Source organism: Mixta theicola, from assembly GCF_002895925.1.
GTDB lineage: Bacteria > Pseudomonadota > Gammaproteobacteria > Enterobacterales > Enterobacteriaceae > Mixta > Mixta theicola.
On the sequence record NZ_NWUO01000002.1, the window covers coordinates 1 to 111217 of the forward strand.

Sequence of the window (111217 nt, forward strand, 5' to 3'; positions counted from 1 at the left end):
GTGGAAACTGCCGGGATAATAGTCCAATGGAACGCTTCTTCCGGAGCTTAAAGAATGAATGGGTGCCGATGGTGGGTTACGTAAGCTTCAGCGACGCAGCACATGCAATAACGGACTATATCGTTGGATATTACAGTGCGCGCAGGCCGCACAAATATAACGGTGGGTTGCCACCAAACGAATCGGAAGATCGATACTGGAAAAACTCTAACTCGGTGGCCAGTTTTAGTTGACCACTACAGTCAACGATCAGTTTTTGGCAGACAGAGTTACAGTTAGGCATGATCAGTGATGAAGATAAAGCCAGTCTGATAGCATGGATGAGCTACATCAAAGCCGTGCAGGCAGTGGACATGTCAAAAGCGCCGGATATCATTTGGCCACAAATTCCTAGCCTGACAGCATAGTTGAAAGTCCCGAAGTGACATAGGTAGTAGTTGCTTCTATCATGTTCAGCAAAACGCTATGGTGTGGTGGAGGCAACATTGGAGTATAGGAAGGAACTGGACGGACTACGAGCTTTGGCTGTTTTATCCGTAATAATTTATCATGCAAAACTGAAATTCATGGGGCTTGAATTATTCTCCGGAGGTTTCTTTGGTGTAGATATATTCTTCGTTCTGTCTGGTTATTTAATTACCAGCATAGTGAAGCATGGATTTGAACAGCGAGAATTTTCTTTTGTAAATTTTTATTGGCGAAGAGTGAAAAGAATTGTACCAGCTCTTCTGGTCGTTCTTGCTGTTACGGCTTTCGGGGCATACAAAATTTTGTTGCCAGACGACCTCGTGTCTTTTGGAAAGTCATTAACGGCAGCATTATATTTCTCATCAAATTTTTATTTTTTCAACGAAGATAGTTATACAGCTGCTGCAAGTGTTTTTAAACCTCTTCTCCATACTTGGAGCTTAGGGGTTGAGTGGCAATACTACATTATCTTCCCGGTTGTCATGTGTATTATCTATAAGTTTTTTAGAAAATACGCATTCACTATTCTCGCTGCAATGGGATTTTTTTCTCTTCAGCTTGCCGACTTTACAGTTGTTAATCATCCTGATTTTGCTTTCTATCTTTTACCTACTAGAGCTTGGGAGCTTATAGCTGGTGGCTTGTGCGCATATGTAGGCAGAGATTTCATCTATAAAAGAGAAGGTAATGCAAAACTTATCCTGTCGATACTTCCTTTATTAGGGATATTTCTTATTACATACAGCCTGCTTTGTATTAATGATAAATCCCATCTTCCTTCATACTTATCTTTAATGCCTGTTCTTGGTACATGTCTTTTGATTATTTTCTCCCAAAAGGATGAGGTTGTTTCAAGTGCTTTATCTTTGAAGCCAATTGTTTTTGTGGGGGCTGTTTCATACTCTCTATATTTATGGCATCAGCCAGTATTTGTATTTTATCGATTCACACATCAAGAGGTATTAACTGTTTCGGAATTTTTACTGCTTACAGTAATATCTTTTGGCTTGGCTGTCTTTACCTATTATTTCGTTGAAAACCCTCTCAGAAAACTTAGAAGTAAAAAGTATGCTTTGTCTATAGCTGCTTGTGTCCTCGTTATCTTTATAGGTGGTTGTAGTATCGTCAATCATGAGGGTTTTCCGCAACGCCTCGGAGGACTTGCTAGCCTTTACGATAAAGGTCCAACTTTACCAGATATGAGTGATTGTGGGCTGGGTATTGGTAAGCGTTGTCTCATTCAGGATAAAAACTCTACCAATAATATTGTACTAATCGGTGATTCGCATGCTCAGGCTATGGCGCTAAGCTTGTCTGATTTCGCCAGGAAAAACGACTATAACTTACTTAACTTTGCTGTTTCAGGTTGCCCTGGCATCGCCTTGATTAAGCGAAAGCTTAATGATGGCGTTGATGAGATATGTAATTCACTTGCCAAGAAGGCTGATGATTTTATTAAGAAAAATAAAAATTCTTTAGTTGTTTATATGACACGAATGCCTCTATATATGCTTAACGATAAAAATGGTCCGTGGGTTTTCTCAACAACAGGAAAAGGAATTACCCACGATATCCAGAGCGTCATTACGGGATGGGGAAATAACGGAAATAAAGTTATTGTTATTTACCCTGTTCCACAGCCACCTTTCAATGTTCCGAACGAGACAAATAAACGTCTTGCTGTTGCTAAAAGCATAAGTGAGAAGCTTGCCATTTTCAATGACAAGAGTTTCCTTGAGTTTGATAAGAATAAATATTCTAAAGTTTGGGATGTTAACTTCAAAAAGGCACGTGAGTTATTTGATGGAGTCAATGGTGATAATATCATCAGGATTTATCCAGAAGAACAGCTTTGCAATGGGAACGTTTGCCGTACTCATAGCGATAAACATCTATTTTATAAAGATGATAACCATCTAACTTATTATGGGATGAACTTGGTAGTAGGGGAGATTAATCAAAAACTAAATTTATCTCATTAGCTAAAAAATGAGAGTTATTAAAGTGCATCATCAAAATAAAATGGTGATGCACAATTTCCCTAAGGTTGCTGAACAGGTCATGAACCTGATGGGACACTGGCATCAGTATTCCTCGCGCCAGCGGGGATAAATCGGGTTTGTGACCCTTGCCAAAACTTTGCGTGTCCGGGTGGTGGGAAGTGTGAAGTGCTGTTCATGCACGATGATGCGGGGCTGTTTCAGTCGTACCGAAATTTGTCCGAACCCGATCCGAATAAAGTGGTAACTGTTTGATCTGCAAAGTGTACAATGGTAAGTGTTGCAACCAGTAAAAGGGGTGCTTTTGTTATCTATCTTTATGATAGATAAAAGAAATATCCCTATATGTCGTAAACAGGAATCGTATTCGGTCTTTTTTTGTTTAATATTTAAAAACAGTGAGTTACATTAAAATCAATCAGTTATAACCCCTCCTGTTATACCGTGTTCGCTCCTGTAGGACTCTCTGCCGCCATTTTGCCGCCATTCATTCGCGCCATCCTTGCCAGTGGATTATTGCTGATCGCCTCTTCCAGATGATCAGGCGCAAAGTGTGCATAGCGCATGGTAACGCGTATGTCTGAGTGTCCGAGAATGCGCTGTAAAACCACGATATTGCCACCGGCCATCATAAAGTGACTTGCAAAGCTATGCCTGAGCACATGACTCATTTGGCCCTCGGGTAATTCGATAGCTGCTAATCGTATTACCCGATAGAACTGGCGATAGCATTCGGAAAAGAACGTACCTTCTTTATCTTTAAGATCGTTATAAAGTTCATCCCCAATCGGTACTGTACGGTTCTTTTTACCTTTGGTATTTATAAAGGTAATTTTATTGGGAGATATCTGGCTTGCCTTTAGTCCCGCCGCCTCACTCCAACGAGCGCCAGTTGATAGACATATTCTGACTATGAGTGTTAACTCAGGATTGCCATGTAAATCACAGGCTGCAAGAAGACGGGATATTTGCGCTTCTGTGAGCCATGACATTTCTTTCTCAGGCTCGTCGAACTCACGAATATTTTTTAGGGGATTTGGGTAATTAATTTCTCCCAGACGTTCAAGCTCGTTAAAGACTGCACGTAAAAAACAATGCTCACGGTTTACCGTGCCAACCTTAACCTTTAGGGATTTCTCACTGGTTTTATAACCGTTCTCTATTAGCCCGCTTAGTCGCCTTTCACGGTAATGCGCCCAATCTTTTGCCGTTATCTTAATGGCAATAGGATCACCCAGCCCACGGCAAATGATGTGCAACTTACCCAGGCGCCCCTTTTTATCACCTAAAGAACAGCCATGAAGCTTGTACCAGAGGGTAATTAATTCACTGAGCTTACGGCGGTCCTCTTTCTCTCCTAACCACGGCTTTGCTTTAGCCTCATCCATCTGGAAACTTTCAAATGCTGCAGCCTCTGCACGGGTTCTAAACATCTTCCTGATGCGCTTTCCTTCTCGCCCATTAGGGTAGCACTCGCAAAGCCACTTACCGTCTTTTTGCTTACGGATTGCCATGATTACGCCTGAATAACAAAAACACTAAAAGTACTGTATGTAAAAACAGTATTCAATGTTTGTTTCTCAGAATTCATACATGAAAAACCCGCCGAAGCGGGGTAGTTTAAAGCCAGGGTAATTGTGATTGGCCGCGCTCAGGGTGGGGCGGTGCTTTAGTAACCTGCCCTGGATGCATGATAATACCTGCAATGCTTTCATGTGATTTAAAAGTGCAGCCGCAATTAATATTTTGACACTGATGATACCGTTCTTTTGTCTCTTTTGAGATGTAACGGCTAGATCTGGCATGAGAAGCGTTCTGGCACAACGGGCAATGCATCATGAATTCACCAACCTGAATGTATTAAGCGCAACGGGGCTAAGCGCATTTTGCATAATCAAGTTTGTGTTTGCAATTTATAGTTTAAGAATCTTCCTCTTCATATTCTACGTTCGACAAAAGCACCTCAAATTCAAGACTCGTTGTGTAGCCATTACTACCTAAGTCATGTATCACCTTGCTTATTATCCACGGTTGAGCATCGATCACCGATTTGAACCCATTCACTGCAACAGGCGTTTCCGGGTAAAGATCAGCCCGGCCCATAGCCAGAATTATCGAAAATTCTGCAACGCCACGCTGCAACTTTTCCCACTTAGCCTGGGCTGCACGCATTGCCGCCGCTTTAGTGCTGTAAACGGTGGTAATAGCAAAGACATTATCCTCAGAGCCTGCCAGATAATCTCCCTCATTTGCCTCAGGCACTTTTGTTGAGGAGGCTTTGGCTTTAACCGCTTTTGGATGTTGAAGCGCACGCAGATGCTGCTCTTTCTGCTTTCTCTGCAGCTTCACCTTTTTCGGCTTTAGTTCTTTTGTGTGCAGCCAGCTTGCAGTTACGCCGGTATAAGCCCCGCGATCGGCAATACTGAAACTGTGCCGGTCGCCGTCCTGACGGGTTATTGTCATCTGAGGGATGGGTTTGCCGCTAACGGTTAAGCCGTTTCCCGGCTTGATAAAAAGAAGTTTACCCGCCTTAATGGCGGCTACTGCACCGTTCAGCGTTGCCAGCCGGGTCAGGAATTTCGCATCATTTTCCTGAGTCTGATCGATATGGCTGATTTTGATTTTCGCCAGCCCGTCAGCAACCATGGCTTTGAGGTGATTGCGTTCTGCAATCTGGCTGACAATTTCGCCCAGGGTAATATCGTGATAAGAGTTTTCACGACGGGAGTTAAGCGTGCCGCGAAAATCTACGCTCCGCGCCCTGATGGTCAATGTGTCTGGCGCGCCGTGATGTTCCACCTCGTCAACTGTGAAGCTGCCTTTACTGATAAGCGCCGAACCCACCCAGCCGAGCGCCAGGGTTATAACGGCGCCCCGTGCAGGCAACTGCATTTGCCCGTCGGCATCATCCAGTTCAATATCAAGCTGATCGGCTTCAAATCCCCGGTTATCCGTCAGCGAGAGTGAAATCAGGCGTGGCCGGATATTTGCCGTTATATCTTTGCTGCCAATAGTCAGCAGGAAATCAGGGGTCAGTTGAGCGCCTGCCCCCACAGGTAAACCGGTTATCATCCGAGAATCCCTCCCAGCCCTGACAGCGCGCTGCTGGCTGCAGAATTAATCTGGCTCTGCAGATTTCCAACACCGCTAATCAGCCCGTCAGCCTGCTTTTTTAGATCCCCGAACATAGAGGTAAGCGACTCATCAACCCGTTTGAGATTGACGGTAAAGCTGATGTTTCTGGCTGAGCCATCCGAAAAGAAATCACGGTGAGTCTCTGAAAAGTCCTCGACCACATACATGCCGTAGATCGTTCCATTCCCGCCAATCAGGGGCCATGCCCGCCCCTCGTCTGCCATTACCTTTAAAACCAGAAGAGAAACAGTGCCGCCGGTAATTTCAGGGCGCAACTCTCCCGACAATGTTATTTTTTCATCACCAACGCCAATAAACTGCGAAGACGAGCGCATCCCAACACGGCTGTTAGAGGGCCAGCGGTAATTAATGCTGCGCTGCATTTCCTGATATGGCAGGGTCTGACGCATGAATACCATCATGCCAAATACCATCATCATGATTAATCCTCCCATCCCATGCGACTACGTTGTTGAGCCTGAGTCTTTCGCTGCTGGCGCTCCTGATGTTGCGCCATGAGAGCCAGGGCGTCGTCTTTGGACATACCCGGATGCATGTGAATATCGTACTGATAGCTGTTTTGACTCTGATCGCTATAACCGCTACTGGCAGCAGGTGCCGTGACTGGCCGGTAGGCTGCACCGCCCAGGGCGATATTACGCTGCAGCCCGTCAGCCGCCATTCCCGCGCCGCCGGTTGCCACCGTATCAGGTGACTGCACCTTGTCTTTGAGTCCATCTGATTTAGTATCAATAATGCCAAGCTTTTCCAGCACCCAATCGATCCCACTTCTCAGCTGATCGAGTGCCTGTCCGGGAATTTTCAGACCTTCTGCCAGCATGTTGCCGAACTTTTTACCCATATCCCCGGCAGTGGCAAGTTCTGCCTGCGTTGACTTCACCGGCTCCAGCAATTTTCCAAACCAGTCCCAAAGCTCTTTAACTTTATCCGTTACCCAACTGAATACCGGCTTCAGACTGCTGAATGAATCACTGATTGGCCCGGCAGCGGCAGTGAATCCTTCAGCCACACCCGCAATGAAAGCCTTTATTGGTTCCCAGTATTTACGGATAAGCAGCGCCCCGGCTACCACTGCAGCGGCTACGGCCACAATCGGCCAGGTGACAGCGCCAAGCGCAGCAGTTATAGCGCCTCCAGCCACGCTAAAAGCCGTCCCCATAAGTCCGGCGCCGGCGATAATAATATTTAGTCCCGCCATAACCGGCCAGGCAACCAGACCGATCAACCCCAGCCCTGCAACCAGTGTCGATAGCACGCCTGTGACCATGACTATTTTCTGCGTCAGCTCCGGGTTTTGCTTCACCCATTTCCCGGCAGTTACCAGCCAGTCATTGGCGGTCGTTGTCAGCTTTCTGAGAGAGGAATTCTGCTGATCGAAAACTTCGATCCGTACATCCTCCCAGGCGGATGACAGGTTTTTAAGATCACCATCCAGATTATCAACCTGAATACTGGCGACGCTGGCCGCTGAACCTTTGGAGTTCATCAGCATTTCACGCTTCGCCTGCAGCTTGCCGTTGCCAGCAGCATCAATCAATTTAACAACGCCTTTTGCTGCCTCTTCACCAAAGATTGTTTTGATGTATTCAGCCTGCTGAGCCGTGCCCAACTGGTTCTTTTTGAATGACGCGTCAATCTTTTTGAGAATGCCGATCACCGGCAGCATGTTGCCTTTTTTGTCCCGGGTCTGGATGCCCAGCTCTTTCAGTGCATCAGGAGCCTGCCCGGTGGGAGCCTGCAACCTGCTAAAAATAGCGCTGCCCCCGGTGCCAGCCATCGATCCCTTGATGCCATTATCTGCCATGATGCCAAGCATAGCGGTGGTGTCTTCTATGCTTGCACCTGCAGCCTGAGCCATTGGGGCGACATACTTCATGGCTTCGCCCAGCTCCAGCAGGTCAGTGTTGGATTTGGTAAATCCTTTGGTCATTACATCCGAAACCCGCTGGATCTCGTCTATTGGTATTTTAAAAGCGGTCTGCATGTTAGTGACAATGTCTGCCGCCTCTGCGATATCAACTTTTGAAGCGAGTGACAGATTCACCGTTGATTCTGTTGAGGCAAGAATATCGTCAGCGTTGTAACCTGAGCGGGCCAGCGTGCTCTGCGTTCGCGCTACGTCGGTAGGAGAGAATGCGGTAGAGCCGCCAATATCACGCGCCTGCTTTCTGATAGCTGCCAGTTTCGGATCATCCTTGCCCGTATCAAGCAGCGCCTGAGTTTCTGACATCTGCGCATCAAACTCCACACCGGGCGCGATTAGCTGCCCCTCGGCATATAACGCCGCACTGCCGCCCGCAAAAGCAGCGGCACCGGTGTTGCGTACTTTACCGGCAATCTCTTGTCCTGCACGGTAGCGCTCATTAACGCGGTTCAGTTTCTCCTGTTGCTGACCAAGTCGCTGCAGCTCCGTCTTCTGGCGGCTGAGTGACACGGTGGCCTGCGCTGAGTTTGTTTTGAGGCGCTGCTGTTCACTGCTCAGATTTTTGGTGGAAATGCCAGCCGCAATGAGCGCTTCGCGCTGCTGCTGTACGGACAGTCTCAGGCTGTTTTCTTTCGTCTGCAATTCTGCTGCAGCGCGTTTTGCGGCTTCCAGTGCGCGGGTCTGCGCAGCCGTTGGTCGCTCGGTGTTGCGAAAGGCGACGGCCAGCGCGGAGGCTTCCTCTTTGGCTTCCTTCAGCGAATTCCTGGTAACGGCCAGTTGTGTGCTGGCCTTTCTGAAACCGTCAATTTTCGCAGCCTGCTGATCGAGCGCCTTGATGTTCGACTGCGTTTCACGAATAGAGCCGGAAAGGGATTTTGTTGCGGTCTGGATTGCCTTAAAAGGCCGGGTCGCCTGGTCCACGGCCTTGAGCAGCACCTGCAGCTTCAGGTTATTACTCATCGGGGTTAACTCCGCTACGGATCATCGCCTTGTGCCGCCAGTCGAGAAGCTCGGCCAGCGGCAGGTCGTACAGTTCAGAGGGGGGCCAGTGGAATATCGTGGCGATATCGGCCATCAGGTCATTAACCGTTAATCCGGCTGGCCATCTGACCCGGCCGACTTCGCTGTTAAAAAACCGATCACCTTGCCAGCCAGGGCAATCAGGTCTGCCGGATCAAGGGCAATACAATCTTCACGCGTCAGACGCGGCTCAGTAATGCGGGGCAGCACGGTGATCAGCGCGTCCACATCCGAGCCTGCGAGGTCAGCCAGGCGCGTGCCGCGCAGGGCGCCGGAGTTGGGCTTGATAAGCGCAATGCTTGAAATAACCAGATCGCCACGGGTAATCGGGGTTTCCAGGGTAACGACGTTTTCTTTGTTTTCCATTTCAGTTCTCAGGTTTGTTGTTCAGAAAAAGGGACCAGCGTCGCAGCGCCGGTGCCGGAATTAAACGAGGCCGATGTTTTTGCGGTGCTGCTCCAGCCGGTCGGTGCCGTTTACCTTCTCAATCATGTTCACGGTATCGATCTCGATCAGCTCTTTACCGTTCCAGGTGAGTTTGTAATACGTGCATTTGGTGGTGATTTTGGTTTCGGTGTCCTCGCCCTGTTTGGCTTCACCAAAATCAAACTGCTGATGCTTGCCGCGCATCTCCACCTCAACGGCCACCGTCTCGGCGGTGTCATCCCGCTGGTATGAACCGGCGAAGCGCAGCGGCACGTCACCGGCTCCCCACTGCGTCAGCACCAGGTCATCAATGCCACCAATCGTCCATTCCAGATCGAGGGCATCATCTTCCAGACCGTTATCAATATGCGCGGCGCCATTCATGCCGCCGCCCCGGAACGGGTCCAGTTTGCGGGCGAGCTTCGGCAGAGTGAGCGAGGTCACAACGCCCTGATAGCTGTTTGCATCGTTGAAGAGATTCAGGTACTTCAGTTTCTTTGGCAGTGCCATGAGTCAGGCTCCTTAGCTGTTAACGGCGGCAGCGAAGTTCACCAGATAGCTGTCGGTGATGCGCTGGCGCAGGGTGAGGTCTTCCAGCGGCGGCACTGGCGTGTAGTCATAGTCAATAAAGAGCTTGCCCGCTTTCAGGGTGTCCTTATCGTTGGCGGTATCGTCATACCAGCAGCTGCCGCCGATCAGGTAGCCTGCAGTCACCATTTCGCGCAGCTTGGCGTTGATGCCCGCGATAATGTCTTTCACAAGCGTTGGCGTCATCGGCTTGTCGCTTGCCCACATGTGCGCCTCTGCCATCGTGTCAGCGATAACCTGCGCGGTGCGGGTGTAGTTTTCAAAGGCAAACAGCGGGTCATCACTGCAGGTGCGGTTACCCCAGAAACGGAAACCGTCTTTGCGGATAAGCGTGGTGACTTCGGCCTGATTCAGCAGGTCAGCATCAGTACCCACCTGCTGCAGATCCCAGAACACTGATGCCGAGATGCCGGTCACGCCATTAACGCCGACGTTGGACAGGGTTTTGTGCCAGCCGGTGTCATTGTCGATTTTGGCGCGCAGGCCAAGTGCGCGGGCGGTTGCCCAGGCGGTTTCCGATGCGTTGGCTGTGGTATTCCAGGCAACGAAATCAGGCCAGATAACCATCAGCTCGCGCTGGCTGAAGTTCTCACGATAGAGCATGGCTTCAGAGATGGTTTTGCAGCCGTAAGCGGTGACGTAACCAAAGGCGCGAAGCTGCTGACAGATGGAGGCCAGCGCCGTCGCCACTTCCAGATTATCCAGCCCCGGCACGCCGAGAATGCGCGGCTTAACGGCCAGTTCAGTCTGCGCGCTGAGCAGCGCTTTCATGCCAGTGTACTGCCCGTTCTCATCGGTGGTGCCGATGATGTTGGAGGTGGTTTCCGCTTCGGTTTCACCTTCAGCCACGCGCACCACAACCGTAACCGGCTTGGCCTGATCGGCAATTGCCTGCAGGGCGGCAGCGAGCGTACCTTTTACGCCAGCCTTGCCAATAGCAGAAAGCACGTTAGTGATGAGTACCGGCTTGTTCAGAGGGAAAGCAGTCGCATCGGCATCTTCGGCGGTGCAGACCATACCGACGATTGCCGTTGATACGGTAGAGATGGTGCGCGTGCCGTCGTTGATTTCGACGACGCGGACACCGTGATGATAATCAGCCATCAGTGAGACACTCCGTTATAAGGGTGCGCTCAGATTGTCACCCTGAACGGGCTGATGCATGCCATCAAAGTTTGCTGGTCCCTGACAGGACAGAATCACGCAACTGATGCTGTTTTGCCGCAGGGATATAGCGATAAAGCGTTTTAACTGATACCTCAAGCACCAGGGAAATCTGATGCAGCGTGGCTCCATGCGCCAGCATTCTTTCAGCGCGCCCGATAACATCCGGTGTCATTATTCGCCGTCTTCCTCCCGTGCGGCCTTTTTCACGCGCTGCTGCCAGTCCGGCACGGGTACGCTCCACGATCAGCTCGCGTTCCATCTCAGCAAGCGCCCCCATAACATGGAAGAAGAAACGCCCCATCGCGGTGCTGGTATCAATGCTGTCTGTCAGGCTGCGAAAATTAACCCCGCGCTCGCGCAGCTCCTCTGTCAGCATAACCAGGTGGCGCATGCTCCGGCCAAGCCTGTCCAGCTTCCAGACCACAAGCGTATCCCCGGCCTGCAGGCGGCGCAGCGCCTTTTTCAGTCCCGGGCGTTCGCTGGTTTTACCGCTGATTTTGTCTTCAAAAATCAGCTCACATTCTGCACTTATTAGTGCGTTACGCTGTAAATCCGTATTCTGGTCATTTGTTGATACCCGTACATAACCGATAAGCATATTTTTCCCCGCTAAAAAAGGCGAAGTTTGCCAGCCCGGCGCTTTTCAGGGCCAGGCTTTTCCTTCTCAAAAACCTCGGTTTGGGCGAAGCAGCGAAACGGGACGTGGGAACTGAGGCTAACCAGTTACCGGACATGAACAGCTTTGGCCGCAGCCTCGCCAATAACGGCTACCAGAAGCTGCCCGGAGGGTTGATTATTCAGTGGGGCTATACCGCTACGGGTCCAACCGGCAATACGGTAACACTACCCGTTGCTTTCAATAGCTGGATTGCCGGATGCGCAGGCAATGAAGCAGGCGATGACACCTCAATAAAGGTAGTGGCAATCATCCCTAAATCGCTGTCAACACTGAAAATTTCAGGTCGTATCGTGGGGGGTAATACGCTTGCCAATACCGTCGTTCGCTGGATTGCTATCGGATACTAATACTATGAAAACTTTCTATTCGCAGTCTGTACCGGGCTTTTACGTGGAAGGCATTTCTAACCTGCCTGAAGACGCTAAGGAGATCAGTGAAACCCTCTGGCAGCAACTGCTTGAGGGGCAGTCAGCCGGAAAAATTATCGACTTTACCAGCAAACCGCCAGCGCTTAGTGAGTATGTCAGAACACCTGAAGATTATATGACTGAGGCAACGGCGCAAAAAACCGCCTTACGGCTGGAAGCTGATAATAAAATTGCTCCTCTTGATGATGCCATTGCGCTGGGCATCGCCACAGATGAAGAAAGGGCCAGTTACGATAAGTGGCGTAAGTATCGGGTACTGCTGAATCGCGTGGATATTTCTGCGGCACCCGATATTACCTGGCCTATCTCCCCTGTTCAGTAATATGTGTTAAAACTGGCTCGCCGTTCTCATTAGCTGCGAGCCTCATTCCCTCCGGGATCTCGTGCGCAGTGAAAAACCAGTTATCATCAGGGAGTTTAGTTGCGCCAGTCATATCATGAACGCCCGGTAATACCTCTGTTAGTGAGACTGAATTAAAATATCGCACAATAATCTCCTTAATTCGGTGGGCTGTAGAGGTGCCATGAAAAGCCATTACTTGATGGGTCGCCGTTTGCCATCTGGCAGCGAGCCTTGAATCCGGTAGTGGTCACTGTATCGTCCAGGATCATCGAAACATGTAGCCGTTGAGCTGATGAACCTGCATCACTGGAAAGCCTTTCGACAACCGTTATATAACGAACAAGTTTTGGTATGGATATCGGGAAAACAACCGTTGCCAGCCCGCTGGTAATCGACGGGTTGTGGCCATACATTTCGATAGCGCCATCCGACCAGATACTCCAGACACCATTGACATTACTTCCCCGACTGGTCACATATTTCGCTTCGCCCAAACCGAGGTTTTTGAGAACGTCCGCGACGTTCCCGGCCTCTTTAATTTCAGCCAGAGCATTGGCGATCTGGAGATACTGTTTATGGGGATTAGCTGCAGCAACGTGGTCTGCCATCAGCTTATCGGCATAGGCTTTAACCTCAATCACAGCGTTATCCACATACTGCCGCGTTGCCAGTACCACTGACGGGTCAATCTTCAGCGTCACGGCCTCCGTACTGTTGACGATAAGGATCATGCGCACGGTCTGCGTGCGCCCGCTGCCCTCCTGCAACTGAGGCTTGTAGGTTTCCGCACAGTTGGCAACGGCAATCATCACGCCGTCAGCATCAAACAGGCCAATCTCGCGTATCCAGAAACCGCCGTCAGTTTCCGGGATAATCTGTTCAGCAATAATCTGGCTGCTGTTGGAGGCGTCAATACTCAGCTGATTCAGCGAGGCGCGGCGCTGCTCATTAATCAGCTTCGTCTGGCTGGCATTGGGTGTGGGTAACACGCCGCCGCCGTCACCAACCGCCATCTGCGTGATCTGCAGTTTAGTGCCGAGGGCGGCGGCATTTGCCAGCTTCGCTGCGCCGGGATTGGTCAGCAGCGCATAATATTTTACGGTCATGCGTTCACTCTCAGGTTATCAATAATGTGAACCGCCGCGCCGGAATAACCCGGCCCGCTGACGGTGATGGTTTCAGAAAGATAGGGGTAAACGGTCAGCTCATCGCCGGTGTAACAGGCCGCCGCGACGGGAAGCGCCCCGGTGGCGTCAAGGTTGATAGACAGGCCGATCAGATGGCGGCTGCAGGGCTTCGCGTCTGCAATCATCCTTTCCAGCTCGTTATACATTTCCCCGGTGATGCCGGTATCCAGTACCCCCACATCAAGCCGGAACGTGCCTGGCTCCTCGTTTGTCTGCCACCACTCCACAATGCGGATGAGATAGCCCAGCGGTTCAACCACGCGGCGCAGCGATCCGATGGTGCCTTTGTGGCGGTGAACGTATTCCGAGGCGGCAACCACGCTGCGCTTGGTGGATTCGGACCAGCTCTGATCCCAGCGGTCCACGGACCACGCCCAGGCCAGATAGGGCAGCAGCGGCAGGGGGCAGGTCTGCGCGTTCCACAGCCTGCGCAGCGGTACGGGGATTTCCTCAATCAGGGCGCAGGCTTCAGCCGCCGCCACCTCCAGCGCCGACGAGCCAACCGGCAGCAGGCGATCACTCATCTGAACCCCCGACGTTAATCACGTAACCGGTGCAGTACGCGGCCTGGGTTTTGTCGAGCACCACGTCATCTGCAGGCGCAGCCAGCTCAACGCGCTGCACGCCCTCAACATGCAACGCGGCATACAGCGCAGACTTGCGGATATCCCGCCCGAGCCGCACCTGCGCCGTGACAAAAGCGGCAAGCTTCGCTTCGGCAGCGGCGCGAATGGGTTCGCTCTCCGGCCCCGGATAGAGATAAAGAGTGGCATCAATGTTGTATTCAACGATTTCAGCCGACTGCACCCGCACCCGGTCAGCAACCGGGCGCACGTCTTCATCGTTCAGCGCCTTATCAACAATGGCGAGCAGGTCATCATCCGCTGTGCCGGTGTTCTCGCGTGAAAGAATGGTGATCGTTACGTTGGCCGGTGACGGGCTGATAGTCGAGGCATCAGCCACGCGTCCGTCGGCGCTTTTCGCGTGATACTCGTAAGCACCGGTCGGCCCGGCCACGCTCATCCCTTCAAAGGCTTCCGGGATACGCATGCGAAAATCATCGTCGCTTTCCAGAACCGCCGCTGTTGGCGGGATTGTGGTGTCATCTGCCGGAGTCAGTATCAGTCGCTCAACGTCATTGTTGGCCCCGAGCTGATCAAGGTCAGCCCCCGTTGAGTAAGCCACCATGACCGCCCGGGCGGCTTCGTTTACCCGCTGGCGCAGGATGACCTCGCGATAAGCGTTCTCTTCCAGCAGCTTCACGATCGGTTCAGATTCAAGCGTGAGCGTGCGGGCAATGGCCTCCTGTTTGTCAGCAGGATAAAGAGAAATCAGCGTGCTCTTGCGCTCAGCCAGCAGGGTTTCATAGTCCAGCTTCTCAACGATATCCGGCGCGGGTAACTGGCTCAGGTCGATTGAAGGCATAATTCAGCTCACTGGAATGGAGAGGTTAAAGTTGCCTGACGTGCCGGTGCGGTTGCCGGTAATATCAACCGTCATCTTGCCGTCAAAGGTGGATTCATAACTGATTGCGGTCAGTTCAATACGCGGCTCCCACTGCAACAGCGCCATATAGCAGGCAGACATTATCTGCAGGCGCAGCGCAGGATTATTGGGCTGGTCAGTCAGTGCGGATAAAAGCGAGCCATAGGTGCGCCGCATCACCCTTGAGCCAACCGGCGTGGTGAGAATGTCACGTACCGACTGGCTGATGTGCGCCAGGTCATCAACGCTTTCGCCGGTATCGCGCTGCATGCCGGTATAGGTTGCGCGGCTCATTTGGTACCCACCGTTCTGTCACCACCACGCTGCACGCTGCCATGCGTGTGATCGCTGACGATAACGCCGTTAGAGCTGAAGTTACCGCCAGTGTGTTCAACGCTGCCGGTCATCCTGCCGCCTTTAGTAACCTCAAGCGTTGCGGTTTTTAAGAGGTTGGTGCATTCAACTTCAGGCGAGTCCAGGGTGATTTTTTCACTGGCGGTAACCAGCACAACTTTTGTCGTCACGCTGACCGATTCAGCCGCCTGTACCGTGGCGGTTTTCATGCCCGTTGCGGTGAGAGCGCCGGTTTCCGGCTCGTACTCAATCACCGCGCCGTCAGGGAAACTGATGTGAATGGCGTCCGCTGAGGCTGAGGGCGCCGGGTTGTCATCGGAAAAAATGCCGGGCAGCACAAACGCGGAATCCAGCTCGCCGCCAAGCGAGAGGATCAGCACCTGCTCACCCTCTGACGGGGCATGCCAGCGCTTTACCCGTCCAGCGCTTGAGGTCAGCCAGTTGAGCCAGTCGGTTTCATTTGCCCCGGTCTGCACGCGACAAAGCCCGCCATCTAAATCAACGGCGGTCACGGTTCCGATTCGGATCAGGTTGCGCAGCAGGCGCAGGATTTCTGCAATATTTTCACTGTTCATCACATTATGATGACTTGAAATTGGCTACGCATTACAGTGAAATGATGTTGCTGGCACACTACACAACCTTTCCTCTGAAATGCTTTTAAGAGTACTTTCGTCAACAATTGAAGGCTTAATAAAATGAAAATTGAAATGAAACCCTGCGAGTTGCCTATTGATAAAGACGCAGTGCAAAGTGTGCTCATTATCCCAGATACATTTTGGCACTCATTAGAAGATTCAGCTTATACTTCAACTGCGCTAAGTTTTCACAAAGAACTAAAAAATACCTTGCCAGTTGAATTTTTGACCCCGCCCAAAGCTTTAATCGAGCAAAGAAGTAGTGAATGGTTTGGTCCAATTCTCTATTTAGCTGCAAACATAGTCCAAAACAATCCTGACATATTTGACTTAATAATTGATGCCGTTAAGATTTGTGCAACTAGAATAACAAAAAAAGATGAAACTGCATTAGTGCGCTTGAGGATTATTTGCGAGGAATACAACGACACAAAGAAAACAGAGTTAAGTTATGAGGGGGGAGTGGAAGGTTTAAAAGAAATCAAGTCAGTCCTAAAAGGAGTAATCAATGGGAAGTAAAAAAGTTAACTTAGATGATATTGAGTTGGAAGTTGCGGAACTGTCTAAGGACGCCTTTACTGATTTGCAGATCACTACATCGAAAATAATTGTGAGGAGATGGATTGACGCTTTAACTTTTTCAATTGGAGGCATCAAACAATATAAGCAACAAGCCATCGAAAGAGGGTATGGTCATGGAGCTGACAAAATTCTTTATTTCCAATGCGTCCTTTCCTCATTGCTTTCTTTATATAAAGTTGTTTTGTATTTAAAAGAAGAAGATAACCATAAAGCATGGGCTTCATTGATTGATGCAGAAGATTACCTTAAAGTATGCACAAGCTTTATGAAGAAATATCCGCCGATAAATGAGGATGAAAGTCACGGGTTGGATGGGCTTTACATGACAACAGAAAATTTTGCAAACCTTCTATTCCCTAAGCATGCTTTGTTTAACAGTCCTGGGATGATTGAAAGCATTGGAGTTTGTTCAGTCTGCTCATTGTCATTCATTTTGTGTGAGCATGTTGAAGAGTGCATTTATGATGGTATATATTGCCAAAGGGTTGATAGGGAGATTTTAGAGGTTAACCATATGGCATTGGTGGAGTTTCCACGCGACAGAAGATGCATCATAAATACACGCCACGATAAAGATGGATATATGATCGATGTATTCAGCCGCGAAAGGGTAGAGGGGCAAGACGCCCCAGCCCCTGATAAATACCAGTCGGTTGTGCTTAATATAAAAGGTATAGATGTGAATTGATCACTACAAATTAATTGCCCAGGTGGGCAATCACTTCGCGCTCAATCATTTCAATATCGGCCTCACTGAAACCCAGAAGCGGGCGGGCCTCATACTGCACCTCTTTGCCGCCCCGGCTTGCCCGATCCCGCAGCCCGTAATGATGCACGCGGGCCATGCGCTGCACGTTCCCGGTAAACTGCACGGCGGCATCATCGCTGTTGCCTTTCGCCTTGAGGTATTTTGCGGTACGGAGTTTCGCGAACATCTCACGCTTTACCCGGCCCTTTTTGCCGCGCAGGGGCTGCCGCTTGCGGGGTTTGAACGGGGTGCCGTCCGGTGCCTGCTGGCGTTTGATGTTCTGCTGCTGACTGGCACGCAGGCGTTTCGCAATGGCAGCGGCCATCTGTTTACGCGACTGCGGGGAGAGGTTGTTAATGAGTGCCGACAGGCGGTCATCAAAAGCTTGCAGCCCGTCCATCACAGCCACTCACTGATCAGCTGACCGGCAAGATAGAGCTGTTTGGGTGCCTCATCGTTATCAGGCAGCGGCGGCTCAGGCACGCGGTCAACGTGCAGGGCGCCATCCACCTGACGCACAATCACGCGCTCGGTAAGCTGCAGTTTAATGCTGATATCGATCAGGGTGTCGCTGATGATATCCACCTCATGCGTGAAGCCCGTTCTGCGCCTTTCCTCGGTTGCCATAATGTCGGGCTGATTCTCACGCAGCCAGGCCAGTACCGGCACAATCAGCAAATCGACGTTACCCGGATAATCGGTGATAACGAGATTGAGCTGATACTGATCCTCAAAGGACAGCGAAGCGGCAAGCGTTGAGACAATGCGCCCGCTGTCCACGAACATATTCAGGCTGTCAGGATTTGTCTGCAGATGCGGCACGCAGTCGGTCAGTACCTTTCGCAGCTGGGCTGGCTTTAACATCGTGTTCCTCCTGGCAGTCTTTGATGATTTCAATCTGCAGCCCGCACGATGCAAGCGCAGCCTCTAACCGGCGGTTGTCAGCCGCCAGATCGCCCTGCGTCTGCAGGCTGTTTGCCGGGAACGGGCAGCTTGTCACGCGCGGACAGCCAGTCCAGATAATCTCGGGCGCTACTGAAGGCGGGACGACTGTGCAGCCGGATAACATCATCAGGCAGGACAGCAGCAGACCAGCCGCGAAGGTCTTCGCTTGCATCGGTTTCTCTCTGTATTTGCAGTTCACGGTTAAGGGCAGAGGTACTGGCCCGGCCCTGCATCAGCCGCAGTTTAGCCTCGCGTATCTGCCCCTCTTTTGCCTCGTCATTCATCCGGGCAATGGCTTTATCCCGGCTTTCAATTCCGGCAGACAACGTGCCGATGATGCGCTGGGCGCCGGTCAGCTCCGTTTTCGTGGTTTTCAGTTGCCAGCAGGCTGACCCCAGCCCCGCAAGCAGCAGGGCAGACAGGACGATGAGGAAACGGATCATTGCAGCCCCTTCAGGCAGTAAGCCGTCTCGTTTGCCCGGCGGTTCTGCAGGCCACGATTAATTTTGCCGTCCACGTAAACCCAGCGCCGCAGCTCGTTGCACGCCGCCCGCCAGTGAAGGGCGTTGATGTGCCTGGCAAAGGTTGACTGACAGACGGCGCGCACGCCGACGTTGAAACCGAACGATACGGTTGTGTCATAAACCCGCTGAGGCATTGTCACCGGCATACACTGCGCAATGCCGCGCTCCACGCGGATCACGTCATCAATCAGATTGACCGCCGCCTGCCGTTCGCTGACCTGGCTTGCAGCCGTCACGCCCAGGGTGTGACCGATCCCGTTGGTCCACACGCCCGCGCTGCACTGGTAAGGCGACGTGCGGCACCCTTCAGCGTTGGCAATCAGCGCCAGACCGTCACTGGAGGTTTTCAGCGTCTGAAATTTTGGCAGCATCGTTGCGACGGCCAGCACCGCAACCACGGCGCAGCGCTTAGCGAAGGAGTTCATTGGTTACCCCCTCGTCAGGCTGGCGCTGCTCAAGCAGCCGGAAGGTTTTGCGCCGGTAATGCCAGTTGATAAAAAAGCTCGCCACGTTCAGCCCCAGCGTGGTCAGGGCAACCACCGTGCCGACCATAAAGGCAATATCCTGAATGGTGTGGCGGCTCAGCCACATCATCAGCAGCCCGACGATGTAACTCAGAATTGAGCTGTTCTTTTCCATTCTCAGTCCCACAGATTGAGCGTTTCGCTCGTTGAAGATGCAGGCAGTTCAGGCAGCTCAACGGCATAACCGTGGGGCAGTACCGGTCCCATCTCAGCGAGGCCGGTGTTTGCTGCATAAACCAGTTCAACTACCTGCTGCGTGCGCCCGTACCAGCGAAAACAGATTTCGTCCACGGTATCGCCCTGCAGCGCATAGATTTTCATCAGAGCAGCCCGATAATGCAGGCGCGTTTATCCGCGACTTTGCTGATGCTGAAGCGGGCATCGCGCCAGTATTCGTCCGCGCTGGCTTTGATTTCGTCTGCCTTTTTGGTGCCGCTGGCGTCATAGCCGCGATAGCGTTCAACGATAGTCGCCGCCGTCAGGTGACTCACCGCGTCAAAGTAGTTGGTGAGCTTCACGCTTTCGCCGTCCAGGCTGTCTGCAGGCACATCAGCCAGCAGCTCAAATCCGGCGTCCATCTGCTCAGCCCGGTACTCGTAAAGCTCGGCGTTGACCTCAGAGATAGCCGTTTTCACCGCCTGCCTGAGCCGTGCCGCTGTGACCGTTCCCTCATAGCGCAGGGTTTCGCGAAGCCGCTGCAGGTCCACGTCAGGCCAGAAAAAGGTGTTAACAATCGGCGGCTCGGCAGCATCTGCCGGTCGCGGTTGCGGAATGACTACCGTGCTCATAGTGGGCCTCTGAATAGGTGGGCGGTGGACGGCGGCATTGATACCGTTAAACGGATCGCAGCAGCCGTGCCGCCCGGCGCGGGGCGCGTTCGTTAACGACGGGCAATGGCCTGTTTTTTCAGTTCCGTTGCCAGCCGTTCAATGTCCTTTTTAACGCCGCTGCCCTGATGAAGCTGCAGCGCACGTTTCAGGTGTTCCATTGCATCCAGAGTCCTGCCCATATCGCGAAGCACATAGCCCGTGATTTTGTGCAGCTTGGCGCGCACTTCATCGGGCATGTCTTCGGATTTCGTCAGTTCAAGCGTTGCCAGCAGCGGGTCAATATCGACTTCCGCTTTTGCCGTCCAGGCGCGTGTTGCCGCCTCGGCCACGTCCTCAGCCAGAAGATAAGCCGTACTGTTGCGCTTGTAGGTATCAGGTGGCACCAGTCCGTGCTTCAGGGCATAGCGGGCAATCTCCAGCGCGCCGGGAATATCCCCGGCATCCAGACGCCAGATCATGACGGTCATCAGGATGGCATCCTGTACACCTTTGCCCGCGCTCAGTACGCCTGCCACCCACGGCAGATAACCGGGCAGCATCTCGCGTTTCATCTGAGCCTTGCTCTCTATCGAGCGCACCTTTTTCAGGCGGCGCTTGTCTTCATTGAGCTTCATTAACATCAGCTCATAGCCGTTGGCGTGGCGCATTGGCCCGTCAGCCTGTTGGGACGCGGCGACGGCCTGCTGGCGCATAACGTGACGCTGGGCAGGACTCAACATGCATTACTCTCCGGCTGGGGCTTCAGTAGCGGTGAAATCACCGAGTTCGATGTTTTCCACCAGGCAACCCGCCGCGTAATCCTCGATCACGAAGTCCTCGTTGATGGACTCGTAATTTTCGATGCGGTCACGCTTCGCCACTTCCACAATCAGGCGGCGGTGCGTGCCTTCCTGCCAGTAAATGGAGAGGTTATCCAGACGGGTGATCATCAACGCATTAGCCGGGAAATACGGCACGCGGATGGCGGGCAGGTTGCCGATGCGCTTCTGGCTCACAATCACGTCAGCCGCCATCTGCTCGGTTGCCGCCTGCGTCTGGTTAACCAGCGGGAAATACTTGTCAGCCAGCAGCTGACGCCCGCAGATAACAACCAGCTCCGGGTCTTCCTGATACCACGGCTCGATCATGCTGTTGGTTGCGTCCATCACCAGTGCGTCAAGGTTGGCATAGTCACCGGCTTTGCCGACGCGGACTTTAGCGGAGATAACCTCACCGTCTTCGCCGGTGATTTTGCTCATCACGCGCTTTGGTGCGTTGGCGCGGTACTTCTGCAGCCAGCCCACGGCGACGTCCTGCAGCAGCGGGTTGGCTGCGCGGTTGGAGGTTTTAGCCCGGGCAATCCCGTTGAAACCGGCCATGATGCGATCCAGCGCCTGACGCTTGATAATCGCGTCACGCAGGCGGGCTTGAAAATCTTCATAGCGCGCCCACAGATCAAGCTGGTTGTAACGAATGTGGAAGTCGTAGTTGGTCTGGGTACATTCGTAACCGTCGGCGGTCAGGTCTGAAAAGTCAGCTGTTTCACGCTCGTCACCGCCTGCGGTGTCCGTGGTGCTGGCAATCGAACCGGTCACGCCGATGCCGATTTTTTCCCCTTTCATATCCACAACGGGGGTGATGTTGATGCGGGTCAGGAAATCAGAAGACTTCTGCACGCGGGTCATCAGCGTCTGACTGACGGACGGCTCTACGGAAAATTTCTTGTCCATATCGCCGGTGTCCACGCCGTTCAGCTCGGCCAGGCGGGTCAGAAAGGCGTTAAATTTAAAGCGGGTGTTCTGGCGCATTGTTATTCCTGTAATCAGAGATTAGGTAAGCCGTTCTTTGCTGCCATATGGCAGCGGTTAGCAGTCGGTTTCCACGGACGTTTTGCCGTCGCCACCGCTGGCACGCGGACGGCGGTTAAAGTTGCCGTCGGTCTTCTCAAGCTGCTGGGTCAGCGCACTGACTTCACTGCGGCCGGTTGTGGTTTCCTGCTCCAGCGCGTCGAGACGGTCAGAAAGTTTCTTTTCAAGCGCAGAGAACTGAGATTCAACTTTTTCACCGGCACCCTGTACCTGCTCGGCAATCAGGGTGACGGCGGCGTGCACGTCGGCAGACTGTGCGTCACTCCCTTTTTTATTCGCAGAGAACATCGCGCTGATGCGGGCCATAAGGGACGGCGCGGGATCGGCTTCCTCATAGAACTCAATCGGGGTTTCTTCAGCGGCAGTAAAGAGATTGCCTTTAGCCTGTTTGCGGGAGGTCAGCGGGTTCACTGCAGCGCTTGCACTGAAGCTCAGGATTTCCGTGCCGAGGCTTGCCGGATCGTCGGTCACGGCCAGGCCAACCAGATAGGCTTCGCCGGTGTCAGCAAATTCGGGATTCACTTCAACGGAGGTGTAGATTTTCTGGCGTGCTTTCGACATAGCGATCAGCTCGTCGGTGGGATCGATGTGGCCATAAAGCGCCAGCTTACCTTTCAGCGGACCATCCGCAATTTCTTCCGCTTCAACAGCCGTCACATCGCCAAACCGACGAAAGGCGCTGTCGGCAGAGTAACCACGGATGTGCTCCATATTGATGCGGGCGCCGTACATTTCCGGGTTGTAGTTTTTCGCCATCTGCGAAATCCAGTCGCGGGAAATCACGCGTCCGTCGGTGGTTGCGCCTTCAGTTGCGATGCGAAAACGCTTTGCTTTAGTTGCCATTAATCAGGCTCCGGTGAGTGGTTGGTTCAGGTCACGGCCAGTTTCACCACGAACACAACGCCACTCAACGAAAGCCGGTTTGCTCACTTCTGGCACAACAGAGAGAGCGCGCAAGGCAGGGCGGGCCTCGGTAGCCTGATGCCATGAAAACGACACCGACCACCATCATCAGCGATCCCCGCCGACAGGCCGCACTGCTTTACTGGCAGGGATTCTCCGTGCGTCAGATAGCGGAAACGCTGGGCCAGAAAACGCCAACCGTGCAGAGCTGGAAGCTGCGCGACGCATGGGAAGACGTTGCGCCCATCAGTCGCGTTGAGAACAGCATGGAAGCCCGGTTGATTCAGCTCATCATGAAAGAGGTGAAAGGAAATGGTGATTACAAAGAAATAGACGCGCTGGGGCGGCAGATTGAACGGCTTGCCCGCGTTGAGCGCTATCGCCAGACCGGCAGCGAGGCCGATCTCAATCCTAACGTGCGCAACCGCAACCGGGGTGAGCGCCAGCCGGTGATTAAAAACGAGTTCAGCGAAGAGGCCACGGATAAACTGACGTCGCTGTTTATGGATAACTGTTTTAAGTATCAGCTGCACTGGCACAAGGCTGGGCTGGCTCACCGTATCCGCAACATCCTCAAATCCCGCCAGATTGGCGCAACGTTCTATTTTGCCCGCGAAGCGCTAATAGATGCCCTGGTGACCGGCCGCAACCAGATTTTCCTCTCAGCCAGCAAGGCGCAGGCCCACGTTTTTAAAAACTACATCATCGACTTTGCCCGGCAGGTTGACGTTGACCTGAAGGGCGATCCGATTGTGCTGCCAAACGGCGCACGCCTGATTTTCCTCGGGACCAACGTGCGCACCGCTCAGAGCTACACCGGCAACCTGTATCTGGACGAATATTTCTGGATCCCGAAATTCCAGGAACTGCGCAAAGTCGCCAGCGGCATGTCGCTGCACAAGAAATGGCGCACCACGTACTTTTCCACGCCGTCGAGCCTGTCGCACAGCGCCTATCCGTTCTGGTCTGGCGAGCTGTTTAACAAAGGCCGGCGCAATAAGTCAGACCGGATTGAGCTGGATCTCAGTCACTCGCACCTTGCAGGCGGCGCGCTGTGCGCTGACGGTCAGTGGCGACAGATTGTCACCGTTGAGGATGCGTTGACTGGCGGCTGCAATCTTTTTGACTTGGACCAGCTCTCGCTTGAATACAGCCCGTCTGAATATCAGAACCTGCTGATGTGCGAATTTGTGGATGATGAGGCCAGCGTGTTCCCGTTCGCGGAGCTGCAGGCCTGCATGATCGACAGCCTGGAAGAGTGGACCGATTTTAACCCCTACGCGCTGCGTCCGTTTGATTACCGTCCGGTCTGGATTGGCTATGACCCGTCCCACACCGGCGACAGCGCCGGGTGCGCCGTACTGGCCCCGCCATTGGTTGCGGGCGGCAAGTTTCGCGTGCTTGAGCGCCACCAGTGGCGGGGCATGGACTTTGCCGCGCAGGCCAAATCCATTAAAGAGCTGACGGAGAAATATACCGTTGAATATATCGGTATCGACGCCACCGGCATCGGCCAGGGTGTGTTTCAGCTTGTCCGGCAGTTTTTCCCGGCTGCGCGGGAAATCCGGTATTCGCCCGAGGTGAAAACCGTGATGGTGCTGAAAGCCAAAGACACCATCAGCAGCGGGCGCCTGGAGTACGACGCGGGCAACACCGATATCACGCAGTCCTTTATGGCTATCCGCAAAACGATGACCGCCAGCGGGAACCGCTCTACCTATGAGGCCAGCCGCAGTGAAGAGGCCAGCCACGCTGACGTTGCCTGGGCAATCATGCACGCGCTTTTAAACGAACCGCTCACCGCTGCCGACGGCGGCCAGAGTCCAAATTTTGTGGAGTTTTACTGATGATGAATACCAGACACGGCGCGCCGGAAATAACCGGGCTGAATCCTTTTTTCCCTGAGCTGAATGAGACCGAACTAAGAGAGTTCAGGGCCAGGCTGAAAGGGGCGCTTTCACCGGAAAGCTTTCGAAAACTTTTTGTGTGTACGTTCGATAGTGAAGTTTCTGATTCAGGTGACAAAGATGAGTAAGCGCAGGGGCCGCAGGGCATTTGAAAATCAGTCGCACCCGCTACAGCCCGCCCCCCAGCATGCCGAGGCGTTCAGCTTTGGCGAACCGATCCCGGTGCTGGATAAGCGCGATATTCTGGATTATGCCGAGTGCATCAACAACGGGCGCTGGTACGAGCCGCCGGTCAGTTTTCACGGGCTGGCAAAAAGCCTGCGCGCCGCCGTTCATCACAGCTCGCCCATATATGTGAAGCGCAATATTTTATTGTCCACTTACATACCGCACCCGATGCTCAGCCAGCAGGAGTTCAGCCGCATCGTGCTGGACTATCTGACGTTTGGAAATGCTTTCCCGGAGCTGCGTAAAAATGCGCTGGGGAACGGGTTCCGGATAGAGTGCTCACCGGCGAAATATACCCGGCGCGGGGTTGAGGATGACGTTTACTGGTTTATTAATGACTGGCAGGACGCGCACCGGTTTGAACCCGGCAGCATCTTCCAGCTGCTTGAGCCTGACGTTAATCAGGAAATCTATGGCCTGCCTGAATATCTGAGCGCGCTTAACTCAGCCTGGCTGAATGAAGCGGCAACGCTTTACCGTCGCAAGTACTACCAAAACGGCGCGCATGCGGGGTATATCCTGTACATGACAGATGCCGCGCAGAGCAGCAGCGACATTGAACAGATGCGCAAGGCAATGCGCGATACAAAAGGGGTAGGCAATTTCCGTAACCTGTTTATGTATGCGCCCAACGGTAAACCAGATGGGATCAAGATTTTGCCGCTGAGCGAAGTCGCTACCAAGGATGATTTTTTCAATATCAAAAAGGCCAGCCGCGACGACCTGCTGGCCGCTCACCGTGTGCCGCCCCAGATGATGGGTATCATCCCTGACAACGCTGGCGGGTTTGGTGATGTTGTTAAAGCGTCGCAGGTGTTTGTGCGTAATGAGCTAACGCCACTGCAGGAGAGGATGAAGGAGATCAATAACTGGCTCGGTGAGGACGTTATCTACTTTAAGCCTTACAGCCTTGAAAAAGATGAAGACTAAATTAATGAGATAGGTCCTAGATACGCCCTATGATAGGGCGTGATTAGATCTGTGAGGTCGCAATAGACGTATAGAGTTCACTGTTTATTAGAGGGAATCTATTAACCAATTTCTAATAAAATGGAAAGGGACTGGATATCGGTAGCAGCGACAGGCTATCAAAAGTAAAGGAGATTTATCTTTAGTTACTGCTGACATTTTTATAAATGAATCGGATTCCTCACATTCTTGAATTGCGTGTGTTAGTGTTCTAACACCATTTGTTGGGAAGGTGGTTGACGCTGATCCATGCATTGCCAAGTTCGAATACATATTTTTTTCGCTAAATTGGTTGGGATACCAATACTGCAATGTACAATGTGATAATTTATTTATTATGAACTCTTCTAGCTCTTGACCTAATGCATTCAACTTATATGCTGAGCAGAACAAAGCCAGTAAGGGATATAAAACACTAGCTTCAGTAGCTTTATGCTTATAACCAATGTCATTTTTATCAAGTTTGCTATGTTCGAGTAATTTCTCATAAGAGTCATGAACAACTGGATACATGTTGTTGAACTCAAATGAAAAAATACTTCTATTTATAATTTCTGATAACCAACCGCTTACAAATTTATCAAAATCTGAGTTGTTTGAAAGCAATGCTATTGCCAGCCCGATATCGATTGCTTGTGAATCTTTATATGGTGATAGCAGTGTTGGGTTATTCACAACTAACAAATTGATAGAATTTGTTATAGCTTTGAGTCGTAAGCGTAAAGCATTCTGCTCTTCGGTTTCACCATCAATTGGTGGGTTGATAGTATAATTCCTAGTTAATGAGTCTAATATCCAATGGCCTTTGACTGATAAGCGGCCTAACACATCGAAGAGTTTGATATTTATATCAATAGGGCAGGGGGACTGAACCGCATGTGATAGAGCATATTTAAGGCCAGTATAAGGAATTACACAATGGTCGACATAGTAATCAGTAATTTGTTGATATGTTTCGTTAATGCTGTTGAATGATTTTGAAGGTTTATTTTTTCCTGTGTAGTAACCTTTAACCTTATCCCAAGACAAGAGCAATGCCCGCTCTGATGAAATATAGGCTGATTCTATATTCCCTGCGTCGCGGCACCATGAAAACAAAATCCACAAACAAACATTTATTCGCGTTATAGACGATGCAATAGAATCTGAGTCATCAGCCATTAATAAAATCTCACTAATTAATAATGAAAAATGCCTACTTGAACTCTCGGGTTCCTCAAGAAGTGCTAAGGATTTTCTGAGTAAAGCCTGGCTAGAGCTTGGGAGTAATTCTTCTTTTAACAAATATTGCTGAATAAGTTCTGAGAGTTTATCGCCATTCCACTCTTCAAATGAGATGTGTTCTTGAGAATTTCGGGCTTCATAGCCAGATACTTCTTGTCTGATCCCTGAATTCACATCTCCACCAAAACATAAGCAAATAACTATTTTCTTATCTCTGTGTTCAGGAGGCAGACGACTAGGAATAAACGCGTCCTGAATTTCATCTAATGAAGGTCTAAGGGCTTGATCAGTATTGCCACTCCATGTTTCGCGAGTAAGATTTCCAGACTTAACAGAAAATAAATAAACTTTGCTTTCTTCACCATTTAGTTTTCCTACCGCGGCTATATCTACGCCATATTCTTTTATTCCCCGGCGCGGTGATATGAATACATTCATTCCCATGTAACTTAATAAAACTGGCAGTACTGCATCTAATTCTGCTCGCTCTTTTAATGAAGCAAGGTATTGCTTAAGGATTAATTTCATTATTCATTGCCTCGCATCGGCAGCTTATTAAAAAATATTCTAGAGATACGGGATCTAAAGTATTCAATCTTGGCATTTCAGTTGAATTGGAAAAGGTGTGCATTTGCGCTTCCTGTCGCACTTTTTTTCCATCTAATTGGTGTTGATAATAAATTGAGCTATTGCCATATAATATTCTTTGGGTAGCGGCTATCTTACTTATAAAAGATTTTTTTGATGCTTCTTCATGGGCATTTTGCATGCTTTTGCTAAATTCTTTCCAATAAGCAGTTAAATTCTCGCTAGGAGATTTTAATTCATTTAACCCAGATATTTTCTCGAGGTCCATATGATGCTTTTCAAGTTTTTCAAGTAATCTCTGGCAGAGGTTTTTTTGAAATTTTGTTTCGATACATGACTGGAAAAATGGTTTAAGTTCTCCAGGATAACTTATTAGCAAAGGATCATATAAAATATTTTCAAGCTCTAAAATTGTTGTTGTAGAAGCAGTTTTTGAAACTGATAAAATGAAATTTGCCGTAGCAGTAGGCTGTGTAAATAGCCAACCGACAGCCTTTCGGCTAACAAAGATTTTCTTCTCTTCATTATCTAACAAAAATTCTTCTGCTTTTAAATTAACTCCTTCATCCGCAGCACTTTCAATTAAATTTAGAACATTACGGCAAAGCATTGCGTTTCCATCTAAAAACCATTTAGTGATTATATGATTAGAAAATTTTTGATGTTTAGTTAATAAAATCCTTGAGAAGTAGTCCAGCGTTTTAAAGTTAACTCCTACAGAAATAATTGATTCTAATAACTCCTCAGTTAGGGGGTGCAACCCTCTGTTAATCAATCTGACCAATAAGTGGTCAATATTATTTATAATGCCCACATGCTCAGGGGAAACTTTAGCTAATTGCTTAACCAAAACATTCAACACGCTCTCTGGTAGATCTAAATTCTGGAAAGAGATTAATTTTGATATTTCATAAAGTACTTCGGGAGAATTTTTCTCATCCAATTTTATTATGAGATCTTCTATTTCTATCCAGCGTGAAGGGGCTTTTTCCCCAAAGAGAAGTATTGCCCTCAGTATTGAAGCGCAGCATCCGCTGTCATGCTCACTTAAGATGCTCTCCCTAAGTATTTCCCAAATCTGAACATCCTGACTTTCATCGAAACCCAATTTCCCTAAAATAAAATAGGCTTGAGTTCTAACTGCTTCGTTGCTATTGGCAATGAGAGTTTTAGTAATCTTTATAGCATCAGCTACATTATCTGTGTCATACGCGAGGATCGAGTTAGAAAGAAAAGGGGCATACAAATTCAGCTCGCTTTGTGTCAGGATATACTCAACACCAGCTTTCGGTCGGTGTGCTTCCATGCTACAGAAACGTTCAAAAGCCCCATGGACTTCAAAAAAGGATAAATCTCCATCGGCCTGTTGTTTAAGGTGAGCTAGACAATTCAGTACATCTTCAGTTTTTGCATTTAAAGAAGGTAATACTTCTACAAAAACTCGCAAAATCGTAAAAAAATTGCTTCTGCAAGTTTTTTTGTCGATATTGCTCATAATCTTGACGAAATCTATTTTTCTTAAGTTGTGCAGTTCAGAAATTGCCTTTATCAAGGCTTTCTCTTCAGAGTGTATTTCTTTGACATACAAATTGTTGATTTGACTAAGCAGGTTCTCAGCCGTTCCACCTGCTGCTAACAATGTAAGTTTTGTTTCTTCAAACAACATTTCCCTTTACCTCACAATATTGTCATTCGGTCACTGAACACATTTGTAATGTTATTCGAAATAGGTCAAAATATAATTTTCTGTCCCCTTAGTATATCTGACTGCGATACAAGAAATATCTTCTTGGTGTAGGGATATCATTGCATCGATGCAGTGTACCCACATCATAAAGGTGACGGTAAAAATATTATTGAGATTTTGTGCACTATGACCTGATGAGGTCAGTAACAGTGAACATGAAAAAGGCTAGATCGAGTGCTTTTTTATAGTACAGGCACACAAATGAGTTTAATGAAATCTTAATTTTCTGCAACCTCCATATAACACTCTCAGCGCCATGCTGCGCCGTTCTCAACACTTATCCCCATCAACATCATCCTAAGGCCCGGCGCGGACTCCATAACGCTAGCACATAGTGCATACATGTAAACGGGCTCAGCGCGCAATGCTATCCCCGCCTCGCCTGCCCGCTTTAGTAACCTCATTTCATGCAACTGCACGATCCTCATAAAGCGGCGCTGTATCTGGCGCGGAGGAGGGTACAAAGTAGAGGATCCTGCATGCGGATCCATGCAGTCTATGCATGCATGGCTACAGGCCACCGATTTTGGTGGCCTGGTGAGGGTCAGTGAGTGAAGTAAAAGAGGTGTAAACCTTTACGATCTTCAACAATGACATGGCCGATTTTATGGTTACGGTTCAGACTGAGTTCAACTTGCATTGCAATTTCCATCCAGGCTAATTAGCCGAGTAAAAAAGGCCATCACTATCTTCATTGCGCGGTTCTGAATTAGTCAAGTCAGCAATGATGGTTAGTGCCAGCTCAAAATCGGTTGGTTTGCAGTTCGCTATCAACGAAATCTCGGCGATAAAACGTACACACGCCATTTTTTTATGCATGGCGTTCAGGTCGTCCAGCTGCATATTTCCCCCTATAAAAATACTGTGTTTATGTACAGTATCATGTTGGTTTAGTGGATTGAAAGGATTTTGTTAAGATAAAACCTAACTTTTACTCCTATGATTACCTTGATAAATATTGTTCTATCACAAGACCTTAGCTGGCTTCTTTTGATACGGATGACCTTCGCCAGCCGAGTGAAGCAATGATTTCATTTTGCGGCAATCATGCGCAGATGATTAAGCCTGGTTAACAGATCTGAGGCTACAATCGGTCTGGGTGCACGGTACAGCTCACCACTACTGGCGCTGCGACACCAGTCACCTGCGATTTTAGTATCTACGCCATTAATAAGACGCGTAGCCAACCCACGGCTGATGGTTTCGCCCGTCAATTCTCGGATTTGGTCGATCACTCTGGCACATGCCGCTTCCACTTTGCCGGAACGTCTGAAGGTGATTGCTGCTTTCTCCGGCCGTTCACTGGTCAATTTCCTTAATAAACGACGCCGTTCCTTCCGGGGCATACTGTCAAAATCCATATTTGGCATAATGTCCGGCTGCATCAGATCCTCAGATCCCGATCTCCCCGTACAGTTATTGACAGAACTCCGAGAGGGCGCATTCGCACCCTTAAGGTCAACACCCAAATCAACGGCCCGCTTCGCGACAATTTTCCACTGTACGAGGCGGGTGAGGATTGGGGTGTCTTCACCAACAGAGGTGGCATATACGCCTTTGATGCGCACGGTTTCCTCACCGTATTCGTTGCACTCTTCCGATGACTGATACCAGGTGCGCACCGCCAGCTCATCACGACGAACAAATGGCCCGCCCTGAGCGTTAACATATTCAGCCCAGTCGCCAGTGTCGGCGGCATCATGCGCTGCAGCAAACTCGACACTGAGGCCGTGAGCGGTTTCGCTGTCATTCATTCGGCGCAGTTCGCGATAAACCGTCACCGGCGCACCGCCAACAAACTGAAACTGGCGAATGTGCCAGCGTGCCGCCCAGGCTGAAACGGCTGGAGCAGTCTCTTTCAGCTCCTTGCCGCTTTCATCGTCCAGCTCACCATCCAGCGCGTAACCGTCGATATTTTTTGAGATGTACTTAGCCACATAGCCAGTAGCGCTGCCTTTCTCCGGGTCGATAGCCTCAGCATGGAAGCGTGCCTTGCGGGCTTTATCGGTAGCCAGCTCGCCACTATCTTCCTGATATGAGTAATCACGCAGAATTTGACGCACGCGGTCCACATCTTCAGGCTGCATGAACATCAGCATGTGCCAGTGCGGGGTCGCGTCGTGATGTGGCTCCGCCACGCGAATGCCAAAAATGCGGATATCTTCGCGGTGCAGTTTTGCGCGGACTTTCTGCCAGACATTGCAGAGATAACTCTGAGTGTCTGCCGGGCTGGCACCATTCCATTTACGGTTGCGGTGGCCTGTTTTGATTGTGGCGTGATAACGCGACGGGGCAGTGATGGTGTAAAACTCACCCACAAAGCCCATTTCATTACAGATATTTTCAAAGCCACGAATACGGGTCATTAACTCGCAGCGACGGATCGCGGGATTAGCCACGCTGCCATCGTATTTTTCAATCAGACTGATGCGATTTCCTTCCTCATCTTCCAGCTCCATCCCTTTAAGGAATTCACGGGTGCGGCGCTTCTGCTCACGCCATTCGATCACGGTCATGCTGCTGGCGTAAGGGGTATGTTTTTTGCTGACGTTAGCCAGGGCAATCTGAAGGTGTTCACGCCAAGCGGCGGCAATGCGACGCAGGCGGCCTTTCCACCACTTTTCAGTCTGCATCCGCATAATGGCCGGGGTAACTTCTTCCGGATCAAACAGGCGTGAGGTGACTTTTTCCCAAAGCGGCGGGGACTGCTTCAGCTCCCGCGTGATGGTGGCCGCCATCATGTAGATGCGGTGAGTGTACTTATATTCTGATTCATCGCCGCCCTGACCGTGTGCCTGCGCCAGTTCAGCGAGAAGAAAACTGGCAACATCGCCAGCCAGCAAATCAACATCCGCACGGGCCATTTCTGGTAGGCGGTTAAAACGCCTCATTAACTCCCATAACATACCGGCAGCGGTAGCAGCCCGGCTGTTATCTCCGGCATTCTCCGTCAGTGTTGTAAACGTGCCCTGGTTCATTTCACCCAGGCGATACTGCGCGTTTACCAGCTCAAGGCGTGGCAATGTCCGCTCTACGAAGGTTTTCGTTAAGTAGGCATTGGCCCGCTGAACTCCGTGTTCTTTTTCCAGCTCATTCAGGCGGCGATTAACATCAATACGGACAAGCGCAGGCTGGGCTTCCAGTAATTCCCGCGCATGCGCAACAGCCGCGATCAGCTGATCACGGCGGTGGATTTCATCGTAAGTAAGATATGGACTGGCAATGGCCTGCCGTGGGGCGTTCCATGCCCACTGATACTGCTCTGTCATGCCAGAATCCCACCCGGATAAACTTCCGGATTGGCATATCTTACCGCAGTACCGACAGGGCGACTGACCGCAATAATCTCTTCGGCGCTCTTGCTCTTACCCGCTGCAACGCCAATGCTGCGCGGGGCAGTAATCTGATGAAGGTCAAACTGGCGATACAGGCTTTTAACCAGACTGGTGTTGCTGTTGGATGCGATGACCGGGTGACGGTTTGCAACGTCACTCAGGACAGAGGCCAGCTCATACTGTTTGTCTTTGCCAAAGCCGCCGCCGTGATACTCCGCAAAAGTGCCATCGTATGGAGGATCGCAATAAACCACATCGCCGTTTTTCAGCATGTTCAGCGTTTCAGTGAAATCAGCGCAGATAAACGTTGCCCGTTTTGCTTTCTCAGCAAAGGCCTGGACTTCTGCCAGTGGGAAGTAAGGCTCAGCATAATTGCCAAACGGAACGTTAAAGTTTCCCTTCTGGTTATAGCGACACATGCCGCGATAGCCATTGCGGTTCAGGTAAAGAAAATAAGCGGCCCGCTCCAGCAATGGCAGGCCGGGATGATGGTTGAACATTTCCCGCACTGTGTAATAGCTTTCCTCTGAGCGATTGTCAGAAAAAGCACGCCATGCCAGCATGATGAATTGCTGCGGAAAATCTTTAATCTGGCGATATAGATTAATTAAATCGGGATTAACGTCTGCCACCAGATAAGCGGGAAAATCCGTATTCATCATTACAGCGCAGGAGCCCGCGAAAGGTTCTACAAGGCGATCCCCTTCCGGCAGGTGCTTGGAAATTGCATGCATGATGCGGGATTTGCTGCCCGGCCACTTCAGAACGGTATTCATAATGACGCCCCTTTAAAATGAGTGGCGTGCAATTCCTCGACTTCCTTACAGGTCACACAAAGAGTTACGCCGGTAAGAGCCTTGCGACGCTCTTCAGGGATCGGGGCTTCACACTCTTCACAAAAGAAAGCGCTGATCTGCACCGGGCGGTTAATCACATTTGCCAGACTGCGTGCCAGATTCTCTGCCTCGCGCTGCTGTGCTAAATCCATTGAATCAGCCATTAGTGCAGCTCCTGTGATTCGTGCTCAAAACGCAGAGCCTCCTGGCGGAGGAGTTCAGCGACATCTTTGTGATTCATCTCCTTTCGGGTAATAACAATTGCCAGCGCCTCAAGCCGAATTGAAACGGCCAACGCTTTATCTTTTCTTTCTTCAGAACGGGCTTCTGTCAGTAACTGATTCAGGTGCAAGTCATTGGCTGACTGCATTACTTCTGATTTATTCATTGTGCTTCTCCTGATTTCGGGCAAAAGAATGCCCGGCGTGTTTACGCCATTGATTTTGAGATTCGTTATTTATTCAGATAAAAAACTGTCTGCGACTGAAAACTGACGGGGGAGAATACGACCCCAGCGACACATTTTATTCATCGCCCTGATAATCATTTCGCGCTGAGACTCTGTGAAACTTTCAAACGGCCTGCCTATTTCATCCTGTCTGAATGTTGCCGGGCGCTCGCGATTAGCCAGGGTCATTACACAGAATTTAAATTCTTCATTCTGGCGGTTGAAATAACGCAGCGCCGGGTTGTCATTGTTCTTACGCATTTTGCGCCACGCCTGTTGAAACTCGCTAAAAGTCATCTTCTCAACGGTATCAACACGTGCATGCACGAGGTGAATCTGTGTGAATGGCTTTGCCGGTTGCATTGTCTTTGCTGCTATTGCCGCACGCCCCATATTAACCCCCAACCTTAAGAATGAATTTGAGCATTGGCTTTTGTTTCTTTGTCAGCCCACGCAGCAGAGCTTTCTGGTCATTACTTGGATGCCAGCGCTTTCCGTCTTTCCCCATAATCCAACCGTGACCGTAAGCAGGTGACGGACTCTGACGCTTAAGCAATGATGCAAAGGAAATCATATTGTTCACCTCAGCTCAGGCCAATTGACGCGCCTATCCCGCTGATTGCATCAACGGTGCTGGCAAGAGTCGGGTTTGACTGGACACGCGCATGAACAGTTAAGCCGATAAGCGACAGGCAGCGAATGCCTGCGTTAACGTTTTCCATGAAAGCGCTTGTGCGTGAGGCTGTCATTCTTTCGCCGGATACGGCTGCAGCAGCAACTTTCCCCAGCTCAGCAGTTGCCTGCATAACGTAATGCGTCATGCGTTCTGCTTTGGCTTCATTCACTGGTACGGCTGGCAGGCATTTCATCTGCGCCAGCAGGCCATCGATAAGCGTGGCATCTTCAGTAACGTCGGTCAGCATTGCGATTTCTGGTGCAGTAAGCTGATGCACCTGATCGGGGTTCAGCTTGTTGCGTAAAGTCTGCTGATTCATACCAACCTTGTTAGCCAGCTCACGGATGTTGTGGCGAGAGGCAAAAGCCCGGCAGGCATTTTCATAGTGCGATTGTTGGGAAACCTGAAAATCAAACATGGAGTTCGTTCCTTGAGCTTGCATAATCAAGTTAAGGTTTGATGTAACGGCAGTTAAGAGCGTGTTGGCGATTCTTCTCGCGCCACGCAGCCACGTTAATCAGCGGGTTGCCATGCTTCGTCATTGTTGTTTCAACAACCTGACCAGTTTTTTTATTTTTCCTGTTCTGCGTGTAAGTGGTTGAAGGGGTAGGGGCAAGCAGCACTACTCCATTAGCTATCCACTTTTCAAGGACGGCTTTGCTGATACCGTTTACCGCGGCAAAATCATCTTTTGACATAGTGGGTGATGTGCTTACAGCTACTGCACGTTCAACAGCTTCATTGACTGCAGCGCTCAAGGCAGGCATCAACAGAGAGGAAATATTAGTGAGGAATTCTTTTGACTGCAGTAAGTCAAATGCTACCCCATTGTTTGATTTTTCAGTTTGCATAACGCAGTATCTCCTATTGCGATTTTGTTCTACGGTGTTACATGTGGTGTGTGGCTACTGTAGATCGCTTTATTTGAACTGTAAATGCATTTTTGCGAGTGACGGTAAGAATTATGCGACTTGAAAGTGCTGTTGCAGGCGATGTGCTTGAAAGAATCCTTTCGGCATATGGGTTTACAATGCAAAAAGATTTAAGCGATAAGTTAGGTATTGCCAAAAGCAATGTGGCGAGTTGGCTGCAACGGGGACAGGTTCCTGGAAACGTTATTGTTCAATGTGCTCTAGATACTGGAAGCGACGTCAATTGGTTAGTAACTGGCGAGCTTGCAAAAGCAAGCTCAGTAACTCAAGGCTCTGACCTTAAGGGGAAAGAGCTTTATGATGAGGTAATGTCAAACGGTGGTAAGCCAGTCTTACGGCGCCTCATGGACGCATACGGGTTTACATTACAAAAACAGCTCTGTGAATTATTAGATATATCTTCGGGCACAGTTAGTACTTGGGTTCGTCGTGACTATTTCCCGGGCGACGTGGTAGTGGCCTGCGCGTTAGATACAGGTGTGTCTCTAAAATGGTTAGCTACAGGGAAGGGAGAGCCGAAAATTTCAGAGCCTGAAGCTGCCCCCATTAGCAGAATCCCGAAGTTCAGATTTGAATCTGGTCGCCTTAAGGACTCTGGTCATTGGACTGCAGATCCCTCTCTTTTCAACACTCCTACAGATAACGCCGAATATATTGAAGGTGTGAAATATTCTTGGCTTATTGATAGATCACCAAATGAAATTGGTAGTGGTCGATGGTTCGTTATCGTTGACGGAGCATATGACGTTTTCGACATTTCTCGGTTACCGGGCAGCAAATTAAGATTAACCAATAACGCTATTAGTTATGAGTGTGCCATAGGAGATATTGAACCCTATGGTGTAGTTTTATTTACTCTTGAAAAAAACATATAGAAGGGAATCATGAAAAAATTAATCTTATTAGCTTTAACTTTAAGCTTCTGTGGTACTGCATTAGCTAAAGAGAATTCTGAGGCTGTTTTTAAGAGAGATTTTAGTGATGAGTGGCCACTTAGCTTTGATCGCGCCGTTCTGACCTGCGTGCCGGGTAATGGAGTTTTTGTCATCAATCCAATGAGTGAAATCAAATATCCTATAAACGGGATAGCCCAAGGATTAGCAAAATCTGGCAGGGTTAAGGCAGGGGATTTAAACTCAGTATGGCTTGATGATCCCGATTATCCTGGCACCAAAAAGAGTATTGGTGTCTTACTCGATAAGGGCTTGGAACTGTGCGACTGATAGGATGAAAAAGTTGTAGCCATTTCATCGCCAGCTTACAATGTAACTTGTTGATTATAAAGGCCGAAATAAGCGTGGCTAGTTTTTTGGATTCTGTATAATGAAATATTTTTTTAAGTAGAGGAATTAAAATGAAAAACTTCGACTCTAGAACGTACAGCATACATGATTTTCTTGAATGGGAAAGTAACGGTCAACTTGAACTCTCGCCTAGATTTCAGAGGAAATCCGTATGGAATGAGAAAGCAAAATCTTATTTGATGGATACTATAGTTAATGGTAAGCCTATGCCTAAGGTATTTATAAGGCAAAAAACAAATGCTCAAACTAGGAAATCAGTAAGAGAGGTTGTCGACGGACAGCAGAGACTAAGAACAATATTGAGTTTTATTAAAGATGCGTTCCCTATCAGCAAACAACATAATAAAAAATTTGGTGGTAAATACTACTCACAATTATCAGAAGTTGATGAAAATATTCAGGCTCAAATATTGAGTTATGAAATATCAGTCGATTTGTTGGTTAATATGTCAGATGCCGATGTATTGGATGTTTTTGGAAGGTTGAATTCTTATTCAGTATTGTTAAACACACAAGAAAAAATTCACGCTAACCATTTTGGTCCTTTCAAAACATTAGCTGACAGACTTGCACATGAAAATAACGATTTTTGGATAGATAATAAAATACTTACACCACAAAAAATATTGAGGATGTCAGACGTAGAGCTGGTTTCTGATATATTGGTGGCATTAAATGATGGCATAAAGTCTAAAAAGCAAATTGAAAAATATTATGAACTGTACGAAACTGATGAGTTGCCAGTCGATGTTGAAGTATTAGAAGTACAATTTGGTCAGATTGTTTCATTAATTAGGCAGTTATACCCTGAAGGATTAAAAGATAAAGAATTTAGACGTATTCATGTTATCTACTCTTTATTCGTTTCCTTGTACCATATTCAGTTCGGAGTTCCAAACTTAAAAGCTGTGGGGCAGAGAATAGAAGACGGTGATATTGCTAAAATCACCAATAGATTGGATAGAATAGAACTTATTTTTATGGAGGAAAATAAAGCCGAGCTCACTGAAAGAGAAATTCAATTTTTAAATGATTGTAGACGAGCAACAACTGATACAGCGGTACGTATACGAAGGAGTGAGTATTTGAATGATGTGATTCTGGGCGAGGTATGATATGTCCTTAGAACAAAGTTATAAAAAATTTGAGGAAGGGATTCTCTTTGTTAATAGCTTAATCACAAATGCTCATCAAGAGCCAGTTGTTAATGACATAAAAAATTTTATTGTTGAGTCTGCGTTCCTTAAAATGTTTATTTATTGGGAGTCTTATTTAGAGGAGACGTTGCTAAAATATTTAAGCGGCAATACAGGTTTAGTTGAACCATTACCTTTGAGGTATTTGTCGCCGATTGATGAATTACATGCTAATAAAATGATCATTGGAACGCAAAAATATGTAGACTGGGCCAATGTGGAAATAGTCAAAAGAATTTCTAAACTTTTTATAGAAAATGGAGAGCCATTCAATGTCTCTCTTTCATCGATACAAGATAGCCTAAATGATTTAAAGGTTATAAGAAATAATACGGCCCACATAAGCTCTACAACTAATGCTGCATTTCTTAGTATAGTACGAAGGAAAATACCGAATTGGGCTGGTAGCTCAATATCCGTTAGTGACTTTCTTATGATGAACTCTCATGAAGATGCACAAAAAACAATATTACAAACTTATCAAGACAGCTTATTAATAGCAGGTGAAATAATTAAAAATTGTGATAGATAGTTTTTTGGTGTAGAGGCCACAAGTGCCTTGTCTTGCGGCCGCAACACTCAAATTTTTAACTTGAAATATAGTGGGAGCAGACATTTTGCTGTCTATTTATTTTCTAACTATATGATTAAATCAGGATAAAATAGCATTCGGTTTGTCATCTGAAATGCTTTATGGTGTAAAAATCATTACGGATTTTTTTTAATGACTTTATCCTCACTGGAGAGTAAAACAATGGTTTCATTAGATGGTAAATTTTGCTGGTACACGTCTGCTCCAAAGAAACCAATATTTTCAGTTGGTGTTGTTTGAAATGAGAATGAAAGATTTTTACCAGTAATAATGGTTAATCCACTGTTAAAAAATACAGCAGCAAATTTGAGTCTTTTGATAAAAGGGAGTTTGTTAGTAAATATGAATAATTTCATTGAATCAATCCATTGTCGGGCAAGATGGAATATTATAGACGAGATTAAGAATGAACTCGATAAGTTAGGGCAAAAAAATGAAAGAGGTCCTCTATGTTACTCGGTTGGCAACCTTGAGTACATAAACATTGCGTTGCCGATAGCAACTACTCTTATTGGCGGAGTAGTAGGGGTAATCGTATCTTTTGTCAATCGTGGAAAAAAAGTTCGGATTGTTTTCGATGGAAACAAAATAAAAGAAATCGATGCATCCAATTGTAATCCTGATGAGATTGTTGCCACTATCCAAAAGATTAAAGCGATAGATATTTTAGAATAGTACGTGAGAAAAAATTGTGTAGCCATTACATCGCCAATGCGGCCCGTAACTATATGAAATATAAGACCGATAATCGTCTTCGGTCTTTTTTTATATTATTGATTTATAATTTTTTTTTGTTGTTTGTTCGAAAGCATTCGAAATTTGTCCGAAAAGTCGTATCCGTTTTAAACCATCACATATTCCTGACCACGTGAATCCAGATATTTTTTTGTCATAGCGATGTTCTTATGGCCAAATAATCGCAGCATTCGCACCGGTCGGCCTTGCGCCAAATTCCTGCCGATGGCTTATGCGGACAGCCAGAAAGACGGCATACACAAAGCCTGGCAACAACGTGCCGGTTGGCCTTGCTCATCTGGACTGCTCAAATTTAAGTCGGTACTATTAAACGGTACTGAACAATAGGGATGAGCGTATGGATACTACAGAGCAGCTTAACGGGACTTATTTTTTGATGGAATGCTAAATCTTAGCGCCGGAGAACTGGCGTTCTGGATAGTGCTGGATGAGGCCCGCAAGCAATTAGGGTAAGCGACGTTTTTTCTCTGGGCCTTATCATTGGTGGTATCCCGATGGTTCCCACCCGTGGAAAGCTGGACGCAAAAAGGGCAACGCCAAATACCAGCCCTTTATCTGTGGCGATGAGAACTTTTATCAGGCACCGCCTGAATAGCCAGTGGAAATCACCAACATGGAGAACAATGTTAAACGGGCAGTGGGCCAAAACAAATAGCCTGGGCGGTTTGATCGGGCGATGGTTGCCGTGGATAGGAGTAATCATCACTGCATATGATGTGATTATGATTACCAGGAACAGTATATGGCGCTTCAATCTCATCGTTAAACCGGAGCATCGGGTATGAATGATGATAAAGAAATTGAAATTTTGCAGTTTGTCAGGAAAGAACTGGGTGCGCATGAACTCGGTATAGATGACAGTTTGACATCGGGTCGTTCAATGACCGTTTTTGAAGATGTCTTTAGCATGATGGAACGATTTTCGGAGCGTTTTGCCGTGGACTGTTCCGGTATCAACTGGTTTAAGTATTATCCCCGTGTTGGTATTCCCTTTTTACCCAATTTTTTGCTTCCTGAGAGAATGAAAACGGATCACTCCCCTCCGGCCCGGCTCACCGTAAAAATGCTTGTCGAGTCAGCAAAGGCTGGCCGGTGGTTATACAACTGACGGCACAATCAGACAGAACAGAGAGAGGCGGCCATGTGTCGCTTTTTTTCAAAGGTACTCCTGACGGATCTGGCAACCACGAGGCGCCAACACCGCGGTAAAAAACTAGTTTTTCGGTTTTTATTGGCATCATCATGCGCTTCTAAAAAAGCATTTCTGGGATATGCCTGATGAGAAATCATTAAGCACCGGCAAAAAAACAGTATTACCGGAAGATGCGCTTGATTTTTTTGAGGAATACGTAAAGCAGTGCGAAGTTGATATGACTGGCTTTAATTTTCGTCAATATTTCCCTAATGCCGGAATACGGTTTCTTCCAAATGCAATATTACCGGCTTATCTAAAAACTGACCATCATCAGCCGGAGCCGCTGACGGTCAGTATGTTGATAGCCTCTGCTGAAGCCGGGCGCTGGCTCTATATAAGTAAATAACCTTTAACAAGCTCACATTGCCGGCGCAGCGGGCCAGTTAATAGCGGGAGCGGCTGGCGGGCTGCAGCCGAAAGCTGGGCTATAAAAAGTTACTAATCAGTAAGTTAGCTTAAATTTTTGTTGCGGAGGGATACTTATTATTATGTTTGTAAGAAGATTTATTAGAGTAATTAAATGTAACTGCTGTAATAACCTATTTTAATGAATCCTTGCTGCACTTGTTTAATTACTAAGGGAAAATCCATTTTGCGGTTAGCTTGTATCATATGATTTATGTGTTTTATTTCTTCCCGGATAAAAATAATCAGGAAATATATTCGCAACTTTGTCTGGGGCGACTAGTATTATTCATGCAACACGAAAAATGTCCGGTGTAATTAGCATTATGCTGGTTGCCATTAAACTAATGACAATATGTTCAGGAGGATATTATGGCCGAACATCGTGGTGGTTCCGGTAACTTCGCAGAAAACCGTGAAAAAGCATCTGAAGCAGGTAAAAAAGGCGGGCATAACAGCGGCGGTAACTTCGCTAATGACCCAGAACGTGCATCTGAAGCAGGTAAGAAAGGCGGGCAACATAGCGGCGGTAACTTCGCTAATGACCCAGAGCGTGCATCTGAAGCGGGTAAGAAAGGCGGCCAGCATAGCGGCGGTAACTTCGCCAATGACCGCGAAAAAGCTTCAGAAGCAGGTAAAAAAGGTGGCGAGCATAGCCACGGCGGCGGACGCAAATCCGAGTAAAAAAGAATGTTATTGATTCTTTTAACTGCCAGCCCCGACGGTGATACGTTGGGGCTTAATTCTTTAGTAGCAGACACTACAAGACAGAGGCGGATCGGCAGGCTGCATTCGATAAACCTTAAAATGCCATTGTTCAATAAATGACCTGTCACGAAAGCGCGCAAAACTAAGGGGCGTTTTTGTTGCTAATCGGGTGGACTCTATAACTCTTGCGCCAAAAAGCCAGGCGAGATAACCGCAACTCAAAACGGTCATTAATAAAAGGGTTTATCGGCGATGGAAGGCGGATGAAGAATAGTTAGCGGCCAGAACTGCGATGCTGACGGGTTCAGGTATTAAAAAGGGCCGCCTGGGCAGCCCGAAAATTTAACTTATTAATATCAAACGATATTCATTGCTGTTACGTCAATATCAGATCTTAAAATGCCATGTCTGACAGATTGCTCATCAAAAAAATCATTTAAAGCACGAACAGCGTTTTCGCCATGAATTGACAAAGACATTTCAACAGCTTGCCCGCCTTTTTTTATAATGAACTTTACAAACCAACTCTTCTTTACTGAACTCATTCTTTGCCCCCCTGGTGATAAATCGGGTTTGCTCCCGTGCTTATTTAATCGGCTAATTCCGCTAAAACTTTAACCACTTTTAGCTGGCAAGCGGTTATGAGAGACAGGCTTAGAGCATTTTTAATGCCTTACAGGGTGGCAGATAACACCTCAGACAGGCGTTTGATCGTGCCAAAGTCGCGTTTGTTGTTGCTAAGACATCGGTCAAAATTTTACGCACGGGGCTATTACGTCCACGGTTAGACAGCCTCGTCTGGGTCTTTAACGGCCGCTTTTTTGATGACAAAACCCGGTTTATACGCATTTATACACAGGCTACCCCCATTTTCTGTGGATAAGTTTCCTGTCTGTTTTGATGGCATGTTGGCCCGCCAGAGGTTAATCAGCTCGGTGTATGGATTAAAACGTAGCGTGTTTGTATGAGCACCGATGTTGTTCAGCGCGTCCGTATAGCGAAAAGGGGCGTTTTTTACCCGCTCGGGTTAAAATTTAAACAGGAATGAAAGGCCGACATCTCTCGCGCCGAAATTATCTGTGGCCGGGATGGCCGCGAGATGATGGCAGATAACATAGCGTATGCCGTGTGTTCGGTGTTTATGCTGCACACTTTAGTAAAAAGCTGTCTGGATATGTTAAAAATCAATTAACATCTCTCCTGATAAATTTAATATCACTCAGTAATATTAAATAATTATCATATTTTATAAATTGCGATAAACCGTTATTTAACGTAGTTAATAATCATGAAGAAAAATAGCCTTAGAAATGCACTTTTAGAAAAGTACTCATTAAGATTAAGTGGTGAAATAGCGGCCTGAGCTCACCGTTTATCTACCGAGGAGAAAAGTTGTGCTGCGGATCCCAAAAAATTGCATCCATACGCGTTCTACGCCGTTCTGGAATAAGGATGACGCTCCGGCCGGATTGTTTCAGCGCCATCTCGATCATAATACTCAGCCCGGCGTTTATCCGCGCCTGTCGGTAATGCAGGGGGCGGTTAAATACTATGGGTTTGCCGATGCTGAAAGTGCTGAGCCGGATAACGAATTGCTGATTGAAGCTGGCCAGTTTGGTGTATTTCCGCCAGAAAAATGGCATCACATTGAACTGATGACCGATGATACGTATTTCAATATTGAATTCTTTGTGGCGCCTGACGTGCTGCTAAAAGGTGCTGGCTTACGTCAAACGGCTAACTCTCAGAAATAAAGAGGATTATATGCAGAAGGCTACTTATACCGTTACGGTTACTAATAATAGCAACGGCGTTTCGGCTGATTTTGAAACGGAGACGCCCCTGAGCCTGCTGGTGCCGGATGTTGCAGCTGAGGTGGTAAAGGACCTGGTCAATATTGTCAGAGGTTACGACACAGAAGAAGAGTCTGATGTTTGTGGCTGGTGACAGCTGGAATACTAAACGGGTTATTATCCGGAGCGCCGTACAACCCCGTCCTTTCGGGCGGGGAGGATGGCAAAAAGTGTTTTACCAGGCGCAGACTGGCAGGAAACCTGCCAGTCTGAGAGCCGTTATTTACGGCCTAACAGATAACCAAATACCACACCGACAGCCGCTGCAACAGCTAATCCACCGACCGGGTTAGAAGAAATCTGGCTTCTCACGCAATCAGCGGCGTCTTTTACTGCATAACTTGCCTGGCTTGCATATTTGCGCGCGGCGCCCTGGGTTTCATCAGTATAGCTATCCGTTGCGCGACCATAAGCTTCCTGAGCCTTACCTGCGCCTTCACGTACTTTATCTGCAGATTTACCTAACATATTTTTTCTCCTTTGAAAGCGTTGAGTAAATTAAGTCTAGCAGAAATAAAGCTAAGCGCTGGGCAGGGGGAGAACGCCAGAACGCCGCTACCGAGGTATTTACTTATTTACTGTGGCCATTTTAACCTGCTTCAGCAGGCACGATGCGATCGACGACAGCAAGGCCTGGCGCTGGCATACGGGGCTAAGAGACGAAGCGAGCAGAACGCTGAAAGAATAGATTATTGGCGTAACAGGCTTTATGCGGGCACGTTCCAGGAGCGGATAATACTCAGGAAAAATTGATAAATTAAGATTAATCCGGGCGTACGTAACGGTATATACCACATTTAAAATAAACACTCATAATAAAGGCAGCGAAAAACCTGCCTTTATTATTGCTCATCAGCGCAATATGTATCCGGATTACTTTTATATTGCAAAAATTAAACGCCTTTTAGATGAGATAAAAGTAAAAGGCATAGGGCTGCGGTTTTTAGAAAATATCAATTATACGGAAACGAAACTTAACTGCTTTATGAGCCAAATTAATGCGCTTTTGCTGAGGTGGTTGTTATCCCGCCGAAAGGAAATGTTTAAACGGAAGTGCAAGGGGAGGTTGCTCCCCCTGTTTATTATCAGTCTCAGGAGACGGCCGCTTTAATCCATGCCAGCACCAGCGGTGAAATTTGCTGGCGTAGCGCCGCTCGTTCAGACTGAAACAGCGTGGCGATAAAAAAGCGATGATCGGGCAGCTCAATGGCTCGCGCATCGCCCGCCGTATCGTGAGCGCTGATGCGTAATGGAAACGCCTTCAGCTCATCAATAAAAGCGGGATTAACGCCAAAATTACAGTGATAGCCTTCATGCGTCGATAGCGTACCGTAAGCGTCAGCAATGCGGCTTGCTGGTTCCAGCTTCACATCGCCGGTTTTCTCTACCAGCGAGCACGCCAGCGGCGTAATCACTAAACGCCCCGTCTCGTCTGTTTCCGCATGTCCGGCATCGTGCCAGCCCATCACGTTTCGCGCATATTCCAGCAGCGCATATTGAAAGCCGCCGCAGGAACCAAGGAAAGGAACCTGCCGCTCGCGCGCCCAGGTAATGGCGGTAAAGGCGCCCCGATCGTGCTGATAGGGACTGCCGGGCACCAGCCAGATGGCATCATAGCCCGTCAGGGCATCTGCGTTATGTATCGACGATGTCGGCAACCAATCCCAGGTAGCGGTAATATCTAACTGGCTTAGCGCAAGAGGGATAGCCAGCGGAATAGCCTGATGAGCAACGGCGGTCGGGCGATAATCACCCACTAAGGCAAGACGAATAGCAGCGGACATCTTCAGCTTCCTGTGCAGGGAAAAAAGGAGACTAGCCAAACCGTTTTATTTTTGCAAATGGCTGTGAACCGCGCTTTTTTAGCTAAACGCAGGATATTCAGGCACGATCCTTGCTGTTAGCGATGAGGACGGCATCGCCAGCGGCGGGTTTAAATCCTGTGCTTCCAGCGGCCCTGGCCGAAATGGCGTTTGACATAAGCGCCAACGCGATCGGCGCGCTGCCGGATCCGATAAAATCTCTGGAGTGCATAGCGGTTCTCGCTGATTTATGCGATAAAGAGCACAGATTTAAGCGTAGCAAAGAAAGTTATCGCTATGGTCCTGCGACCGATCCCTGCGCGATAGCCCGCCGTCCGGCCAATTAATCCTCTTCACAACCGTCACGGGAATTCGTTTAATGCATAGCAAACCGGCAATTTTACTGGCAGGCGTTCTGGCGCTGGCCCCTGCATTAGCGCAGACGGAAACACAGCACAGCCATTGGGGAACGCGCTGGCAGCGGCTACCAGCCACGCCCGCTCCGGTCGCTGGCATGCAAACAGGCTATGCCGGGGTGAACGGTATTCAGCTTTATTACGCCACGATGGGCAAAGGGGCGCCGGTCATTCTGCTGCACGGCGGGCTGGCCAACAGCGATTACTGGGGGCTGCAGGTTGTGGAACTGGCGAAGCATTATCAGGTGATCGTGGTTGACAGCCGTGGACACGGTCGCAGTACGCATAACGCGCAGCCTTACGGCTATGATTTGATGACCGACGATATTATTGCCCTGATGGATCGTCTGCATCTGCCGACAGCCGCTATTGTTGGCTGGAGCGACGGGGCGATCGTCGGGTTGGATATGGCGATGCGTTATCCGCAGCGGGTAAGCAAAGTCTTTGCCTTTGCCCCCAATACCACCACGCAGGGCGTAAAGCCTGGCGTGGAACAGAATCCGCTGTTTGCCGCCTATCTTTCCCGTGCGGCCGAAGAGTATAAAAAGCTATCGGCAACGCCTGACGACTGGCAAAACATTGTGCGGCAGATTAGCCAGATGTGGCAGTCGCAGCCCGAATGGCGCGATGAGGATTTACGAAATATTGGTGCGCAGGTAATGATTGCTGATGGCGATCATGATGAGGCTATCGACCGCAATCATCTGGAACATATTGCCGCGACGATCCCTGACGCCGGGCTGCTGATTCTGCCCACCGTTAGCCACTTTGCATTTTTACAGGCGCCGCAAGAGTTTACCGATGCGGTGCTGCATTTCCTCGACGATAAATAATTCTGCATGTGCTGATTGGCTAACGCGCGCGGCGAAGGTCGCGGCGCGCTTAACCCACGATGAATTTGTGCACCAGGCGAGCCAGAATTTCCAGTAACAGCAGGCTTCCGCTAAAAAGGCAGATCAGCATCATAATAAACTTCTTCTGGTTATTCATTCTGTTCCGCACCTGTAATTGACTCCGCTGCTACACTTTAGAGGCTATAGCCTTAACCGCACATCAATATCACCCTTACAGCTGTAAGGAAAACCATCATGTTGTATCAATACCTTAACGGCGATAACTGGCGGCATATTTATATTGTTGGTGATTTGCATGGCTGCCGTGCCTTGCTGGATCGACAGCTGCTGGCCGCGCGCTTTGATCCGCAGCAGGATCTGCTGGTTTCGGTCGGGGATTTAATTGACCGTGGGCCAGATAGCCTGGGCTGCCTGCGTCTGCTGGCGGAGCCCTGGTTTCGTAGCGTGCGCGGTAATCATGAGGTAATGGCGTTGAACGCGCTGCTACGGAACGACACGCTGCTATGGAAAATGAACGGCGGCGACTGGTTCTGGCGGCTGAAGGGCAAACCGCGCGATGAGGCACAGCGCGCCCTGATGCAGTGTCAAACGCTGCCTTTAATCCTGCATATCAACCTGGAGGAGCGCACGGTGATTGTCGCCCATGCTGACTATCCGGCATCGCATTACGCTTTTGAACAGCCGGTTGATGAATATGAAGTGGTCTGGGGCCGCGAGCGGATCCATCACTTACAGCACGGGCAGGGGGAAGCGATCGCCGGTGCGGATGCCTTCTATTTTGGTCATACGCCGCTGGACCAGCCGCTTAGCGGCTGGAACCAACACTTTATTGATACCGGCGCCGTCTTCGGCAATCGACTTACGCTGATTAAAATTCAATAAGCGCTCGGTCTGCAGGAAGCGCGTTAACGACGGAACAGTTTACCGTCGCGTACCAGCTCACGTGGATAGCTGTTTTTTAAACGCTGCCCTACCTTTTTCGCCAGGCCGAGCGGCTGCTGCTGCCAGGTAACCAGCACTTCATCGCGTGGAAGCAGTGCCTGCGGCCAGATGTCACGCCCGCGATACCACTCTTCCGCTTCACTTTCGCTTAGCTCAACGCTATTGGCCGCATCGGGACGGGCGAGAGCGATAACCGCTTCATGCTGCCAGCGGTAGCCTTTATTAAAAGTCTCCGCCAGCTTCAGCCCAATGCGTGAAAAGCGAACCCGACCGAACAGCGGCTCTGCTGCGGTGGGAAATAGCCAGATCTCTTTATCGCGCTGCCATAGCGAGAGCGACGCCTGCCAGTGCAAACCCGATTTTGCGGCGGCCTGCATCACCGTTTGCGCATCCTTACGCGACAGCGGACTGAAAGGAAACTTACCTACTTTATAACCCGGCGCGGGAAGCGATTCGACGCTGGCGGTTTTGCGTAGCCGCGCCACAAAGAAACCTTCGCTATCGAAAAGCTGCGGGAAAACGTGCAAAAAGCCTTCCGGCGTGGCGGCTTTATCCGCGCCGGGAAACAGATCGGCCAGTGAATCGATCGCCAGTGCGTCGGGATAACGTTGACAAAGCCACGTCACGACCTGCTGATTTTCCAGCTTGTTCAGAGTACAGGTTGAATAAATCAGCGTGCCGCCGGGCCTGAGCGCATGAAAGGCGCTGTCCAGCAAATCGCGCTGGGTTGCCGCGATGGCGTTGGTGCTTTCCAGCGTCCAGTTGCGCAGCGCGTCGGCATCTTTACGGATCACGCCTTCGCCGGAGCAGGGAGCATCAAGCAGAATGGCATCGAACGTTTCCGGCAGCGCCGGGCCAAAGACGCGTCCGTCAAAATGGGTGATTGCCGTATTGCTGATACCGCAGCGGCTGATATTCGCGTGCAGCACTTTTACCCGGCTGGCCGCATATTCATTGGCGACAATCACGCCCTGATTATTCATCAGCGCCGCCATCTGGGTGGTTTTCGATCCGGGCGCGGCCGCCACGTCCATCACGTGTTCAGGTTGCGGCTGCGCGGCGAACAGCGCGCTAACCGGCAGCATTGAGCTGGCCTCCTGAATATAAAACAGCCCGCTGAGATGCTCAGCGACGCTGCCCAACGGCAGCGCTTCATCTTCTTCGCTGCGCTCTATCCAGAACCCTTCGGCACACCAGGGGATTGGCGTTAGCTGCCAGCCGTAGCCAGCCGTCTGGCTTAAAAAGTCCGCCACGCTGATTTTCAGCGTATTCACGCGCAGGCTGCGGCGCAGCGGCTGCTGGCTGATAGCAAGAAAGGCCTGCAGGCTGGCTTCATCGGGCAGCGTCTGCCGCATCAGATCAAGGAAGGCCTCAGGGAAACTGGCTCGGGATTGTTGGGGCACGACAGAGTTCCGGTAGTTGCGAAAAAATCAGGCGGGAAGTGTACCACAGCTATGATGAAAGCTGATGAAGAGGGGAGCCTGACAGGCAGGCTCCCGAAGCATTTCAGGAAGAGGGGATTGCCGTCCCCCATTTACGCCAATCTTTGGGCTCTTCGTCCTGCAGCAGGAAATGTTTGCCGGAGTCGGCCTGCGGCGCCAGCGGCACCGTCGGCGGCGTGGCAAACTGAATGCCGCCGCGAATAAACTGCTGGAAGGTGCCCGTTTTCACCACCCCGCCAATCAGGCCAAACTCCAGGTTATAGCCGGAGGCCAGCCAGAATATCGAGTTATTGCGCACCAGATGCTGATACTTCTTGCTGATGCGCAGCTGAACCTGCACGCGATCCGCCATGCTGCCGAGCGAGGTACCGGTTACCGTACCGACCTCAACGCCACGGAACAGCACCGGCGTGCCGATGCCCAGCGATCCCGCTTCCGGCGCATCGACCACGATACTTAGTCCGTTCAGATAGCGTGAATCGGTAATGGTGGTTTCCTGCAGCTCGAAACGGCGAATCAGACTGCCTTTACCCGGATCGACGTTAATATAAGGCTGCAGCAGCGTTTCCAGATGATTAACCCCGGTGGCCGATATTTCCGGCGAAACCACCGAGAAACGGCTGCCGGTGCGGGCAAAGCTTTGTACATATTCCGGGTAAAGCACCGCTTTCGCGATCACCTGATTATGATCCTGGCTGAGCGCCAGCGATTCAACCTGGCCGATATCAATCCCCAGATAGCGAATCGGCATGTTGGCTGAGAGCTTGCTGCCGTCATAGGTGTGCAGCAGGATCTGGCTGCCGACGGCGCGCGCAGCGGTCTCGGAGTTGTAAAGCACGCGCGTTTCATTTTTGCTGCTGCTGGCGCCTGCGAGATTATCAAAGCTGATCGCGCCGCGCAGCGCTCGGTTCAGCGGCGAAGCCTGTACCGTCAGGCCGCTGCCGTTCAGCTGTACTTTTGCGCCGCCTTCCGCCCAGAACACGCTATCGGGCGTCAACAGCTTGCGATATTCCGGCTTAATATGCACCGCCACCACAAACTCATTGGCTTTCGGCGTCACATCGACAATTTCACCCACCTGGAACTTGCGATACAGCACGACCGATCCGGGCTGAACATCCGGCAGGCTGTTAGCCGTTAGCGTCAGGGTGGTCGGCGGACGTTCGCCGATAATACCTTCCTCTGCCTTCTCCGCATTGGCGTACAGCGGATACCGATTGAGCGGCGCGCCTTTGTCGCCCGGCTGCAGGCGAATGCCGCCTTCCACCCATTCGCTGGCGCTGGCGCCCAGCACTTTCATCCCGTCCAGGCCAAATTTAACGTCAAGCCGGCTGTTGATAATGAATTTGCTGTCGGCATGCACCAGCTGGCGATGCTCAGCGGCAATTGCCGCCTCGAACTCCACCCCTTTAGCGGTGAGACGTCGCTGAATAACCTGACCAATCTGGATGCCGCGCAGCACCACGGGCTGGCCCGCATCGATGCCGTAGCTTTCCGGCGCGATCAGCCGCACGGTCAGCACGTCGGGCTGCTGTAACAGCGCCTCGTTGCTTTGCCGTACCTGGAAGCGACTTTGCGGATCGCCATCGCCTGGGAACAGCTCCAGCGTGGTGCCGGTTAATAGCGAACTCAGGTCAGGATTATTCAGGCTGACTTTCGGGCTGCGCATTTCGATACGCGTACCGCTGCGCATCAGCCCAACCACGGAAGGATCTAACGTCAGCTCGCCGATCACTTTGCCGCCGGGTTGTAGCGTCATTTTGGACAGGGTGCCGACCTCCAGCCCCTGATAGAGCAGCGGCGTGCTGCCTTCCTGCAGGCCTTTGCCATTGGGCAGATCGAGCGTGACGATAACCCCGCGCTGGCTGTGGGCCAGATCGGGATAAAGCTGATAGTTACTTTCGCTGGTGGCCTGCTGCGAAGCGGGTGGGGAATCAAAAGCGATCGCGCCGTTCACCAGCGCCGCCAGGCTTTCCAGCTCCACTTTCGCCCCGCCAAGATTAACGTCCGCCTTGACGCCGGAAACGTTCCAGAAACGGCTGTCCTTCTTCACCAGATTAGTGAAGCGGCGCTCAATCAGCACATCAACGGTCACGCCGTTATTGTCGGGATTGATGGTGTAGTCATACACGCGACCGACCGGAATTTTTCGGTAATAAACCAGCGATCCGGTGTTCAGCGAGCCAAGATCCGGCGCGTGCAGGTGTACCAGCATCTCTCCGGTATTGACGCGATATTTCGGCTGCGTATCCAGCGCAACGAAGTTCTCCCGGCGCGGCCCGCTCTTGCCCGGCATCATGCCGATATAGTTACCGCCGACCAGCGCATCCAGCCCGGAAACGCCCGCCAGCGAGGCTTTAGGCGTTACCAGCCAGAATTGCGCATCCTCACGCAGCGCATCGCGCATATCGCTTTTGATACTGACGCGCACTTTGATTTTACGCAGATCGTCGCTGAGGCTGATGCCCTGCACGGTGCCGACCTCAACCCCCTGATAGCGTACCGGCGTGCGCCCCGGCACAATGCCGTCGGCCTGAGCGAAGTCGATGGTGACCGTGGTGCCGCGCTCCTGATAGTTGGTCCACAGCAGCCAACCGGCAATCATCAGGGCAATAAAAGGCAGCAGCCAGAACGGCGAGATTTTACGCTTGTTGGTTATCTGCGCTCTAGTCGGTGTAGTCGGCGTTTGTTGCATGAGCATCCCAAATAAGACGGCTATCCAGCCACTGTACGGCGAGGATAGTTAAAATTACCGCGGTGCCAAAATAGAAGGCGGCCGGTCCCATAGTAAAAGCCAGCAGCTGGTCACGATTTACCAGCGACATGGTTAACGAAATCACAAACAGATCCAGCATGGACCAGCGTCCCACCCAGGTGACCATGCGCAGCAGCCGGATACGGGTTTTTAGCCCCTGCTGGCAGCGAAAATGAATACTAAGCAGCAGCACCAGCAGCACCAGCACCTTGGTAAAGGGCACCAGAATACTGGCGATAAACACGATCGCCGCCACCGGGATATTGCCGGAGGCCAGCGACAGGATGCCGGAGAAAATCGTATCTTCCTGGCGTCCGCCGTTCAGATAAATAATCGAGATCGGCAGCAGATTGGCCGGGATCAGGAAAACGATGGCGGATATGAGCGCCGCCCACGATTTTTGCAGGCTGTAGGGCCGACGATGAGCGAGGCGCGTATGGCAGCGCGGACAGCGCCCGCGCATATCCGACATCCCGGTATGATGGCAGTTCAGGCAGATCTGTAATTTTTCCTGCGCCACCTCCGCCTGCGGCTGCGGATAGAAGCGGTGCCACAGCTGCTCTACGTTGAGATGAATGATTGTCAACAGGCTAAGGATCATCAGCGCGATAAACGCCAACAGCCCGTAGCCGACGTCAATATCGGCGTAATCCTTTACCTTAATCGACGCCACCGCCACGCCCACCAGATAAATATCCAGCATTACCCACTCTTTCAGGCGATCCAGCATCAATAGTACCGGACGCAAATTCATGCCCAGCCGGTTGCCGAAAAACAGAAAGGCGATAGCTGCGACCAGCGTAGCCGGCGCGCCAATGGTGCAAAAGGTAACCATCGCGGCGGTCAGCACGTCGCCCTGCATGGTCATCTGCATAATGCCCGTCAGCAGGTTGGCGCGAATCGGCGTACCCAGCAGGCGGATCTGGATAAGCGGCTCGGTAAACGCAAAGGGCATCAGCAGCAGCATGGTTACCGCCATTGCCGTCAAGCGCGTCATCGACCAGTCACGACCGGTCATGATTTTGGCGTTGCAGCGCGGACAATGAGCAGACTGGCAGGATTTAACATCCGGTAAGGAAAAAAGGGTATCGCATTGCGGACAACGCTGATAACGTTCATGAGGCAAAACGTGACTGATAGTATGTATTTTCATATAGTAAAGCGGTGACCCTCATCGTGCAGATAAGCACGGTCCTTAAATGACGTCAAACGGACGCTGAGGGGCTTAGCCCGTTTTGATAATCCGATCCGCAGGATCCTAAGGTTATATTAACTCCCGTGATCCTTCACCTTGTGGCTACGGATATTTAATGCTTATTTTACCGGACGGCTCAATTGTAGCCGTCCGCTTGCTTTTAAGATGGTCGGAAAATGAACAAACAAGAATTTTATCACGATCTTAACCGCGATCTGCGTGCGCTTATCGCCGGTGAAACCAGTTTTCTTGCGGCGCTGAGCAACAGCAGCGCGCTGCTGTTTGAGCGCCTGGAAGGCGTTAACTGGGCGGGCTACTATCTGTTAACCGAAGAGAAGACGCTGGTGCTGGGGCCGTTCCAGGGCAAAATCGCCTGCGTACGTATTCCGGTTGGCCGCGGCGTTTGTGGCACGGCAGTTGCAGAGAAGAGCGTGCAGCGCGTGGATGATGTGCATGCATTCCCCGGCCATATCGCCTGTGATGCCGCCAGCAACGCTGAAATCGTGCTGCCGCTTATCGTCAATGATGAGGTTATCGGGGTACTGGATATCGACAGTACGCGCTTCAATCGCTTTGACAGCGAAGATGAAATCGGTCTGCAAACCTTTACCAACGCGCTTTGCGACGTATTAGCCCAAAGCGATGTTAAAAAATATATTCATCTGAATCGTGGCTAAAACGCTGGATTTCGTGGCAATTGCTGATGGGGTCATTATAATGTCGCCTGTTCATGCCTGCGGCTTGCTGGCAACCCGTTGTAATCAGGAAATTTCATGGAAAATCAACCTAAGTTGAATAGCAGTAAAGAAGTCATCGCCTGGCTTGCGGAGCGTTTCCCGCACTGCTTTAGTGCCGAAGGTGAAGCGCGTCCGCTTAAAATCGGTATCTTTCAAGACCTCGTCGAACGTGTTCAGGGTGAAATGAACCTGAGCAAAACGCAGTTACGTTCCGCTCTGCGTCTTTATACCTCCAGCTGGCGCTATCTGTACGGCGTTAAAGCGGGCGCAACCCGTGTCGATCTGGATGGCAACGCCTGTGGCGAGCTGGAAGAGCAGCATGTTGAACATGCGCGCAAGCAGCTCGAAGAGGCGAAAGCCCGTATTCAGCAGCAGCGTCAGCAGCAGCAGGCGAAAAAGCGTGAAGCCGGTGCCGGTGAAGATGCGCCTGCGCGTCGTCCGCGTAAAGCCGCCAGCCGTAAACCTGCCGAAGGCGAACGTCAGCCTGCGCGCAAAGCCCGCGCTAACGATGCGCGTCCGGCTCAGGAGCGTGCGCCTGCCGTACCGCGTCAGCCGCGTCCGCAACCCGTTACCGACACCTCAGCGCTGCAGCCTGGTCAAAATATTAAAGTTAAAGCTGGCAAAAGCGCGATGGACGCTACCGTTCTTGAGATCTCCAGGGATGGCGTCCGGGTACAGCTGGCTTCCGGCCTGGCAATGATCGTACGCGCAGAACACTTACAGTTCTGAAACGGAGGCCACCCTGGGCATGAACAAGTTTTTTAAGATGAGCGTGATGGCGGGCCTGCTACTGGCAGGTCACGCTATTGCCGCTGACAGCATTACCCGCGCGGATCAAATTCCGCAGCTGCAGGAAGAGCCGCAGCACGCCACCGTTAGCGAACGCGTTACCTCACGTTTTACCCGCTCTCACTACCGTCAGTTCGATCTCGATCGGACGTTCTCAGCGAAAATCTTTGACCGCTACCTGAATATGCTGGACTACAGCCACAATGTGCTGCTGGCGACGGACGTGGCGCAATTCGCTGATAAAAAAAACACGCTGGGCGATGAGCTGCGCAGCGGCAAACTTACGGTGTTTTACGAATTATTCAACCTGACGCAAAAGCGTCGTTTTGAGCGTTATCAGTACGCGCTGTCGGTGCTGAACCGGCCGATGAGCTTTACCGGCAACGATACGATCGATATCGATCGCAGCAAGGCGCCGTGGCCGAAAAACGCCGCTGAACTGAACGCGCTGTGGGACGCTAAGGTTAAGTACGACTGGCTCAGCCTGAAGCTGACCGGTAAGAACGACGCTGAGAGTAAAGATATTCTCACCAAGCGCTACAATTCAGCCATTCGTCGCCTGGCGCAGAGCAACAGCGAAGATGTATTCCAGCTGGCGATGAATGCGTTTGCGCATGAAATCGATCCCCATACTAACTATCTCTCCCCGCGCAATACCGAACAGTTTAATACCGAAATGAGCCTGTCGCTGGAAGGTATCGGCGCGGTGCTGCAAATGGATGAAGACTACACGGTCATCAATTCGATGGTGGCGGGCGGCCCGGCGGCGAAAAGCAAAGCGCTGAGCGTCGGCGATCGTATTGTTGGCGTAGGTCAGCCGGGTAAAACGATTGAAGATGTCATCGGCCTGCGGCTGGACGACGTGGTGGCAAAAATTAAAGGACCGAAGGGCAGCAAAGTGCGCCTGGAAATCCTGCCTGCCGGAAAAGGTACCAAAACCCGAACCGTTACGCTGACGCGCGAGAAAATCCGTCTTGAAGATCGCGCCGTCAAAATGAGCGTGCATAACGTCGGCAAAGATAAGGTTGGCGTGCTGGATATTCCCGGCTTCTACGTTGGCCTTACCGATGATGTGAAGGTGCAGCTGCAGAAACTGCAGAAGCAGCACATCGATAGCGTAGTTATCGATCTGCGGACTAACGGCGGCGGAGCGCTCACCGAAGCGGTGTCGCTTTCCGGTCTGTTTATTCCCAGCGGCCCGGTAGTGCAGGTGCGCGATAATAACGGCAAAGTCCGGGAAGATAGCGATAATGACGGTGTGGTTTACTACAAAGGCCCGCTGGTGGTGCTGGTCGATCGCTTTAGCGCCTCGGCGTCGGAAATCTTTGCAGCAGCCATGCAGGATTACGGACGCGCGCTGATTGTCGGCGAACCGACCTTTGGTAAAGGCACCGTGCAGCAGTATCGTTCGCTGAACCGTATTTACGACCAGATGCTGCGTCCTGAATGGCCTGCGCTGGGTTCGGTCCAGTACACGATTCAAAAATTCTACCGCATTAACGGCGGCAGTACGCAGCGTAAGGGCGTTACGCCCGATTTGCTGATGCCAACCGGTATTGAAGCGGCGGAAACCGGCGAGAAGTTCGAGGATAACGCCTTGCCGTGGGATAGCATCGATGCGGCAAGCTATACCAAATCGGGCGATTTAAGCGATCTGGTGCCTCAGCTGACCAAAGCGCATCAGCAGCGTATCGCTAAAGATGCCGAGTTCCAGTACATCATCAAAGATATTCAGCGTTATAACGCCATGAAGGATAAGCGCAATATCGTGTCGCTCAATCTTGCCCAGCGTGAGAAAGAGAACCATGAAGATGATGCGCTGCGCCTGGAGCGGATTAACGCTCGCTATAAAGCGGAAGGGAAAAAGCCGCTGGTTAACCTTGATGATTTGCCGAAGGATTATAAGGAGCCCGATCCTTATCTGGATGAAACGGTCAATATTGCTAACGATCTGGCGCATCAGCAGCCGGAACAGCCGAGCGAAAAAGCGGCAACGGCAAAATAAATCGTCGATTTAGCCACTCTTTAAAAGGCACCGCGTAAGCGGTGCTTTTTTATTTAGCGTCATTGTTTCGCCGGGCCGTTTACTGCCGTAAGGCAAAGTTAAAAAAGATTGCGACAAAATGTAAAGTTATGTCTTTTTAGGCACTTAAACGTTAAGGATGCTTGAAAAGCTACGCGATACCCCTACGATGTATATCCGCGCATGGGCGCTTAGTTAACTGAGGAAGATTAAAGTTTATGATGCGTATTGCTCTTTTCCTGCTGACCAACCTTGCCGTGATGTTGGTATTCGGGCTGATTCTGAGCCTGACAGGAATTCAGTCAAGCAGTGTGCAGGGCCTGATGATAATGGCAGGTCTGTTTGGCTTTGGCGGTGCGTTTGTTTCGCTGCTGATGTCAAAATGGATGGCACTGCGTTCCGTTGGCGGCGAAGTGATTGAACAGCCGCGTAATGAAACGGAACGCTGGCTAATGGAAACGGTAGGACGTCAGGCGCAGCAGGCGGGAATCGCTATGCCGCAGGTGGCGATTTACCATGCACCCGACATTAACGCGTTCGCCACCGGTGCGCGCCGCGATGCCTCGCTGGTCGCCGTTTCTACCGGCCTGTTGCAGAACATGAGCCGTGACGAGGCGGAAGCGGTGCTGGCGCATGAGATAAGCCATATTGCTAACGGCGACATGGTGACCATGACGCTGATTCAGGGCATCGTGAACACCTTTGTGATTTTATTTCCCGTATTCTCGCGCAAATCGCCGCAGGCTTTTTGTCGGGCGATCGGGAAAATGAAGAGAGCAGCAACGGTAACCCGCTGGTCTATTTTGCCGTGTCGATGGTGCTGGAGCTGCTGTTTGGTATTCTCGCCAGCATCATCACCATGTGGTTCTCGCGTCACCGTGAGTTCCATGCCGATGCCGGCTCTGCGCGCCTGGTCGGCCGTGAAAAAATGATTGCGGCGCTGCAGCGGTTAAAAACCAGCTACGAGCCGCAGGAGCCGGGCAGCATGATGGCGTTTTGTATCAACGGTAAAGGTAAGTCGCTAAGCGAATACTTTATGTCGCACCCGCCGCTGGATAAGCGTATTGAAGCGCTGCGCAGCGGCCAGTACCTGAAATAAAACCTTATGCCAGCCGGGCTGGAACGTTGCAAAAAACCACCTCTCAGGAGGTGGTTTTTTATTGCCCGTCCCTTACTGAACCGTGCCCGTTAACTCTCCTTATGCAACGGCTGGCGCAGGCGCGACAGACTGAACAGCGCGGCAAGGGTGGAAAACAGGCCCGCCAGCAGCAGCGAGGCGTGTGTGCCGTGCGTATCAAACAGATTGAACATCAGCGCCACCAGCGCTGCGCCGCTGGTTTGTCCCAGCAGGCGCGCAGTGCCTAACATACCGCTGGCGCCGCCGCTGCGATGGCGCGGCGCGGCAGAGATCATGGTGTGGTTATTAGGCGACTGAAACAGGCCAAAGCCCGCGCCGCATAAAATCATCCGCCAGATAATATCGCCATCTGCAGGCGCGGCGGGCAGCCATGCCAGCGCAAACAGCCCACAGGCAAAAATAGCCAGCCCGATACCGCCCAGCAACCCGGCATGAAACCGCTCCAGCAGGCGTCCGGCAATCGGCGACATAATCATAGTGGCCAGCGGCCAGGGCGTTAACAGCAGGCCGGTTTCTACTTCGCTTCTGCCCAGTACGCTTTGTAAAAAGAAGGGCAGGGAAACCATCGCCAGCATCTGGGCCAGAAACGAACATATCGAGGTGCAGATAGAGAGCGAGAAAATCGGGATGCGCAGCAAATCCACCGGCAGTAGCGGAAAGGTCATCGTCAGCTGACGCCGGATAAACAGCGTGCCGATAATCAGCAGCGCCAGCAGCTCGGCCAGAATAAGCCGGTAGTCCTGGCCCTGCGCCGCGCCGCTTAGCGCTGACAGCAGCAGGCCGAAGGTTAGCGCATTCATTATCGCACTGATAACATCGAAACGCTGTGTCGGCGACTTTTGCGTGTTATCCGGTAAAAAACGCCAGGCGAGCAGCAGCGCCAGCAGGCCCGTAGGCACGTTAATCAGAAACAGCCACTTCCACGAAGCAACGGCAAGGATCGCTGCGGCAACCGTGGGTCCCGCAGCGCTGGAGACGGCGACAATCAGCGCGTTAATCGCCATGCCGCGTCCCAGGTGTCGCTGCGGATAAATAATACGTATCAGCGCGGTGTTCACGCTCATCAGCGCCGCGCCGCCAAAGCCCTGCATAATACGGGCGACGGTCAGCATGTCGAGCGAGTCGGAAAAGGCGCACAGCAGTGACGTAGCGCTAAACAGCAGCAGCCCGCCCTGATAGATACGTCGGTAACCCAGCAAATCGCCAAGAAAAGAAAACGAAAGCAGGGAAATGATAATCGCCAGCTGATAGGCATTAATAATCCAGATGGATTCTGCCGGGCTGGCCTGGAGTTCATGAGCGATCGTCGGGAGGGCCACGTTGGCAATGGTGCCGTCAAGCACCGCAACGGTTATCCCCAAAGCAATAGCGGCTATCGCACCATAGCGGCGCGGCAGCGGTAAACCATCAGTTAGTGTGGTCACAGTCATCATTAAAATTAAAGAGGGTGAATATCACCATGCTAATGACTTTTTTGTCATGATGCATCTTAATCCCTTCGGAAAGTCTTGCGGATGCGCCACTTGTGACGCGCAGATATTGCCTGCGGCCGGAAGAGCCGCGTATACTGGAAATGGCGTTCCATTTTTAATAAAACAATTTTAAAAAGGCTTTGATTATGGCGAATGTAGAAGGCGATAAGCAGCCGGATTCGGTCTCATCTGTATTAAAAGTGTTTGGCATATTACAGGCGCTGGGCGAAGAGCGCGAAAACGGAATTACCGAACTGTCGCAGCGCGTGATGATGTCAAAAAGTACCGTTTATCGCTTTCTTCAAACCATGAAATCGTTGGGCTATGTTTCTCAGGAAGGGGAATCGGAAAAGTATGCGCTAACGCTTAAGCTGTTCGAGCTGGGCGCCAGGGCGTTGCAAAACGTCGATCTGATTCGTAGCGCAGATATACAGATGCGTGAGCTATCACGGCTGACCAAAGAGACCATTCACCTTGGCGCGCTGGAAGAAGATAGCATCGTCTATATTCATAAAATTGATTCGCTGTATAACCTGCGCATGTATTCGCGTATCGGACGCCGTAATCCCCTGCACAGCACGGCGATTGGCAAAGTATTACTGGCCTGGCGCGATCGTACCGAGGTGCATGATATTCTGCGCGAGGTAGAGTTCTGCCGCAGCACGCCGCATACCCTGGGAAGCGAAGAGGAGCTGCTGAAGGTGCTGGACGTGGTGAAAGCACAGGGCTTTGGCGAAGATAATGAGGAGCAGGAAGAGGGGTTACGCTGTATTGCCGTGCCGGTTTTCGACCGCTTCGGCGTGGTGATTGCCGGTATGAGTATCTCTTTCCCGACGATTCGTTTTTCAGAAGAGCGCAAGCATGAATATGTTGCGATGCTGCATCGCGCAGGGCGGACGCTCTCTTCACAGCTGGGCTACCACGACTATCCCTTCTGATAACAAGCAGAGCGGCACCTTTAAGGTGCCGCTGGCGCAGCAGGCGAACCTACCCGTTATTATCCACCACTTCAGACGTTTTTCTGAGTATGGGGCAATCCGCCACGCCAATAATGCCGCTGTCGCTGTGCAAATATTGCGCTTTGATCATTCCACGCGCCGTCAGATACTGACACTGCAAACCGATACCGGCGACATTTTTATGGCTTCCGGTCAGAACACCATAGCCGGTTAACAGCAGGCCCAGCCAGAACAGCGCCAGTATACTCACAATTCGAAGCAATATTTTCATTCTATCTCCCTGTAAAAATGGCAAGCTTCCCGCTCCGCTGCCGAAAAGGGCAGCATAGCCTGGGCGCAGGGTGAGATCGATCGGAGGATGCTTAAAGCGACGTTATAGCGCAGCGGCTATTTATTACGGCGAATCCTGGTAAAATCGACGGCGTAATGTAAGACAAGCAGAGGTTGTTATGAACGAGTTAAACGGCGGTGCCAGCCTGATGCCGCTTATCAGCGGTATCGCTTTCGCAGTGGTGGGCCTGATTGCCTGGTTTTTTGTTAATCGCGCCAGCGTGCGTGCCAGCGAACAAATTCGTCTGCTGGAGGCGCTGCTGGAAGAACAGAAAAAACAGAATGCCATTCTGCATCAGCTGACGCAGCAGGTTGTCGGTAGTGAGAAAAACATGGCGGATGACGCACAGGATCAGGATTTCACTCGCCTGATCCCGGAGCGATAAACAGTAATAACGGCTAAGGAGCGGAAGGATGAAATGGCAGAATCCCTGGTACGATGCTGCAAAGCCACACCACACGCCGGAAGGATTTCGCAATCCAGAGCCTGACCTGCGTCAGCCTGGCGATTTGCAGCGCTGGCGCAAGGAGCGTAAAGCGCAGGGGCTGCCTTTACCACCAAGGCAGGGCTATGAGGCTTTTACGCAGCAGTGGTGGCAGCAGGCCGATCTGAGCGGCGAACAGGATTGCGTATGGTGGCTGGGCCACGCGGCGATAATGCTACGGCTGGATGGACGCTACGGTTTAATCGATCCGGCGTTATCGCCAAGAATTTCGCCGCTGCGTTTTTATGGGCCGAAGCGTAAAACGCCTGTGCCGTTGGCCATCAACGATTTGCCTTCCCTCGACTGGGTGTTGATCTCGCATAATCATTACGATCATCTCGACAGGCCCACCATTAACGCCATTCTGCGCCGCTTCCCGCAGGTCCAGTTTATTGTTCCGCTGGGGCTGGAGCCCTGGTTCCGTCGGGCAGGCGCCCGGCACGTTGTGCAGCTTGACTGGTGGCAGCAAACGCAGCGGCACGGAATAACTTTTCATGCCGTACCGGCGCGTCACTGGAGTATGCGCACGCTGTACGATCGTAATCGTTCGCTTTGGTGTGGCTGGACCATTACGACGGCAAAGCTTAACTTTTGGTTCTCCGGCGACAGCGGCTATTCGGAAAAATTGCTGGATATTGCCCGGCGTCTGGGGCCATTCAATCTGGCGGCGTTACCGATAGGCGCTTATGCACCAAAATGGTTTATGCAGGGGCAGCACATGGATCCGCAACAGTCAGTCGCGTTACACCAGGCTATTGGCGCTCCGGTAACCATTCCTGTCCACTGGGGCGTGTTCGAACTGGCTGATGAAGCGCTGGATGAACCGCCACGGGAGCTGGCGCGGGCGCTTGAGGCGGTTAACCAGAGCAAAATGCGTTTTCGCCCCTGGATAATAGGAGAAAGGGCCAGTCTGAATAATATAAACCAGGAATAATCTGATAACGGCGGAAGCTGATTTAATAGTGTAACGCTCATGCTGAGATAAGCGCCTTCGCCTTATTCAAAAAATCGGAATAAGTTTTAAATAACAGCGTTGCGTTTATTTGGGGCAGATAAATTTATATATTCCCGTTTTTGGTGCAGGGCATCAGATTCACTACCTACAGGCGGATTATATACCCACATTTTCTGCTATTGTCTGGTTCTGCAACAGTGCAAAAACCATGAAAAAACGTGAATTAAACTTGCCATAATTATGCAATAATCTTCAGCTACCGTGAGAAATGGAAAAGGGCGCTGGCTGAGAAGTCGGTCTCTCCAGGCCCACAGGTCGCTGGATGCAGGCTCTGTAAAGCCCTTAAGTGTCCAACCTGTGGGAATGTCATTTATCGTTTCTTAATGCATAAATGTGCAAAGCTTGTAATGAATCCACAATAAATGTGCGGCAGGTCGATCGCCGTTTAAAAATTACTTGCCATAAATTATCGAATATGTGATAACGCTATTAAGCAAAACGAGGTACAGTTCTGTTTATGTATGGCATCTTCAGTAAAGAAGTAATGAGTAAAGACGTTGACGTTGAATACCGCTTCCTTGCCGAACCTTATATTAGTGCCTCATTCAGTAATGTCTCTGGTTTTCTGTCAGTCGCCTTCGGGCAAATAAACATTCTAAGGAATTACAAAGATGGCAAAAATTAAAGGTCAGGTTAAGTGGTTCAACGAATCCAAAGGTTTTGGCTTTATTACTCCGGCAGATGGCAGTAAAGATGTATTCGTTCACTTTTCTGCTATCCAGGGTAACGGCTTCAAAACGCTGGCTGAAGGCCAGAACGTCGAGTTCGAAATTCAGGATGGTCAGAAAGGTCCGGCTGCGGTTAACGTTGTCGCTATCTGATAGCCTGTTTTCCTTTTCACGCGGCCCTTCGGGTATCGCGTAGAGAGAAGGCAAAGGCCCCGGTTAATGACCGGGGCCTTTCTTTTTGGCGGATGACGCTATTGCCCGCAGCGTGTAAACTGCGCGCCTGATTCAGCCAGAGAAAAAGACCATGGATTATCTTTGTCCCCTCTGTCAGCAGCCGTTAACGCTGGTTCATCACAGCTGGCGCTGTGCGCGACAACATCAGTTCGATCGGGCAAAAGAGGGTTACGTTAACCTACTGCCGGTGCAGCATAAGCGATCCAAAGAGCCCGGCGACAGCGCGGAAATGATGCAGGCGCGTCGGCAGTTTCTTGACGCCGGTTATTATCAGCCGCTGCAGCAGCGAGTGGCTTCTCTGTTAGCGCAGCAGTTACCCGCGTCGGCCAGCGTGCTGGATATTGGCTGCGGCGAAGGTTATTACACCGCAGCGGTTGCCGATGCGTTGGGAAAACAGGCCGACGTTTGCGGGCTGGACGTCGCTAAAGTGGCGATTCGGGCCGCGGCAAAACGCTATCGCCATATCGATTTTTGCGTGGCTTCCAGTCATCGTCTGCCGTTTGCCGATGCTTCGCTGGACGGCGTACTACGCATCTACGCGCCCTGTAAGGCTGATGAACTGGCGCGCGTAATACGCAGCGGCGGCTGTTTGCTGACCGTAACGCCTGGGCCGCGCCATCTGCTGCAGTTTAAGGCGCTGATCTATTCGCAGGTCAAATTGCATGATACGCAACAGGAAAACCTGCCGGGATTTACGCTGGAAGCGGAACAGCAGCTGGCGTACCCGTTAACGCTGACCGGTGCGGATGCGGTGACGCTGCTGCAAATGACGCCTTTTGCCTGGCGCGCCAGCCCGGAAGTGTGGCAAGCGCTGCGCGACAGCGTGCAGTTTAACAGCGAGGCGGATTTTATCGTGCGTCTTTGGCGCCGTGGTTAATCTGCGGTCTCAGGCGAGATGGGCCCACAGGATCTGACCGCCGATGGCAATCAGCACCGCGCCGCCGAGGATCTCAGCGCGTTTGCCCAGTAGCGGCCCGATCAGGCGGCCAATCAGGACGCCGACAGTGGTCATGGTAAAGGTAGAGAGGCCAATCAGCAGCGCGGTCAGGATAATGTTTACCTGCATAAACGCCAGGCTAACGCCAATCGCCATCGCATCCAGGCTGGTGGCAATGGCGGTGGTGGCCAGCAGAGCCAGCCCATGCTGCGTTGCCGGTTCACAGGGCATCGCCGTCACGGGCTGCTGGCGGCAGCCTTCAATCAGCATACGTCCGCCTAAAAAACAGAGCAGGGTAAAGGCGATCCAGTGATCCCAGCGGGCGACAAAATGCGTAGCGAACTGACCAAGCGACCAGCCTACCAGCGGCGTCAGCGTTTCAATCACACCAAAAATCAGTCCGGTGCGCAGCGCTTCGCGTAGCTGTGGACGTTGCAGGGCGGCGCCTTTACCGATAGCGACGGCAAACGCATCCATTGACATGCCAAAGGCAAGAATAAGCAGAGCGGAAAAAGTCATCGAAGTCGTAACCTCGGCTGGGAATACCATAACCTGACGCGCCTTCCCAACCAGACAGGCACATCGGTCAATGGTCTCGCCTACCGTAAAAGGTCGCACGTGCACGTTGTTATAACAACGAGTATGTTGACAGGTGCATTTCTGTATTAATAACAGAAATCGGCTACTCCCCAGGAACGGCGCTCACCTTACCACATTATCTTTTTTCGTCAAAATAAAAATAGTGTCACGACGGATCGTATGGATATTATATGTCGGGGTGCTAACCAGAGGTAAAAATAATCCTGTTAATGTTAAGGGAATGATGACGAAATAATCAGAGCAGGCAATTTATGCGCAATAATATAGCAAATGGAATATGCCTTTTGCTATATTTTATCTCATTGATTTTCAAGCATTACATGATGAATTTTTTCCAAATCGTCCAGCTTTCTCACTCTGATTAACAGGTTTCTCTGTTCCAGTTGAATAACCAGAATCCCATCTTCGGATAAATTCATACTTTTTATACGGTCATAATTAATCCAGACGTTGGCGAAGAAAAGCCCCTGGTTTTTAAGTAATAACTGTGGCGTGCGGATCCAGGAGAGATAAACCGCAACCACAATTAATGCCATCAATAATGTGGTGGTTATTACCGGGCCATGTTGGCTCACGTTATTATAAATAAGAATCATTATCAGGCCGATAAAAATAATATTATCGACTTTACTGCGACGCTGCAGGGGAACTTGCAGCAGGGTCTTACCGTGACGACGCGGCATAATTCCCTGATCGTAAATGGTGTACAGCAGCAGCAGAACAATAAACAGCACCAGGACAACGTCGGTTAACGACATGGCGACTCCTCAGATAACAACAGTGGGCAGGGCTGGATAAAAAAACGGCCAATCGCAGTGAGCGACTGGCCGTCTGACGCGGTGATTACAGGCCCAGCAGGCCGATCCAGTAACCAAAAATACCGATAACAAAGAAGCCGATGATAATCCACAGCGCGTTTACTTTACGGCGCAGCAGCCACATACAGGCAAAGGTGAGCAGCAGCGGCACCAGCCCCGGCATCAGCTGATCGAGAATCGATTGTACCGTGGTAACGGTGGTTTTACCGGTTTGGTCGGTAATACGCGAAACCACCAGCGGGATGTTGACGTGAGTCCACTTATTAACCAGCGCCCCCATGACAAACAGGCCGAGAATCGACGCCCCCTCTGTCAGTTTTTGCAGGAAGCCGCCGCCCATATCGTTAACAATGTCCACCCCTTTTTTGTAGCCATACGCCACGCCGTAATAGCGGAACAGCAGGCGTACCAGATTAAACAGCACAAAGAACAGTACCGGACCGAGCAGGCTGCCGCTCATGGCAATACCGGCGCCCAGCGCGGCGAAGACCGGACGCATGGTTCCCCAGAATATCGGATCGCCGACCCCAGCCAGCGGCCCCATCAGGCCCACTTTAATGCCGTTGATCGCCGCATCGTCAATGGGGGCGCCGTTGGCCCGCTGTTCTTCCATCGCCAGCGTTACGCCCAGTATCGGCGCAGCCGGATAGGGATGGGTATTAAAAAACTCCAGGTGTCGCTTGATGGCCTGACGGCGCTCCTCATTATTTTCCGGGTAAAGCCGACGGATAGCCGGAACCATTGAGAAGCAGAAGCCCAGCGCCTGCATACGTTCAAAGTTCCACGAGCCCTGAAAGAGATTGGAGCGCAGGAAGACGCCGCGCACATCGCCGCGCGTCAGTTTTTTTGCCGTTGCTGCAGTTGTATCTACCATTTTCACACCCCTTAATCTAATTCGTTATCCAGGTCGTTTTGGGCAGGGCCTGAAGCAGGCGCAGCGCCACCAGCGGCACGGTTATATTTTGGACTGAGCTGAATATAGAGCGCGGCCATCACCACGCCAATCACGCCCAGCGCAACCAGGTTGAAATCGGTAAAGGCGGCGGTAACAAAGCCCAGGTAGAAGAACGGCATCAGATAGCCAGCGCGCATCATATTGATGACCATCGCGTAACCCACCACGACAATCATGCCGCCCGCAATATTCAGACCGCTGGTCACCACTTCCGGGATGGAGCTCAGCATGGTCTGGACCGCGTCGGTACCAACGGATACGGCAACAATCACTGCGGGGATGGCGATACGCATCGCCTGTAAAATCAGCGCGGTAACGTGGATCCAGGAAATAGCGGTGAGGTTACCTTTTTCCGCCGCTTTATCCGCCGCGTGCTGGAAAGCAACGGTGATAGTACGCACGATAATGGTTAAGACCTGGCCTGCGGCGGCCAGAGGGATCGCCAGGGCGATACCGGCACCGATGCTTTGACCGCCAGCAATAACCAGGATGGTGGAAATAATCGAGGCCAGCGCGGCGTCCGGTGCGACGGCTGCCCCGATATTCATCCAGCCCAGCGCGATCATTTCCAGCGTACCGCCGATAATAATGCCGGTTTTCATATCGCCCAGCACGGCGCCGATTAACGTACAGGCGACCAGCGGCCGGTGAAACTGGAACTCATCCAGAATGGATTCCACACCGGCAATACAGGCGACAATAAACACCAGCGCAATTTGTAGAGTGGTGACTTCCATTGCACTTCTCCTGTGGCAGAGTAAGACTACGTAAAACCTGAAGTATCAGGCGGTTGGGATGGCGATCAGTGGTTCATTTTGGCGATCAGATCCATCATTTTCAGCCGTGGATCGTTAGAGACTTTTCTCACTTCCAGTTCGATACCGCGAGCGTTTAATTTTTTGAATGCCTCAATATCATTGTTATCCACTGAAACGGCATTATTGACCTGGGTTTTTCCCTGACGGAAAGCCATGCCGCCGATATTGACGGATTTCACCTCTACGCCTTGCTCAACGACCCGCACCACGTCGGTTGGGTTGGTGAACAGCAGCATTACGCGATCGCGGGCATATTTAGGGTTATTCCAGACGCGCACCATTTTAGCGACATCCACCACGTGCGCGCTGACGCCCGGCGGTGCCACCTGAGTGAGCAGGGTTTTGCGCACCTTATCGGCTGCGACTTCATCACTGACGACAATAATGCGCGATACGTTGGTCTCCTTAGTCCAGCGTGTCGCTACCTGGCCATGAATCAGACGGTCATCAATGCGCACCAGCCCGATTTTCATATGATCTTCCGGGCCCAGCACCGGCTGCGGCGCGGCTGAACGGGCAGGGGCCGCCGCCGGGGCAGAAACCGGCTCCGGCGCTTTGGCTTTCAGCGCTTTTACGCCTTCACGACCGGTTTCCACCGCAATGGCCACCAGCTCGTCAAATGCGGGATCGTCATCCCGCGCCATCAGGGTTTCCACCAGCATCGGAATGTTGACGCCAGCGATAACCTCATGCAGTTCTTTATCCACAACGATACGGCTGGCCGCGTTGAATGGACTGCCTCCCCAGGTATCGACCAGAAAGAGCACGCCTTTGCTGGTATCAAGTTCAGCGAGACGCGCATGGTATTTTTCAATCAGGGTTTCAGCATTTTCGCCGGGCACGAAATCGATCCAGCCGACGTTTTGCTGCTCGCCTAATAGCATTTCGGCGGTTTTGAGCAGCTGCTCCGCCGCCCAACCGTGTGTGCCGATTACAATAGCAATAGTCACTTGCTACCTCCGTTTACATTATTGAGCGATTCAGTCCAACACCGATCCGCCAACGCTGTTATCTGGGCTATGCTGGTTTCAACGGTAATGAACATGCAGGCCTTGCCGTCAGTGGAGTGCTTCTTTTTATATAACTGACAGACTAAAGATAACTTCGGGATTTATTTTAGTGTGTGAAAAAATAAATTATGTGACCAGCCTCAGTATTTGCAGGCTTGCCGTTTCGATGCGAAGAATAAGACCGCAGAATTAAACGAAGGTAAATTTTTGTTAACTTTAAGAAATTATTTTGACGGCAATGTGTCAGCTGCTACTATTCCTTTCTCTTTTTTGCTACAGGAGTAACGGGCCTCAGCCCTCCCTATGGACTGTCACCGACGTCGTTTATTCATGCCACCGGGTCATCCGGCTTCTTTCTTAACGTCTTCTGGCGTCACCCTCGGTTCTGCTTTTCTTCTCTGTCGCGCTACGGTCGTTGAACCCGGCGTTCGGTTTTCCTGCTGCTTTTTTCGGAGTCTGTAATGGAATTTCTTTTAGACCCTTCGATTTGGGCCGGTCTGCTGACGCTTATTGTTCTGGAGATCGTGCTGGGGATTGATAACCTGGTTTTTATCGCCATCCTTGCCGATAAGCTGCCGCCTAAGGAGCGTGACAAAGCGCGCCTGATTGGCTTGTCGCTGGCGCTGTTGATGCGTCTGGGCCTGCTGTCGTTAATTTCCTGGATGGTGACCCTGACCCGACCGCTGTTTAGCATCGGGCAGTTCAGCTTTGCCGGACGCGATCTCATCCTGCTGGCTGGTGGTCTCTTTTTGCTGTTTAAGGCCACGATGGAGCTGCATGAGCGGCTGGAAAACCATCCGCAGGACAGCAACGGCAATAAAAATTACGCCAGCTTCTGGGCGGTGGTGATTCAGATTGTGGTGCTGGACGCCGTTTTCTCGCTGGATGCGGTGATTACCGCCGTGGGCATGGTGAACCATTTACCCATTATGATGACCGCCGTGGTTATCGCCATGGGCATTATGCTGCTGGCGTCGAAACCGCTCACTAATTTTGTGAATGCGCATCCGACCGTAGTGGTGCTGTGCCTGAGCTTCCTGCTGATGATCGGCCTGAGCCTGGTCGCGGAAGGCTTTGGCTTCCATATTCCTAAAGGGTATCTGTACGCGGCGATTGGCTTCTCGATCCTGATTGAGCTGTTCAACCAGATCGCACGGCGTAACTTTATCCGCCATCAGTCGCATCGCCCGATGCGTGAGCGTACCGCAGAAGCGATTTTACGGCTGATGGGCGGCCGCCGTGGCGGATCGTCAGGCGCTGAAGCCGGACAGCGCTCGGCGGAAAACCAGAGGCTGCCGCAGGAAACCTTTAAGGATGAAGAGCGCTATATGATTAACGGCGTATTGACGCTGGCATCGCGCTCGATTCGCAGCATTATGACGCCGCGCGGTGAAATCTCCTGGGTGGACGCCAGCAGGCCGCTGGATGAGATCCGCATGCAGCTGCTTGACACGCCGCATAGTCTGTTCCCGGTTTGCCGTGGTGAGCTGGATGAGGTTATTGGCATCGTGCGCGCAAAAGATCTGCTGGTCGCGCTGGAGCAGGGTATCAATATCCATACTTTCGCCGCCTCATCGCCGCCGCTGATCGTGCCGGAAACGCTGGACCCGATTAATCTGCTGGGCGTGCTGCGGCGGGCAAAAGGCAGCTTTGTGCTGGTCACCAATGAATTTGGCGTGGTACAGGGGCTGGTTACGCCGCTTGACGTGCTGGAAGCCATTGCCGGTGAATTCCCGGATGAAGATGAAACGCCGGATATTGTTATCGACGGTGACGGCTGGCTGGTAAAAGGCGGCACCGACTTGCATTCCCTGCAGCAACGGCTGGACTATTTTGAGCTGGTTAAGCCGGGCGATGATTATGCTTCGCTGGCCGGTCTGCTTATTGCTCAGAAAGGTCAGCTGCCGCTGCCGGGTGAAACTATTGATATGCCGCCGCTGCACTTCGTGATTGTCGAAGCGACCGACTATCGTATCGATCTGGTACGTATCAGCAAAGATCGGCCGCAGGACGACGACGAAAGCTGATGCGCTTGCCGGTGCGGGTTGTCCCGGCAATCAGTCTGTCAGGCTGGCCTGATGCCGGGCCAGCCATGCCGGAAACATCTCCAGCGGCATCGGACGGGCATAATAGTAGCCCTGCAAGGTATCAACGCCGTGCTGGCACAGATAGCTGGCCTGTTCGGCGGTTTCCACGCCTTCCGCCACCAGCCTGATATGCAGGCGCTGCGCCAGAGAAATCACCATTTCCGTTACCGTTGCGTTAATCGCATCGGTGCCAATTGCGGCGGTAAAGATCTTATCCAGCTTCAATACATCCGGGCTTAAGGTTTTCAGATAGGAAAGCGAGCTGTGACCGGTGCCGAAATCATCAATGGCGACCCTGATGCCTGACTGTTGCAGCTGCGCCACCACACTCTGATCCATCAGCGGCAGCGCATCGCGCTCGGTTAATTCCACCATCAGCCGCGGTAGCGGATTGGCCGACCACCAGAGTTTTTGTAAATCACTAATAATTGCCCGGTTGTGGAAATGGCTGGCGGCGACGTTGATCGCAATATGAAAATTGGCGCACTGCGGCAGCTGCGGCAAATGACGCACGGTTTCGTTAAGGACAAAGCGGGTCAGGGGAGCGATCAGATTGTGTCGCTCGGCCAGCGGAATAAACAGATCCGGCGGTATCCAGCCCTGGCGCGGGTTATGCCAGCGCAGCAGCAGTTCAATACCGTCGCAGTCGCCGGTGCGGCTATCGATAAGCGGCTGGCAGTAAACCATAAACTCGCGCGCTGACAGGCCATAGCTGATCTGCCAGGAAAAGCTCATACGGTTGGCCGTCGCCAGCCAGACAATATAGCCGGTCAGCAGGCTAAGCAGCAGGGCGAGCGGCAGCTGCGAGGGCAGCGTCAGCAAGGCCAGACGCGTTGGCGCTGGCCCGTACAAGGTAATGCTAAAAGGGTAGCGCAACGATACCTGTTGATAGCTCACCTCATCTTCCGCGGGTCGTGTGTTTTCAATCAGCGGATTGCCATATTCCAGGCTTTTGCCGCCGACGTTAAAAACAGCGCGCTCTACCCAGGGCAGCGCGGGCTCCAGCAGATAGTGACTCATCAACTCGATATTAATAACCTGCAGGATACCGCTGCGATTATCCAGCGAGCTGGCGGTCCAGAGCAGCAAAACCGGCGAACCTTTTATCAGGAAATCATCTACGCTCAGCAACATGCGCTGATTGTTAACCGCCAGTTCGGGATAGCTCTCGCTGAAGTTGAGCGACTGATCGCCAAAGACGCTGGAGCAGTAGATACGGTCATTATCGACCAGCAGGATGGCGCGCACGGTTTGCATGGCGGAGATTTTTTCATTCAGCAAAAAACGAATATCGTTGCATTTAAGCCCAACCAGACCGACCGTATTATTAGCCGCCACCTCCAGCGGGGAGAAAAGGCGAACGAAACGCTGAATAGCGTTACTGGCAAACTGTTGCGATTGCTGTTCGATATGTTTTTTTTCTTCGCAAAAGCGCAAGGTTAAGGTAAGGATAAGCACCAGTGCAGCAACTATCGACGCGATGAACAGCCGTTTCCGACGAAGTTGTCCAATAATCTGCTGGGATATTTGCATCCGTAGCCGCCCTTAACACCCTAATAAAATTCCGACAAGTTGCATATCGGCAACGGCGCCAGTAAGTTTAGCCGCGTTGGTAAAAAAGACGTTGCGGCGGGAGCGGGTGAAAAGCGTCAGGCGGCAAGGTCAAACCGTCTCGCCTGAAACGGATGCGAGCGTGGTGAAATATCCTAAAGCGGGGAATGAATGAAATGTGCCTGAGCGGAATGTTCAGACAAACGACACCCAATCTTAAAGCGCGGCAAGCCCAGGCAGAAGAGTCAAGCGTCCCGCGCCATGGAGGGCGCGGGCCGAGCTGTCAGGGATGACGTTTTTGCGTCTTTACGATCGGTCTGAGCTTCCCGCGCAGGCGGTTTTTAATCGCACTGCACCTTAATCGCCAGGCCGCCGCGTGAGGTTTCCCGATATTTGGCATTCATATCTTTGCCGGTTTCGTACATCGTTTCGATCACTTTATCCAGCGATACGCGCGGTTCGCTGGTACGACGCAGCGCCATACGCGCCGAGTTAATCGCTTTTACCGATGCGATAGCGTTACGTTCGATGCAGGGAACCTGTACCTGACCGGCAACCGGATCGCAGGTCAGACCGAGGTTATGTTCCATGCCGATCTCCGCAGCAACGCATACCTGTTCCGGACTGGCGCCCAGCAGCTCTGCCAGACCCGCCGCCGCCATCGAGCAGGCCACGCCCACTTCGCCCTGACAGCCTACTTCCGCGCCGGAGATAGAGGCGTTCATTTTATACAGCACGCCGACGGCGCCCGACGCCAGGAAATAACGGATAAAAATATCGGGACTTACCGATTCGATAAAATGATCGTAGTAGGCCAGCACGGCAGGCACGATACCGCAGGCGCCGTTGGTGGGCGCAGTTACGACTCGTCCACCGGCGGCATTCTCTTCATTGACCGCCAGCGCAAACATATTCACCCAGTCGATAACGTTCATCGGATCGTTAGAGTGCTTGCCGGAAGAGACCAGCATCCGACGCAGCGCGGCGGCGCGACGCGGAACCCGCAGCGGGCCGGGCAGCACGCCTTCGGTATTAAGCCCGCGATCGATACAGTCGCGCATGGTCTGCCAGACGGCGGCGAAATAGCTTTCGATCTCCTGGCGGCTATGCAATGCCAGCTCGTTTTTCATTACCAGGCCGGAAAGAGAAAGGCCGGTTTCACGGCAGTGCGCCAGCAGCTCTTTCGCGGAATTAAACGGATAGGGCACCGATACTTCATCCAGCACCGGCTCGCCAAAATGTTCTTCATCAACGATAAAGCCGCCGCCGATAGAGTAATAGGTTTTGCTGTAGATACAGGTTTCGCCCGCGAACGCATGAATACGCATGCCGTTCTCATGGCGTGAAAGGTTTTCGCTGCGGAAATTCATGCCGCCTTCGCGCGGAAAATCGACCTCATGCTGTCCGTTTGCCAGCAGCAGACGCTCGCGCTGCTCAACATCACGGATAAAGGCAGGAATAGCATCAATATCCACGCTTTCAGGCGAGGCGCCGGAAAGGCCCATAATAATGGCAATATCGGTATGGTGCCCTTTACCGGTGAGTGAAAGCGAGCCGTACACTTCCACGGCGATGCGCGTAACGTCCAACAGCCGGTTATCCCGGCTCAAATCATCGACAAACTGTTTGCCGGCTTTCATCGGACCCAGAGTATGGGAACTGGACGGACCTATGCCGATCTTAAACATGTCGAAAACGCTAATCACGCTACACGCTCCTTAATTATTAATATCGCAGCAGAATATGCACTGCGTATATACCCATCATACTTCAGGTTGCATGGGTGTTGGCTTTCCGCGTTCACTCCGGTCACTTACCGCTGTAAGCTCCTGAGGATTCACGGTGCCGTCGCCTGCCTGCAACGCGAATTACGTAGGGTATAGTAATGATCCTGATGGTTAAAAATTCATCTTTTCGCATGAAATAAATTTATTCATTCAGCTAAAAAATATCATTTTGATCAGGCGAAATAAGCCGAACGAGAAACGGTTGCGCGGGCTTGTTTCCTGAGCCTGAATCAGGCGAAACACCTCAGAAACTTCCTGGTGAGTCGGCGCGCCAAATATAACTACTTTGTGGGAATAAGGAAGTGATTTGGATCGCTTACTCAGGAATATTTAGTGAAAAATCACGGAAAGGATACTTTTTGCCCAACTTTTATTTGGTTAACGCACAGCCAGTTCCGGCATAATTTGTAGGCTCAGCTGGCGGATAATGCCCGCCGTCATGCCCCAGACAAAATATTGCTGATACCAGGAAAGCCAGACCTGATGACGAATACCGTCGCGATGAATATCCAGCGACGTATAGCGCGCAAGGCGCAGCGCCTCCTGCAGCGGCATTTCAAAAATGGCATCCACTTCATCCGCGCTGGGCTGCAGGGGCAAGTCGGGCGCAATAATTCCAACCACCGGGGTAACCTGAAAGCCGCTGCTGCTGCCTACCGGCGGCAGCGTGCCAATAAGTCGCACATCCTGCGCCCGTAGCGCGATCTCTTCCTGCGCCTCACGCAGCGCGGTAAAGGGCAGAGAGGGATCGCTGGCATCACGCATGCCGCCGGGAAAAGCCACCTGGCCCGCATGTTTGCGCAGCCAGGGAGCACGCCGCGTTAACAGCAGGCCCGGCTGCTGGCGCGCAACAATCGGCACCAGCACCGCCGCCTGACGGCGTGCGGGCAATAACGCCGGCGACGGCGGGGGCGGCTGAAGCTGGAAGCGCGTCAGGAAAATATCAAGCGTCAGCGGCGAGGTCATCGGACATTCCATCCTCCAGCAGCGGTAAAATACGGCCCAGCTTATGCAGCGTTTCCTGATATTCCAGTCCGGCCTCGCTATCGGCAACGATACCGCCGCCTGCCGCACAGTAAAGCTGGCCGCCTTCCGCAATGAGCGTGCGAATGGTAATGCTGCTGTCCATTCTGCCGCAGCAGCTCAGATAACCGATGCTGCCACACCAGGCGTTACGGCGCTGCGGCTCTAACGCCTCAATGATCTCCATCGCCCGCACCTTGGGCGCACCGGTAATCGATCCGCCTGGGAAGCAGGCACGCAGCAAATCGCCGGCGCTCAGCTCTGGCTTCAGGCGGGCGCGAATGGTACTGACCAGATGATGTACCGCAGGAAAAGGCTCAACCACGAACAGCTCCGGCACCCGCACGCTGCCGGGCACCGCGACGCGGCCAATATCATTGCGCAGCAGATCGACAATCATCAGGTTTTCGGCGCGATCCTTTTCCGACTCCGCCAGCCGGCGCGCCTGCAGCCGATCGGCCTGCTCATCCGCCAGACGCGGCAGCGTGCCCTTAATCGGGCGGGTTTCAATAACATCGTGCTTTAGCGAAAGGAAACGCTCCGGCGACAGGCTAACAATGACGCTATCCGGCAGGCGTAAAAAAGCGCTGAAGGGCGCACAGTTGCTGTCGTTAAGCTGCCGGAACGCCTGCCACTCATCGCCTTCGTAGCTCGCCTGAAAGCGTTGAGCCAGGTTGACCTGATAGCAATCGCCCGCCTGTAGCCAGGCCTGAATACGATCGAAGCGTTCACGGTAGCCTTCCGGCGTCATATTTGACTGCCAGCGGCGGGTCAGGCGAAAAGGCACGGCGGCAGGCGGCAACGGCAGCTCGTACAGCCAGCGCAGCCGTTCACCTTCCGGCTGATGATCGACCAGCGTCAGCGTTTGTTGTTGATGGTCGGCAATTAGCGCCCAGTTATAGATGCCGGTCGCCATATCTGGCGTAGCAATATCCGCTGCGGCCTGCTGCGGCAGACGCTCAAACCGGCGGCCTAAATCGTAACCAAACAGGCCGAGCGCGCCGCCCTGAAACGGCAGGTCTTCGCGTAGCGTAACCGCAGAGAGCAGGATGGTCTGCTCGGCCTCCAGTAAACTCAGCGGATCTGCAGTTGATTCGGTGACAACGTCACCTTTTATGATTCGGGTTAATGACCCGCGCGTCTCCAGCGTGGCAATGGGGTCGGCCACCATAATATCGAAACGGCTATCGGGATGATCGGCAAAGCCGGAGCTGAGCAGCATCGCCCAGGGCAAATGCGCTACGCGACCAAACAGTTCAGAAAGCGCATCAGGCGTATAAGGTAAAGCGTGGTAGACTACGGGCATCACTTTTAGCAGCGTTTGTGGTGGTCAAACGGCAAGCCTGGCATATTTTTCCGCTGCTGGCATCTGTTTGTTTACCGCAAAGTACCCAGACGGCTGGCCAGTCAACGCACAGGAAGTTCAGGCGCGTTGTTGTCAGCTTCAACTATTAACAGGAGCCATTATGTCTACAGGTTTACCGGCATTAAGCCATGAACAGCAGCAGCAGGCGGTGGAGCGTATCCATCAGCTGATGGCCGAAGGGATGAGTAGCGGAGAGGCGATTACCCGGGTGGCCCAGGAGATCCGCCAGACGCATACTGGCGGACACGTTGCAGCGCTCTTCGAAGATGACGAGGAAGACGAGGCGTAATCAGGCCGGATTTAGCGCCGCGATAATTTTAATTTCTACTTTATATTTTGGGTTCATTAAACCGGCCTGAACGGTGCAGCGCACCGGGGCGTTGCCTGGTGCAACCCAGGCATCCCAGGCCCGGTTCATCGCGGCGAAATCCGCTTTATCAACCAGAAAAATAGTGGCGTCCAGAATGCGGCTTTTATCCGAGCCAACGCGGGTCAGCAGCCTGTCGATGACGGCCAGCGCATTCGCCGTTTGCGCTTCAGCATCGTCATCCAGATTTTCCGGCACGCTGGTGTAATAAACGGTATCGTTGTGGATCACCGCTTCCGACATACGATGTTCAGGATCGATACGGGTAACTGACATAGCTTATTTCCTTATTCCATTTTTTTCGCCGTTAGCCTGGCACAGTTAAGCCTGCGCTGTCATTAAAATGACGGCAGGCGGCCGTGCTTTTATCGCCGGGCGCGGCCAACAGTTATAGAGCGCAAGCGGCAATACTGACATAATCAGGCCGTTTTAACGCAACCAGTGAGGATATGTGGCAGACGATTTTGCAGCCGATGGCGCTTTGGCGCAGGCAATACCCGGTTTCCGGCCGCGTGAGGCGCAGCAGCAAATGGCGGTGGCGGTCACGCAGGCGATTGAACAACGCGGTGAGCTGGTAGTAGAAGCCGGAACCGGCACGGGAAAAACCTACGCCTATCTGGTGCCGGTATTACGTGCCGGCAAAAAAGCGATTATCTCCACCGGATCAAAAGCGTTACAGGATCAGCTCTACAGCCGCGATCTGCCGAAAGTAGCAAAGGCGCTGGCGTATACAGGCAAAACGGCGTTGCTGAAAGGGCGCGCTAATTATCTCTGTCTTGAACGTCTGGAGCAGCAGAGCATGACCGGCGGCGAGCTGACCGTACAAACGCTCAGCGACCTGGTTTATCTGCGCAGCTGGGCCAGCGAAACGTCGGATGGCGACATTAGCAGCTGTAGCGGCGTGGCGGAAGACAGTGCGATCTGGCCGCTGGTGACCAGCACCAATGATAACTGCCTCGGTAATGATTGCCCGCTGTATAAAGAATGCTTTGTGGTTAAGGCTCGTCGCCGGGCAATGGATGCCGACGTGGTGGTGGTTAACCACCATCTGTTCCTGGCCGATATGGTGGTAAAGGAGAGCGGGTTTGCCGAACTGATCCCCGAAGCGGAGGTGATGATCTTCGACGAAGCGCATCAGGTGCCCGATATTGCCAGCCAGTATTTTGGTCAGCAGCTTTCCAGCCGACAGCTGCTTGATCTGGCGAAAGATATTATTATTGCCTATCGCACCGAAGTGCGGGACGTACAGCAGCTGCAAAAAGCGGCCGACCGGCTGGCGCAAAGCGCGCAGGATTTTCGGCTGGCGTTAGGCGATCCGGGCTTTCGCGGCAATCTTCGCGAGATCCTGAACGACCGTGACGTACAGCGCGCCCTGACTCTGCTGGATGATGCGCTGGAGCTTTGCTATGACGTGGCGAAAATGTCGCTGGGACGCTCGGCGCTGCTGGATGCCGCCTTTGAGCGCGCCTCGCAGTATCGTAACCGGCTGAAGCGGTTAAAAAATATCAGCGAGCCCGGCTTCAGCTACTGGTACGAATGCACCTCACGACATTTTGTGCTGGCGCTGACGCCGCTTTCCGTCGCCGAGCGCTTTCGCGAAGTGATCGCTGAACGTCCGGCGGCCTGGATTTTTACCTCGGCAACGCTGGCGGTAAATGAACGGATGACCCACTTTATGGATCGACTTGGCGTACATCAGGCGCAGAGCATGATCCTGAACAGCCCGTTTGACTATGCGCGCCAGGCGTTGCTCTGCGTGCCGCGCGATCTGCCGTCGCCTAATCAACCGGGCGGCGCGAAACAGCTGGCGCGCCGCCTGCTGCCGCTGATTGAAGCCAATAACGGCCGCTGCTTTTTTCTTTGTACCTCACACCAGATGATGCGCGCGCTGGCGGAAGAGTTTCGCGCCAGCCTGACGCTGCCAGTGCTGCTACAGGGCGAAACCGGCAAAGCGCAGCTGCTTAAACAGTTTATTGAGGCGGGCAATGCGCTGCTGGTAGCGACCAGCAGCTTCTGGGAAGGGGTGGACGTTCCCGGCGATGCGCTGTCGCTGGTGATTATCGATAAATTGCCGTTTACCTCGCCGGACGATCCGTTGCTTAAGGCGCGCATGGAGGATTGCCGTCTGCGCGGGGGCGATCCTTTCGATGAGGTGCAGCTGCCCGATGCGGTGATTACGCTTAAGCAGGGCGTTGGGCGTCTGATCCGCGACGTGGACGACCGCGGCGTGCTGGTAATTTGCGATAACCGGCTGGTAATGCGGCCTTATGGCGCGGTATTTCTTAACAGCCTGCCGCCCACGCCGCGTACCCGCGATCTGCAGCAGGCGGTCAGCTTTCTGCATCGTCCCGATGAGAAGTAATTCCCCGAAGGCTGTGCTAAGATGCGCGCCGAAAAAAATTTCTCGCCTGAGGTTGTTATGTCCGCGCGCATTTTAGCTCTTGATACCGCTACTGAAGCCTGTTCGGTAGCGCTGTTGCTGGACGGTGTCGTTGACGCCCATTTTGAACTCTGCGCGCGCGAGCATACGCAGCGTATTCTGCCAATGGTAGAAGAGATGCTGACGCGCCATCAGCTTGCGCTGTCGCAGCTGGATGCGTTGGCATTCGGTCGTGGGCCGGGCAGTTTTACCGGCGTACGAATCGGCATCGGCATCGCGCAGGGGTTGGCGTTTGGCGCAGGCCTGCCGCTGCTCGGCGTTTCCACGCTGATGACCATGGCGGAAGCCGCCTGGCAGCGTCACGGCGCCCGTCGCGTCCTGGCGGCAATCGATGCGCGCATGGGAGAAGTCTACTGGGCGGAATATCAGCGCGCCGACGATGGTCAATGGCAGGGTGAAGCGAGTGAAGCGGTGCTGAAGCCGGAAGCGGCGCTGGCGCGGATGCAACAGCTGTCAGGCGAATGGATGACCGTCGGCACCGGCTGGGCCGCGTGGCCGCATCTGATGGCGGAAAGTCCGCTGACGCTGCAGGCCAGCGAGATTATGCTGCCTGCGGCTGAGGCCATGTTGCCGCTGGCGCAGCAGCAGTGGCAGCAGGGCGGAGCATTGCCGCCAGAGCAGGTGGAGCCCGCCTATTTACGTAATGAAGTGGCATGGAAAAAATTGCCGGGACGCGAATAGTCGGGCAGCAACTTATTTATTACGCAATAGTCTAAACAGGCAGGTTTATGGAGAAAGCTATGCGTAAATATCTTAATAATACGGCAGCCTTGCTGGTGGCTACGCTACTGCTAACCGGCTGCGTGAGCGTCCCGGATTCCGTTAAAGGCCGTTCGCCGGTGCCGCAGCAGGATTTGCTGCGCGTCATGAATGCGCCTCAGCTCTATGTCGGGCAGGAGGCGCGGTTCGGTGGTAAGGTGGTGAAAGTGACTAACCTTAACGGCCGCACGCGGCTGGAAATTGCGACTCAGCCGCTGGACGATACGGCGCGGCCCCGCCTGGGTACCGCCTCGGTTGGCCGTATCTGGGCCGATATTAATGGCTTTGTCGATCCGGTTGACGTGAATAACCAAATGGTTACGGTGGTCGGCCTTATCAAAGGCAGCGAAAAAGGCGAGGTCGGCAAGGCCAGCTACAGCTTTGTGGTGGTGAATGTCACCGGTTATCAGCGCTGGCATTTACAGCAGCAGGTGGTGACGCCGATGCAGCCCATCGATCCCTGGATTTGGTATGGGCCGACACGGCATCATCCGGGTTACTGGGGGCCCGGTCCCTGGGGGAACTATTACAGTTCCGGTCCGGTACAGGTGCAAACTATCCTGACGGAATAAAGGTAACGGTAGTGATTAGCGGCCCGGTCGCATGTTATGTGACCGGGCCATTTTATTGTTATCAGTAAAGAAAATTTAGTGATGGGCTTCGCAGCCTGAACATTGGGTGTCAGGCATACTGGTACAATGAGTTAAAATATTGTTAACAGTTATGCGGGCTGAGGCTGCGATGGCGAATAAATATGATTTCCGAGGTGAATCCTTGAATAAGGTCTGGCTGAACCGTTATCCCGCCGATGTGCCGGCTGAGATCAATGCCGATCGTTATACGTCGCTTATCGATCTGTTTGAACAGGCGGCCCAGCGTTACGCCGATCGTCCTGCGTTTAACAATATGGGCCAGGCGATGAGCTTCCGAAAGCTGGAGCAGCGTAGCCGGGCCTTCGCCGCTTATCTGCAGCAAACGCTGGGATTAAGCAAAGGCGATCGGGTGGCCGTTATGATGCCAAACCTTTTGCAGTACCCCATTGCGCTGTTCGGCATCCTGCGCGCCGGTATGGTGGTAGTGAATGTTAATCCGCTCTATACCCCGCGCGAGCTGGAGCATCAGTTGAATGACAGCGGCGCCAAAGCCATTGTGATTGTTTCCAACTTTGCGCATACGCTGGAAAAAGTGGTAGCTAAAACCTCGGTCAGGCACGTTATTCTGACGCGCCTGGGCGATCAGCTCTCACCAGCCAAAGCCACGCTGGTTAATTTTGTGGTGAAGTATATTAAGCGGCTGGTGCCGAAATATAATCTGCCGGATGCGGTCTCTTTTCGCAGCGTGCTGCAACGGGGCGCGCAGCTGGATTATTTCCGACCGGAGATACAAAACGACGATTTAGCCTTTTTGCAGTATACGGGCGGCACCACCGGCATTGCCAAAGGGGCTATGCTAACCCACCGCAATATGCAGGCTAATCTCGAACAAACCAAAGCGACCTATGGCTCGCTGCTGCGCGATGGCAAAGAACTGGTGGTGACGGCGCTGCCGCTGTATCACATCTTTGCTCTGACCGTGAACTGCCTGCTGTTTATTGAACTGGGCGGTCAAAATCTGCTAATCACCAACCCGCGTGATATTCCCGGCTTTGTAAAAGAGCTGGGCAAATATCCTTTTACCGCTATCACCGGGGTCAATACCTTATTTAACGCGCTGCTGAATGATAAAAATTTCCAGCAGCTTGATTTCTCCACGCTGCGTCTGTCGGCGGGCGGCGGGATGTCCGTGCAGAAAGCGGTTGCGGAACGCTGGGAGAAGCTGACCGGCCATTATCTGCTGGAAGGCTACGGGCTGACCGAATGCTCGCCGCTGGTTTCGGTTAATCCCTACGACATTACCTGTCATAACGGCAGTATTGGCCTGCCGGTGCCTTCTACCGAGATTAAGCTGGTGGATGACAACGGTGTGGAAGTGAGTGCAGGCGAGCCGGGCGAACTCTGTATCAAAGGACCGCAGGTGATGACGGGCTACTGGCAGCATCCGGAGGCGACCGAAGAAGTGCTGAAGGAGGGCTGGCTCTACAGCGGAGATATTGTTACCGTCGATGAAGAGGGTTTCCTGCGTATCGTCGATCGTAAAAAAGATATGATTCTGGTTTCCGGCTTTAACGTCTATCCGAACGAAATCGAAGATGTGGTAATGCAACATCCGAAAGTGCGTGAGGCGGCGGCCATTGGCGTACCGAGCGATCTTTCCGGCGAGGCGGTGAAAATCTGTATCGTCAAAAAGGATCCCTCGCTGACAAAGGATGAGCTAATTGCCCACTGCCGTCGTCATCTGACCGGCTATAAGGTGCCAAAAATCGTTGAGTTTCGCGAGGAACTGCCTAAAACCAACGTCGGTAAAATCCTGCGGCGTGCGCTACGTGACGAGATAAGCAAAGCGCCTGCCGCCTGATCGCCGCGAGTATGTTAAGCTATTCACGAAAACGCCGGATAATCCGGCGTTTTTATTGTTATTTCATCAGCATCAGCAACGCAAACGTACCGCTGGCAAGAGAGCAAGGATTTGAATTACACCTATATCACCACCAATGAGGCGCTGCAGACCTGCTGTGACGCTGCGCGTCAACACCGTGCTATTGCGCTCGATACCGAGTTTGTTCGCACCCGCACCTACTATCCGCAGCTCGGCCTGCTGCAAATTTACGACGGCGAGCAGATCACGCTGGTTGACCCGCTGACGATTACCCAGTGGCAGCCGCTTATCGATCTGCTAAGCGACAGCAGCATAACGAAATTCCTGCACGCCGGTAGTGAAGATCTGGAAGTCTTTCTGCACAGCTTTGGCGTACTGCCAACGCCGCTGATTGATACGCAAATTCTGGCTGCTTTTAGCGGACGTCCGCTGTCGATGGGCTTTGCGACGATGGTAGAACATTTTACCGGCGAAGTGCTGGATAAAAGTGAATCGCGTACCGACTGGCTGGCGCGCCCGCTTTCCGTGCGTCAGTGCGAATATGCGGCCGCCGATGTGTTCTGGCTGCTGCCGATTGCCCATACGCTGATGGATGAAACCGCAGCGGCGGGACAGCTGGAGGCGGCGCGCAGCGAATGCCTGCTGCTTTGTCAGCGCCGTACTGAAACGCTGCAGCCGAAAGAGGCGTATCGGGAAATCAGTAACGCTTCGCTGCTGCGCCCGCGTCAGCTGGCGGCGTTACAGCGCATGGCGGCCTGGCGCCTGCAGCTGGCGCGGGAAAAGGACATGGCGGTTAATTTTGTCGTGCGCGAAGAAAATCTCTGGAAGGTGGCGCGCTATCTACCGGGATCGCTGGGCGAGTTGGATCACTTAGGGCTGAGCGGTCACGAAATCCGTTTACATGGCAAAACGCTGCTGGATATGGTCAGTGAAGCCAATGCGCTACCGGAAGAAAGCCTGCCGGAAATGCTGCTCAATATTAACGATCATCCGCAGTATAAAAAGGCTTTTAAAGCGCTGAAAGCGGTGGTGCAGGAGGTCAGCGAGCGCAGCGGGTTAAGTACCGAGCTGCTGGCGTCACGCCGTCAAATTAATCAGCTGCTTAGCTGGCATTGGCACATCAAACCGCGTGAACGGCTGCCGGAGCTGGTAAGCGGATGGCGCGGCGAACTGATGGAACAGGAAATCAAACAGGTGCTGACGGATTATCCGCAGTAGCCTGCATAAAATTTCCCCTGCGTAAGGCAGGGGAAAATCAGGAAGGGAGACGAATCATTTCGCGGCTTCTTCCATTTCTGGCAGCGTCACGTTCAGTTCCAGTATTGAAATATCATCACCGCGGTGATCCAACTGTACGGTCACCATCTCCGGATCGATCTTCACATATTTGCAAATCACTTCCAGAATGTCGCGCTTCAGCTGAGGAAGATAATGGGGCTCGCTATCGCCCCTCCTGCGTTCAGCTACGATGATCTGCAGTCTTTCCTTGGCTATATTGGCGGTGTTCTTTTTACGGGATAAAAAGAAATCGAGTAAGGCCATGGTTTATCCCCCGAACAGGCGTTTCAGGAATCCCTTCTTCTCTTCTTCAATGAAGCGGAAGGGGCGTTCTTCACCGAGTAACCGCTCAACGGTATCGGCATAGGCTTTGCCCGCATCGGATTCGGTATCCAGAATCACGGGTTCGCCCTGGTTGGAAGCGCGCAGTACCGACTGATCTTCCGGGATCACGCCAACCAGCGGAATACGCAGAATCTCCAGCACATCTTCCATGCTCAGCATATCGCCGCGGCTAACGCGACCAGGATTATAACGCGTCAGCAGCAGGTGCTCTTTTACCGGCTCCTCGCCGTTTTCGGCGCGACGTGATTTGGAGGCGATAATGCCCAGAATACGATCGGAGTCGCGCACCGAAGAGACTTCCGGGTTGGTGGTGATAATGGCTTCATCAGCAAAATAGAGCGCCATCAGCGCGCCGGTTTCAATCCCTGCGGGTGAATCACACAGGACGAAGTCAAAATTCATGTTATCCAATTCATTCAGCACTTTTTCTACGCCTTCGCGCGTCAGTGCATCTTTATCTCGCGTTTGGGAAGCAGGCAGGATATAGAGGTTTTCTGTACGTTTGTCTTTAATCAGTGCCTGATTCAGCGTGGCATCGCCCTGGATCACGTTGACGAAATCATAAACCACGCGCCTTTCGCAACCCATAATCAGATCGAGATTACGCAGACCGATATCAAAATCGATCACGACGGTTTTTTTCCCTTTCTGTGCCAGACCGGTAGCAATGGCCGCGCTTGACGTGGTCTTGCCAACGCCCCCTTTGCCGGATGTAACTACAATAATGCGTGCCATATATAAGAATTCCTTATAAATAAAAAGGGGCCTAATTCAATGTCTGTATTGTCAGCGCGCCATCTTTTAGGCTAAGGCGTGCTGCTTTTGCAAAATATTCCGCCGGAATTTGATCCATAATCCAGTATTCGCCCGCTATGGAAACCAGCTCCGCAGATAAGCTGGTACAAAATATCTGGCAAGCGCGATCGCCGCTGGCGCCAGCCAACGCGCGTCCACGCATCATGCCGTAAATATGAATATTGCCGTCGGCGACCAGTTCGGCGCCGGCGCTTACGCTATTCGTCACAATCAGATCGGTATTACGCGCATAAATCTGCTGCCCGGAGCGCACCGGCGTGGTAACCACGCGCGTTTTGACGATCGCGCTTTCCGGCGCCGCGGCGGCTACCGGCTCAGGACTTTTCTTCTGTTCTTTGCCTTCGGATAAGATGGGCAGGCCAGCACGTGCGATCATGCGCTTGAGCGACTCATCTTTACAGCCGCTGACGCCGACAATGCGTAATCCCGTCGAAGCGATAGCCTGCTGCATCTGTTTCCAGTTAACGTCACCGTCCAGAGAGGCTACATTCAAAACCACGGGCGCATTTTTGAGAAAGGCAGGCGCCTGGTCAATTTTGTCCTGCAGCGCCTGACGAACCACATCGGGATGCGTGTGGTGTAAATGAACAACAGACAGAGTAAAACTACTGCCTTTAAACTCGATTGGCGTTTGCGACATCTGTCCTGGCTCAGTCCTGTTATGTCTAAACCCGACCAAATTATGCCTGATTTAGCCAGCGCGTAATCAAGGCGGGACATTATTCCTAACTACTGCAAGCATGTTATAGTTACTGTTATATTCAGGCAAGCCACCACCCCGCTTAATTCGAGTAAAAAATATGTTTTGTGTGATCTACAGAAGTCCCCAACGCGATCAGACTTATCTCTATGTTGAAAAAAAAGACGACTTTTCCCGCGTGCCGGAAGAGCTGCTGCGTGGTTTTGGCAAACCGCAGCTGGCAATGGTGTTAACCCTTGAACGTACTAAGAAACTGGCGAATGCGGATATTGAGAAAGTAAAGCTGGCGCTGCGGGAACAGGGTTATTATTTGCAGCTTCCGCCACCGGTGGAAGATCTGCTGAAAATACATTTAGGAAAAAAAGATCCGGTTTAATTCAGATTCATCTGTAAATAATAAATTGGCGAATAATCCCGCAATTTATTTCCGGCAATTTTCAATTGTTTAATAAGGAACTGATATGAAGCTAAATGCCCTGAGCGCGACGTTACTGACAATAATGTTGGCAGGATGCGCCAGTAAAAATAGCGTCTCTTCAGCGCCTGAAACCCCCACGCCCGCCGCTCCGTCGGGCGGCGGTTTTCTAACGCCGCCCGCCGGTAAAACCACGCTGGCGCAGCAGGGGCGCGATCCTGCGGAATTTCCCGCCTGGGTTGAGCAACTGAAAGCGCAGGCGCGCCAGCAGGGCATTAACGAGCAAACGCTAAACAGCGCTTTCGCGGGCGTACATTTTGTTGATCGGGTGATTAAATCCGATCGCAATCAGCCGGAACAGAAGATCACGCTGGATGATTATCTGGCGCGTGTAATAACGCCGAAAAAGATTGAGCAGGGCCGCAGTCGTTATCAGCAATATCAAAGCGAGCTGGCAACCGTAAACCAGCAGTACGGCGTACCGGCGCAATATATTGTTGCGCTGTGGGCAATGGAGAGTAATTTCGGTCAGCTTCAGGGACGCGAAGATATTATCTCTGCGCTCTCCACGCTGGCTTTTGAAGGGCGGCGCGCAGCCTTTTTTACCAATGAGCTGATTGCCGCGTTGAAGATGATTCAGCAGGGCCATATCAGCGCGCCGGAAATGAAAGGCTCTTGGGCGGGTGCGATGGGGCAGAACCAGTTTATGCCCAGCTCTTATCTGAACTATGGCGCCGACGGCGATGGCGATGGAAAAATTGATATCTGGCGCAATCAGCGCGATGTATTTGCATCCACGGCTAACTATCTGGCCAAAGAGGGCTGGAACGCTGGCGAAGGCTGGGGGCGTGAAGTCATTCTGCCGGTCGATTTTGATCCACAGCTGGCTGGCCTGAAAACGCAGCAGGCCAAAACGGTGGGCGAATGGGAAAAGCTGGGCGTGCGGCTGAGCAGCAGCGAGGCATTGCCGGATACCCGACAGCGCGGCTGGATCATTCTGCCGGACGACGTCGGCGGACGCGCCTTTTTGGTATATAACAATTTCCGCACCATTATGCGCTGGAATCGCTCTTATTATTTCGCAATCAGCATCGGCAAAATGGCGGATGCTGTAGCACAGTAGGCTATCGGCGCCGGCCTGGCGCTGTCACTCTCAGCAAGGGGAAAAGCATGTATCAACATCGTAACTGGCAGGGCGCGCTGTTAGATTTTCCAGCGAGTAAAGTGGTTTGTGTCGGCAGCAATTATGCTAAGCATATTAAAGAGATGGGCAGCGCAACGCCGCAGGAGCCGGTGATTTTTATCAAGCCGGAAACGGCGCTGTGCGATCTGCGTCAGCCGCTCTCTATTCCGCGCGACATGGGCGCGGTGCATTATGAAGTGGAGATGGCGATTCTGATTGGCTCGACGTTAAAACAGGCCAGCGAAGCGCATGTTGGCCAGGCGATTGCCGGTTATGGCATCGCCCTCGATCTGACGCTGCGTGATATTCAGGCCGGCCTGAAAAAAGCGGGACAGCCCTGGGAAAAGGCCAAGGGGTTTGATAATTCTTGTCCGCTTTCCGGCTTTATTCCCGTTAATCAGTTTGCCGGCGATCCGCAGCAGTGCGAACTTAAGCTGGTGGTTAACGGTGAAGTCCGTCAGCAGGGCAGCACCGCCGATATGATTACGCCTGTTCTGCCGCTGCTCGCCTATATGAGCAAATATTTTACCCTGCACGCAGGCGATGTCATTCTGACCGGCACGCCGGAAGGCGTAGGGCCACTGCATACGGGCGACAAGCTGGAAGCGTCGCTGGCGGGCCACGGCATTAGCACGCGTGTGCTGTGATACTTGCATCTGACCGCTGAACTGTTTATAAGGTGCGCTTTTGCTTAACCGGACATCACCATGACTGAAACCCCTTTCTGGCAGGAAAAAAGCCTGGAACAAATGACCGATGAGGAATGGGAATCCTTGTGCGATGGCTGTGGCCAGTGCTGCCTTAATAAGTTGCAGGACGCCGATACGGATGAAATCTATTTCACTAACGTGGCCTGCAACCAGCTTAATATCAAAACCTGTCAATGTCGTAACTACGAGCGTCGCTTCGAATATGAAGAGGACTGTATCAAGCTCACGCGTGACAACCTGCCCACCTTTTCCTGGTTGCCGGCCAGCTGCGCCTACCGTCTGCTGGCGGAAGGAAAAACGCTGCCGGTATGGCATCCGTTACGGAGCGGCTCACGGGCGGCGATGCATGCCGCACGTATTTCGGTGCGTCATATTGCGGTGCGTGAAAGCGAAGTCAGGGACTGGGAAGATCACATTATTAACCGGCCGGAATGGAAAGCGTAATCCAGCCGGTTAATGATTAGCGGGAGAACAGATCGCGGCGCTTCGGTTTTAGCGGCTGAGCTATCAGCACCAACAGCGCCACCAGCAGGAAGGCAGCGAAAATAATTATCAGCCACTGCGGCATTCCCAGCGTCAGAAAAGACCATACGCGTTCTGAGCAGTCGCCGGTGGCGACAAACACCGCTGGCAGCCACTTATCCAGCGGCAGCCAGCCGGGAAAGCGGGCGGCGAAATCACAGGTTACAAACGGATTTGGGTGCAGCTGGATCATCGTATGCTCATACGAGAGACGTAATCCCTCCCAGGCGCTATACAGCCAGATCAGCAGCGCCGCATAGCGCAGCGGCGTTTTTGGCGCAATAGCGCCCACCAGCCCGGCGCCCATAACGCCAAACAGCGCACAGCGCTCATAAATACACATGACGCAGGGCTTCAGTAACATAACGTGCTGAAACCACAGCGCGACCATTTCAAGAGCAAACGCAGTCAGCGCCAGCAGTAGCCAGGCGCCGCGTCCTCTTGAGCATTGGTTCAGGTATCGCAACATAAATCTTTCCCTGTCATTAGCGTTGAATCGGCAGTGTAAAGCAAAAAAAAATCGCTGCCAGCCAGGGCAGCGAAAAAACAGAATTAAAAATGACGTAGGATCATTTCGTCCCCAATTTTTTACCGGAACTTATAGCGCAAGCGGCGGCAGCCAGCCATGCGCCATAAACCATTGGGTCATCGGCTCCAGCGTATACATAATGCAGAACAGCCCTACCAGCGACAGCACCAAGGTATAGGGCAGCGCCATCCAAACCATCCGCCCGTAAGAGAGGCGAATCAGCGGCGCCAGTGCGGAAGTCAGCATAAACAGAAATGCGGCCTGGCCGTTGGGCGTGGCGACGGAAGGCAAATTGGTGCCGGTATTGGTCGCTACCGCCAACAGTTCAAACTGCTGCTGGCTAATCGCGCCGCTGGTAAAGGCGTTTTTCGCTTCATTAATGTAAACCGTGCCGACAAAAACGTTATCCGAAATGGCTGACAGCAAACCATTAAAGAGATAAAACCAGGTCAGCTGCATATTCGCTTCCGCCTGCAAAACAAAATGGATCAGCGGGCTAAACAGATCCTGTTGCACGATAACCGCGACGATGGCGAAAAAGACCGTCAGCAGGGCGGTAAAGGGCAGCGCTTCTGAAAAAGCCCGGCCAATAACGTGCTCATCGCTAACGCCACACAACGAGGTGGCCAGAATAATCACCGACAGACCAATCAGGCCCACTTCCGCCAGATGCAACGCTAACGCGACGATCAGCCAGACGGCGATAATTCCCTGGATCCACAAATTAAGCCGATCCTGACGGGTGCGCTTCTGATGGGATTCGCGTTCGAAATCCATCAGGACCTCCCGTACCTTTTCCGGCAGCGGTTCGCCATAGCCGAACAGGCGGTAGCGCTCCAGCAGCATGCAGGTGATCAGGCCACAGATCAGTACCGGCACGGTAACCGGCACCATGCGCAAAAAGAAACCGATAAAATCCCAGCCGGCGGCTTTAGCAATAATCAGGTTTTGCGGCTCGCCCACCATCGTCATCACGCCGCCTAAGGCGGTGCCTACGCCAGCCTGCATCATCAGGCTGCGTAAAAACGACCGGAACTTCTCCAGCGTCTGGCGATGATCGTCACTGACGTTATTATCGATTCCGGCCTGTTCATCTCCCTCCGATAACACGCGATGATAAATATCGTAAAAGCCTGCGGCCACGCTCAGCACCACGGCGACCACCGTCAGAGCGTCGAGAAAGGCGGAAAGGAACGCGGCGGCCAGACAAAACGCCAGGCCGAGCAGCATTTTCGAGCGGATGGTCAACAACAGGCGGGTAAACACAAACAGTAAAAGCTGACGCATAAAATGGATGCCGGCCACCATAAAAATCAGCAGCAGCAACACCTCAAGGTTATTCGCCAGCTCCTCTTTCACCTGTTCCGCACTGGCCATGCCGATAACAATCGCCTCCAGCGCCAGCAGGCCGCCTGGCAACAGGGGATAACATTTTAGCGCCATACCGAGGGTAAAAATGAACTCCGCCACCAGCAGCCAGCCGGCAAGAAAAGGGCTAACGAAAAAAAACAGCAGGGGATTAAGCAGCAAAAATCCCAGCAGCGTCAGCTTATACCAGTTGGGGGATTGCCCCAGAAAATTGCGCGTAAAGGCGCGCCCGGTGGAAATATCCATGTGTAGCGGTATCCTCATACAGGACTAAGAAAAGTTTCAGATTCAGAGGGTAAACGTCGTCAGCAAGCGAGGCAATGCGCATTCGGTTAAAGAGGCTCAATTCATCAATTTTTGCGCTGGGTTCAGGTTTTAAACGAAGCGAGACTAGGTGATGCCTGGGCCGTCTGGTATGATGAGCTGCATATTGCCTGATGAAAAAGCAACGAGAAATGCTATGGTTATAAAGGCGCAGAGCCCGGCCGGGTTCGCGGAAGAGTACATCATTGAAAGTATCTGGAATAATCGTTTTCCCCCTGGATCTATTCTGCCTGCCGAGCGCGAGCTTTCCGAGCTCATTGGCGTCACGCGCACCACGCTGCGCGAAGTTCTCCAGCGTCTGGCGCGCGATGGCTGGCTGACAATTCAGCACGGCAAGCCGACGCGAGTAAATGATTTCTGGGAAACTTCCGGCCTGAATATTCTTGAAACGCTGGCGCGTCTCGATCATGACAGCGTACCACAGCTGATGGATAACGTACTGTCCGTACGGACTAACGTCTCATCCATCTTTATTCGCCGCGCTATCCGCCATTTTCCTGAGCAGGCGCGTGAGGTGCTGAAAGCGGCGGAAGGCGTGGACGATCGGGCGGACGCCTATAGCGACCTGGATTACCGTATTTTCCGCGGGCTGGCTTTTGCTTCCGGCAACCCTGTTTACGGCTTAATTCTTAACGGGCTGAAAGGGCTGTATACCCGCGTGGGTCGGCACTATTTTTCAAATCCCGAAGCGCGTACCTTAGCGCAGCGCTTTTATCAGCAGCTGCTCGCTTTCTGTGACGGCACCGAGCCGGAAAACATTGTCACGGCGGTACGTGACTATGGTCGTCGCAGCGGTGAAATCTGGCACAGCATGCAAAAAACCATGCCGGATGAGCTGCATTGCCGCTGAGCCGTGTTAACCAGCAATGCCAGGACCGGATTCCCGTCCGGCCCTGATGGTTTACTTATAAAGCATTCGGACGCGGCGGGCAGCGATCCAGTATTTCCACGCTGCCATCTTCATTCTGCTGCTCCAGATGAACCTCAAATCCCCACAGACGATGCACATGCTTTAACACTTCGCGCCGGCTTTTATCCAGCGGAGCGCGCTGATGCGGAACATAGCGCAGCGTCAGGGAGCGATCGCCGCGTAAATCAACGTCATATACCTGAATGTTAGGTTCCAGATTGCTCAGGTTGTACTGCGCGGAGAGCTGCTGACGAATCGCGCGATAGCCCGCTTCATCATGGATCGCGGCAATCTCCAGATAATTATTGCGATCGTCATCCAGTACGGTGAACAGACGGAAATCCCGCATCACTTTCGGCGACAGGAACTGGCTGATAAAGCTCTCATCCTTAAATTCACGCATGGCGAAATGCAGCGTTTCCAGCCAGTCTGAACCGGCCATATCCGGGAACCAGTAACGATCTTCTTCGGTCGGCGACTGACAGATACGTTTAATATCCTGGAACATCGCGAAGCCCAGAGCATAAGGGTTAATACCGTTATACCAGGGGCTGTTATAGGCGGGCTGGAACACCACATTAGTATGGCTGTGCAGGAACTCCAGCATAAAACGTTCCGTCACTTTTCCTTCATCGTACAGATGGTTCAGGATGGTATAGTGCCAGAAGGTCGCCCAGCCTTCGTTCATTACCTGCGTCTGTTTCTGCGGATAAAAATACTGGCTCACCTTACGCACAATGCGCAGGACTTCACGCTGCCAGGGCTCCAGCAATGGCGCATTTTTCTCCATAAAATAGAGCAGGTTTTCCTGCGGTTCAGAAGGGAAACGCACTTTCTCAGTATGCACTTCCTCTTTTTCGCGCCGTGGCAGGGTGCGCCACAGCGTGTTTACCTGGCTTTGCAGATACTCTTCCCGGCTTTTCTGCCGCGCTTTCTCTTCCTGCAGCGAAATTTTTTGCGGACGCTTATAGCGATCGACGCCGTAATTCATCAGCGCATGGCAGGAATCGAGCAGGCGTTCTACCTCTTCCACGCCGTAACGTTCCTCACACTCGGCGATATAGTTTTTCGCAAACAGCAGGTAATCGATAATCGAACTGGCATCGGTCCAGCTGCGGAACAGGTAGTTATTTTTAAAGAAAGAGTTATGACCATAGCAGGCGTGCGCAATAACCAGCGCCTGCATGGTGATGGTGTTCTCTTCCATTAAATAGGCGATGCAGGGGTTAGAGTTAATAACAATTTCATAAGCCAGCCCCTGCTGACCATGCTTATAGCGCTGCTCGGTTTCGATAAATTTCTTACCAAAAGACCAGTGCGCATAGTTGATGGGCATACCGACGCTGGAGTAGGCGTCCATCATCTGTTCAGAGGTGATGACTTCAATTTGATGCGGGTAGGTTTCCAGGCGGTACTGTTTCGCGACGCGATCGATTTCCGCCAGATAGGTATCAAGTAGCTCAAAGGTCCAGTCGGGTCCGTCACTGAGTCGTTTACTGTCCTTAACCGGATCGTCAAATATTGTCGCCATAGCGCACCCCTCGTTGATGGATCCCGTTGGGCAAAGCATTGCCGTACGGATTCCTGTTGTTTAAGGCTCATCCTGAAATAAGAAGGCCCAAAGAACTGAGCGAACACTGTAATGATAGTTCACTGTTTTCCATCTGAAACCGGAATGCAACCTGAAACTGCAATACAAAATAAAGCGGCAATAAAAAATGAAATTTTAAATAACGAATAATGCGTTTATATAAAATCTTATCAGCATAAAATCCTGTTTATATCGTTTTTATATTACCTCTGTTGAATCTGCTGACGGCTGTCTGGTTAAGCCGGTCAATCCTCATTTGCTGCTGCTATTGTTTTAAAAATAATATTTTCCACTGAAATTTAAGCTGCATCTTGTTTTTGTTTAGCGCTAAGGTAAAAAAGATGTGAAATATGTCACCGCTATGTTGAAGCAAATGCGGCAAAATTATCATCCATAGGGTTAGCTAAGACTTAGTGGATTGTTCTATAGAGGTTTGCCTCGGGGGAGCTATGCGAGTTGTCATTCTGGGAAGTGGAGTTGTCGGCGTCGCCAGCGCCTGGTATCTGGCGCAGGCAGGTCATGAGGTCACGGTTATCGATCGTCAGTCGGGCCCGGCACAGGAGACCAGCGCCGGTAATGCCGGACAGATTTCACCAGGCTATGCGGCTCCCTGGGCTGCGCCGGGCGTACCGTTAAAGGCGGTTAAATGGATGTTCCAGCGCCATGCTCCTCTGGCGATCCGCCTTGACGGCAGCCGTTTCCAGCTTGAATGGATGTGGCAAATGTTGCGTAACTGCGATATGCGTCATTATCAGGAAAATAAAGGCCGTATGGTACGCATTGCTGAATACAGCCGCGACTGTATAAAAGTGCTGCGGGAACAAACCGGTATCGGCTATGAAGGTCGCCAGGGCGGAACGCTGCAGCTGTTTCGTACCGCGCAGCAGTATGAGAGCGCCAGTAAGGATATTGCCGTGCTGAAAGAGGCCGGGGTGCCTTATGAACTGCTGGAGGCGCATCAGCTGGCAAGTGTCGAACCCGCACTCGCGGCCACCTGTCATAAGCTGACCGGCGGGCTGCGCTTACCCAATGATGAAACCGGCGATTGTCAGCTTTTTACGCAACGGCTGGCGCAGATGGCGGCAGAGGCGGGCGTAACTTTTCGCTTTAATACGCCAGTGGATCGGCTGCTGCGCGAGGGCAACCGCATTATCGGGGTGAAATGCGGCGCTGAGGTTATTACCGCCGACAGCTATGTCATTGCGTTCGGATCCTATTCCACCGCGCTGCTGGCGGACATCGTTGCTATTCCGGTTTATCCGTTAAAAGGTTATTCATTAACCATTCCTGTCCGGGATGACGCTGGCGCGCCGGTTTCCACCGTGCTGGATGAAACCTATAAAGTCGCGGTCACCCGTTTTGACCAGCGCATTCGCGTCGGCGGTATGGCGGAAATTGTCGGCTTTAATACCCGGCTGCTTCCGGCACGGCGGGAGACGCTGGAAATGGTGGTACGCGACCTTTATCCCAACGGCGGCAATATTGAACAGGCCAGCTTCTGGACCGGGCTACGCCCGATGACACCGGACGGAACACCGATTGTCGGGGCTACGCCGTTAAAGAATCTTTACCTTAATACCGGACACGGCACGCTCGGATGGACCATGGCGTGCGGTTCAGGACAGCTGCTTTCTGATATTATCTCTGGAAAAAAACCGGCGATTGCTGCAGACGATCTTTCTGTACTACGTTATCTGCCTGGTTATTCACCGGTAACGCCCCCGCAACTGCATAACGCAAACGTTGCACGTTAACGAGTTACAAGGAGAGGTTATGTCACGTCCGATTGTCGCAACCATTCATAGCGCTGCGCTGCGGCAAAATCTGGAAATTGTGCGCCGCGCCGCGCCGCGATCCCGTGTCTGGTCAGTCGTCAAAGCGAATGGCTATGGTCATGGCATCGATCGTATCTGGCAGCATCTGAGCGATACGGATGGTTTTGCGCTGTTAAATCTGGAAGAGGCGATTCAGCTGCGCGAGCAGGGCTGGAAAAAACCGATTCTGCTGCTGGAGGGATTTTTCCACAGCGATGAGCTTGAACTGCTGGATCGCTATCGTCTGACCACCAGCGTTCACAGTAACTGGCAACTCCAGGCGTTGGCTAAAGCGCGGCTGAGCGCGCCGCTCGATATTTATGTCAAAGTGAATAGCGGAATGAACCGGCTGGGCTTTATGCCTGAACAGGTGCATAACGTATGGGAAAAACTGCGTGCGCTGGACAATGTTGGTGAGATGACATTGATGACCCATTTCGCCGAGGCGGAAAAAGAAGAGGGCATCATCGAACCCTTGAAACAGGTTGAACTGGCGGCGGAAGGACTGAACTGCCGGCGTTCTCTGGCTAATTCGGCGGCTACGCTCTGGCATCCGGAAGCGCATTTCGACTGGGTACGGCCTGGGATCATCCTTTATGGCGCTTCGCCGAGCGGACAATGGCAGGATATTGCCGGGAGCGGACTAAAACCTGCCATGTCGTTGACCAGCGAGATTATTGGTATTCAGCAGCTCAGGTCCGGCGCTGGCGTGGGTTATGGCTATCGCTATCATGCCGCTGCGGAACAGCGCATTGGGGTCGTGGCCTGCGGCTATGCGGATGGCTATCCGCGCCATGCGCCAACCGGTACGCCGGTAGTGATTGACGGCGTGCGCACCAGGACTCTCGGCGCAATATCGATGGATATGATGATGGTTGATTTAACCCCCTGTGCGCAGGCTGGAATCGGCACCAAAGTGGAACTGTGGGGCGATCGGGTGAAAATCGACGAGGTGGCGAGCAGTGCCGGAACCGTTGGCTATGAGCTGATGTGTGCCCTTGCGCCGCGGGTACCGGTTGAAGTGTTATAGCTTACAGCGCGGTCAGCGAGCCGCGCATTTTTTTACTGCAGCGCCATGCCAGAAACGTGAGCGCTGCGCCTGTCAGCATCATCAGCGCCAGCGCATCTTTTTCCGCCAGCGGCAGCGCCATCATTAACAGTCCGGCCGACGAGCCGCCCGCCATCTGAATAAAACCTGCCAGCGCAGAGGCGACGCCAGCCTGCTGCTGATAAGGCTCCAGCGCGTAGCTGGTGGCCGGTCCAACCGTAAAGGCAAGACCCGCCACGGAAACGGCTACCGGCAGCATATAGAGCGCCCAGTGAGTTTGCACCGCGGCAGAAAACAGCTGTTCACCCGCAAACAGCAGCAGCGCGCCCAGCAGCATCGCCAGCGCTCCCAGCGCCAGACAAACCGGACGTCCCACTTTGCGGATCATTTTATTAACCAGAATGCTTACCAGCATAATCCAGAAGCCGTTCGCACCGAAGGCGATGGAAAACTGTAAAGCGCTAAGGCCGCCCTCCGTCATCAGTACATGCGGCGCCAGCGAGACGTAAGTTAATACCATTCCCAGCGCGCCCGCGTTGGCGAAGGCAAAAGCGAGAAAACGTGGCTGGCGCAAAATGGCACCATATTGACGCAGCGGCAGGCCTTTGACTTTGCGCGTGTCGGCAGGGCGTGTTTCCGGTAACAGAAAAGCAATCAGCACGCTGATAAACAGCGCATAGCACACCAGGAACCAGAAGGGCGCGCGCCAGCCAAAAGCTTCGGCCAGAAAACCGCCCAGCATCGGAGCCAGCGCCGGTACGATGTTTAGCGCGCCGTTAAGAAAGCCGTAGGCGCGCGCCGCTTCATCACCGGCCAGCCGATCGCGTACGCCGCTAAAGGCGACCACGGCGGTACAACAAACGGCGCAGCCCTGTACCAGGCGCGCCAGCAAAAACATCGGCCAGTTTAAAGCACAGGCGGCGAGGACGCTGCCGCAGATATAAAGCACCAGACCCACCATGGCGACAGGCTTACGGCCAAAGTTATCTACCAGCGGCCCGGCGATAATTTGCCCCAGCCCCATGACCAGAAGAAAAATGGGAATGGTGGTTTGCACCGTGGCGACCGGCGTTGCCAGGCCCTGGGCAATATCCGGCAGCGTAGGTAAATAGAGATCGATGCCCAGCGGTGCCAGCAGCACCAGGCTAAGCAACAAAAAGGTAAATTTTTGCATCAGGGAAGTTGTTATCCGATATTTTTGAACTGCACAGCGTAGAGAGATGCGACGAAAAAGAAAAGGAAAAAGTAATAAAATCAGGAGCAGTCGGGGCGCTGCTCCTTTAGCGTATCAGGCCGGTTTTTTCAAAACCCAGCGATCCTGCTGTTTATCATAATGACCGATCTCCAGATCAACCGGCTGGCCGTCAATCCATGCGGGAACGCTGGTTTCTTCATCCCAGCCGTCAAGCTGGTAGCTGAGACCGGGATTGGTTTGACAGGGAATGCTGATGGTATCAGCCGGTTCAGCATTCAGATCTGCATCAATAATCTCGTAGCGACCAATTTTGACTACATGACCCATGGGTTATTTCCCTCCAGGAAAGACGTGAACTTTAAGCTTAGCCGCTCTGGCAAAAAATTCGAGGCCGTCAGGCCAGGATTATTCTTTATCTTCCGGCATTCGCACGCCGATTTTGATCACCTGGTTATCTTCTTTTTCCGCCACGGTCCAGATCAGATGATTCCACTCAACCTGATCGCCAACCACCGGCGCGCCGCTGAGCATGCCCAAAATCAGCTGCCCCAGCGATTGCTGATCGTTGGTATCTTCATCCAGATCCAGGCCATAGATTTGCGCCACGTCGCGCAGCCGTGCGTCAGCATCAAGAATAAAGTCGCCGAAAAAGCGCTGGTCGAGCGCCACCGGCGGCGACTGGCTGAACAGCTTACCAAGAGCGGGCAAGTCACGCTCGCGGCCAATAACGCACAGTACATCGCCTTCACGCAGGCGGGTATTGCCGGTTGGATGCATCAGCACATTCTGACGAAACAGGGCGGCGATACGGGTTTCACGCGGCATTTGCAAATCGCGCAGCGCCGCGCCGACGCACCATTTATCGGCACTTAACTGATAAACAAACTGCTCCCAGGGGTTTTCCGGATGAATATCGAGCCCTACGCGGCTAATCGGCGAAGCGGTGGGAGGAACGATTACTTTCGCTTTGCGTGCGGCGAAGCTCAGCGAAGTACCCTGCAGCATCAGCGATACCAGCACCACGAAAAAGGCGATATTAAAGAACAGCGAGGCGTTTTCCAGGCCAGCCATCATCGGAAACACCGCCAGAATAATGGGGACCGCGCCGCGCAAACCGACCCAGCTGATGAAAAAGCGCTCACGCAGGGTAAAACTGCGGAAGGGCAGCAGGCCGATAAAGACGGAGACCGGACGGGCGAATAGAATCAGCCAGAGCGAAAGGATCATTGCCGGTACGGCGATATGCCAGAGATCGGAAGGCGTCACCAGCAGGCCCAGCACCAGGAACATACCGATTTGGCTCAGCCAGGCCATCCCGTCAAAGGTTTGCAGAATGCCGTGCCGGTTGCGGATAGGTTGATTTCCCAACAGGAAGCCGCACAGATAAACCGCCAGAATACCGCTGCCTTCCAGCACGGTGGTCAGGGCGAAAACCAAAATCCCGCCGCTGACGGCCAGCAGCGGATAAAGTCCATTGGCTAAAGAGATGCGATTGATCAGCTGCTGTATCGCCCAGCCGCCGCCCAGCCCCAGCACAATGCCTAAACCAAACTGCTGGATCAAATGGACGACAAACATCCAGCTCAGACCGGTTTCTCCCTGCTGAATCATCTCAATCAGGGTGATAGTAAGGAACACCGCCATCGGATCGTTGCTGCCGGATTCGATCTCCAGCGTAGAGCTAACGCGTTCGTTCAGCCCTTTATCGCCCAGCAGGGAAAACACGGCGGCGGCGTCCGTTGAGCCAATAATCGCGCCGATCAGAAAGCCCTGCATCATATCAAGCCGGAACAGCCAGGCGGCGGCAAGCCCGGTCAGTCCGGCGGTAATCATGACGCCTACCGTTGCCAGCGATAATGCCGGACCCAGCGCGACGCGTAGCGAAGAGGCGCGGGTGCGCATGCCGCCATCCAACAGGATAACCGCCAGCGCAAGGTTAGAGACCATATAGGCGAGCGGATAGTTATCAAAGGCGATGCCACCGATACCGTCCACGCCGGTCAGCATACCGAGCGCCAGGAAGATCACCAGGATAGGAATACCTAAACGAGAAGAAAAGGCGCTGAGTAGGATGCTTGATGCAACCAGCACGGAACCAATAATAAAAAGACTGTAAATCGTGCTGGCATTCAAGGCGTTTTCTCCTTGTAAAACGGTTGGCAAAAAGCGATTTCGCTCGTAGTTACACTATAACCGCTTTCAAAAGATAATGCTTTATCAATAGCTTGTCACAGCCCGCAGGACAAAAAATTTGTGTTTTTCGCGTTATGGCACAAAGTAAAATCGATTAAAAAAAATACTGGATATTAAACCAGTAATACGTATACTATTTGTACTCCCTCACGGGGCTGATGCTATTTGCAAGTCAATGGTGAAGCTATGATGATTTCTACTGAGAGCCTGAACGCTCTTCATCAATCCGTCACAATGAGTAGCCGCGAAATCGCCGAGATGACCGGTAATACCCATGGTGAAGTGAAACGTCTGATTAAAAGTCTGGAAACGGCGCAGCGTTTGTCACAGCCGTTAATCACATGGGATTACGAAGCTGACGGCGCTACACGACAGGAATATCGTCTTAACAAGCGTGACTCGGTGCTGGCTGTGGCACGTTTATCGCCGGCCTTTACTGCCGAAGCGCTTGATCGCTGGCAGGAACGGGAAAAAATGGCGCATCTGCCCGATTTCACCAATCCTGCGGAAGCAGCGCGTGCCTGGGCCGAACAGTTTGAGCAGCGTCAGAAAGCAGAGCAGCAGCTGGCGCTTTTTGCCCCTAAGGCTGAATTCTTCGATCGCTATGTGACGGTTGAAGAAGAGTCGCTTGGCTTCCGTCAGGTGTGCAAAATGCTGAAGGTGAAAGAGCCCGATTTTCGCCAGTTCCTGCTGGAGCGTAATATTATGTACCGCATGAACGGTACGCTTACGCCACATCAGCAGCACATTAACACGGGTCGCTTTACTCTGCGTTCCGGGGTGGGCGAAAACCAGCATGCGTTTTCGCAGGCGCGCTTTACGGCTAAAGGCGTGAAGTGGGTTGCCAGCCTGTGGGCCGGTCATATTGCATCGCAGCCAAAAGGCGCTGCGGCCTGACAGGCAGGTTGCGAAGGACAACGCTGATAAACCCATCCCGCCAGCTTCTTCAAATAGCGCGTTGGCAGGCGAAGGCGTCAGCATGGCGCTGACGGATGGAAAAGATGCTTTTTGCTGCAGGGTTGTTGTTACTTCCTCGCTATTTTATTAAGAAGTTAACAGGTTAAATAAAAAAGCAGCCCTAAGCGGCTGCTTTTTAACGTTTTAGCGGTCTAATTTAATTAATGAATTAGCTCACCTCACTGGCCTGCTTATGAAACAGCTCGCGGAAGACCGGATAAATATCTTCCGGTTCACGGATATGCTGAATCGCAAAATTATCAAACGAGGCCTGAAGATGCTCATATTCGCGCCACAGCGTTTGATGAGCGCGGCGGGTGATTTCGATATAGCTATAGTAACGCACCACCGGCAAAATATTTTTTGCCAGTATTTCATGGCACAGCGGTGAGTCATCAGCCCAGTTATCGCCGTCGGATGCCTGCGCGGCGTAAATATTCCACTGCGTCGAATCGTAGCGCTCTTTTACCACCTCATCCATCAGCTTTAACGCGCTGGACACAATGGTGCCGCCGGTCTCCTGCGAATAGAAAAACTCCTGCTCATCGACTTCCTTCGCCTGGGTATGATGGCGGATGTAAACCACCTCCACATTTTTATAGGTACGGCTCAGAAACAGATACAGCAAAATATAGAAGCGTTTTGCCATGTCTTTGGTGGCCTGATCCATGGATCCTGACACGTCCATCAAACAAAACATTACCGCCTGGCTGGACGGCTCCGGTCGTTTTTCAAAGTTTTTGTAACGCAGGTCAAAGGTATCAATAAAGGGAACCCGCTTGATACGCGCCCGTAGCTCAGCGATCTCTTTGCGCAGCCGTTCTTCTTCCAGCAGCTGAGCCGGCTCCGTATTTTCCACCGCCAGCAGGGTTTCCTCCAGATCATGTAACGTGCGGCGTTTACCTGCGGTCATCGCGGTACGCCGTGCCAGCGAATTTTGCAGCGAGCGTACAACGCTGATGTTGGCGGGCACGCCGTTAGAGGTAAAGCCAGCGCGATGCGTCTTATATTCATTCATCTGCCGCTGCTGCGTTTTACGCAGGTTGGGCAACGCCAGATCCTCAAACAGCAGATCGAGATATTCATCCTTCGAGATTTGAAAAACAAATTCATCCTGACCTTCGCCATCCTGGCTGGCGTTGCCCTGACCGCTACCTCCGCCGCCACCGCCGCCCTGAGGCCGCTCTACGCGGTCGTTCTGCACAAAATGATCGTTACCGGGATGAACGCGATGATGGGTGCCGCCGCGTCCCTGGTGGAAAACAGGTTCATGAATGTCATCTACCGGAATAGAAACAGATTCACCACTCTCAACGTCGGTAACCGAACGTTTATTGATGGCCTCGGAGATCGACTGTTTGATTTGCGACTTGTAGCGGCGTAAAAAACGCTGACGGTTTACCGCGCTTTTATTTTTGCCGTTCAGCCGCCGATCGATAAAATAGGCCATAGCTCCCCCAAACAACGTTGCAAGCAGGGTCGGACATAATGTCCGACCGCTTTACTATCGCTTCCGTTACGTTTATAGGCTGGTACGCCTTAACTTATGATGATTTGCGCACGCGCAGGTACCATTCGCACAGCAGACGAACCTGCTTGCGGGTGTAGCCTTTTTCCATCATGCGGTCGACAAAATCATCATGTTTCTTCTGCTCGTCGGTTGACGTTTTCGCGTTAAAAGAGATAACCGGCAGCAGCTCTTCGGTATTGGAGAACATTTTCTTCTCAATTACCGTGCGAAGCTTCTCATAGCTGGTCCAGTTAGGATTACGTCCACTGTTCTGGGCGCGGGCACGCAGCACAAAGTTGACGATTTCGTTGCGGAAATCTTTAGGATTACTGATACCGGCTGGCTTCTCAATTTTCTCCAGTTCGGCATTCAGCGCTTCGCGATCGAACAGCTGACCGGTATCCGGATCGCGATACTCCTGATCCTGAATCCAGAAATCCGCATAGGTAACGTAGCGGTCGAAAATGTTCTGACCATATTCCGAATAGGATTCCAGGTAGGCGGTCTGGATCTCTTTACCGATAAACTCTGCGTATTTAGGGATCAGATACCCCTTCAGGAATTCCAGATACTTCTCGGACAATTCCTGCGGGAACTGCTCGCGTTCAATCTGCTGTTCCAGTACGTAGAACAGATGAACCGGGTTAGCCGCAACTTCGGTATGATCGAAGTTAAATACCCGCGACAGGATTTTAAACGCGAAGCGCGTTGACAGCCCGTTCATCCCTTCGTCCACGCCGGCATAATCGCGGTATTCCTGATACGATTTTGCTTTCGGATCGGTATCCTTCAGGCTTTCCCCATCGTAGACGCGCATTTTTGAGTAAATACTGGAGTTTTCCGGCTCTTTCAGACGTGAAAGAATCGAGAAGCGAGCCAGCGTTTCCAGCGTGCCCGGCGCACAAGGAGAGTGCGTCAGCTCGCTGTGGTTAAGCAGTTTTTCGTAAATCTTGATCTCTTCCGAGACGCGCAGGCAATAGGGCACCTTAACGATGTAAACACGGTCAAGGAACGCCTCATTGTTTTTGTTGTTGCGGAACTGCACCCATTCCGATTCGTTGGAGTGCGCCAGAATAATGCCGTTAAACGGCAGGGCGGAGATACCTTCCGTACCGTTGTAGTTCCCTTCCTGAGTTGCGGTTAACAGCGGATGCAGCACCTTGATAGGCGCTTTAAACATCTCTACGAACTCCATAATGCCCTGGTTGGCACGGCACAACGCCCCGGAATAGCCGTAGGCATCGGGATCGTTTTGCGCGTGGTTTTCCAGCTTACGAATATCTACCTTACCGACCAGTGCGGAAATATCCTGGTTATTCTCATCACCCGGTTCGGTTTTAGCGATGGCCAACTGTTCCAGAATCGACGGCCAGACCTTAACAACTTTAAAACGGGTAATATCGCCGCCGAACTCATGCAGCCGTTTTGCCGCCCATGGCGACATAATGGTGCCCAGGTAACGGCGCGGCACGCCATATTCTTTTTCAAGAATGTTGGCATCCTCCTGTGGGTTAAACAGGCACAGCGGATGGTCGTTAACCGGGCTACGTTCGCCGTCAGCGCTCAATACATAAATAGGTACGCGCTGCATCAGCGACTTTAAGCGTTCGGCGAGCGAGGATTTACCGCCGCCAACCGGGCCCAACAGATACAGGATCTGTTTTTTCTCTTCCAGACCCTGAGCCGCATGTTTCAGGTAAGAAACGATTTGTTCAATCGCTTCCTCCATCCCATAAAACTCTTCGAAGGCCGGATAACGTGCAATGACACGATTTGAGAACAGTCGGGAAAGGCGAGGCTCCTGGGCAGTATCGACCATGACTGGCTCACCGATGGCCATCAATAGTCTTTCTGCCGCGTTGGCGTATGCACTGCGATCCTGCTTACAGGTAACCAGAAATTCCTGCAGTGTGAACTCTTCGTCCTTGGCAGCTTCATAACGCTGACGATAGTGATCGAATATATTCATAGCGATGCCCGTCCTTTCGTTTTTAGCACAGGTAATGGAAGCGTTATAAAAGGTGTATCAGCTTCCGGAAGTTATTCTCTTAGGAGTACAGCAACCCTTATGCCAACCTGATGTATTTTTATCGGGGTACACAACTGTAATGGTTACTCTGCTCGAATGAATCTCATAGGTTACTTTTAACTGTAGATGGCATTTCAGAAATTTTCTTTAATGCTATTTAATTTCAACGGGAAAGTAGGGCCGGTAATAAGCATTGCCCTTGCAGGGCGCGGCCTGAGACGATTTTGTAAATAAGCGGAGAGCGATCTCAGCAAAGTGAGCCGTTCTTTCCTTCAAATATGTCAAAATGTATTAAGGTTTAAACCTGCTATACAATGGCGTTAAAATACGCCTTCAATTGTTATATTTATGGAAGAAATATATTGTGAACCGTTTCAAAATTAGCGCGCTTGCTTTGCTTTTACCTCTTGGTGGCACTGTCCAGGCAGAACAGACTTCTCCGCTCACGCTGGGTGCGTCAATCGCGTATGCGCAAAGCCCCTATAAAGGTGGCCAGGATCGTTATCTGCCGCTGCCGGTAATCAACTATGAAAGCGACAGCTTTTGGTTGCGTACGCTGCAGGGCGGTTATTACCTGTGGAAAGATCAACAGGACCAGCTTTCCGTGACCCTGGTCGGTTCGGCACAGCGGTACGATCCGGATGATAACGATCTGGGCGCGATGAAAGGGCTGGATGAGCGCCGCATGACGCTGTTAGCCGGTCTGGAGTATCGTCACCTGGCTGACTGGGGTATTGTGCGTACCAATCTGCTTGGCGATGTGCTGGGCAAAAGTGACGGTATTATCTGGGATCTAACCTACCTCTATCGCTTTGACTTCGGGAAGTTCAGCCTGGCGCCTGGCATTGGCGCGACCTGGACCAGCGCTAATCAGAACCGTTATTACTATGGCGTTTCCGGTCATGAAGCGGCGCGCACCGGCATCCGTCGCTATCAGCCCGATGACAGCTGGAGCCCTTACCTTGAGCTAAGCGCCAACTATCGCCTGACCGAGCGTTGGAATACCAGCATCTATGCGCGCTACACGCGACTGGCTGATGAGATCAACGATAGCCCGATGGTCGATAAGAATTCTCAACTGACGACCTGGGCCGGTATCAGCTATAGCTTTTAAGCCTCTACGCTAAGACGGGGCGGTTACCGCTCCGTTGCGCCTGGCTGGTGCGCCCGCTGTATAAAGGAGGAAAGATGGGCAAAAGTATACAATTTGCTGAAGATCTGACGCTGCCGGCCATCGGCCAGGGCACCTGGTATATGGGCGAAAAAGCCGATCGACGTCAGCAGGAGGTTGCTGCCTTACAGGCAGGGCTGGAATGCGGTTTAACGGTGATCGATACCGCTGAAATGTATGCGGACGGCGGGGCAGAGGAGGTCGTTGGCGAGGCGCTACAAGGAAGGCGCGATCGCGCCTGGCTGGTTTCGAAGTTTTATCCCTGGAATGCCGGTGACGTTGATGCGGTGGAAGCCTGTGAACGCAGCCTGAAGCGTCTGAAAACCGATTACCTCGATCTCTATCTGTTGCACTGGCGCGGTAATGTTCCCCTTGAAGAGACGATCCGCGCGATGGAAAAGCTTCAGCAGCAGGGGAAAATCCGCCGCTGGGGCGTTTCTAATTTTGACTGCGACGATATGCAGGAGCTTTGGCAAGAGCCAGGCGGCGGTGCCTGCGCGGCTAACCAGGTGCTGTATCATCTCGCCTCGCGCGGCATTGAGTTCGATCTGCTGCCTGCCTGTCGTCAGCGCCAGCTGCCGATTATGGCCTATTGTCCGCTGGCCCAGGCGGGACGTTTGCGTCGTGATTTAATGACAAACCCCGAACTGAGCGAGATGGCCCACCAGCTGGGGATTAGCGTAGCGCAGCTGCTTTTAGCGTGGGTGATTCGTCACCCTGGCGTGATGGCTATTCCCAAGGCCAGCAGCATTAGCCACGTGCGTGAAAATGGTGCCGCGTTAACGGTAACGTTAGATGAGACGCATCTGCGGCAAATCGATCTGCTGTTTCCGCCGCCGCAAAGTAAACAGCCGCTGGACGTTGTCTGACGAAGCAAACAGACAGGCCGGGCGATTGTCCGGCCTCAGGCTATGAGCAAGTTTCCCCGCGTTACGTTATCTGGCGCTTTTTACGCAGGCGGAAGGTGGTGGCAAGGCGTGCCGGCTGTTCTGGCGCGCTTTTCATTGGCGCGTTGATACGTGCCGTTTCTACACAAACCATGGTTTGAAAGCCATCGTTCGCCATATCGCCCATGCTGCAGGATAATTCCACGCCCGGATTCCAGGTAACCACATCGCTATGGTAATGGTGGTAAACCTCAAGCACGCGCTGCCCGGATTTATCGTGGATCAGGCTGCAATCTTCCGGCTGTGTATAAATACGATCGACCTGTCCGGCATAACGCTGTTTACCGTCAGCAGAGGTTCCCTGTTCGCCGCCTTTAACTTTATCGATAAAGTGCGGGCCCAGACCGCTGACCTCCACCTGCTGAATATCCGCCACGTTAAAATAGCTGTGCAGGGCGCAGGTCGCCTGGTATTCACCGTGAGCTTCCAGTTCGATTTCGCAATGTTCGCCCAGGCGGAAGCGCGCAATTAAAGTGAAATCATGCGGCCACAACGCTTTGGTCTGTTCATTGCTTTCCAGCACCAGCGTCAGCAGGACGTTGTCATTATTTTCATCGTGAGCAGACAGCGTCCAGGGCTGATTACGCGCAAAACCGTGTGCCGGTTGACCAGCCGGGCCAAACCAGGGCCAGCAGATCGGCACGCCGCCGCGAATCGCTTTACCGTGGTTAAACGCCGTTTTTTCACTTAGCCAAATAACCGGTTTTTCGTCGTTTGGCTGCCAGGCGATAAGCTGTGCGCCCTGCAGAGTAATAGCCGCGCGCACTTTCGGATGGTTAACGACAATAACCGGCAGCTCACCGATCTGTCGTTGGCTAAGGTAAGGGGAGATCTGGTTTACCACGGGAAGCGAAAAGATTTTTTCGGTCATGATGTTACCTTGCTGGAATTCAGACGATAAAAAAGGGCGACCGTAGTCGCCCTCTAAGCTTAGTCTGTCACCGTTACTTATTTAGAAGCAACCAGCGCGACCAGATCCAGAACTTTGTGAGAGTAGCCGGTTTCGTTGTCATACCAGGAAACCAGTTTCACGAAGTTGTCGTTCAGTGCGATACCGGCAGCGGCATCGAATACGGAAGTCAGGGTTTCGCCGTTGAAATCGGTAGAAACCACGGCATCTTCGGTGTAACCCAGAACGCCTTTCATGTCGCCTTCAGAAGCGGCTTTGATTGCTTCACAAATTTCTTTGTAAGAAGCAGGCTTAGACAGACGCACGGTCAGGTCAACGACGGATACGTTCGGAGTCGGAACGCGGAACGCCATACCGGTCAGTTTACCGTTCAGTTCCGGCAGTACTTTACCTACGGCTTTAGCTGCGCCAGTAGAAGACGGGATGATGTTCTGAGCAGCGCCGCGGCCGCCGCGCCAGTCTTTATGAGACGGGCCATCAACGGTTTTCTGCGTAGCGGTGGTAGCGTGAACGGTGGTCATCAGGCCTTCAACGATACCGAATTTGTCGTTGATGACTTTAGCCAGCGGCGCCAGGCAGTTGGTGGTGCAGGATGCGTTGGAAACGATGTCCTGGCCAGCATATTTGTCAAAGTTAGCGCCGCGAACAAACATCGGGGTATCATCTTTAGACGGGCCGGTCATTACCACTTTTTTCGCGCCAGCAGCGATGTGTTTACGTGCAGTTTCGTCGGTCAGGAAGATACCGGTTGCTTCTGCTACTACGTCCACACCGACTTCGTCCCACTTCAGATTAGCCGGGTCTTTTTCAGAGGTAACACGGATTTTTTTGCCGTTTACGATCAGCGCGCCGTCCTGTACTTCAACGGTGCCATCGAAGCGGCCGTGCGTTGAGTCATATTTCAGCATGTACGCCATGTATTCCGCGTCCAGCAGATCGTTGATTGCAACGATTTCAACGTCAGAACGCTGCTGCGCAGCACGGAAAACGATGCGACCGATACGACCAAAACCGTTAATACCTACTTTGATAGTCATATATTCCACCAGCTATTTGTTAGTGAATAAAAGGTTGCCTGTAAAATTACAAAATCCTTACCAGGCGTCAAGCGGAATCGTGTCAATTATTGCGACAAATCAATCCGGTGATAGCGGATTTACCGGTAAAAATCCGCTTCCGCGACTATTCCCCGGTAAGAGTTTTACGTCTCGATCACCGAATATAAAGGCCTGCCTCGGCTGGAAAGTGATCTGCATCACAATTTGGCGGTTAGGCCACTCACAAAACTCGCCAAGCACAAAATATTAAGCTGTTCTTGTTAACTGTTTGTTAGAATACTAGCCGATTTTTCCAGAATGACACTGCCAGAGACAATGAAAATGGCTAAAGAACTGAACGATCGTACGCCTGATAACCAGCTTAGTGAAATGCAACTCTATGTCACGCAGCAGCGGGGCACGGAACCGCCGTTTAGCGGCGCGCTGTTGCACAATAAAGCGGAAGGCATCTATCACTGCCTGGTTTGTAATGCGCCGTTGTTTTTATCGGAAACCAAATATGACTCCGGCTGCGGCTGGCCCAGCTTTTATCAGCCTTATCGCGAAGATGCGATTCACTATCTGGAAGATAATTCACACGGAATGCATCGGATCGAAATTCGCTGCGGCAGCTGCGACTCTCACCTTGGTCACGTCTTTCCCGATGGTCCTCAGCCGAGCGGCGAACGCTACTGTGTTAATTCAGCCTCGCTAAGTTTTAGCGATAATGATGGCAATCAGATTAAAGGTTAAATCGATGAAACCTGAACTCAATGCGATGGTCGAAGCCATGACCCCCGATATTTATCAGCGTCTGGTAACGGCAGTGGAAATCGGAAAATGGCCAGACGGCGTGGCGCTAACGGAAGAGCAAAAAGAGCATTGCATGCAGCTGGTTATGCTGTGGCAGGCGCATCATAACCATCAGCCACAGCACATGAGTATCGGGGCGGGCGGAGAACTGGTCACCCGTTCGAAACGCGAACTGAAAGAAGAGTTCGGCATTGGTGACAGCGTCACTCGTATCACCCTGCAATAATTATCCCGCCATAACGGCAGGATAATTATGTTACTGGCGGATCAGCGCGCCGCTTGACGCCATATCCGCTAATGCCTGAGCGCTGTCCTGTGGCTGTAAGTTAACGCCGCGGCAGCCTTCAGCAATCACCTCAACCTCGTACCCCAATTGCAGCGCGTCCAGTACGCTAAATTTTACGCAGTAGTCTGTCGCTAATCCCATCATCACCAGCCGGGTAACGCCCTGCTGACGTAGCCAGGCGTCCAGCCCGGTCTGACGACGGTGACCGTTATCAAAAAAGGCGCTGTAGCTATCAATATCAGGCTGCTCACCTTTATGAAATATCTTATCGATCAGAGCACGGTTAAGTGCCGGATGAAAATCAGCGCCCCGGCTGTGCTGGACAGCATGATCGGGCCACCAGATCTGTGGCAGGCCGTTCAGCTCGCCCTGAGTGTTTACCGCTTCACCGGAAACCGAGGCAAAGCTGCCGTGGTTGGCCGGGTGCCAGTCCTGCGTTGCAATAACCGGTTCGCCGCGCTGATGAAACGCCTCGGCCAGCTGATTGGCGACGGCAATAGTCGCGTCGCCGTCGGCCACTGCCAGCGCACCGCCTGGACAAAAATCATTCTGCAAATCGATAAGGATCAGAGCCTGGGTCATAATAGATTCCGCTATCAGTTATCAGAGGTTAGTTCGCCCCGCAGATTTACCTGCATCAGCTGACGCACTTCATCGCAGCTTAACGGCTGGCTGAGCAAATAGTGCAGTTTGGTCAGGGTGGCCTCTACCGTCATATCGAAGCCGCCGATCACGCCGGCATGCGCGAGGGCATTACCGGTAGCGTAGCCGCCCATATTCACCTTGCCCGACATACATTGCGTGAGGTTAACCACCACAATTCCGCGTTCGGAAGCCGCCCGCAGCTCAGCAAGGAACTCCGCGTTTTGCGGCGCATTACCCACGCCGTAAGAGCGCAAAATCAGCGCTTTTACCGGCTGACGCAGAAAGTTACGCACAACCTCTGCTGAAATCCCCGGATAAATGGTAACGACTCCGATAGGCTGCGGAGTAATGGGATGGACCATCAGCTCGCCTTCGCCCTGCGGCGCGGCAGGCGTATTCAGGCGACGGATATGAATACCCGCTTCCAGCAGCGGCGGCAGATTAGGCGAGGCAAAAGCGTTAAAGCCATCCGCATGGGCTTTGGTGGTGCGGTTACCACGGAAAAGCGTATTGTTAAAAAATAACGTCACTTCCTTAACCGGATAGTTGGCCGCAACGAAGAGCGCATTAAGCAGGTTTTGCTGCCCATCAGAACGCAGTTCCGCCAGCGGGATTTGTGACCCTGTCACAATAACCGGCTTCGCCAGATTTTCCAGCATAAATGAGAGCGCCGAGGCGGTAAATGCCATGGTGTCGGTGCCGTGCAGAATGACAAAGCCATCGTACAGCGCATAATTTTGCCGAATATCGTCAGCAATAGCCTGCCAGTCCTGCGGCGTCATATCAGAAGAGTCGATCAGCGGCTGGTACTCGTGAATGGTAAAGTTGGGCATTTCCGGGCGATGGAATTCCGGCATTGCCGCCAGCTGCTGCTGAAGGTGACCGGAAACCGGAATGTAACCTTGTTCTGAGCGCTGCATACCGATCGTTCCGCCGGTATAGGCAACGTAAATGGATTTTTTTTGCATGAAAAGCGACTCAGCTTTGCGGTAAAACTGAAGTATACGGTAAAGCCCAGGGAAGAGCAGCCCGACCAGCAACAACGCCGATCGGGCTGAAAAGTTAGCGCACTTCGCTGCAGGTCAGGCAGAGAGCGTAACGGTTTTGCGGATCGTTCAGCGTTCCCACCAGGCCCGGCTGCTGCTTCATTGCGCTGACCACATCCACCATCGGCGCAGGTAGCCAGGCTTTCAGCGTAGCGGGCAGTATGGCCTGTACCGAAGCGTCCATCTGACCCAGCACCATATCGATAAAGGCGGGTTCATCGGCAAACCAGTTCAGCTGTACATCTTTCAGCTTCGCCAGTTCTGCCGCTTTGGCGATGGCATCATCAAAATCACCCAACGCATCGACCAGACCATTAGCTTTAGCATCTTCGCCGGTCCAGACATGACCCTGTGCGATGCGATCGATCTGTTCAGGCGTTTTCTGCCGCGCTTTCGCCACCAGGCCGATAAAGTTGTGATAGCCGTTTTCAATACTAAGCTGCATCATCTGTTGCACTTCCGTTGGCAACGCCTTCGTACTGGCAACGTCCGCCAGCGGCGAGGTCGCTACGCCGTCGGTATGCACGCCGATCGCATCCAGCGAGTTCTCTACCGTATTAATCACGCCGAAAATGCCAATCGAGCCGGTCAGCGTCGCTGGGCTGGCAATAATGTAATTAGCCGGAGTTGAGATCCAGTAGCCGCCTGAGGCCGCCATCCCGCCCATGGAAACCACGACGGGCTTACCGGCCGCGCGTGCTGCCGCCAGCTCCTGACGTACCACTTCCGAGGCGGTTACGCTGCCGCCAGGGCTGTTCACCCGGAAAACGATCGCTTTAATCGCCGGATCGAGCCGCGCCTGGCGGATCTGCGCAGCGGTGGTATCACCGCCGACGGAACCTGGCGTTTCCTCACCGTCCATAATGGCGCCGGTAGCCAGGATGACCGCGACGTTGCCGTTCTGCGAGCTGGTATCTTTCACCGGATAATCATAAATGCTGATGGCGTTGTAATCCTGATCTTCCTTATCCCAGCCAAACTGTTTGGTAAACAGCCGATCGGTTTCGGCAC

General features: G+C 52.0%; 119 protein-coding genes and 7 pseudogenes (1 of these 126 cut by a window edge). 53 read left to right on the top strand and 73 right to left on the bottom strand.

The window, feature by feature from the left end; all coding sequences use genetic code 11:
* The 3 genes and pseudogenes from COO59_RS02470 to COO59_RS02480 form a co-directional block, all read left to right on the top strand.
* Nucleotides 1–233 (top strand): integrase core domain-containing protein (locus COO59_RS02470; RefSeq protein WP_165786476.1); only part of this gene is annotated, 233 nt, incomplete at its 5' end.
* Between the two features lie 6 nt (nt 234–239).
* Nucleotides 240–407: pseudogene (locus COO59_RS02475) on the top strand (tail fiber assembly protein); the annotation flags it as partial.
* 66 nt (nt 408–473) lie between these two features.
* The gene (locus COO59_RS02480; protein WP_276308253.1) at nt 474–2450 is read left to right on the top strand and encodes an acyltransferase family protein; all 1977 of its coding nucleotides are present in this window, start codon (nt 474–476) and stop codon (nt 2448–2450) included.
* Between the two features lie 455 nt (nt 2451–2905).
* Here COO59_RS02480 and COO59_RS02485 read toward each other — a convergent pair whose 3' ends face one another.
* The 10 genes from COO59_RS02485 to COO59_RS02530 form a co-directional block, all read right to left on the bottom strand.
* On the bottom strand, nt 2906–3982 hold the full coding sequence (locus tag COO59_RS02485) for a phage integrase (RefSeq protein WP_103058275.1): 1077 nt from the start codon (nt 3980–3982) through the stop codon (nt 2906–2908).
* Between the two features lie 106 nt (nt 3983–4088).
* Nucleotides 4089–4307, bottom strand: coding sequence for a DNA-binding transcriptional regulator (locus COO59_RS02490; RefSeq protein WP_103058276.1), 219 nt, complete (start codon nt 4305–4307; stop codon nt 4089–4091).
* Nucleotides 4308–4388: 81 nt separating this feature from the next.
* A complete protein-coding gene (locus tag COO59_RS02495) occupies nt 4389–5540 on the bottom strand; it encodes a phage late control D family protein (RefSeq protein WP_103058277.1) in 1152 nt (383 codons plus the stop codon).
* Nucleotides 5537–6043, bottom strand: coding sequence for a phage tail protein (locus tag COO59_RS02500; protein ID WP_103058278.1), 507 nt, complete (start codon nt 6041–6043; stop codon nt 5537–5539). The genes COO59_RS02495 and COO59_RS02500 overlap by 4 nt, the downstream gene beginning before the upstream one ends.
* 2 nt (nt 6044–6045) lie before the next feature.
* The gene (locus tag COO59_RS02505) at nt 6046–8508 is read right to left on the bottom strand and encodes a phage tail tape measure protein (protein ID WP_103058279.1); all 2463 of its coding nucleotides are present in this window, start codon (nt 8506–8508) and stop codon (nt 6046–6048) included.
* Nucleotides 8501–8623, bottom strand: a complete 123-nt coding sequence (locus COO59_RS02510; RefSeq protein ID WP_103058280.1) for a GpE family phage tail protein — start codon at nt 8621–8623, stop codon at nt 8501–8503. The genes COO59_RS02505 and COO59_RS02510 overlap by 8 nt, the downstream gene beginning before the upstream one ends.
* A 14-nt stretch (nt 8624–8637) precedes the next feature.
* The gene (locus tag COO59_RS02515; protein WP_103058281.1) at nt 8638–8934 is read right to left on the bottom strand and encodes a phage tail assembly protein; all 297 of its coding nucleotides are present in this window, start codon (nt 8932–8934) and stop codon (nt 8638–8640) included.
* 60 nt (nt 8935–8994) lie between these two features.
* Complete coding sequence (locus COO59_RS02520) at nt 8995–9504, bottom strand: phage major tail tube protein (protein WP_103058282.1); 510 nt, start codon at nt 9502–9504, stop codon at nt 8995–8997.
* Nucleotides 9505–9516: 12 nt separating this feature from the next.
* Nucleotides 9517–10686, bottom strand: a complete 1170-nt coding sequence (locus COO59_RS02525; protein WP_103058283.1) for a phage tail sheath protein — start codon at nt 10684–10686, stop codon at nt 9517–9519.
* A 64-nt stretch (nt 10687–10750) separates the two neighbouring features.
* Nucleotides 10751–11347: a recombinase family protein gene (locus COO59_RS02530; protein ID WP_103058284.1), complete on the bottom strand. Its 597-nt coding sequence runs from the start codon at nt 11345–11347 to the stop codon at nt 10751–10753.
* Nucleotides 11348–11451: 104 nt separating this feature from the next.
* Here COO59_RS02530 and COO59_RS20765 point away from each other — a divergent pair, with 104 nt between their 5' ends.
* A complete protein-coding gene (locus tag COO59_RS20765; RefSeq protein ID WP_165786474.1) occupies nt 11452–11775 on the top strand; it encodes a gp53-like domain-containing protein in 324 nt (107 codons plus the stop codon).
* A gap of 4 nt (nt 11776–11779) precedes the next feature.
* Nucleotides 11780–12178 (top strand): tail fiber assembly protein, encoded by a 399-nt coding sequence (locus COO59_RS02540; RefSeq protein WP_103058285.1) that lies wholly within the window; start codon nt 11780–11782, stop codon nt 12176–12178.
* Here the strand turns inward: COO59_RS02540 and COO59_RS21120 are convergent.
* The 6 genes from COO59_RS21120 to COO59_RS02570 are packed head-to-tail and all read right to left on the bottom strand — an operon-like array spanning nt 12159 to nt 15800.
* Entirely contained in the window at nt 12159–12344 is a 186-nt protein-coding gene (locus COO59_RS21120) for a hypothetical protein (RefSeq protein ID WP_103058286.1), read from the bottom strand. The two genes, COO59_RS02540 and COO59_RS21120, sit on opposite strands and share 20 nt — an antisense overlap.
* A gap of 10 nt (nt 12345–12354) precedes the next feature.
* On the bottom strand, nt 12355–13305 hold the full coding sequence (locus COO59_RS02550; protein WP_103058287.1) for a phage tail protein: 951 nt from the start codon (nt 13303–13305) through the stop codon (nt 12355–12357).
* Nucleotides 13302–13910 (bottom strand): phage tail protein I, encoded by a 609-nt coding sequence (locus COO59_RS02555; RefSeq protein WP_103058288.1) that lies wholly within the window; start codon nt 13908–13910, stop codon nt 13302–13304. Before COO59_RS02555 ends, COO59_RS02550 begins: the two co-directional genes overlap by 4 nt.
* Nucleotides 13903–14811, bottom strand: a complete 909-nt coding sequence (locus tag COO59_RS02560) for a baseplate assembly protein (RefSeq protein WP_103058289.1) — start codon at nt 14809–14811, stop codon at nt 13903–13905. Before COO59_RS02560 ends, COO59_RS02555 begins: the two co-directional genes overlap by 8 nt.
* Nucleotides 14812–14814: 3 nt before the next feature.
* Nucleotides 14815–15165, bottom strand: coding sequence for a GPW/gp25 family protein (locus COO59_RS02565; protein ID WP_103058290.1), 351 nt, complete (start codon nt 15163–15165; stop codon nt 14815–14817).
* Nucleotides 15162–15800, bottom strand: coding sequence for a phage baseplate assembly protein V (locus COO59_RS02570; protein WP_103058291.1), 639 nt, complete (start codon nt 15798–15800; stop codon nt 15162–15164). The genes COO59_RS02565 and COO59_RS02570 overlap by 4 nt, the downstream gene beginning before the upstream one ends.
* Before the next feature lie 123 nt (nt 15801–15923).
* On the opposite strand from COO59_RS02570, the gene COO59_RS02575 reads away from it, so the two are divergent.
* Together COO59_RS02575 and COO59_RS02580 are read left to right on the top strand one after the other, a co-directional pair.
* Nucleotides 15924–16382 carry a hypothetical protein gene (locus COO59_RS02575; protein WP_103058292.1) on the top strand — a complete coding sequence of 153 codons (459 nt, stop codon included), beginning with the start codon at nt 15924–15926 and terminating at the stop codon, nt 16380–16382.
* Nucleotides 16372–17133, top strand: a complete 762-nt coding sequence (locus tag COO59_RS02580) for a hypothetical protein (RefSeq protein WP_103058293.1) — start codon at nt 16372–16374, stop codon at nt 17131–17133. The genes COO59_RS02575 and COO59_RS02580 overlap by 11 nt, the downstream gene beginning before the upstream one ends.
* 10 nt (nt 17134–17143) lie before the next feature.
* Here COO59_RS02580 and COO59_RS02585 read toward each other — a convergent pair whose 3' ends face one another.
* The 11 genes and pseudogenes from COO59_RS02585 to COO59_RS02630 all read right to left on the bottom strand — a co-directional run bounded on the left by COO59_RS02585 (nt 17144) and on the right by COO59_RS02630 (nt 22706).
* A complete protein-coding gene (locus COO59_RS02585) occupies nt 17144–17593 on the bottom strand; it encodes a phage virion morphogenesis protein (protein ID WP_103058294.1) in 450 nt (149 codons plus the stop codon).
* Nucleotides 17593–18057, bottom strand: coding sequence for a phage tail protein (locus COO59_RS02590; protein ID WP_103058295.1), 465 nt, complete (start codon nt 18055–18057; stop codon nt 17593–17595). The genes COO59_RS02585 and COO59_RS02590 overlap by 1 nt, the downstream gene beginning before the upstream one ends.
* Nucleotides 17990–18310 carry an Rz1-like lysis system protein LysC gene (lysC, locus tag COO59_RS21125; protein ID WP_240614071.1) on the bottom strand — a complete coding sequence of 107 codons (321 nt, stop codon included), beginning with the start codon at nt 18308–18310 and terminating at the stop codon, nt 17990–17992. Before lysC ends, COO59_RS02590 begins: the two co-directional genes overlap by 68 nt.
* A pseudogene (locus COO59_RS02595) lies at nt 18231–18581 on the bottom strand (Rz-like lysis system protein LysB); the annotation flags it as partial. The pseudogene COO59_RS02595 and the gene lysC, both read right to left, overlap by 80 nt.
* Nucleotides 18578–19087 carry a lysozyme gene (locus COO59_RS02600; RefSeq protein WP_103058297.1) on the bottom strand — a complete coding sequence of 170 codons (510 nt, stop codon included), beginning with the start codon at nt 19085–19087 and terminating at the stop codon, nt 18578–18580. The pseudogene COO59_RS02595 and the gene COO59_RS02600, both read right to left, overlap by 4 nt.
* Nucleotides 19071–19301, bottom strand: coding sequence for a phage holin family protein (locus tag COO59_RS02605; protein ID WP_103058298.1), 231 nt, complete (start codon nt 19299–19301; stop codon nt 19071–19073). Before COO59_RS02605 ends, COO59_RS02600 begins: the two co-directional genes overlap by 17 nt.
* Before the next feature lie 2 nt (nt 19302–19303).
* Nucleotides 19304–19507, bottom strand: coding sequence for a tail protein X (locus tag COO59_RS02610; protein ID WP_103058299.1), 204 nt, complete (start codon nt 19505–19507; stop codon nt 19304–19306).
* Nucleotides 19507–19974, bottom strand: a complete 468-nt coding sequence (locus COO59_RS02615) for a head completion/stabilization protein (RefSeq protein ID WP_103058300.1) — start codon at nt 19972–19974, stop codon at nt 19507–19509. Before COO59_RS02615 ends, COO59_RS02610 begins: the two co-directional genes overlap by 1 nt.
* A 92-nt stretch (nt 19975–20066) precedes the next feature.
* Complete coding sequence (gene gpM, locus COO59_RS02620; RefSeq protein ID WP_103058301.1) at nt 20067–20735, bottom strand: phage terminase small subunit; 669 nt, start codon at nt 20733–20735, stop codon at nt 20067–20069.
* Nucleotides 20736–20738: 3 nt separating this feature from the next.
* A complete protein-coding gene (locus COO59_RS02625; RefSeq protein ID WP_103058302.1) occupies nt 20739–21803 on the bottom strand; it encodes a phage major capsid protein, P2 family in 1065 nt (354 codons plus the stop codon).
* 57 nt (nt 21804–21860) lie between these two features.
* Nucleotides 21861–22706 carry a GPO family capsid scaffolding protein gene (locus tag COO59_RS02630; protein WP_103058303.1) on the bottom strand — a complete coding sequence of 282 codons (846 nt, stop codon included), beginning with the start codon at nt 22704–22706 and terminating at the stop codon, nt 21861–21863.
* 143 nt (nt 22707–22849) lie between these two features.
* On the opposite strand from COO59_RS02630, the gene COO59_RS02635 reads away from it, so the two are divergent.
* Together COO59_RS02635 and COO59_RS02645 are read left to right on the top strand one after the other, a co-directional pair.
* Complete coding sequence (locus COO59_RS02635) at nt 22850–24613, top strand: terminase ATPase subunit family protein (protein ID WP_103058304.1); 1764 nt, start codon at nt 22850–22852, stop codon at nt 24611–24613.
* A gap of 180 nt (nt 24614–24793) precedes the next feature.
* On the top strand, nt 24794–25831 hold the full coding sequence (locus COO59_RS02645; protein WP_103058306.1) for a phage portal protein: 1038 nt from the start codon (nt 24794–24796) through the stop codon (nt 25829–25831).
* An 87-nt stretch (nt 25832–25918) separates the two neighbouring features.
* On the opposite strand, the gene COO59_RS02650 is transcribed toward COO59_RS02645, so the two are convergent.
* The 11 genes from COO59_RS02650 to COO59_RS02705 all read right to left on the bottom strand — a co-directional run bounded on the left by COO59_RS02650 (nt 25919) and on the right by COO59_RS02705 (nt 35575).
* On the bottom strand, nt 25919–27622 hold the full coding sequence (locus COO59_RS02650) for a hypothetical protein (protein WP_103058307.1): 1704 nt from the start codon (nt 27620–27622) through the stop codon (nt 25919–25921).
* On the bottom strand, nt 27606–29348 hold the full coding sequence (locus COO59_RS02655; RefSeq protein ID WP_103058308.1) for a hypothetical protein: 1743 nt from the start codon (nt 29346–29348) through the stop codon (nt 27606–27608). The genes COO59_RS02650 and COO59_RS02655 overlap by 17 nt, the downstream gene beginning before the upstream one ends.
* Before the next feature lie 738 nt (nt 29349–30086).
* Nucleotides 30087–30272 carry a hypothetical protein gene (locus tag COO59_RS02665; protein WP_103058310.1) on the bottom strand — a complete coding sequence of 62 codons (186 nt, stop codon included), beginning with the start codon at nt 30270–30272 and terminating at the stop codon, nt 30087–30089.
* A gap of 188 nt (nt 30273–30460) precedes the next feature.
* Entirely contained in the window at nt 30461–32698 is a 2238-nt protein-coding gene (locus COO59_RS02670) for a replication endonuclease (protein ID WP_103058311.1), read from the bottom strand.
* Nucleotides 32695–33540 (bottom strand): DNA adenine methylase, encoded by an 846-nt coding sequence (locus COO59_RS02675; protein WP_103058312.1) that lies wholly within the window; start codon nt 33538–33540, stop codon nt 32695–32697. The genes COO59_RS02670 and COO59_RS02675 overlap by 4 nt, the downstream gene beginning before the upstream one ends.
* Complete coding sequence (locus tag COO59_RS02680) at nt 33537–33764, bottom strand: TraR/DksA family transcriptional regulator (RefSeq protein ID WP_103058313.1); 228 nt, start codon at nt 33762–33764, stop codon at nt 33537–33539. The genes COO59_RS02675 and COO59_RS02680 overlap by 4 nt, the downstream gene beginning before the upstream one ends.
* On the bottom strand, nt 33764–33988 hold the full coding sequence (locus tag COO59_RS02685; RefSeq protein ID WP_103058314.1) for a DUF2732 family protein: 225 nt from the start codon (nt 33986–33988) through the stop codon (nt 33764–33766). Before COO59_RS02685 ends, COO59_RS02680 begins: the two co-directional genes overlap by 1 nt.
* 69 nt (nt 33989–34057) lie before the next feature.
* The gene (locus COO59_RS02690; protein ID WP_103058692.1) at nt 34058–34411 is read right to left on the bottom strand and encodes a hypothetical protein; all 354 of its coding nucleotides are present in this window, start codon (nt 34409–34411) and stop codon (nt 34058–34060) included.
* A gap of 31 nt (nt 34412–34442) precedes the next feature.
* Nucleotides 34443–34622 (bottom strand): phage filamentation protein Fil family protein, encoded by a 180-nt coding sequence (locus COO59_RS02695; protein ID WP_103058315.1) that lies wholly within the window; start codon nt 34620–34622, stop codon nt 34443–34445.
* A 10-nt stretch (nt 34623–34632) separates the two neighbouring features.
* Nucleotides 34633–35142, bottom strand: a complete 510-nt coding sequence (locus COO59_RS02700) for a phage regulatory CII family protein (RefSeq protein ID WP_103058316.1) — start codon at nt 35140–35142, stop codon at nt 34633–34635.
* A 31-nt stretch (nt 35143–35173) separates the two neighbouring features.
* Nucleotides 35174–35575: a hypothetical protein gene (locus tag COO59_RS02705; RefSeq protein WP_103058317.1), complete on the bottom strand. Its 402-nt coding sequence runs from the start codon at nt 35573–35575 to the stop codon at nt 35174–35176.
* A gap of 113 nt (nt 35576–35688) precedes the next feature.
* On the opposite strand from COO59_RS02705, the gene COO59_RS02710 reads away from it, so the two are divergent.
* From COO59_RS02710 to COO59_RS02725, 4 genes are all read left to right on the top strand, one after another.
* Nucleotides 35689–36531 carry a phage repressor protein CI gene (locus COO59_RS02710; protein ID WP_103058318.1) on the top strand — a complete coding sequence of 281 codons (843 nt, stop codon included), beginning with the start codon at nt 35689–35691 and terminating at the stop codon, nt 36529–36531.
* 9 nt (nt 36532–36540) lie between these two features.
* Complete coding sequence (locus COO59_RS02715) at nt 36541–36879, top strand: DUF2511 domain-containing protein (RefSeq protein WP_103058319.1); 339 nt, start codon at nt 36541–36543, stop codon at nt 36877–36879.
* Between the two features lie 131 nt (nt 36880–37010).
* Nucleotides 37011–38075 (top strand): DUF262 domain-containing protein, encoded by a 1065-nt coding sequence (locus COO59_RS02720; RefSeq protein WP_103058320.1) that lies wholly within the window; start codon nt 37011–37013, stop codon nt 38073–38075.
* Between the two features lies 1 nt (nt 38076).
* Entirely contained in the window at nt 38077–38688 is a 612-nt protein-coding gene (locus COO59_RS02725) for a hypothetical protein (RefSeq protein ID WP_103058321.1), read from the top strand.
* A gap of 176 nt (nt 38689–38864) precedes the next feature.
* Here the strand turns inward: COO59_RS02725 and COO59_RS02730 are convergent, their stop codons facing one another.
* A complete protein-coding gene (locus COO59_RS02730; protein WP_103058322.1) occupies nt 38865–39104 on the bottom strand; it encodes a hypothetical protein in 240 nt (79 codons plus the stop codon).
* On the opposite strand from COO59_RS02730, the gene COO59_RS02735 reads away from it, so the two are divergent.
* The 6 genes and pseudogenes from COO59_RS02735 to COO59_RS21135 all read left to right on the top strand — a co-directional run.
* Complete coding sequence (locus COO59_RS02735) at nt 39091–39423, top strand: hypothetical protein (RefSeq protein ID WP_103058323.1); 333 nt, start codon at nt 39091–39093, stop codon at nt 39421–39423. The genes COO59_RS02730 and COO59_RS02735 overlap by 14 nt on opposite strands.
* 418 nt (nt 39424–39841) lie before the next feature.
* Nucleotides 39842–40289: pseudogene (locus tag COO59_RS21590) on the top strand (STM2901 family protein).
* Nucleotides 40286–40612: a DUF1493 family protein gene (locus tag COO59_RS02750; RefSeq protein ID WP_103058324.1), complete on the top strand. Its 327-nt coding sequence runs from the start codon at nt 40286–40288 to the stop codon at nt 40610–40612. The pseudogene COO59_RS21590 and the gene COO59_RS02750 overlap by 4 nt, the downstream one beginning before the upstream one ends.
* A gap of 163 nt (nt 40613–40775) precedes the next feature.
* Nucleotides 40776–41045, top strand: coding sequence for a DUF1493 family protein (locus COO59_RS02755; protein WP_103058325.1), 270 nt, complete (start codon nt 40776–40778; stop codon nt 41043–41045).
* A 431-nt stretch (nt 41046–41476) separates the two neighbouring features.
* Nucleotides 41477–41638 (top strand): annotated as a pseudogene (locus COO59_RS21130) (con-10 family general stress protein); the annotation flags it as partial.
* Nucleotides 41627–41788, top strand: a pseudogene (locus COO59_RS21135) (con-10 family general stress protein); the annotation flags it as partial. The pseudogenes COO59_RS21130 and COO59_RS21135, both read left to right, overlap by 12 nt.
* 380 nt (nt 41789–42168) lie before the next feature.
* Here the strand turns inward: COO59_RS21135 and COO59_RS02765 are convergent.
* Nucleotides 42169–42357 carry a hypothetical protein gene (locus COO59_RS02765; RefSeq protein WP_103058327.1) on the bottom strand — a complete coding sequence of 63 codons (189 nt, stop codon included), beginning with the start codon at nt 42355–42357 and terminating at the stop codon, nt 42169–42171.
* Nucleotides 42358–43206: 849 nt separating this feature from the next.
* On the opposite strand from COO59_RS02765, the gene COO59_RS02770 reads away from it, so the two are divergent.
* Both COO59_RS02770 and COO59_RS02775 read left to right on the top strand, forming a co-directional pair.
* The gene (locus COO59_RS02770; protein WP_103058328.1) at nt 43207–43566 is read left to right on the top strand and encodes a TehB family protein; all 360 of its coding nucleotides are present in this window, start codon (nt 43207–43209) and stop codon (nt 43564–43566) included.
* A gap of 10 nt (nt 43567–43576) precedes the next feature.
* Nucleotides 43577–43759 carry a DUF1869 domain-containing protein gene (locus tag COO59_RS02775; RefSeq protein ID WP_103058329.1) on the top strand — a complete coding sequence of 61 codons (183 nt, stop codon included), beginning with the start codon at nt 43577–43579 and terminating at the stop codon, nt 43757–43759.
* Between the two features lie 125 nt (nt 43760–43884).
* Here COO59_RS02775 and COO59_RS02780 read toward each other — a convergent pair whose 3' ends face one another.
* Together COO59_RS02780 and COO59_RS02790 are read right to left on the bottom strand one after the other, a co-directional pair.
* A complete protein-coding gene (locus COO59_RS02780) occupies nt 43885–44133 on the bottom strand; it encodes a CsbD family protein (protein ID WP_103058330.1) in 249 nt (82 codons plus the stop codon).
* Nucleotides 44134–44756: 623 nt separating this feature from the next.
* On the bottom strand, nt 44757–45449 hold the full coding sequence (locus COO59_RS02790) for a CTP synthase C-terminal region-related (seleno)protein (protein ID WP_103058332.1): 693 nt from the start codon (nt 45447–45449) through the stop codon (nt 44757–44759).
* Between the two features lie 397 nt (nt 45450–45846).
* On the opposite strand from COO59_RS02790, the gene COO59_RS02800 reads away from it, so the two are divergent.
* Together COO59_RS02800 and COO59_RS02805 are read left to right on the top strand one after the other, a co-directional pair.
* Nucleotides 45847–46716, top strand: a complete 870-nt coding sequence (locus COO59_RS02800; RefSeq protein WP_103058334.1) for an alpha/beta fold hydrolase — start codon at nt 45847–45849, stop codon at nt 46714–46716.
* Between the two features lie 255 nt (nt 46717–46971).
* Nucleotides 46972–47619: a metallophosphoesterase gene (locus COO59_RS02805; protein ID WP_103058335.1), complete on the top strand. Its 648-nt coding sequence runs from the start codon at nt 46972–46974 to the stop codon at nt 47617–47619.
* 23 nt (nt 47620–47642) lie between these two features.
* Here the strand turns inward: COO59_RS02805 and rsmF are convergent, their stop codons facing one another.
* The 3 genes from rsmF to yebS form a co-directional block, all read right to left on the bottom strand.
* Entirely contained in the window at nt 47643–49082 is a 1440-nt protein-coding gene (gene rsmF, locus COO59_RS02810) for a 16S rRNA (cytosine(1407)-C(5))-methyltransferase RsmF (protein WP_103058336.1), read from the bottom strand.
* Nucleotides 49083–49185: 103 nt separating this feature from the next.
* Entirely contained in the window at nt 49186–51822 is a 2637-nt protein-coding gene (locus tag COO59_RS02815; RefSeq protein ID WP_103058337.1) for a PqiB family protein, read from the bottom strand.
* Nucleotides 51788–53029, bottom strand: coding sequence for a membrane integrity lipid transport subunit YebS (gene yebS / locus COO59_RS02820; protein ID WP_103058338.1), 1242 nt, complete (start codon nt 53027–53029; stop codon nt 51788–51790). Before yebS ends, COO59_RS02815 begins: the two co-directional genes overlap by 35 nt.
* A 218-nt stretch (nt 53030–53247) precedes the next feature.
* Here yebS and COO59_RS02825 point away from each other — a divergent pair, with 218 nt between their 5' ends.
* The 4 genes and pseudogenes from COO59_RS02825 to htpX all read left to right on the top strand — a co-directional run bounded on the left by COO59_RS02825 (nt 53248) and on the right by htpX (nt 57719).
* On the top strand, nt 53248–53748 hold the full coding sequence (locus COO59_RS02825; protein WP_103058339.1) for a GAF domain-containing protein: 501 nt from the start codon (nt 53248–53250) through the stop codon (nt 53746–53748).
* Between the two features lie 96 nt (nt 53749–53844).
* Entirely contained in the window at nt 53845–54537 is a 693-nt protein-coding gene (gene proQ / locus COO59_RS02830; RefSeq protein ID WP_103058340.1) for an RNA chaperone ProQ, read from the top strand.
* Between the two features lie 19 nt (nt 54538–54556).
* Entirely contained in the window at nt 54557–56602 is a 2046-nt protein-coding gene (gene prc / locus COO59_RS02835) for a carboxy terminal-processing peptidase (protein WP_103058341.1), read from the top strand.
* 236 nt (nt 56603–56838) lie between these two features.
* Nucleotides 56839–57719, top strand: a pseudogene (gene htpX / locus COO59_RS02840) (protease HtpX).
* An 89-nt stretch (nt 57720–57808) separates the two neighbouring features.
* On the opposite strand, the gene COO59_RS02845 reads toward htpX, so the two are convergent.
* Entirely contained in the window at nt 57809–59188 is a 1380-nt protein-coding gene (locus COO59_RS02845; protein ID WP_103058342.1) for an MFS transporter, read from the bottom strand.
* A gap of 188 nt (nt 59189–59376) precedes the next feature.
* Between COO59_RS02845 and kdgR the strand changes: the two genes are divergently transcribed.
* On the top strand, nt 59377–60168 hold the full coding sequence (gene kdgR, locus COO59_RS02850) for a DNA-binding transcriptional regulator KdgR (protein ID WP_103058343.1): 792 nt from the start codon (nt 59377–59379) through the stop codon (nt 60166–60168).
* Nucleotides 60169–60217: 49 nt separating this feature from the next.
* Here kdgR and COO59_RS02855 read toward each other — a convergent pair whose 3' ends face one another.
* Nucleotides 60218–60460: a YobH family protein gene (locus COO59_RS02855; protein ID WP_103058344.1), complete on the bottom strand. Its 243-nt coding sequence runs from the start codon at nt 60458–60460 to the stop codon at nt 60218–60220.
* Between the two features lie 178 nt (nt 60461–60638).
* Between COO59_RS02855 and COO59_RS02860 the strand changes: the two genes are divergently transcribed.
* From COO59_RS02860 to rlmA, 5 genes are all read left to right on the top strand, one after another.
* Nucleotides 60639–60905 (top strand): YebO family protein, encoded by a 267-nt coding sequence (locus COO59_RS02860; protein ID WP_103058345.1) that lies wholly within the window; start codon nt 60639–60641, stop codon nt 60903–60905.
* Nucleotides 60906–60933: 28 nt separating this feature from the next.
* A complete protein-coding gene (locus COO59_RS02865) occupies nt 60934–61938 on the top strand; it encodes an MBL fold metallo-hydrolase (protein ID WP_103058346.1) in 1005 nt (334 codons plus the stop codon).
* A 538-nt stretch (nt 61939–62476) separates the two neighbouring features.
* Nucleotides 62477–62644, top strand: coding sequence for a DUF2627 domain-containing protein (locus COO59_RS02870; protein WP_103058347.1), 168 nt, complete (start codon nt 62477–62479; stop codon nt 62642–62644).
* Nucleotides 62631–62840, top strand: coding sequence for a transcription antiterminator/RNA stability regulator CspE (gene cspE, locus COO59_RS02875; protein ID WP_004386688.1), 210 nt, complete (start codon nt 62631–62633; stop codon nt 62838–62840). Before COO59_RS02870 ends, cspE begins: the two co-directional genes overlap by 14 nt.
* Nucleotides 62841–62991: 151 nt before the next feature.
* Nucleotides 62992–63798 (top strand): 23S rRNA (guanine(745)-N(1))-methyltransferase, encoded by an 807-nt coding sequence (rlmA, locus tag COO59_RS02880; RefSeq protein ID WP_103058348.1) that lies wholly within the window; start codon nt 62992–62994, stop codon nt 63796–63798.
* Nucleotides 63799–63807: 9 nt separating this feature from the next.
* On the opposite strand, the gene mntP is transcribed toward rlmA, so the two are convergent.
* The 5 genes from mntP to manX form a co-directional block, all read right to left on the bottom strand.
* Entirely contained in the window at nt 63808–64377 is a 570-nt protein-coding gene (mntP, locus tag COO59_RS02885) for a manganese efflux pump MntP (protein WP_103058693.1), read from the bottom strand.
* 380 nt (nt 64378–64757) lie between these two features.
* Nucleotides 64758–65216, bottom strand: coding sequence for a DUF986 family protein (locus COO59_RS02890; protein WP_103058349.1), 459 nt, complete (start codon nt 65214–65216; stop codon nt 64758–64760).
* A gap of 85 nt (nt 65217–65301) precedes the next feature.
* Entirely contained in the window at nt 65302–66150 is an 849-nt protein-coding gene (locus tag COO59_RS02895) for a PTS mannose transporter subunit IID (RefSeq protein WP_103058350.1), read from the bottom strand.
* 11 nt (nt 66151–66161) lie between these two features.
* Nucleotides 66162–66968 carry a PTS mannose/fructose/sorbose transporter subunit IIC gene (locus COO59_RS02900; protein WP_103058351.1) on the bottom strand — a complete coding sequence of 269 codons (807 nt, stop codon included), beginning with the start codon at nt 66966–66968 and terminating at the stop codon, nt 66162–66164.
* Between the two features lie 65 nt (nt 66969–67033).
* The gene (gene manX / locus COO59_RS02905; RefSeq protein WP_103058352.1) at nt 67034–67999 is read right to left on the bottom strand and encodes a PTS mannose transporter subunit IIAB; all 966 of its coding nucleotides are present in this window, start codon (nt 67997–67999) and stop codon (nt 67034–67036) included.
* A gap of 521 nt (nt 68000–68520) precedes the next feature.
* Between manX and COO59_RS02910 the strand changes: the two genes are divergently transcribed.
* Complete coding sequence (locus tag COO59_RS02910) at nt 68521–70086, top strand: TerC family protein (protein ID WP_103058353.1); 1566 nt, start codon at nt 68521–68523, stop codon at nt 70084–70086.
* 30 nt (nt 70087–70116) lie between these two features.
* Here the strand turns inward: COO59_RS02910 and COO59_RS02915 are convergent, their stop codons facing one another.
* The 4 genes from COO59_RS02915 to pabB all read right to left on the bottom strand — a co-directional run bounded on the left by COO59_RS02915 (nt 70117) and on the right by pabB (nt 75813).
* A complete protein-coding gene (locus COO59_RS02915; RefSeq protein WP_103058354.1) occupies nt 70117–71679 on the bottom strand; it encodes an EAL domain-containing protein in 1563 nt (520 codons plus the stop codon).
* A 359-nt stretch (nt 71680–72038) separates the two neighbouring features.
* A complete protein-coding gene (locus tag COO59_RS02920) occupies nt 72039–73403 on the bottom strand; it encodes an L-serine ammonia-lyase (protein WP_103058355.1) in 1365 nt (454 codons plus the stop codon).
* 459 nt (nt 73404–73862) lie between these two features.
* Nucleotides 73863–74450: a CoA pyrophosphatase gene (locus COO59_RS02930; RefSeq protein WP_409371614.1), complete on the bottom strand. Its 588-nt coding sequence runs from the start codon at nt 74448–74450 to the stop codon at nt 73863–73865.
* Nucleotides 74428–75813, bottom strand: a complete 1386-nt coding sequence (pabB, locus tag COO59_RS02935) for an aminodeoxychorismate synthase component 1 (RefSeq protein WP_103058358.1) — start codon at nt 75811–75813, stop codon at nt 74428–74430. The genes COO59_RS02930 and pabB overlap by 23 nt, the downstream gene beginning before the upstream one ends.
* A gap of 160 nt (nt 75814–75973) precedes the next feature.
* Between pabB and COO59_RS02940 the strand changes: the two genes are divergently transcribed.
* On the top strand, nt 75974–76162 hold the full coding sequence (locus COO59_RS02940) for a YoaH family protein (RefSeq protein ID WP_103058359.1): 189 nt from the start codon (nt 75974–75976) through the stop codon (nt 76160–76162).
* On the opposite strand, the gene COO59_RS02945 is transcribed toward COO59_RS02940, so the two are convergent.
* A complete protein-coding gene (locus COO59_RS02945; RefSeq protein ID WP_103058360.1) occupies nt 76163–76516 on the bottom strand; it encodes a RidA family protein in 354 nt (117 codons plus the stop codon). It lies immediately after the preceding gene.
* Nucleotides 76517–76691: 175 nt separating this feature from the next.
* On the opposite strand from COO59_RS02945, the gene COO59_RS02950 reads away from it, so the two are divergent.
* The 5 genes from COO59_RS02950 to rnd all read left to right on the top strand — a co-directional run bounded on the left by COO59_RS02950 (nt 76692) and on the right by rnd (nt 83132).
* Nucleotides 76692–78602: a DNA repair helicase YoaA gene (locus tag COO59_RS02950; RefSeq protein WP_103058361.1), complete on the top strand. Its 1911-nt coding sequence runs from the start codon at nt 76692–76694 to the stop codon at nt 78600–78602.
* A gap of 57 nt (nt 78603–78659) precedes the next feature.
* Nucleotides 78660–79361, top strand: a complete 702-nt coding sequence (tsaB, locus tag COO59_RS02955) for a tRNA (adenosine(37)-N6)-threonylcarbamoyltransferase complex dimerization subunit type 1 TsaB (RefSeq protein WP_103058694.1) — start codon at nt 78660–78662, stop codon at nt 79359–79361.
* Nucleotides 79362–79420: 59 nt separating this feature from the next.
* Nucleotides 79421–80011 carry a Slp family lipoprotein gene (locus COO59_RS02960; RefSeq protein ID WP_103058695.1) on the top strand — a complete coding sequence of 197 codons (591 nt, stop codon included), beginning with the start codon at nt 79421–79423 and terminating at the stop codon, nt 80009–80011.
* 202 nt (nt 80012–80213) lie between these two features.
* Nucleotides 80214–81893, top strand: a complete 1680-nt coding sequence (gene fadD, locus COO59_RS02965; protein WP_133158582.1) for a long-chain-fatty-acid--CoA ligase FadD — start codon at nt 80214–80216, stop codon at nt 81891–81893.
* 111 nt (nt 81894–82004) lie between these two features.
* Nucleotides 82005–83132, top strand: a complete 1128-nt coding sequence (gene rnd, locus COO59_RS02970) for a ribonuclease D (protein ID WP_103058363.1) — start codon at nt 82005–82007, stop codon at nt 83130–83132.
* A gap of 54 nt (nt 83133–83186) precedes the next feature.
* Here the strand turns inward: rnd and minE are convergent, their stop codons facing one another.
* The 3 genes from minE to minC are packed head-to-tail and all read right to left on the bottom strand — an operon-like array spanning nt 83187 to nt 84993.
* Nucleotides 83187–83456 (bottom strand): cell division topological specificity factor MinE, encoded by a 270-nt coding sequence (gene minE, locus COO59_RS02975; protein WP_103058364.1) that lies wholly within the window; start codon nt 83454–83456, stop codon nt 83187–83189.
* Between the two features lie 3 nt (nt 83457–83459).
* Nucleotides 83460–84272 (bottom strand): septum site-determining protein MinD, encoded by an 813-nt coding sequence (minD, locus tag COO59_RS02980; RefSeq protein WP_103058365.1) that lies wholly within the window; start codon nt 84270–84272, stop codon nt 83460–83462.
* Nucleotides 84273–84303: 31 nt separating this feature from the next.
* Nucleotides 84304–84993 (bottom strand): septum site-determining protein MinC, encoded by a 690-nt coding sequence (minC, locus tag COO59_RS02985; RefSeq protein WP_103058366.1) that lies wholly within the window; start codon nt 84991–84993, stop codon nt 84304–84306.
* Nucleotides 84994–85153: 160 nt separating this feature from the next.
* On the opposite strand from minC, the gene COO59_RS02990 reads away from it, so the two are divergent.
* The 4 genes from COO59_RS02990 to COO59_RS03005 all read left to right on the top strand — a co-directional run bounded on the left by COO59_RS02990 (nt 85154) and on the right by COO59_RS03005 (nt 87805).
* Complete coding sequence (locus tag COO59_RS02990) at nt 85154–85429, top strand: YcgL domain-containing protein (protein ID WP_103058367.1); 276 nt, start codon at nt 85154–85156, stop codon at nt 85427–85429.
* Between the two features lie 85 nt (nt 85430–85514).
* The gene (locus COO59_RS02995; RefSeq protein WP_103058368.1) at nt 85515–86591 is read left to right on the top strand and encodes a lytic murein transglycosylase; all 1077 of its coding nucleotides are present in this window, start codon (nt 85515–85517) and stop codon (nt 86589–86591) included.
* 47 nt (nt 86592–86638) lie between these two features.
* A complete protein-coding gene (locus tag COO59_RS03000) occupies nt 86639–87298 on the top strand; it encodes a fumarylacetoacetate hydrolase family protein (RefSeq protein ID WP_103058369.1) in 660 nt (219 codons plus the stop codon).
* Between the two features lie 60 nt (nt 87299–87358).
* On the top strand, nt 87359–87805 hold the full coding sequence (locus COO59_RS03005) for a YcgN family cysteine cluster protein (RefSeq protein WP_103058370.1): 447 nt from the start codon (nt 87359–87361) through the stop codon (nt 87803–87805).
* Between the two features lie 16 nt (nt 87806–87821).
* On the opposite strand, the gene dsbB is transcribed toward COO59_RS03005, so the two are convergent.
* A complete protein-coding gene (dsbB, locus tag COO59_RS03010; RefSeq protein WP_103058371.1) occupies nt 87822–88352 on the bottom strand; it encodes a disulfide bond formation protein DsbB in 531 nt (176 codons plus the stop codon).
* Nucleotides 88353–88481: 129 nt separating this feature from the next.
* Nucleotides 88482–90026 (bottom strand): sodium/proton antiporter NhaB, encoded by a 1545-nt coding sequence (gene nhaB, locus COO59_RS03015; RefSeq protein ID WP_103058372.1) that lies wholly within the window; start codon nt 90024–90026, stop codon nt 88482–88484.
* Nucleotides 90027–90240: 214 nt separating this feature from the next.
* Here nhaB and fadR point away from each other — a divergent pair, with 214 nt between their 5' ends.
* Entirely contained in the window at nt 90241–90954 is a 714-nt protein-coding gene (fadR, locus tag COO59_RS03020) for a fatty acid metabolism transcriptional regulator FadR (protein ID WP_103058373.1), read from the top strand.
* 55 nt (nt 90955–91009) lie between these two features.
* Here the strand turns inward: fadR and COO59_RS03025 are convergent, their stop codons facing one another.
* The gene (locus tag COO59_RS03025; protein ID WP_103058374.1) at nt 91010–92545 is read right to left on the bottom strand and encodes a SpoVR family protein; all 1536 of its coding nucleotides are present in this window, start codon (nt 92543–92545) and stop codon (nt 91010–91012) included.
* A 509-nt stretch (nt 92546–93054) separates the two neighbouring features.
* On the opposite strand from COO59_RS03025, the gene COO59_RS03030 reads away from it, so the two are divergent.
* A complete protein-coding gene (locus COO59_RS03030; RefSeq protein ID WP_103058375.1) occupies nt 93055–94359 on the top strand; it encodes a D-amino acid dehydrogenase in 1305 nt (434 codons plus the stop codon).
* A 19-nt stretch (nt 94360–94378) separates the two neighbouring features.
* A complete protein-coding gene (dadX, locus tag COO59_RS03035) occupies nt 94379–95449 on the top strand; it encodes a catabolic alanine racemase DadX (RefSeq protein ID WP_103058376.1) in 1071 nt (356 codons plus the stop codon).
* Between the two features lies 1 nt (nt 95450).
* On the opposite strand, the gene COO59_RS03040 is transcribed toward dadX, so the two are convergent.
* Nucleotides 95451–96641 carry a multidrug effflux MFS transporter gene (locus tag COO59_RS03040; RefSeq protein WP_103058377.1) on the bottom strand — a complete coding sequence of 397 codons (1191 nt, stop codon included), beginning with the start codon at nt 96639–96641 and terminating at the stop codon, nt 95451–95453.
* Nucleotides 96642–96755: 114 nt separating this feature from the next.
* Nucleotides 96756–96989, bottom strand: coding sequence for a DUF1480 family protein (locus COO59_RS03045; RefSeq protein ID WP_103058378.1), 234 nt, complete (start codon nt 96987–96989; stop codon nt 96756–96758).
* On the opposite strand from COO59_RS03045, the pseudogene COO59_RS21715 reads away from it, so the two are divergent.
* Nucleotides 96981–97127 (top strand): annotated as a pseudogene (locus COO59_RS21715) (hypothetical protein); the annotation flags it as partial. The gene COO59_RS03045 and the pseudogene COO59_RS21715 overlap by 9 nt on opposite strands.
* On the opposite strand, the gene COO59_RS03050 reads toward COO59_RS21715, so the two are convergent.
* On the bottom strand, nt 97068–98795 hold the full coding sequence (locus tag COO59_RS03050; protein WP_103058379.1) for a potassium/proton antiporter: 1728 nt from the start codon (nt 98793–98795) through the stop codon (nt 97068–97070). The pseudogene COO59_RS21715 and the gene COO59_RS03050 overlap by 60 nt on opposite strands.
* Nucleotides 98796–99041: 246 nt before the next feature.
* Here COO59_RS03050 and COO59_RS03055 point away from each other — a divergent pair, with 246 nt between their 5' ends.
* A complete protein-coding gene (locus COO59_RS03055) occupies nt 99042–99752 on the top strand; it encodes a phage antirepressor KilAC domain-containing protein (RefSeq protein ID WP_103058380.1) in 711 nt (236 codons plus the stop codon).
* Nucleotides 99753–99981: 229 nt separating this feature from the next.
* On the opposite strand, the gene COO59_RS03060 is transcribed toward COO59_RS03055, so the two are convergent.
* Both COO59_RS03060 and yeaG read right to left on the bottom strand, forming a co-directional pair.
* On the bottom strand, nt 99982–101262 hold the full coding sequence (locus tag COO59_RS03060; RefSeq protein WP_103058381.1) for a YeaH/YhbH family protein: 1281 nt from the start codon (nt 101260–101262) through the stop codon (nt 99982–99984).
* A gap of 94 nt (nt 101263–101356) precedes the next feature.
* Entirely contained in the window at nt 101357–103291 is a 1935-nt protein-coding gene (gene yeaG, locus COO59_RS03065; RefSeq protein ID WP_103058382.1) for a protein kinase YeaG, read from the bottom strand.
* Between the two features lie 424 nt (nt 103292–103715).
* Here yeaG and COO59_RS03070 point away from each other — a divergent pair, with 424 nt between their 5' ends.
* Together COO59_RS03070 and COO59_RS03075 are read left to right on the top strand one after the other, a co-directional pair.
* Nucleotides 103716–104465 carry a MipA/OmpV family protein gene (locus COO59_RS03070; protein ID WP_103058383.1) on the top strand — a complete coding sequence of 250 codons (750 nt, stop codon included), beginning with the start codon at nt 103716–103718 and terminating at the stop codon, nt 104463–104465.
* Between the two features lie 74 nt (nt 104466–104539).
* Complete coding sequence (locus COO59_RS03075; RefSeq protein WP_103058384.1) at nt 104540–105391, top strand: aldo/keto reductase; 852 nt, start codon at nt 104540–104542, stop codon at nt 105389–105391.
* A gap of 61 nt (nt 105392–105452) precedes the next feature.
* Here COO59_RS03075 and COO59_RS03080 read toward each other — a convergent pair whose 3' ends face one another.
* Nucleotides 105453–106340 carry a D-hexose-6-phosphate mutarotase gene (locus COO59_RS03080; protein ID WP_103058385.1) on the bottom strand — a complete coding sequence of 296 codons (888 nt, stop codon included), beginning with the start codon at nt 106338–106340 and terminating at the stop codon, nt 105453–105455.
* 77 nt (nt 106341–106417) lie between these two features.
* Nucleotides 106418–107416: a glyceraldehyde-3-phosphate dehydrogenase gene (gapA, locus tag COO59_RS03085; protein ID WP_103058386.1), complete on the bottom strand. Its 999-nt coding sequence runs from the start codon at nt 107414–107416 to the stop codon at nt 106418–106420.
* Between the two features lie 342 nt (nt 107417–107758).
* On the opposite strand from gapA, the gene msrB reads away from it, so the two are divergent.
* Both msrB and COO59_RS03095 read left to right on the top strand, forming a co-directional pair.
* Nucleotides 107759–108169: a peptide-methionine (R)-S-oxide reductase MsrB gene (msrB, locus tag COO59_RS03090; protein WP_103058696.1), complete on the top strand. Its 411-nt coding sequence runs from the start codon at nt 107759–107761 to the stop codon at nt 108167–108169.
* Between the two features lie 4 nt (nt 108170–108173).
* Nucleotides 108174–108455 (top strand): YeaC family protein, encoded by a 282-nt coding sequence (locus tag COO59_RS03095; RefSeq protein WP_103058387.1) that lies wholly within the window; start codon nt 108174–108176, stop codon nt 108453–108455.
* Between the two features lie 30 nt (nt 108456–108485).
* On the opposite strand, the gene pncA is transcribed toward COO59_RS03095, so the two are convergent.
* From pncA to sppA, 3 genes are all read right to left on the bottom strand, one after another.
* The gene (gene pncA / locus COO59_RS03100; RefSeq protein ID WP_103058388.1) at nt 108486–109097 is read right to left on the bottom strand and encodes a bifunctional nicotinamidase/pyrazinamidase; all 612 of its coding nucleotides are present in this window, start codon (nt 109095–109097) and stop codon (nt 108486–108488) included.
* A 14-nt stretch (nt 109098–109111) separates the two neighbouring features.
* Nucleotides 109112–110128, bottom strand: a complete 1017-nt coding sequence (gene ansA / locus COO59_RS03105; RefSeq protein WP_103058389.1) for an asparaginase — start codon at nt 110126–110128, stop codon at nt 109112–109114.
* A gap of 94 nt (nt 110129–110222) precedes the next feature.
* A protein-coding gene (gene sppA / locus COO59_RS03110) for a signal peptide peptidase SppA (RefSeq protein WP_103058390.1) crosses the window boundary here: on the bottom strand, nt 110223–111217 show its 3' portion. 862 nt of this gene lie beyond the right edge of the window; only the last 995 of its 1857 coding nucleotides appear in the window; its start codon lies beyond the right edge, outside the window; it ends in the stop codon at nt 110223–110225.

What these genes read in the sequence shown, in the direction of transcription:
- COO59_RS02805 (WP_103058335.1), top strand. Translation starts at nt 46,972, where the DNA reads ATGTTGTATCAATACCTTAACGGCGATAACTGGCGGCATATTTATATT.
- COO59_RS02645 (WP_103058306.1), top strand. Translation starts at nt 24,794, where the DNA reads ATGAGTAAGCGCAGGGGCCGCAGGGCATTTGAAAATCAGTCGCACCCG.
- COO59_RS02600 (WP_103058297.1), bottom strand. Translation starts at nt 19,087, where the DNA reads ATGAACTCCTTCGCTAAGCGCTGCGCCGTGGTTGCGGTGCTGGCCGTC.
- fadR (WP_103058373.1), top strand. Translation starts at nt 90,241, where the DNA reads ATGGTTATAAAGGCGCAGAGCCCGGCCGGGTTCGCGGAAGAGTACATC.
- COO59_RS02915 (WP_103058354.1), bottom strand. Translation starts at nt 71,679, where the DNA reads ATGCAAATATCCCAGCAGATTATTGGACAACTTCGTCGGAAACGGCTG.
- COO59_RS02550 (WP_103058287.1), bottom strand. Translation starts at nt 13,305, where the DNA reads ATGACCGTAAAATATTATGCGCTGCTGACCAATCCCGGCGCAGCGAAG.
- gapA (WP_103058386.1), bottom strand. Translation starts at nt 107,416, where the DNA reads ATGACTATCAAAGTAGGTATTAACGGTTTTGGTCGTATCGGTCGCATC.
- COO59_RS03005 (WP_103058370.1), top strand. Translation starts at nt 87,359, where the DNA reads ATGACTGAAACCCCTTTCTGGCAGGAAAAAAGCCTGGAACAAATGACC.
- minD (WP_103058365.1), bottom strand. Translation starts at nt 84,272, where the DNA reads ATGGCACGCATTATTGTAGTTACATCCGGCAAAGGGGGCGTTGGCAAG.
- COO59_RS03040 (WP_103058377.1), bottom strand. Translation starts at nt 96,641, where the DNA reads ATGCAAAAATTTACCTTTTTGTTGCTTAGCCTGGTGCTGCTGGCACCG.
- COO59_RS02735 (WP_103058323.1), top strand. Translation starts at nt 39,091, where the DNA reads ATGAATAATTTCATTGAATCAATCCATTGTCGGGCAAGATGGAATATT.
- COO59_RS02860 (WP_103058345.1), top strand. Translation starts at nt 60,639, where the DNA reads ATGAACGAGTTAAACGGCGGTGCCAGCCTGATGCCGCTTATCAGCGGT.
- COO59_RS02995 (WP_103058368.1), top strand. Translation starts at nt 85,515, where the DNA reads ATGAAGCTAAATGCCCTGAGCGCGACGTTACTGACAATAATGTTGGCA.
- COO59_RS02675 (WP_103058312.1), bottom strand. Translation starts at nt 33,540, where the DNA reads ATGAATACCGTTCTGAAGTGGCCGGGCAGCAAATCCCGCATCATGCAT.
- minE (WP_103058364.1), bottom strand. Translation starts at nt 83,456, where the DNA reads ATGGCCTTACTCGATTTCTTTTTATCCCGTAAAAAGAACACCGCCAAT.
- COO59_RS02565 (WP_103058290.1), bottom strand. Translation starts at nt 15,165, where the DNA reads ATGAGCCGCGCAACCTATACCGGCATGCAGCGCGATACCGGCGAAAGC.
- COO59_RS02500 (WP_103058278.1), bottom strand. Translation starts at nt 6,043, where the DNA reads ATGATGATGGTATTTGGCATGATGGTATTCATGCGTCAGACCCTGCCA.
- msrB (WP_103058696.1), top strand. Translation starts at nt 107,759, where the DNA reads ATGGCTAAAGAACTGAACGATCGTACGCCTGATAACCAGCTTAGTGAA.
- COO59_RS02580 (WP_103058293.1), top strand. Translation starts at nt 16,372, where the DNA reads ATGGGAAGTAAAAAAGTTAACTTAGATGATATTGAGTTGGAAGTTGCG.
- COO59_RS02570 (WP_103058291.1), bottom strand. Translation starts at nt 15,800, where the DNA reads ATGAACAGTGAAAATATTGCAGAAATCCTGCGCCTGCTGCGCAACCTG.
- COO59_RS02485 (WP_103058275.1), bottom strand. Translation starts at nt 3,982, where the DNA reads ATGGCAATCCGTAAGCAAAAAGACGGTAAGTGGCTTTGCGAGTGCTAC.
- COO59_RS02825 (WP_103058339.1), top strand. Translation starts at nt 53,248, where the DNA reads ATGAACAAACAAGAATTTTATCACGATCTTAACCGCGATCTGCGTGCG.
- kdgR (WP_103058343.1), top strand. Translation starts at nt 59,377, where the DNA reads ATGGCGAATGTAGAAGGCGATAAGCAGCCGGATTCGGTCTCATCTGTA.
- COO59_RS02525 (WP_103058283.1), bottom strand. Translation starts at nt 10,686, where the DNA reads ATGGCTGATTATCATCACGGTGTCCGCGTCGTCGAAATCAACGACGGC.
- COO59_RS02755 (WP_103058325.1), top strand. Translation starts at nt 40,776, where the DNA reads ATGCCTGATGAGAAATCATTAAGCACCGGCAAAAAAACAGTATTACCG.
- COO59_RS03055 (WP_103058380.1), top strand. Translation starts at nt 99,042, where the DNA reads ATGATGATTTCTACTGAGAGCCTGAACGCTCTTCATCAATCCGTCACA.
- COO59_RS03075 (WP_103058384.1), top strand. Translation starts at nt 104,540, where the DNA reads ATGGGCAAAAGTATACAATTTGCTGAAGATCTGACGCTGCCGGCCATC.
- COO59_RS03045 (WP_103058378.1), bottom strand. Translation starts at nt 96,989, where the DNA reads ATGGGTCATGTAGTCAAAATTGGTCGCTACGAGATTATTGATGCAGAT.
- COO59_RS02705 (WP_103058317.1), bottom strand. Translation starts at nt 35,575, where the DNA reads ATGCAAACTGAAAAATCAAACAATGGGGTAGCATTTGACTTACTGCAG.
- COO59_RS02695 (WP_103058315.1), bottom strand. Translation starts at nt 34,622, where the DNA reads ATGATTTCCTTTGCATCATTGCTTAAGCGTCAGAGTCCGTCACCTGCT.
- ansA (WP_103058389.1), bottom strand. Translation starts at nt 110,128, where the DNA reads ATGCAAAAAAAATCCATTTACGTTGCCTATACCGGCGGAACGATCGGT.
- COO59_RS02560 (WP_103058289.1), bottom strand. Translation starts at nt 14,811, where the DNA reads ATGCCTTCAATCGACCTGAGCCAGTTACCCGCGCCGGATATCGTTGAG.
- COO59_RS02670 (WP_103058311.1), bottom strand. Translation starts at nt 32,698, where the DNA reads ATGACAGAGCAGTATCAGTGGGCATGGAACGCCCCACGGCAGGCCATT.
- mntP (WP_103058693.1), bottom strand. Translation starts at nt 64,377, where the DNA reads ATGACTTTTTCCGCTCTGCTTATTCTTGCCTTTGGCATGTCAATGGAT.
- COO59_RS02690 (WP_103058692.1), bottom strand. Translation starts at nt 34,411, where the DNA reads ATGCAACCGGCAAAGCCATTCACACAGATTCACCTCGTGCATGCACGT.
- COO59_RS02890 (WP_103058349.1), bottom strand. Translation starts at nt 65,216, where the DNA reads ATGTCGTTAACCGACGTTGTCCTGGTGCTGTTTATTGTTCTGCTGCTG.
- COO59_RS02515 (WP_103058281.1), bottom strand. Translation starts at nt 8,934, where the DNA reads ATGGAAAACAAAGAAAACGTCGTTACCCTGGAAACCCCGATTACCCGT.
- COO59_RS02895 (WP_103058350.1), bottom strand. Translation starts at nt 66,150, where the DNA reads ATGGTAGATACAACTGCAGCAACGGCAAAAAAACTGACGCGCGGCGAT.
- COO59_RS02510 (WP_103058280.1), bottom strand. Translation starts at nt 8,623, where the DNA reads ATGGCCGATATCGCCACGATATTCCACTGGCCCCCCTCTGAACTGTAC.
- COO59_RS02900 (WP_103058351.1), bottom strand. Translation starts at nt 66,968, where the DNA reads ATGGAAGTCACCACTCTACAAATTGCGCTGGTGTTTATTGTCGCCTGT.
- COO59_RS03000 (WP_103058369.1), top strand. Translation starts at nt 86,639, where the DNA reads ATGTATCAACATCGTAACTGGCAGGGCGCGCTGTTAGATTTTCCAGCG.
- lysC (WP_240614071.1), bottom strand. Translation starts at nt 18,310, where the DNA reads ATGCAAGCGAAGACCTTCGCGGCTGGTCTGCTGCTGTCCTGCCTGATG.
- COO59_RS02960 (WP_103058695.1), top strand. Translation starts at nt 79,421, where the DNA reads ATGCGTAAATATCTTAATAATACGGCAGCCTTGCTGGTGGCTACGCTA.
- COO59_RS02990 (WP_103058367.1), top strand. Translation starts at nt 85,154, where the DNA reads ATGTTTTGTGTGATCTACAGAAGTCCCCAACGCGATCAGACTTATCTC.
- prc (WP_103058341.1), top strand. Translation starts at nt 54,557, where the DNA reads ATGAACAAGTTTTTTAAGATGAGCGTGATGGCGGGCCTGCTACTGGCA.
- pabB (WP_103058358.1), bottom strand. Translation starts at nt 75,813, where the DNA reads ATGCCCGTAGTCTACCACGCTTTACCTTATACGCCTGATGCGCTTTCT.
- dsbB (WP_103058371.1), bottom strand. Translation starts at nt 88,352, where the DNA reads ATGTTGCGATACCTGAACCAATGCTCAAGAGGACGCGGCGCCTGGCTA.
- COO59_RS02655 (WP_103058308.1), bottom strand. Translation starts at nt 29,348, where the DNA reads ATGTTGTTTGAAGAAACAAAACTTACATTGTTAGCAGCAGGTGGAACG.
- COO59_RS02815 (WP_103058337.1), bottom strand. Translation starts at nt 51,822, where the DNA reads ATGCTCATGCAACAAACGCCGACTACACCGACTAGAGCGCAGATAACC.
- minC (WP_103058366.1), bottom strand. Translation starts at nt 84,993, where the DNA reads ATGTCGCAAACGCCAATCGAGTTTAAAGGCAGTAGTTTTACTCTGTCT.
- COO59_RS02520 (WP_103058282.1), bottom strand. Translation starts at nt 9,504, where the DNA reads ATGGCACTGCCAAAGAAACTGAAGTACCTGAATCTCTTCAACGATGCA.
- COO59_RS02555 (WP_103058288.1), bottom strand. Translation starts at nt 13,910, where the DNA reads ATGAGTGATCGCCTGCTGCCGGTTGGCTCGTCGGCGCTGGAGGTGGCG.
- proQ (WP_103058340.1), top strand. Translation starts at nt 53,845, where the DNA reads ATGGAAAATCAACCTAAGTTGAATAGCAGTAAAGAAGTCATCGCCTGG.
- yeaG (WP_103058382.1), bottom strand. Translation starts at nt 103,291, where the DNA reads ATGAATATATTCGATCACTATCGTCAGCGTTATGAAGCTGCCAAGGAC.
- COO59_RS02490 (WP_103058276.1), bottom strand. Translation starts at nt 4,307, where the DNA reads ATGATGCATTGCCCGTTGTGCCAGAACGCTTCTCATGCCAGATCTAGC.
- COO59_RS03080 (WP_103058385.1), bottom strand. Translation starts at nt 106,340, where the DNA reads ATGACCGAAAAAATCTTTTCGCTTCCCGTGGTAAACCAGATCTCCCCT.
- COO59_RS02685 (WP_103058314.1), bottom strand. Translation starts at nt 33,988, where the DNA reads ATGAATAAATCAGAAGTAATGCAGTCAGCCAATGACTTGCACCTGAAT.
- COO59_RS02605 (WP_103058298.1), bottom strand. Translation starts at nt 19,301, where the DNA reads ATGGAAAAGAACAGCTCAATTCTGAGTTACATCGTCGGGCTGCTGATG.
- COO59_RS02530 (WP_103058284.1), bottom strand. Translation starts at nt 11,347, where the DNA reads ATGCTTATCGGTTATGTACGGGTATCAACAAATGACCAGAATACGGAT.
- COO59_RS02575 (WP_103058292.1), top strand. Translation starts at nt 15,924, where the DNA reads ATGAAAATTGAAATGAAACCCTGCGAGTTGCCTATTGATAAAGACGCA.
- COO59_RS02870 (WP_103058347.1), top strand. Translation starts at nt 62,477, where the DNA reads ATGTATGGCATCTTCAGTAAAGAAGTAATGAGTAAAGACGTTGACGTT.
- COO59_RS02800 (WP_103058334.1), top strand. Translation starts at nt 45,847, where the DNA reads ATGCATAGCAAACCGGCAATTTTACTGGCAGGCGTTCTGGCGCTGGCC.
- COO59_RS02720 (WP_103058320.1), top strand. Translation starts at nt 37,011, where the DNA reads ATGAAAAACTTCGACTCTAGAACGTACAGCATACATGATTTTCTTGAA.
- gpM (WP_103058301.1), bottom strand. Translation starts at nt 20,735, where the DNA reads ATGTTGAGTCCTGCCCAGCGTCACGTTATGCGCCAGCAGGCCGTCGCC.
- COO59_RS02750 (WP_103058324.1), top strand. Translation starts at nt 40,286, where the DNA reads ATGAATGATGATAAAGAAATTGAAATTTTGCAGTTTGTCAGGAAAGAA.
- COO59_RS02585 (WP_103058294.1), bottom strand. Translation starts at nt 17,593, where the DNA reads ATGGACGGGCTGCAAGCTTTTGATGACCGCCTGTCGGCACTCATTAAC.
- COO59_RS02505 (WP_103058279.1), bottom strand. Translation starts at nt 8,508, where the DNA reads ATGAGTAATAACCTGAAGCTGCAGGTGCTGCTCAAGGCCGTGGACCAG.
- COO59_RS02610 (WP_103058299.1), bottom strand. Translation starts at nt 19,507, where the DNA reads ATGAAAATCTATGCGCTGCAGGGCGATACCGTGGACGAAATCTGTTTT.
- COO59_RS03025 (WP_103058374.1), bottom strand. Translation starts at nt 92,545, where the DNA reads ATGGCGACAATATTTGACGATCCGGTTAAGGACAGTAAACGACTCAGT.
- COO59_RS02910 (WP_103058353.1), top strand. Translation starts at nt 68,521, where the DNA reads ATGGAATTTCTTTTAGACCCTTCGATTTGGGCCGGTCTGCTGACGCTT.
- COO59_RS02765 (WP_103058327.1), bottom strand. Translation starts at nt 42,357, where the DNA reads ATGAGTTCAGTAAAGAAGAGTTGGTTTGTAAAGTTCATTATAAAAAAA.
- dadX (WP_103058376.1), top strand. Translation starts at nt 94,379, where the DNA reads ATGTCACGTCCGATTGTCGCAACCATTCATAGCGCTGCGCTGCGGCAA.
- COO59_RS02725 (WP_103058321.1), top strand. Translation starts at nt 38,077, where the DNA reads ATGTCCTTAGAACAAAGTTATAAAAAATTTGAGGAAGGGATTCTCTTT.
- COO59_RS02680 (WP_103058313.1), bottom strand. Translation starts at nt 33,764, where the DNA reads ATGGCTGATTCAATGGATTTAGCACAGCAGCGCGAGGCAGAGAATCTG.
- COO59_RS02700 (WP_103058316.1), bottom strand. Translation starts at nt 35,142, where the DNA reads ATGTTTGATTTTCAGGTTTCCCAACAATCGCACTATGAAAATGCCTGC.
- COO59_RS02855 (WP_103058344.1), bottom strand. Translation starts at nt 60,460, where the DNA reads ATGAAAATATTGCTTCGAATTGTGAGTATACTGGCGCTGTTCTGGCTG.
- COO59_RS03030 (WP_103058375.1), top strand. Translation starts at nt 93,055, where the DNA reads ATGCGAGTTGTCATTCTGGGAAGTGGAGTTGTCGGCGTCGCCAGCGCC.
- COO59_RS02780 (WP_103058330.1), bottom strand. Translation starts at nt 44,133, where the DNA reads ATGTTAGGTAAATCTGCAGATAAAGTACGTGAAGGCGCAGGTAAGGCT.
- COO59_RS02615 (WP_103058300.1), bottom strand. Translation starts at nt 19,974, where the DNA reads ATGAGCACGGTAGTCATTCCGCAACCGCGACCGGCAGATGCTGCCGAG.
- rlmA (WP_103058348.1), top strand. Translation starts at nt 62,992, where the DNA reads ATGGATTATCTTTGTCCCCTCTGTCAGCAGCCGTTAACGCTGGTTCAT.
- pncA (WP_103058388.1), bottom strand. Translation starts at nt 109,097, where the DNA reads ATGACCCAGGCTCTGATCCTTATCGATTTGCAGAATGATTTTTGTCCA.
- COO59_RS02625 (WP_103058302.1), bottom strand. Translation starts at nt 21,803, where the DNA reads ATGCGCCAGAACACCCGCTTTAAATTTAACGCCTTTCTGACCCGCCTG.
- COO59_RS02590 (WP_103058295.1), bottom strand. Translation starts at nt 18,057, where the DNA reads ATGTTAAAGCCAGCCCAGCTGCGAAAGGTACTGACCGACTGCGTGCCG.
- yebS (WP_103058338.1), bottom strand. Translation starts at nt 53,029, where the DNA reads ATGAAAATACATACTATCAGTCACGTTTTGCCTCATGAACGTTATCAG.
- COO59_RS02630 (WP_103058303.1), bottom strand. Translation starts at nt 22,706, where the DNA reads ATGGCAACTAAAGCAAAGCGTTTTCGCATCGCAACTGAAGGCGCAACC.
- COO59_RS02930 (WP_409371614.1), bottom strand. Translation starts at nt 74,450, where the DNA reads ATGACCTCGCCGCTGACGCTTGATATTTTCCTGACGCGCTTCCAGCTT.
- COO59_RS03060 (WP_103058381.1), bottom strand. Translation starts at nt 101,262, where the DNA reads ATGGCCTATTTTATCGATCGGCGGCTGAACGGCAAAAATAAAAGCGCG.
- COO59_RS02845 (WP_103058342.1), bottom strand. Translation starts at nt 59,188, where the DNA reads ATGACTGTGACCACACTAACTGATGGTTTACCGCTGCCGCGCCGCTAT.
- COO59_RS03095 (WP_103058387.1), top strand. Translation starts at nt 108,174, where the DNA reads ATGAAACCTGAACTCAATGCGATGGTCGAAGCCATGACCCCCGATATT.
- COO59_RS02775 (WP_103058329.1), top strand. Translation starts at nt 43,577, where the DNA reads ATGCAGAAGGCTACTTATACCGTTACGGTTACTAATAATAGCAACGGC.
- cspE (WP_004386688.1), top strand. Translation starts at nt 62,631, where the DNA reads ATGGCAAAAATTAAAGGTCAGGTTAAGTGGTTCAACGAATCCAAAGGT.
- COO59_RS02730 (WP_103058322.1), bottom strand. Translation starts at nt 39,104, where the DNA reads ATGAAATTATTCATATTTACTAACAAACTCCCTTTTATCAAAAGACTC.
- COO59_RS02635 (WP_103058304.1), top strand. Translation starts at nt 22,850, where the DNA reads ATGAAAACGACACCGACCACCATCATCAGCGATCCCCGCCGACAGGCC.
- COO59_RS02650 (WP_103058307.1), bottom strand. Translation starts at nt 27,622, where the DNA reads ATGAAATTAATCCTTAAGCAATACCTTGCTTCATTAAAAGAGCGAGCA.
- nhaB (WP_103058372.1), bottom strand. Translation starts at nt 90,026, where the DNA reads ATGGATATTTCCACCGGGCGCGCCTTTACGCGCAATTTTCTGGGGCAA.
- COO59_RS02715 (WP_103058319.1), top strand. Translation starts at nt 36,541, where the DNA reads ATGAAAAAATTAATCTTATTAGCTTTAACTTTAAGCTTCTGTGGTACT.
- COO59_RS02940 (WP_103058359.1), top strand. Translation starts at nt 75,974, where the DNA reads ATGTCTACAGGTTTACCGGCATTAAGCCATGAACAGCAGCAGCAGGCG.
- COO59_RS02945 (WP_103058360.1), bottom strand. Translation starts at nt 76,516, where the DNA reads ATGTCAGTTACCCGTATCGATCCTGAACATCGTATGTCGGAAGCGGTG.
- COO59_RS02790 (WP_103058332.1), bottom strand. Translation starts at nt 45,449, where the DNA reads ATGTCCGCTGCTATTCGTCTTGCCTTAGTGGGTGATTATCGCCCGACC.
- COO59_RS02710 (WP_103058318.1), top strand. Translation starts at nt 35,689, where the DNA reads ATGCGACTTGAAAGTGCTGTTGCAGGCGATGTGCTTGAAAGAATCCTT.
- COO59_RS02495 (WP_103058277.1), bottom strand. Translation starts at nt 5,540, where the DNA reads ATGATAACCGGTTTACCTGTGGGGGCAGGCGCTCAACTGACCCCTGAT.
- COO59_RS02540 (WP_103058285.1), top strand. Translation starts at nt 11,780, where the DNA reads ATGAAAACTTTCTATTCGCAGTCTGTACCGGGCTTTTACGTGGAAGGC.
- COO59_RS02665 (WP_103058310.1), bottom strand. Translation starts at nt 30,272, where the DNA reads ATGCAGCTGGACGACCTGAACGCCATGCATAAAAAAATGGCGTGTGTA.
- tsaB (WP_103058694.1), top strand. Translation starts at nt 78,660, where the DNA reads ATGTCCGCGCGCATTTTAGCTCTTGATACCGCTACTGAAGCCTGTTCG.
- COO59_RS02865 (WP_103058346.1), top strand. Translation starts at nt 60,934, where the DNA reads ATGAAATGGCAGAATCCCTGGTACGATGCTGCAAAGCCACACCACACG.